We start from the raw sequence: 115,343 nt of genomic DNA, 5'->3' as shown, positions 1-115,343 counted from the left end.
ATTACAATGCAAATTGTTATTGCTGATAAATCACATAGTATTTATGCAGATATCATCTGTAAAACTATTTCTGAAGCTGCTCAAGTTAGAGGTACAGGTATTGCCAAACGACAGCCAGAATATATCATTTCTAAAATGAATAATGGCAATGCCGTTATCGCATTAGAGGGCGAAAAATTCGCCGGATTTTGTTACATCGAAGCTTGGAGTCATGGCAAATTTGTTGCCAATTCAGGATTAATTGTACATCCAGATTTTAGGCAACAAGGCTTAGCTAAACAAATTAAAAAAGTAGTTTTTGAACATTCTAGAGCTAAATTTCCTAATTCAAAGATATTTAGCATTACTACAGGGTTGGCTGTAATGAAAATGAATAGTGATTTAGGTTACAAGCCTGTTACTTTTTCAGAATTAACAGATGATCAGTCATTCTGGAAAGGATGTCAAACCTGTAAAAATTTTGACGTATTAACCAGAACCGAACAAAAAATGTGTTTATGTACTGGCATGCTCTTCGATCCTTCAAAAAAAGAAAATTCAAACATTAAAGAAAGAAGTATTGACAAAAAAGTCTGGACACGATTGAAAAATATCAAACAATCGATGTTCCTAAAATCAAATAAAAAATGAAAAAATTAGTAATTGCTTATAGTGGTGGTCTAGATACCTCTTATTGCGCAGTCAGTTTGAGTAAGGCTGGATATGATGTACATGCTGTAAGTGTAAATACAGGAGGCTTTACTCTAAAAGAAATAGCAACTATTGAGAAGAATGCTTACAAAATGGGTGTATCCACATATAAAAATATAGATGCAAGCACTACTTATTACAACAAGGTTGTTAAATATCTAATCTTCGGAAATGTACTCAAAAACAACAGCTACCCTTTATCGGTTAGTGCAGAACGGATTATTCAAGCCATAGAAATTATTCAATACGCAAAACGTATTGGTGCTAGCTATATTGCTCATGGAAGCACAGGCGCAGGAAATGACCAAGTACGTTTCGATATGATCTTTCAAACTTTAGCGCCAGAGATAGAAATTATAACGCCAATTAGAGACGGAAAATTAACGAGACAACAAGAAATCGATTATCTCATTGACAACGGAATTGATCTGTCATGGAATAAGGCGAAATATTCAGTTAACAAAGGACTTTGGGGTACCAGTATTGGTGGTGAAGAAACCTTAACTTCACAACAGCCATTACCGGAATCTGCATATCCATCGCAATTAAAAAAACAAGGTAGTGAGAAAATTAATCTAACTTTTGAAAAAGGAGAATTGGTCGCCCTAAACGGAACCAAAAATCCTTCAGAAAAAAACATAGAACAACTCAATACTATTGCTTCAAATTATGCTATAGGTAGAGACATTCATGTTGGTGATACAATTGTTGGGATTAAAGGTAGAGTTGGATTTGAAGCAGCGGCAGCTTTAATTATTATAAAAGCACATCATTTATTAGAAAAACATACCTTAACAAAATGGCAACTTCAACATAAAGATTATATATCAAATTTCTATGGCATGCACTTGCATGAAGGTCAGTATTTAGATCCCGTTATGCGAGACATGGAGGCCTTTCTACAGCATAGCCAAGACAAGGTATCTGGCGACGTTACAATAACATTAAAACCTTATCATTTCACCTTAGACGGTATTTCGTCGGCACATGATTTAATGCATCCCAAATTTGGAAGTTATGGCGAAGAAAATAATGGCTGGTCAGCAGAAGAAGCTAAAGGGTTCATCAAAATAAATGGCAATCAAAATAAAATCTATCAACAGGTAAATTCAGAATTATGATTAATGTAGGAATTATAGGTGGCGCTGGTTATACAGCTGGAGAATTGATTAGGTTACTACTTCATCACAAACAAGTCTCTATTAACTTTGTATATAGCACTTCAAATGCTGGAAATAAGATTTCTAATATTCATCAAGACTTGATTGGTTCTACTGAAATGGAATTTACATCAAAAATCAACGCTAATGTAGATGCAGTATTTCTATGTTTAGGCCATGGCAATTCAAAGATGTTTTTAGAACAAAACAGCTTCTCAACAAGTACAAAAATAATTGATTTAAGTAATGACTTTAGACTTAAAGACGACAATTGTTTTGAAAACAAGAATTTCATTTATGGGTTACCAGAACTTCAAAAAGAAAACATCAAAAATGCAAGCCACATTGCTAATCCAGGTTGTTTTGCAACAGCAATTCAGTTAGCACTTTTACCGCTTGCTAATTCAAATCTTATAAATGAAGATGTACATATTAATGCCGTAACTGGAGCCACTGGAGCAGGTACATCTTTATCAAAAACCACACATTTCACATGGCGAGATAATAATTTCTCGTATTACAAACCTTTTACCCATCAGCATTTAGGTGAAATTAATCAAACCATAAAACAACTGCAGACGGATTTTAACTCTGAAATTCATTTCGTACCAAATCGTGGCAATTTCTCTAGAGGAATTTTCGTTACTGCCTACACCTATTTTGAAGGATCACTAGATGATGCGAAGTCTTTATATACAACATATTATAAAGATGCAGCTTTTACTTTTATCTCTGATGACAACATCCATTTAAAACAAGTAGTAAATACTAACAAGTGCATCATACATTTACATAAACATAACAATAAGCTGCTTGTAACAAGCATAATTGACAATTTATTAAAAGGAGCTTCAGGACAAGCCGTTCAGAATATGAACTTATTGTTTAACTTCGAAGAAACGGAAGGATTACACCTTAAAGCCAACTTTTTTTAAATAGGATATGCATAAGCCTAACCATATTAATGCAAATTACCTTAACAATTAAAAAGCGATAAAACGACAACATGAAAATAGCAATTATAGGAACTGGAAATTTAGGAAAATCAATTGCAAAAGGATTGATCACAAATAATGCCATCACAACTTTATATCTCACCAAAAGAAACTTGGATGATATTAAAGAGTTTGAGGGCTATAACAATGTCATATTAACTACGGATAATATTGAAGCTGTCAAGCAATCTGATATATTAATTTTTGCAGTACAACCTGCACATTTCGAACGCATCTTAGATGATATAAAACCATATCTTACCGAACATCATGTATTGATATCGACTATTACTGGGTTTTTAATTCCAAAAATTGAAGCTCAAGTTGGTAGCAATCAATTTATTATAAGAGCTATGCCAAATACAGCCATTGCTGTTGGAAAATCGATGACCTGCTTATGCAGTAACGTAAAAGGTAAAAAACGAATTCAAATAGCCGAAGCTATTTTTAATAGATTAGGACATACCTTATCAATACCAGAATCTCAAATGCAAGCAGCAACCGTAGTTTGTGCTAGTGGTATTGCCTTTTGGATGCGATTAATAAGAGCAACTACTCAAGCAGCAATTCAATTAGGTTTTGATGCTAAAGAAGCTCAAGAATTAGCCATGTATACCTCTGAAGGTGCTGCAAATTTATTAATCACAAATGGCAATCATCCAGAAGAAGAAATCGATAGAGTAACAACACCAAAAGGGTGTACAATCGAAGGCTTAAATGAAATGGAACACAAAGGCTTAAGCTCTTCTTTAATTCAAGGCATGGTAGCGTCGTTTCATAAAATTAACACTATTAAAAAGGAACAAATATGAGTTTATTTAATGTCTATCCCTTATACAACGTCAGACCTGTAAGCGCCAAAGACGTATATCTTTATGATGATAATGGCACAGAGTACTTAGATCTTTATGGCGGTCATGCAGTGATTTCTATCGGACATTCACATCCAAAATACGTATCTGCTGTTTCAAATCAAATTGAAAACATTGGTTTTTACAGTAATGCAGTTCAGAATCCCTTACAAATACAATTATCCAATGCATTAGAACAATTATCTGGATGTAAAGACTATCAATTATTTTTGTGTAATTCTGGAGCCGAAGCCAATGAAAATGCTTTGAAGCTAGCTTCTTTTCATAATGGAAAATCTAAAATTTTAGCGTTTAAAAATGGGTTTCATGGTCGAACATCTGCTGCTGTTGCAGCTACAGATAATCCTAAAATTGTCGCTCCAATAAATGCGCAACAACACACCGATTTTGTTAAATTAGGAGATTTAGAAGCTGTAGAAACCATTCTAAAAGCTAATAATACTTGTGCAGTAATTATTGAATGTATACAAGGTGTTGGTGGTTTAGATGAAAGCACAACCGAATTTTACCAAGAACTCGAACAACTTTGTAAGCAATACAACACAGTACTGATTGCAGACGAAGTTCAATCTGGTTTTGGAAGAACAGGTGACTTTTTCGCTTTTCAAAAACACAACATCACACCAGATATTATCTCTATGGCTAAAGGTATGGGAAATGGATTTCCAGTTGGAGGTATTTTAATTCACCCAAACATCAAATCTGCCTTTGGATTATTAGGAACAACATTTGGCGGCAACCATTTGGCATGTGTTGCAAGTCTTTCAGTATTAGAGGTTATTAAAAATGAGCGTCTCATGCAAAATGCTTTAGAAGTATCTACACACTTTCTAAAAAGAGCATTAGAACTTCCCAATTTAAAAACAGCAAAAGGTCGTGGATTAATGTTGGGGTTAGAATTTAATTTTCCAATTATAGAATTACGCAGATCACTCATATTTAAGCATCAAATTTTTACAGGAAGTGCTAAAAACCCTAATCTAATTAGAATACTTCCTCCTTTAACGGTTAAGAAAACTCATATTGATCAATTTTTTGAAGCATTGAAACACGAATTAAGCTAGTTAAAATATGAAATGGAACACTGAACTTTATAACGATAATCATGCTTTTGTTTTTGAATATGGTGAATCTCTAATAGAATTACTTGAAGTAAAACCTTATGAAACCATTTTAGATTTAGGATGTGGTACAGGAGAGTTAACAAATAAAATTAGTCAGTTATCTCCAAATGTTATTGGTATGGATTTTTCTCCTGAAATGATTGCCGCAGCCAAAGTGAATTTTCCAGAACTTCAATTTTACGAGATTGATGCGTCAGATTTTGATCTTAATATACCATTTGATACAATTTTTTCTAACGCCACATTGCATTGGGTTTTAAATTACAAATCCTGTGCTAAAAGTATGTACAATAATTTAAAACCTGGTGGAAAATTAGTTTTAGAATTTGGCGGCAAAGGCAATGTTCAAGTCATTGTAAAGGCCTTGAGAAATCAATTAAAGCAATTTGGTTATGAAACACAATCACAATTAAAACAATGGTATTTCCCTTCTTTAGGCGAGTATTGTCAAATTCTGGAAGCTACTGGTTTTAGAGTCATTATGGCACAACATTATGATCGCCCAACCGAGCTATCTAAAAGCAAAAATGGTATTAAAGATTGGTTAGAAATGTTTGCTCAAAATTTTTTCATCGGAATTAAAGCCAGTGACAAAACTCATATTTTGGAGCTCATTCAAGAAGATTTACGATCAGAATTATATACTAACGGGAAATGGTATGCAGATTACAAAAGACTTAGAATTGTTGCAATAAAGGAGAAATAAAATGAAACATTACACAGCACTAAATGATATACCAAACATTTCAAAAATGATTAGAGATGCCATTTTACTTAAGATGAATCCATCTCAATATGCTGAAATTGGAAAACACAAAACCTTAGTCATGCTCTTTTTTAATTCTAGCTTAAGAACGCGATTGAGTACGGAGAAGGCAGCTAAGAATTTAGGAATGAATGTAATGATTCTAAATGTCAATGATACTTGGAACCTAGAGTTTGAAGATGGTGCCATCATGAATATGGATACATCAGAACATATTAAAGAAGCTGCTAAGGTAATTTCACAATATGCCGATATAATAGCTATAAGAGCTTTCCCTAACTTAAAAGACAAAGCTAAAGATGAATCTGAATTCGTACTAAATAATTTCAAAACGTATGCAACGGTTCCTATTGTCAATATGGAATCTGCAACAGCTCACCCATTACAAGCTTTAGCAGATGCTATTACCATTTCAGAATTATCAGAAAAGAAAACCCCAAAAGTAGTATTGTCTTGGGCTCCTCATCCAAAAGCATTGCCTCAAGCAGTTGCTAATTCTTTTGTGGAAATGATGCAAGATTTAGATGTAGATTTAATAATTACTCATCCAAAAGGTTATGAATTAAATTCAGAAATCACAAAGAACACAAATATAAATCATGATCAAAATGAAGCCTTAAAAAATGCTGATTTTGTCTATGTGAAAAATTGGAGCAGCTATCATGATTATGGAGAAATTAAATCTCATGACGCGAATTGGATGATAACTAAAGATAAATTAGGCAAGGCTAAATTTATGCATTGCTTACCTGTAAGACGAAATGTTGTTGTTGAGGATGCTGTTTTAGATAGTGACCAATCTGTTGTGATTCAACAAGCTAACAATAGGACTTATGCTGCACAAATTGTACTTAAGCACTTATTAGAAAATCTATAACATGAAAACACTAAAAGTTATAAAAATAGGTGGGAATATTATTGATAATAGTCAAGCATTAAATGTCTTCTTGAGTCAATTTGCGCAACTAGAAGGCCCAAAATTATTAGTACATGGTGGTGGGAAATTAGCTACTCAATTGGCAAATCGAATGAACACTCCTGTAAAGATGAATGAAGGCAGACGTATTACAGATGAAGATACTTTAGACATTATAACCATGGTATATGCTGGAAAAATAAACAAAAACATTGTTGCTAAATTACAATCCAACAATTGCAATGTTATAGGGTTTTCAGGCGCTGATGGAAATACAATTATATCAGAAAAAAGACCTACTCAACCTATAGATTATGGGCTTGTAGGTGATGTAAAATACGTTAACACTAATACTCTTAAAGTACTTTTAAACAATAACATCACTCCAGTTTTTTGTGCTATTACACATGATAAAAACGGACAATTATTAAACACCAATGCAGATACGATAGCTTCAGAATTGGCTATTGGTTTTACAAACGATTATAAAGTCGAATTGTATTATTGCTTTGAAAAAAACGGCGTTTTAAAGGACGTTTCAGATAATAACTCAGTCATCGAAAATATAAATACTCAAAACTATCAAACATTAATTAATGATGGCATAATAGCAGATGGCATGTTACCAAAACTCAATAATTGCTTTCATGCTATTAACAATAAAGTCAATAAAGTTTGCATAGGAAAACCAGACATGCTGTTTATAGCAAACTCAATATATACAACAATTAAAAAATGATAAAAACATTAACAGCAGAAGCAATAGCTTTATTAAAACAGTTAATAGAAACGCCATCTTTTTCCTCTGAAGAAGACAAAACAGGCCTATTGATTGAAGGCTGGTTTAAAGATCATAAAGTGCTTTATAACAGAACAAAAAATAATGTTTGGGCTGTCAATAAATATTTTGATGAGAACAAACCAACCTTATTACTCAATTCGCATCATGACACTGTAAAACCAAATAAAGGCTATACTAAAGACCCGTTTAAGGCTATAATAGAAGATAACAAACTCTTTGGTTTAGGAAGCAATGACGCTGGTGGCTGTTTAGTCTCTTTAATTGCAACCTTTACTTATTTTTATAAAAAGAAAGACCTCAACTATAATCTGGTTATTGTGGCTTCAGCAGAAGAGGAAAGTAGTGGTCCAGATGGATTAAATAGTATGCTATCTATTATTCCAAAAGTAGACGTAGCTATTGTAGGCGAACCTACATTAATGCATTTAGCCATTGCAGAAAAAGGCTTAGTCGTTTTTGATGCTAAAGTACAAGGAACAGCAAGTCATGCGGCTCATCCTAATTCCGATAATGCTATCTATAATACCATAGATGTTCTAAAATGGTTTCAAGAGTTTAAGTTCGAACGAAAATCTCCAGTTTTAGGAGATGTAAAAATGACAGTAACACAAATCAAAGCTGGACAACAACATAATGCCGTTCCTTCAGAAGTGGATTTAGTCATTGATGTTCGGGTAAATGATAAGTATACCAATCAGGAGATTTCTGAAATTCTAACTAAAAAATCACCATGTTCAAGTATTGAAGCGCGGAGTTTACGACTAAACTCCTCATCAATTCCTGCACATCACGACCTCGTAAAAGCTGGTGTTGCACTTGGTAGAAACACCTATGGATCACCAACATTGTCTGATCAATCTGTATTGAATTGTCCGTCATTAAAATTAGGACCAGGAGACAGTACACGATCACACACAGCAGATGAATTTATTTATCTCGCTGAGATTGAAGAAGGCATCAAAATTTATATTGAATTATTAAAGAACGTATTATGAAACTGTGGGACAAAGGATTTTCAATCGATAAAACAATAGAACAATTTACCGTTGGGAACGATAGAACGATTGACATACATATTGCTAAGTATGATATAGAAGCGTCTCGTGCACATGCCAATATGCTAGAGTCAATAGGTATATTAACTTCAGAAGAGTTAGATCAACTTAAACAAGGCTTATCTGTGCTTTCAGAATCTATTGATAAAGGCGAATTTATAATTGAAGATTCTTTTGAAGATGTGCATTCAAAAATTGAATATGAACTCACCAAAACCTTAGGTGACATAGGAAAAAAAATACACACAGCACGTTCAAGAAACGATCAGGTTTTGGTTGCCCTTCAATTATATTACAAGGACAATCTAAGCTTGATTAATGAAAAAACCGAGATTTTTTTTAATACACTAATAGATTTAGCTGAAACTCATAAATCACAGTTATTACCTGGCTACACACATTTACAAGTCGCTATGCCATCGTCTTTTGGCTTATGGTTTTCGGCGTATGCCGAATTACTCATTGATGATGTCTACATGCTCAATGCCGTAACAAAAATTGTAGATCAAAATCCATTAGGTTCAGCAGCAGGCTATGGAAGTTCATTTCCTATTGATAGAAATATCACTACAAAAGAGCTTCAGTTCGCTACGCTAAAATATAACGTGGTGGCTGCTCAGTTAAGTAGAGGAAAAAATGAACGTTCCATAGCTAGTGCCTTAGGAGGATTATGCAACACCATGGCTAGATTTGCTATGGACATTTGCTTATATATGAGTCAAAATTTTGGGTTTATTAGCTTTCCAGATGAATTAACTACGGGCAGTAGCATCATGCCACATAAAAAAAATCCTGATGTATTTGAATTAATTAGAGGCAAGTGCAATAAAATTCAAGCCTTACATACCGAAATGTTATTAATTACTAATAATCTCCCAAGTGGTTATCATAGAGATTTTCAGTTATTAAAAGAAAACATCATCAATGCATTTGAAGATGTCAAAGACATTTTAGACATTTTTAATTATGTCATTCAACAAATTATAGTCAAGGATGTAGACCTTAAGGATGACAAATACAAATACCTATTTACAGTAGATAGTATTAATAATCTAGTTGTTGATGGTATGAGTTTTAGGGAAGCATACCAACAAATAGGAAGCGAAGTACAACATAACACCTACCAACCAGATTTAGGAAAAGAACATACTCATATTGGAAGCATTCATAATTTGTGCTTGGATAAGATTAAGGCTAAGTTTTCTAAATAAAAAAGCACCTAAATTAGATGCTTTTTACTCCACTAAAATAATAGACTCAACCCTAAATATTAAATATAGTAGATATTTCAATTATATGCCTACCAAATCTCCATCGGCATTTTTAGTAGCTAAATCTGATTTACCCATTAAATAGATATCGACTTGTCGAGCTGCTTCTCTACCTTCGGAAATTGCCCAAACAATTAAAGACTGTCCACGTCTCATATCGCCAGCAGTAAAAATGTTTGGAACATTAGTTTGATATTTACCGTAAGTTGCTTTGTAATTAGAGCGTGCATCTCGTTCAATTCCTAATTTATCTGCTAATGTAGATTCCGGACCAGTAAACCCTAATGCTAATAAGGCTAAATCGCAAGGCCACGTTTTTTCTGTTCCAGCTATTTCAATAAGTTTTGGTCGCTCTCCAGGCACCATTTCCCATTCAACATTAATTGTTTTTAAAGCGGTTAACTGTCCGTTCTCGTCTGTTATGAATTCTTTAGTATTAATTAGCCAATTGCGCTCTACACCTTCCATATGCGAAGACGATGTCTTTAATTGTATGGGCCAATATGGCCAAGGTGTTGTTGGTGAACGATGCCCTGGTGGTTTTGGCATAATTTCAAAATTTATTACCGATTTAGCACCTTGACGGTTAGAAGTACCTATACAATCAGACCCTGTGTCTCCTCCACCAATTACAATGACATTTTTATCTGTTGCTAATACTTGATCTTTTATGTCCTGACCAAAAACCACTTTAGTTTGTTGTGTTAGAAAATCCATAGCTTGCACAACACCTTCAGCATCAATTCCAGGTGTAGGCAAACTACGTCTTTCTGTTGCGCCTCCACATAGTACAACAGCATCAAACTCTTTTAACTTCTCTACATCATAGTTAACACCAACATTAACATTGGTTTTAAATGTGATACCTTCGGCTTCTAGAATAGCTAAACGACGATCTATAATCCCTTTTTCCATTTTAAAATTTGGAATTCCATAGCGCAATAATCCTCCAACAGCATCATCACGTTCAAAAACAGTTATGGTATGACCTGCTCTATTGAGTTGCTGTGCTGCTGCTAAACCCGCTGGTCCAGAACCAACGATAGCAATACTTTTTCCTGTACGTGTTTTTGGTGGCTGCGGTTTTATCCAACCTTCTTTAAAAGCACGCTCAACAATATTTTTTTCAATATTCTCTATAGACACTGGATCTTCAATAATACCCAATACACAAGCCTGTTCACATGGCGCAGGACATAAACGCCCTGTAAATTCAGGAAAATTATTGGTTGAATGCAAAATCCATGACGCTTTTTGCCATTCACCTTGATGTACCATATGATTAAAATCTGGAATCAAATTACCAAGCGGACAACCACTATGACAAAATGGAATTCCACAATCCATACAACGCGAGCCTTGTTCTGCGAGTTCCTTATCTTTTAAAGGCACGGTAAATTCATTATAATGCGTCACACGATCCTTTACAGGTGTGTATGCCTCATCTTTTCTTTCAAATTCTTTAAATCCTGTTACTTTCCCCATAATCCTAAACTGTTTCTAATGCTTCAACCATTTGTTCTTCTGTTTCCAAACGCTTTAAAGCAAGCTTATATTCGATAGGCATCACTCGTACAAAATAGCTTAAACTAGCCTCCCAGTCAGCTAATAATTGTGCTCCTTTTTGACTCTCTGTATACATTACATGTTTCTCAATTAATACTTTCAAATCTTCAGCATCTTTTTTCAAAATCTTTTCAAATTCTATTGTTTCGGTATTACACAACCCATTAACAAATTTGCGTTCTGGATCATAAACATAAGCCACACCTCCACTCATTCCGGCTGCAAAATTCCGACCTGTTTTCCCAAGAACAATCACTTTTCCACCAGTCATATATTCACAACAATGATCTCCAACACCTTCCACAACAGCTGTTGCACCAGAATTTCTCACAGCGAAACGTTCACCTGCAATCCCATTGATATAAGCTTGACCATCAACTGCTCCAAACAAGCAAACATTGCCAATGATGATATTATCTTCAGCAACAAAATTTGCTTTCTTAGGTTTCTTTACGATAAGCTTAGCCCCAGACAAACCTTTCCCAAGATAATCATTAGTGTTACCTTCGAGATTAAAGGTTAATCCATGTGCTCCAAAAGCGCCAAAACTCTGACCTGCAGAACCTTCAAAGTTGATACTTAGAGTATCTTCTGGCAGGCCTAAATGCCCATATATTTTTGAAATTTCATTACTTACAATGGCACCAACAGCTCTATTGATGTTTTTAATTGGATACGACAAACTCATTTGCTCTTTTCTATATAAGGCACGATGAGAATCTTTCAAGATTTGGAAATCTAAAACATTATCCAAATTGTGGTCTTGTTTTTCGGTATTCTTGACAATCTTCTTACTGTAGGCTTCTGGTCTATGTAAAATTGACGATAAATCCAAACCTTTGGCCTTATAATGCTTAATTGCTTTGTTTGCATTTATTTTATGGGTTTGACCTATCATTTCTGACATTGTTCTAAATCCTAACTCGGCCATAATGCCTCTTAACTCTTCAGCGATATAGTAAAAGAAATTAATTACATGCTCTGGAGTGCCTTTAAAGTTTTTACGTAGTTCTTTATCTTGAGTTGCAATTCCCACTGGACAAGTATTTAAATGACACTTTCGCATCATGATACATCCAGAAGCTACCAAAGGTGCTGTAGCAAAACCAAATTCTTCTGCCCCTAACAAGGCAGCAATAGCTACATCTCTTCCTGTTTTTAATTGACCATCACATTCTACAACGATTCGACTTCTTAAATTATTAAGCACTAAAGTTTGTTGTGCTTCGGCTAAACCAAGTTCCCATGGCAAACCTGCATGCTTTAAAGATGTTAAAGGTGATGCTCCAGTTCCGCCATCATAACCAGCAATTAAAACAACATCTGCTTTTGCTTTTGCAACTCCTGCCGCAATAGTTCCAACACCAACCTCTGAGACTAACTTCACATTAATTCTTGCATCTCGATTTGCGTTTTTTAAGTCATATATCAGTTGTGCTAAATCTTCAATAGAATAGATATCGTGATGTGGTGGTGGCGAAATCAAGCCTACAAATGGTGTAGAATTACGTGCAGCGGCAATCCATGGCAAGACTTTTTCACCAGGCAATTGCCCTCCTTCTCCAGGCTTTGCACCTTGAGCCATTTTAATTTGAATCTCCTTCGCGTTGGTTAAGTAATGAGAAGTAACTCCAAAGCGACCAGAAGCTACTTGCTTTATAGCAGAATTTCTACTATCTCCATTTACATCTGGTTGGAAACGCTTCCGATCTTCTCCACCTTCTCCAGAATTCGATTTTCCTCCAATTCTATTCATCGCAATAGCTAAATTCTCATGAGCTTCGCGCGAAATTGAACCATAAGACATTGCTCCTGTTTTAAAACGTTTTACGATTTCGGTCCAAGGCTCAACTTCTTCAATTGGAATTGGATCAATGTTATTAAATTCAAACAACCCCCTAATGGTCATTAAATTTTCTGACTGTTCATTTATCGCTTTTGCATACACATCATAACTTGCTTGATCACTTAATCGAACGGCCTGCTGTAACTTAGCAACGGTAGTTGGATTGAATAAATGGCGTTCACCATTCCGCCTCCATCTGTAATCTCCACCAATATTTAAACCTAAACTCTTATTAATTTCGGTATTTGGATAGGCATGTTGATACCGTTTATCAATTTCTTTTTCAATTTCATAAAGTCCGATACCCTCAATTCTTGAAGTGGTATAAGGAAAATATTTTTCAACAAATTGTGAGTTAAAACCAACTATTTCGAATATTTGAGACCCTCTATAAGAACGTAAGGTTGAAATCCCAATTTTATTCATCACTTTCAAGATTCCTTTCCCAATAGCTTTGTTGAAATTATCTACAGCTTTTTGTTCATCCATATCTGTAATAAAACCTTCTTTGACTTGCATTCTAATAATTTCATTAACCATATATGGGTTGACTGCACTAGCACCATAACCAAATAAAGTGGCAAAATGATGCGGTTCCCGAGGTTCAGCTGATTCAATAATAATATCGAAATATGATCGTTTACGCAATCGATTCATTTGATGATTTACATAAGAACAGGCCAATAACGGCGGGATAGGTGCTTTTTCTTTACTCACACCTCTATCCGATAAGATGATGATGTTCGTTTTTCGATCTAATGCTTTTTCAATTTGCACAATGATATTATCTAAAGCATCTTCTAATCCGTTAAGCCCTTTATCTTTTGGATATAACATCTCAATAGTCTCAGCCTTAAAACTTTCAACTTTTATATGTCGTATTTTATCCAGATCATCATTAGAGATAACTGGGTTTTGAATTTTTAGTTTTCGACATTGACGTTCGGTAATACTAAAAATGTTACGATCCTTTCCTAAGGACAAACTAATATCGGTTACTATTTCCTCTCTAATGCCATCTAAAGGTGGATTGGTTACTTGAGCAAATAATTGTTTAAAGTAGTTAGAGATGAGCTGTGGTTTATTTGATAATACAGCCAGTGGCGTATCAATTCCCATAGAGCCCAAAGCCTCTTTAGCTTTTTGTGCCATTGGTGTGATTACCTCTTGTATATCTTCAAAAGTGTAATTAAATAAACGCTGTCTTGTTTTTATGTCAAGTGTTTCAATCGGACAAGTTTCACCAGTATAAGGAATATCTTTTAGATGCAATCTGGTTTTATCTAACCATTTTTGATATGGTCGTTCTCTAACAATCTTACTTTTGATTTCCTCATCATTAATGATTCGACCTTGATTCATATCTACCAAAAACATTTTACCAGGTTCTAAACGTCCATGTCGCTCTACATCTTCTGGCGCTATATCAACGACTCCTATTTCAGAAGACATGATTAATTTTCCACTTTTGGTTACAGTATATCGTGATGGTCTTAATCCATTTCTATCGAGTAATGCGCCAATATAATTTCCATCGGTAAAAGGTACAGAAGCTGGCCCATCCCAAGGCTCCATAATACATGCATTGTATTCGTAAAATGCTTTGCGTTCTGGAGACATGGTTTTGTGTTTTTCCCAAGCTTCAGGAATCATCATCATCATAACTTCTGGTAACGAACGTCCAGTATGTGTTAATAATTCTACAACCATATCCATAGATGCAGAGTCAGATTTTCCTGGTAAAATAATTGGAAATAATTTATCAATTTGTGGCCCAAACACATCACTTTTCATGATTTCTTCACGTACACGCATTCGGCTTACATTTCCACGAAGCGTATTAATTTCTCCATTCTGACACATAAACCTAAAGGGCTGTGCTAGTTCCCAAGTTGGCATGGTATTCGTTGAAAATCGCTGATGCACCAAAGCTAAGCGTGTCACTAAATCATCTTCCTGTAAATCCTTATAATAACGACCAATATCTTCAGGCATAATAATCCCTTTATATATAAGAGTTGTCATTGATAAACTTGACACATAGAAATAAGAACTTTGAGACATTTTAGATGTTCTCACTTTATGTTCTGTTATTTTACGTGCCGCATAAAGTTTAGCATTAAAATCTGCTTCAGAAATATCGTTTGACTTTCCAACAAAGAGTTGTTCAATATTAGGTTCTGAAGCTAAAGCAATCTCTCCAAGTTGTGTTGAATCTACCGGAACTTCTCTCCATCCTATAACAGACAATCCTTGTGCAATAATTTCTCGTTCGAAGGTATCTTTGCAAAACCTATATTGGTTACTGTTTTTAGGTAAGAATACCATACCAACAGCATATTTCCCTTTTACTGGCACTTTAAACCCACAAACTCTTTTGAAGTATGCATGAGGAATATCAATTAATAAACCAGCCCCATCACCAGTTTTCCCATCGGCGCTTACACCTCCTCGATGTTCTAATTTAACAAGAATCTCTAAAGCATCATGTATAATTTGATTAGTTCTTTCTCCTTTAAGATTACAGATAAATCCCGCACCACAATTTTCGTGTTCAAATTCTGGTAAATACAATCCTTGTTTCTTCAGCATAATTCAGAAATTTTAAAGGCATTTCACACCTTATTATTTGACTAATATATACTGTAAGAATCGATTAAAAAAAAAGCAGAAACAGTTTTCAGGAATTCACAAAATGCCTCTATTATATTATAAATTTTACAATTTACATCATATCAAAATGTCAAATCGTTAATGAAAAAAACACAATGAAAATTCATTTTTTTTACGAAAACGTTTGCGAAAAACACCATTTATTAAATATAATTTAAACAATCGATTAAAATCTTTAATTTTTACTCAACACCTCATTGTTAATTCTATAAAAAAACACAAATAAATATTTTACCCCTATAAATTTTAGGGGTATAAAATTAATTATTCACAAAAATTAAATAACAACCCTATTTTTTTATAGGGTCTTGTGCTTTTTTGTATAGTTTTGATGTGTCAATAAATCAAAAAACGAATATTTATGAAACATGCATTTACCTTAACACTAGTATTAACATCAATACTATTAACCGCACAAGAAACAGCAGAAAACACTTCAGATAAAAAATTCTCGATATCTGGAAGTGTTGATGCCTATTTTAGAACTAATCTAACTGGTCCTAACGAAGCTTTTGAAGATGGTGACAATACATTCTTTTTAAATCCAGGAACATCTTTCGCTAATAGAAGTGGTTTTAGCTTAGGAATGGCTAACGCTATTTTATCCTACGAAGGCAACAAAGTAGGGTTTGTTGCAGACTTAGTCTTTGGACCTAGAGGAGAAGATGCTGTTTTTTTATCAACAGGCTCAAGCAATATTGTAAACCAACTGTATGTGTATTATAATATAAGCGACAACGTCACCTTAACCTTAGGAAACTTCAATACTTTTTTAGGCTATGAAGTAATTTCTCCTGTTGGGAATTTCAATTATAGTACATCATACATGTTCTCTAATGGCCCTTTTTCTCATACTGGTTTAAAAGCTGACATTGCATTATCTGATGATGTCTCATTAATGCTAGCAGTAATGAATAGTACAGATTTTACAGAAGTCAATCTCGACGGAAGCTACACTGCGGGCGCTCAGCTTGGTTATAAAAATCAATTCTTAAATCTAATCTATGGAAATCAAACTGGAAATAGCAACCCTACTTTTCAAGTGGATTATACAGGCGGAACAGATTTAAGCGATGCCTTTTTCTTAGGAATTAATGCCACATATAATGATACGGATGGCAATGGTTTTTATGGCGCAGCATTATATCCTCAATATACAGTATCAGAAGCATTTGCACTTGGATTTAGAGGTGAATATTTCGGATTCCATGCAGAAAACACAGATGATAGCAATGTATTTGCCGCAACATTATCTGCAAATTATAAAGTTGATGACTTAACCATTATTCCAGAAATACGATTAGATAGCTGGAATGAAGACACCTATATCGACAATGATATGAATCCAACAAAGAGTTTGGCATCATTTCTTGTTGCAGCAGTCTATAAATTTAACTAACACCAAAATAATTATGAAAAAAGTTGAAGCAATAATTCGGAAATCAAAGTTTTCCGCTGTAAAAAAAGCACTACATGATGTAGGCGTTAATTTCTTTTCCTACTGGGATGTTACTGGATTAGGTAACGAAAAAGAAGGACATGTATACAGAGGCGTATCCTATAGCACAAGTGACATACAACGCCGTTACCTCTCTATAGTTGTGAACGACGATTTTGAAGACGTCACCATTAAAGCCATTCTTGAAGCTGGAGCTACAGGAGATGTTGGTGATGGTAAAATCTTTGTCTCTCAAATAGACGAAGTATACAGAATACGAACAGGAGAAAAAGGAGGAAATACTTTAAAATAAGACACATGGAATTACTTACTACTAATAATGTATGGATGATGATCTGTACAGCACTTGTTTTCTTTATGCACTTAGGGTTTGCATTTTTGGAAATTGGATTAACTCGTCAAAAAAACACGATAAACGTTTTGTTCAAAAACATGTTTATCATAACAACTGGCCTACTTCTCTACTGCTTAGTTGGCTTCAACTTGATGTATCCTGGAGAGTTTAATGGATTTATTGGATTTGCGGGATTCGGATTGGATGCACCAACAATAGAAGGTGTTTTAGATTTATCATACAATGAAGGCTACACCTACTGGACAGACTTCCTATTTCAAGGAATGTTCGCCGCTACAGCTGCCACTATAGTCTCAGGAGCAGTAGCAGAACGCATGAAAATTGGACCATTTATGATTTTTGCAATCCTTTATGTTGGTTTAATCTATCCTATTGCAGGATCTTGGAAATGGGGAGGCGGATTCTTAGACAGCTTAGATACTCCCTTTTATGATTTTGCCGGATCAACATTAGTACACTCTGTTGGCGGATGGGCTGCTCTGGTTGCAGTTTGTCTTTTAGGAGCTAGAATTGGAAAATTTAAAGAAGGAAGACTACAAGCCATCCCTGGCCATAACATCCCATTAGCAACAGCAGGAGTCATTATTTTATGGTTAGGTTGGTTTGGCTTTAATGGTGGATCTGTGCTATCTGCAGACCCAGGATTAACCTCACTAACACTTGTCACAACATGTTTAGCAGCCGCTTCAGGTGGTGTTGTAGCAGCATTAGTCTCTTTTATAAAATTTAAAAACTTAGATTTAACAATGTTCCTTAATGGCATATTAGGTGGACTAGTTGGTATTACTGCTGGAGCAGATCAAATGAGTCCAACTGATGCAATTATCATTGGTAGTATTGCAGGAGCAGTTATCGTATTTGCAGTATCGCTAATTGACAGATTAAAATTAGACGACCCAGTAGGAGCAATTGCCGTACACTTAGTGTGTGGTATATGGGGAACACTAGCGGTTGGAATCTTCGGAGAACTCGCAGGTGGCGCTCAATTTCTGAGTCAGTTTATTGGCGTAATATCGTATGCAGCCATCTGCATCATCTCATCATTCTTAATCATTTTTATATTAAAAAAGACTGTGGGTATTAGAGTTTCAGAGCGCGAAGAACTAGAAGGACTTGATGCTCATGAACATGGAATGGATGCTTATCCAGATTTTAGATTGAATGAACACTAAGACGTTTGTTATTTTATTAGATTAGGGAGTTAGCCCTCAAAATTATTAATCTTGAGGGCTTTCTTATGTTTAAAAGAAAAGCGCTAAAACAATTAATTATCTAGCGCTTTAAGTACTTAAATCCAAAATGTCTCAAATAATTGTAGATTGACCTAAGTGAATATTTTTGAAGTTACGATTACTGTCTTTAGGATTGAAAATAAAATCTTCAATAAAATCTCCAACATTAGACGTTGTAATAGTATTATATTCTGAATTAATATCTGGTGTAGTGATATTTAGTTTTAGCGATTTTTCTACAGCCAACCTTACTAATTCTGCTTCATTATATAATTCAAAATGATCTAACAACATAGCAGCAGATAGTATAGAAGCAATTGGGTTAGCAATACCTTTGCCTTCTGCTTGTGGATACGAACCATGAATAGGCTCAAACATCGCATGCTTTTCTCCTACTGAAGCAGATGCTAGAAGTCCTATTGACCCACCTATGACACTCGCCTCATCACTAATAATATCTCCAAACATATTTTCGGTTAGAATCACATCAAACTGTTTAGGGTTTAAAATCATCTGCATTGCAGCATTATCTACAAACAGAAAATCTAGTTTTATATCTTTATAGTTTTCAGCGACTTCAGTTACAACTTTACGCCACAATCTTGAACTTTCCAGAACATTTGCTTTATCAACCAATGTTACTTTACCTTTTCGAGACCCAGCAGCTTTAAACGCTAAATGCGCAATACGTTCAATTTCTAAACGGGAATATTCACATAAATCTGAAGCGACATCACCATCCTTACTTAATTCCTTTTTTCCAAAGTAAATACCTCCAGTCAATTCGCGATAAATACTAATATCTGTACCATCAATTATAGGTTTCTTTAAAGGAGATTTATCAAGTAAAGACTTATACGCTTTTACAGGTCTGATATTTGCAAATAGCCCTAATTCTTTTCTAAGTTTCAATAATCCTTGCTCTGGCCTTACCTTTGCAGAAGGATCATTATCGTATTTTGGATGACCTATAGAACCAAACAAAATTGCATCGGTAGACTTACATAACTCTAAAGTTTTTTTTGGCAAAGGGTCATTATGTTTATCAATTGCAATCGCACCTACATCAGCAGGTTTAAAACTGAAGGTGTGATCAAATTCTGAAGCAATAGCTTTTAATGCTTTGACTGCTTGATTGGTTACCTCTGGGCCAATTCCATCTCCTGCTAATACAGCGATGTTTAATTTCATAAATTCTTATTTAGTTAGCTCTTGAAGCTTCGAAAGCCTCAATTAATTCTTTTTTACTTAATAAATAATCAATGTCATCATACCCATTGATTAAACATGTTTTTTTATAAGGATCTATATCAAATGATTCTGAAATTGAATTCTCAATACTAATTGTTTGCAATTCTAGATTCACCGTAATTTTCCTTTCTGGCTGTTTTTGAATGGTCTCCATTAACTCAGATAAAAAAGCTTCAGACACCTGAACAGGCAACAACCCATTGTTAAGCGCATTACCTTTAAAAATATCGGCAAAAAAACTAGACACAATCACTTTAAAACCGTATCCTACTAATGCCCAAGCAGCATGCTCACGACTAGAACCACAACCAAAATTATCTCCAGCTACTAAGATACTTCCTGAATACTCTGGATTATTAAGTATAAATGTAGTATTTTTTGAATTGTCTTTTTTGAAGCGCCAATCTCTAAACACATTATCCCCAAATCCTTTTTTATCGGTCGCCTTTAAAAAGCGCGCAGGAATAATTTGATCTGTATCTACATTAGCAATATCTAATGGAACAGCAGTTGATGTCAATGTTGTAAATTTTTCCATATTAAATAATTTCTAATGCTTCTTGTTCTTTTGTTACATCAACAATTTTTCCTGCTACAGCAACAGCTGCTGCAACTAAAGGGCTTGCAAGTATCGTTCTAGAGCCTTGCCCTTGTCGACCTTCGAAATTTCTGTTCGATGTAGATACACAATATTCACCTTGAGGTATTTTATCATCATTCATTGCCAAACAAGCTGAACAACCTGGTTGTCTTAATTCGAAACCAGCCTCATCGAAAATAGTTTTCAACCCTTCTTCAACAATTTGAGCTTCTACTTGTTTGCTTCCTGGCACTAACCAAGCCGTAACATTATCTGCTTTTTGTCTCCCTTTAATATAGTTTGCTGCCACTCTAAAATCTTCAATTCTAGAATTGGTACAACTTCCAATAAACACATAATTAATTGGTGTATTAATTAATCGTTCACCAGCTCCAAAATTCATATACTCTAAAGACTTTTTGAAAGAAGCATCCTCATCATTTGGAATAGATTCTGAAATCTTAATTCCCATTCCAGGATTTGTCCCATAGGTAATCATAGGCTCAATATCCTGTGCGTCAAATTCATATTCCTTATCAAACTGAGCGTCATCATCGGTTGATAATGTTTTCCAATACGCCACTTTACTATCGAAATCGACACCCTTTGGAGCAAACACTCTATCTCTAATATAGCTATATGTCGTTTCGTCTGGAGCTATCATTCCTCCACGCGCTCCCATTTCAATACTCATATTACAAACGGTCATTCGTCCTTCCATACTCATAGTTTCAAAAACGTCTCCTGCATATTCACAGAAATATCCTGTACCCGAATTCGTACCCAATTTCGAAATAATATAAAGAATAACGTCCTTAGGTAAAACGCCATGTTTCAATTTACCATTAACAGTAACCCTCATACTCTTAGGTTTTGTTAACAACAAACATTGACTAGCAAATACTTGAGCCACTTGACTAGTTCCTATACCAAAAGCAATAGTACCAAAGGCACCATGCGTAGATGTATGGCTATCTCCACAAACCATAGTCATTCCTGGCTGTGTAATTCCTAATTCAGGAGCCATAACATGAACAATACCATTGTATTGATGACCTAACTCATATAAGGTAATGTTATTTTCAGAACAATTTTTGGACAATTGCTCTAATTGATGACGTGATAACGCATCTTTAATTGGCAAATGTTGATTTTGAGTTGGTGTATTATGATCTGCTGTTGCTATAATTTGATAAGGCCTAAAGACAGGGATGTTTCTATCTTTTAACTCATTAAATGCTTGCGGGCTTGTCACCTCATGAATTAAATGCTTATCAATATATAATATTTGCGGTCCGTTTTCAATTGTATCAACCACATGTGCATCCCAAACTTTATCGAATAATGTTTTTCCCATTAAGCCGAAATTATTTGTTGATAGACTTTACTCGTTTCGATGATTTGATGAATATCATTATCGTTAATCTCTTTTTTCTTATCAGCAAAATTCAAAAAATTAGCATAAACATCATCCAGTTGGATTTTAGTTAATTCATAGCCTACATTTTTGGCACGATACGCCAATGCTGCACGACCACTTCTTGCTGTAAGCACAATTGCAGATTCGGTAACACCAACATCTTTAGGATCAATAATTTCGTAAGTTTCACGATTTTTAATCACACCATCTTGATGAATTCCAGAACTATGGGCAAAAGCATTAGCGCCAACAATAGCTTTATTAGGCTGTGTATAAATCCCCATACTATCACTCACCAACTGACTCATCCCATATAGCATTGAGGTATTGATATTAGTATCTAGATTAAGATAAGGATGCTGCTTTAAAACCATAACAACTTCTTCTAAAGCTGTATTTCCAGCGCGCTCTCCAATACCATTAATTGTACACTCTATTTGCCTAGCGCCATTAATAACACCTTCAATAGAATTTGCAGTCGCTAAACCAAGATCATTATGACAATGGCATGATAAAACAGCCTTCTCAATGCCCTTGACGTTTTCTTTTAGATATTTAATTTTCGCACCATATTCACTAGGCAAACAATATCCAGTTGTATCAGGAATATTTAAAACGGTTGCACCTGCTTCGATAACAGCTTCACATACGCGTGCTAGATACTCATTATCTGTTCTACCAGCATCTTCGGCATAAAACTCAACATCCTCTACAAAAGATTTAGAATATTTAACCGCTCTAACAGCACGTTCAATAATATCTTCTCGCGTCGTTCTAAATTTATGTTTGATATGTGAATCTGAAGTCCCAATTCCTGTATGAATTCTAGGGTGTTTAGCATAAGCTAATGCTTCTGCAGCCACTTTAATATCGTTTTCTACAGAACGTGTTAAACCACAAACTGTTGCATGCTTGACTATTTTAGAGATGGCTTCAACCGATTTAAAATCACCTGGGCTTGAAACAGGAAATCCAGCTTCTATTACGTCAACACCAAGTTCATCAAGCTGTTCAGCTATTACAACTTTTTGCTCAGTGTTTAATTTACACCCTGGAACTTGCTCTCCGTCACGAAGTGTAGTATCGAAAATTTTTACGTTGGAATCAGACATTTATCAAAATATATTTTTCTATTGTCTTACGAATGTATATTTTGGAATTGTTTTAGCTGATATCGCACTATTTAGTTTTACGATGTTCAAATAAAAATTTACAATTTAATTAACTGGTTTTCAATTTATTAAATCATAATTTGTTTGATGACTAAAGATCAAAAAGATAATTTGTTTTTATTAGTAAAGTCGCTTTCAAAATCTGAAAAGCGACAATTTAAATTATATGTTGGTCGTTTGGGCGTTAATTCTGATTCAAAATTTTTAAATCTTTTCAACCTTCTTGATAAATCCAATGTATATGACGAAACTGCAATTTTAAAAAGTGGTATTGTTAAAAAACAACAGTTAGCAAACGTCAAATCTCATTTATACAAGCAGATTTTAATCAGTTTAAAACTTAATCCTTCTCATCAAAATATAAGATCTCAAATACGAGAACAATTAGACTTTGCATCGATTTTGTATCACAAAGGCTTATACAAACAAAGTTTAAAGATTTTAGATAAAGCAAAAGATGTAGCCATTCAAAATGAAGAAAAGAATTTAGCATTCGAAATAGTAGAACTCGAAAAAATAATCGAAGCACAGTATATCACGAGAAGTATTGCTACTAGAGCTGATGAACTTACCATACAAGCTAAAGAACTCAGCGCTCTTAATGTAATTGCCAGTAAACTTTCCAATTTATCCTTACAATTATATAGCATTATTCTCAAAACTGGCTATGTAAAAAATGAGGAAGAAAGTAAAATTATTACTAAATATTTTAATGACCGATTACCAAAAATTCAGTTTTCTGAATTAGGATTTAGAGAAAAATTATGGTTTTACAAGGCGCACCTATGGTACAGTTTTCTAATGCAAGATTTTTTAAACTGTTATCGTTATGCCGCTAAATGTGTAGATTTGTTTTCGCAGTATCCAAAAATGATAGATTTAAACCCTGTCTTCTTTTTAAAAGCGAATAATTATTTATTAGAATCTATCTTCTTTATAAAAAACAAGACAAAGTTTGTTGAGGCATTTTCAAATTTAAAATCAAAAATTGAGCATAAATCTTTCCCTAAAAATGAAAATGTTCAAACCCTAACGTTTTTATATCTAAACTTTCATGATATCAATAAGCATTTTATTGACGGAAGTTTCCATGATGGTTTAGCCCTTATTCCAAAAATAGAAAAGGACCTAACTCAATTTAGAAATCAAATTGACGAACATCATAAAATGATATTCTACTATAAGTTTGCAAGTATGCATTTTGGAACTGGTAACAATAAAGAATGTATTCGGTATTTAAACAAAATCATATCCAATAAATCCCTTTCAATGCGTGAAGACCTCTTGTGTTTCTCTAGGGTTTTAAATCTTGTTGCGCATTATGAAGCAGGATTAGATTATCATCTAGACAGCTTACTTCGAAGCACATATAAGTTTTTAATTAAAATGAATGATTTACATGAAGTTCAAAAGGAAATGATAAAATTCATAAAAGGCTTACAAGACATTTATCCGCATGAACTAAAAAAAGCATTTAAAGAATTGCACGCTACGTTAAAACAATTTGAGGACCATCCTTTTGAACGACGTGCCTTTTTGTATTTAGATATCATTTCGTGGCTAGAAAGCAAAATACATAACACACCTGTTCATCAAATTATTAGAGATAAATATTTAAAAGAGTTTTCTTAATTAGATTTTAACTCTAAAACAATCTGCCATCATCTGATACAATTCGGGATGTTTACGTTTCATGAGTTTGGGGTTTTCAAAAAAGTATTCGGAAGCTACGGCAAAAAACTCTGCTTGTTTTGTGCCACCATAAGCTCTTATATCAGATTTATCATTATTGATAGCCTCCATCTTATCGTGTACCAATTTCAACCATGGAATAGCGTATGCATTTTCCATTAGAATTTCAGGAATACCATCAACCCTATCATCCATTTTATCAATAAGATGAATAAATTCATGTATTGCAGTATTACGTTTATCATTTGCGTTTTTAAATCCGTGATGCAAAGCTTTCTTAGATAAAATCATTTTACCTTCTAACCTACCTGTTCCTACAACACCAGCGATTCGCTTTGATTTACTTTTATCTGAAAACTGAAAATCTTCATTAAAATTATCAGGATATAATAAAATCCCACTAACTGTTGGATAATACCATTCTTTAAATGAAAACACTGGAATTACAGCACTTGAAGCAATTAGAATTTTGTCTAATTCTGTGACTTCAACATCTACACTATCAATATAGACTTCACTTAAAAATCGCATGATTCTGTTTTGGAAACGCTGCTGTTCTTTGGAACTTAATTTTTTATAAAATGACACTTCTTTAAGTAAAATATCATGCCAATGCATTGGAAAGGGCTTTGCTTTTCTAGAATTTCGTTTGTAAAACACGTAACTAACAAAAGCAACCAAACCAATAAAAACAATAAAATATATCATATATGAGGCTTCTTTCAGCACTCTAAACTAATGATTTTCAATTGTATTAGCTATAAAATTGACAAAAAATGAATATCTTTAAATACACATGCTACCAACCAAAACATGAAAAAATCATACATAGACTTACATTGCCATCCTTCATTAAAGCCTTTCGGAAAGAGCTTTAAGTACGAACCACCAAAGCAGAATATTCTTAATAGTGGTAGAAAAAACTCTATTTGGCATTACAGTCCTCCCAATTTTGTAGAACGTCAATTTAATAAAATCTTGACACTAACAAAATTTACACAAACCGACTTAACTACATTAGCAAAAGCAGATTGCAATGTCGTTGTTATCTCATTATATCCTTTTGAGAAACATTTCTTGAAAGATAAAATATTGGGATTTAAATTTGTGTCCGACATATTAGTTAATCTTGCTGCTGGCGTAAGTCAGAAACGAATAGACAACCTAAGAAATCACAATAGTTATTATCAGGATCTTAATGACGAATACGACTTTTATAAACAACTCGATAATTTCGCACAAATTATAGATGGTGTTACCTACACTTATCGCTTAGTCAACAATTACTCAGAAATATCTACAAATATTACAAGTTCAACAGATACACGTAAAATTATTAGTCTTGTCCCAACTATTGAAGGAGGCCATGCTTTCGAAACAGGTTTAGACAAAGATAAAAACACAGCCATAGAATCTGATGTTTTAACTCATGTAGATGCTGTTAAAAACTGGGAACACAAACCTCTCTTTGTAACATTAGCACATCATTTTTATAATGAAATTTGCGGTCATGCGAGAAGCATCAGCATAGGACTAATTAAAAAAAATCAAAATCGAGGCCTTAACACAGACATCACAGACTTAGGCTATAAAGTCATTGACAAACTACTAGACAATACTAATAATAAACGCATTCTCATCGATATCAAACACATGAGTACTGCAGCAAGAAAAACCTACTACAAATTACTAGAAACAACGTATGCAAATGAAGATATTCCTATCATTGTAAGTCATGGAGCAGCCAATGGAAAACGTTCTATTATTGAATGGGATATTTCAGATGGAACCCAAAGCAAATATTTCAGGCAAGATGATATTAATATTTATGATTCTGAAATCTTGCGTATTGCAAAATCAAAAGGTATTTTTGGTTTGCAATTAGATGAACGACGCATTGCAAGTAGAAAAGCTATTGCTAGTTCAAGAATTTATTGGCCAAGTAAAAAGAGACGTTACCGAAATAAAGCAGATTTAATTTGGAGACAGATTAGACATATCGCCGAATTATTAGATACAAATGGACTATTTTGCTGGGAAACAGTTGCTATTGGTTCAGATTTTGATGGGATTGTAAATCCGATTAAAGGACTTTGGACCGCTGAAAACGTCGAAGACATAAAGCCTTATCTCATTGAAAAAGCTAAAGAATATCTTGAAAAGCACACATCAAAATTGCAAACACAAAATCAAATTTCAGCAAACGAAATTATAGATCGCTTGCTATTTATAAACGCTAATGAATTTCTTAAAAAGAACTTCAAATAAGCATTAAATTTTCAGAAATACACTTATGACAGATAAAGAAAAATTCATGAAAGAAGCAGTAAATGCTGCTTTAAAAGGAATGCATAATAACGAAGGAGGCCCTTTTGGTTGTGTTATTGTAAAAGATGGAAAAATCATTGGACGTGGTAATAATAAAGTCACCTCAACAAATGACCCAACAGCTCATGCAGAAGTTACAGCCATTAGAGATGCCTGCAAAAACTTAGATTCGTTTCAACTTGAAGGTTGTGAAATCTATACTTCTTGCGAACCATGTCCAATGTGTTTAGGCGCTATTTATTGGGCACGACCTGACAAGGTATTTTACGGAAGCAATCAAGTTGATGCCGCAAACATAGGATTTGATGACGAGTTTATTTATAAGGAAATTCCTTTACCTTATAACGAAAGAAGCATTCCTTTTGAACAACTTGCGCGAGACATTGCATTAGAACCATTTCAAGAATGGTCTAAAAAAGAAGACAAAACCGAATATTAATTCATGATTAGCTTCATTCTTAATAATAAAACCATTAATACTAACGAGCATTCTGGTATGACACTACTAGATTTTATTCGTTATGAGCAACGCTTAACTGGAACTAAAATTGGATGTCGTGAAGGCGATTGTGGTGCTTGTACTGTTTTGGTAGGAAGCTTAGAAAATAATCACATCAATTATCAAAGCATCACCTCTTGCATTTCACCTCTCGGAAATGCACATGGTAAACATATTGTTACAGTTGAAGGTACAAATCTTCAAGATAAATTGACTGTAGCACAAGAAGCCATGAAAGAGAACTATGCAACACAATGTGGATTTTGCACACCTGGATTTGTAGTATCACTAACTGGATTTGCCTTATCTGACTCTGAAAAAAATTACGATAATGCATTAAATGCTATCAGTGGAAATATTTGTAGATGCACAGGATATAAAGCCATTGAAAAAGCAGCACATCAAGTTGTTGAAGATTTAAAAACCTATAATAGAGACGAACAATTTATTTGGTTAATTGAAAATGATTTTATTCCAAATTATTTTGCAACCATTCCTGAGCGATTAAAAGATTTAGAAGCTAAAGATAGAAATCAACCTAAGGGCAAATATGTTTCGGGAGGTACAGACTTATATGTACAACAAGCAGATCACTTAGCAGACAACAAGGTACATCTCATTGCTGAAAAAGACTATTTAAAAGGGATTATCATAGATAATACTACATGCACTATTGGAACTAATTCTACGGTTTCAGATTTATGGAATCATTCTGAAATCAACTCTTATTTCCCTAATTTGAAAAAGCATTTAAAGTTGGTGTCTTCTGAACAAATAAGAAATATGGCCTCTTTAGGTGGAAACCTAGTTAACGCCTCTCCTATTGGCGATATGACCATTTTCTTTTTAGCGCTTAATAGCAATCTTACCATCACAACTGAAGATGGTATAGAACGACAGCTTCTGCTTAAAGACTTCTATAAAGCTTATAAAACTTACGACTTAAAAGACGGAGAACTTTTAAAAACCATTCATTTTAAGCTTCCAAACAAACAGTCCTTTTTCAATTTTGAAAAAGTATGTAAGCGGACTCATCTTGATATTGCAAGTGTAAATTCTGCCATTCAAATTACCATAAACAATAACATTATTTCAGAAGCGCATGTATCTATTGGTGGTGTTGCCGCAATTCCTAAGTATCTGCATGACACTTCAAATTTTCTAACAGGAAAAGTCTTGTCTTTACAAACAATTCTTGAAGCCAACAATATTCTACAAAAAGAAATCTCTCCAATCAGTGATGTTCGCGGTACAAGCGAATATAAAAGATTACTTGGCAGACAATTGTTTTACGCGCATTTCACAGAATTATTTCCAAAGCAATTCAACTTAAACGCTTTTGTTCAGCATGGATAAACACAAATCAAATACCGATTTAAACACTCATCTTAATGCTGTAAATATAGCTATCAAACAAAGCATAAAAAACCAAGATTCTTATACTCATGTTCGTGGTGAATCTTTATATGTTGATGATGTTAATATTAGACAAGGGACGTTTCATGCTGTTGTTTTTGACGCTCCAAAAGCTCACGGAAAAATCAAATACGTAGACTATTCAAAGGCTGAGGCTCTAGAAGGTGTAGAACGCATTTTCACCTACAAAGACGTGCTTGGAAAAAATCAAATTGGTGGCATCATTCCTGATGAACCTTTATTTGCTGAAGACGAAGTTCATTTTTGGGGAATGCCAATCGCTTTAGTTGTTGCCAAAACCGAATTCATTGCTAGAAAAGCACGAGATTTAATCGATATTGAGATTGAACAATTACCTGTGATTACGACTGCCAAACAAGCAAAATCTAAAGGAAGTTTTATCAATGCACCACGCTCTTTTGCTTTGGGCGATGCCGAAGAAGCTTTTAAAAACTGTGATTATGTTTTTGAAGGCGAAACTTTTTCTAACGGACAAGAGCATTTGTATATCGAATCTCAAGGCGCTTATGCAGAACCTTTAGAAAACGGCAATATAAAAATTACCTCTTCAACACAGGGACCTACAGCTGTTCAGAAAACAACAGCTCAAGTATTAGGTCTAGCCATGCATAAAATTGAAGTTGATGTTACGCGTCTTGGCGGTGGGTTTGGAGGTAAAGAAGATCAAGCTACACCTTGGGCAGTTATGGCTGCATTAGCATGCTATCATTTAAATCAATCCGTGAAATTAATACTAAATCGTCATGACGATTTAAGAATGACTGGAAAGCGCCATCCCTACGAAAGCACCTACAAGATAGGTCTATCCAAAGATTTAAAAATAATAGCTTATGAAGCCGAGTTCCTTCAAAACTCAGGAGCTGCTGCTGATCTATCTCCTGCTATTGCAGAACGAACGCTATTTCACGCAACTAACAGTTATTATGTCCCAAATGTAAAAACAACAGTTATTAGTTGTAAAACTAATTTACCTCCCAACACAGCGTTTAGAGGTTTTGGTGGTCCACAAGGGATGTTCGTTATTGAATCGGCAATAGCCAACGCAGCACATAAAATAGGCGTGTCTCCTAGACAAATTCAGGAAGCAAACCTACTAAATGAAAATGATACTTTTTCTTATGGTCAGATTGCTAAACAAGTAGAAGCAAAAAACACCTGGGATTCAGCGAAATCAATTTACAACATTGAAGCCTTAGAACAAGACATCGAAGTCTTCAACAAAAACAATTCAAGCTTTAAAAAAGGGTTGGCTTTAATGCCAATTTGTTTTGGAATTTCCTTTACCAATACACCAATGAATCATGCTCGTGCATTGGTTCACATATATCTAGATGGTAGTGTTGGTATAAGTACAGCTGCTGTTGAGATGGGACAAGGAGTTAATACCAAAATTATGCAAATTGCAGCTCAAGTATTTTCAATTCCACTGGAATTCATTAAAATTGAAACCACAAATACCACAAGAGTCGCCAACACCTCACCATCTGCAGCAAGTTCTACTGCCGATTTAAATGGAAAAGCAACACTCAAAGCTTGTATTGCATTACTTGGACGATTAAAAGCAGTGGCTTCAGAAGATTTAGATACCTCTGTAGAGCACATTACATTAAATGATGGATCTGTTTATATTAAGGGTGAAAAATCTAATCTTTCTTGGACAGACCTTATTAGTAAAGCAATGCTAAAACGTGTGGCATTAACAGAAAATGCTCACTACGCTACTCCAGAAATCCACTTTGACAAAACCAAAGAAAAAGGACACCCATTTGCTTATCATGTATATGGAACGGCAATCATCACAACGACTGTAGATTGCACGCGCGGGACCTATGAATTTGACACAGTAAAAATTGTTCATGACTATGGAAAAAGTATGAGTAAAGGAATCGATTTAGGACAAGTAGAAGGGGCTTTAGCTCAAGGGATTGGTTGGATGACTATGGAAGATATTGCTTATAATAACGAGGGACGTTTGCTTTCAAATGCCTTATCAACTTATAAAATTCCTGATATATTTTCTGTACCAAAACACGTGGAAGTTATTCCTGTTGAAACTCAAGGACACGAGCTTGCTATTTTGAAATCCAAAGCCGTAGGCGAGCCACCTTTGATGTATGGCATTGGAGCTTATTTTGCCATTCAAAATGCCATAAAAGCATTCAACCCTCATTACGATTTAAAGTTTCACGCACCTATGACTCCTGAAAAAGTATTGATGAGTTTATACGAGAACAACAACATATAATTAAGATGTCTACTCAAATTAATAATCGTGTTTTTGAGACATTTCCAGAATTAGAAAGCAAGCGCCTTTTGTATAGAGCTTATTCTCTGAAAGACGCCGAAGTTCTTTTGAATCTAAGAGGCAATAAAGCCGTTTCAAAGTATATGGACACAACTGTACCAACACAAATTGAGGATACAGAGAAACGCATAAAAGACTATCAAACGGCATTTTCTGAAGCTAGAGGTATTACTTGGGCTTTAATAGATAAAAATTCAGAAAAACTCATTGGTGATTTTGGTATTTGGCATATTGACCATAAAAATTCTAGAGGTGAAATTGGCTATATTTTACATCCAGACTTTTGGGGCAAAGGCTATATGTTTGAAGCAATGAATACCTTAATCCGTTTTGGATTCAACACTATTAACATTCATAGTTACACTGCTAATGTGAATGTAAACAATGACAATTCTAAAGCACTTTTGTTAAAATTTGGCTTTAAACTTGAAGCCTATTTTAGAGAAAATTTTTATTATGATGGTCAGTTTTTAGACAGTGAAATTTATTGTTTACTTGAATCTGATTTAAACTAGAAAACCTATCGCACTACATTACAAAAAAGAAAACATCCTTAAAGGCTCACTTATCTATAGTGCTGGTGATACTATTGCTGCCTTACTACTTGGAGAATTCTCTTGGTATCGATTATTAGGAATGATGCTTATTGGTGCCACAATCTATGCTTTTGAAATCCCAAACTACTTTGATTGGATTGTAAAAAAGACGCAACATCTAAAAGGGTTAAAAGCCACTTTAACCAAAACTGGCTTGGCTATTTTATATTTCAATCCCTTATGGATTGCTCGACACTTATTATTTATCAAATTATTTTCTGGACAACTAAACGCCATTGGATGGCATTTAATTGAGATAGCCATCTGGTCATTTATCGCAAATATTTTAATCTCATTTATTGGAAACTATATCATTCAAAATCGATTTAAACTTAAATGGCGTTTTTTAGGAAGTGCTATATTTTCTGCTTTAATGGCTATCTACTATGCTTTAAGCGAAACTATTTTTAGTTTATAGATTAATTAGCATGAATTAAAAATACATTAAGACAACATGGATTCATGTGACATTTCGACTGCGCTCAATGTGACAGTAGAGCATTTCAAATTATAGTATTGTCTTAAGGTCTTCTTTTTTAAAAATTGAATATTCTGAAATATTATAATGACTCACAATATCATTGACTAATGTATCTCTTACCACAATAATTAAATGTTGATTTTTATCAGACACATAATTAGGAATTAACCTTGTTGCCGAATCATGCAACCCTTGACATTTAAGCTCTAACTTTCCTAGTTCGTCAATAATAACGTGTTGATTTCGGTGTTCAGCAACTGTGGTCATTAAATACCTATTAGCACTATCGAAAGCTGATTTCAAAAATTGAAATGGTCCTATTGTAACCAAATCTTCATTCTTATAACCAACTTCTAAAGGAAAAGTTTCTTTTGACTTTATTTTCAAAAAATAGCGCTTTCCATTTTGATCGTCTGGACATAGCAATCCATCAACATCATCTCTATTTTTTATCCATTCTTGTAAAGCTGTTGTCTTTCCAGTTCTAATTGCATCCGATAAAATATAAATCATTCTGATCGCACTTTAAAATGAATACAATTTGATATGCTAGTCGCCATAAAAAACTTAAAACGTGTATAACCCTTTAAGTGCTTCGTCTCTCTCCAGGAATAACTTATAATCTGTCTGAAATAAGGAAATAGATCCATGGCATTGGCAATGTCTTCTTTATATTGCGACTCTTTTTTGTTTAAATATTTCTGCATTAATTTTAATAAAAATGGACCTATTACAAGATACCAGAGTAACAGAATTAAAAAGCTACGTATCAAAATATAAACGGCTTTTTTCCATCCAAATAAATCACCTCCAAAAAAGGCAAAAGCTATAACAATCAAAGCTACTGTGACCAGCCATATCCAAATCACCTTCGTTTTAAAAGATAATTTCGAAGGTGAATTTTCTGTAGCAACATCACGAGATTCTAAGTAGAATTCTGAGACTTTATTGTTAGCAATAATTGCAATGATGCTTTTTATAAAAATTCCGAACAAAAGACCACAAATTCCATAAACTAATAGATACAAAACCACTAAGAATGATGTTGTAGATGTTTCGGAAACAAAATCTAATTTTTGTTGAACCCAAGCACCATATATATTAATTGCCTCCCAGAGTTCTGTACCATAAACAATGGTCAATATTAATAATTTCTGCAATGCTGACTCTAAAAAAGTAATCACTCCGAATAGCACCAAAACAATGCCTTTCCATGAAAAATTTGAAAACAGCACAGCACCTAAAAGCCCTTGAAACCCTACAGCGACATAGGCTCCAAATGGCGAATATGGGCTAACGGCCATTTTTATAATCAACACTATAAGTAACGCTTTCAAAATAGCCTTCCAAATATTTTCAGCGTAATAGGCAATTAAGCTAATTAACAAAATAGCAATACCACCAACAATTAATCCAGTGAATGGTGTATTAAAAACATGCAAAAAACCACCGAGACCAGATTCATTTAAAGCCCAAAGTGCAGTTAATTTATCTATTATAGCTTTGTTATTTTTCATTCTTTGTAATGCACTTGTAATAATTGTGCAGCAACATCAATTGCAATCTCTTTAGGTGTATCACCTCCAACTTGTAAACCGATAGGACACACGACATTGGTCATCCCTTCTTCTATATGCATCTCTTTAACTAACATATTATGAAATCGAACACGTTTCGTTTTGCTTCCAATCAAACCTAAAAACCTGGTTTCGTTTTGTAATGCCATAGCAACAATTTCAAAGTCAATAGTATGATCATGAGTCAAGACTAAGACGTAACAGTTCTTTCCCCAATTAACAGCATCTCTAAATGTTTTAAAATTATCAAGATTCACTTCATGTAAGTGAATGCTTTTATCAAACGCAGCGTTTTTCAACCAATCTCCACGAGAATCAATAAGATGAATCTCAAAAGGAGTATCGACCAAAATATTCACGATTTCTCGTCCGATATGTCCTGCTCCAAACAGGAATAACTCTGGTGATTGATTCATAGGTTCTATAATAAATTCAACTTTTCCGCCACAACATTGTTCAAACTCAGGGCCTAAGGTATAACTTGATTCAATAACTTTGTTTTTGCGAAGTGCAACCATTGCCTCATCAATGGCAAGATATTCTAATTTCCCACCACCAATGGTTCCGTATAGCACTTTATCGTTAGTAATAATCATTCGAGATCCTAACACGCAAGGCGTTGACCCTAAGCACTTTGTAACAGTTACTAGTGCCACAGGTTCTTGCTTATTTTTAAAGTCTGCTAATAATTCGATCCAGTTCTTCATTCTTTACCAAAAAGAGAATTTAAAAGTAAGACTTTTTTAAGCAAACCTTATTTCATTTCTGGGATAAAAAATAAATTAGCTTTCTCCTAATTTTTCTGTTAAGTTTGATACTTATTAACGACTTAAAACCTAATATCTACTTTTTTTGTAGCTATTATAACTCTTGAAAATTTAAACATGTCAAAAACATATTACGATCCTGCAGACCTTAGAAAGTTCAGTAAAATTACCGAATGGAGTGAAGAATTAGGAACTAAATTCTTTGAGTATTACGGTAAAGTTTTTGAAGAAGGTGCACTTACTGCAAGAGAAAAATCTCTCATTGCATTAGCAGTAGCACATACAGAGCAATGTCCATATTGCATTGATGCCTATTCTAAGGATGGGCTTCAGAGAGGTGTTACCAAAGAAGAAATGATGGAAGCCATTCATGTTGGTGCTGCGATTAAAAGTGGTGCGACTTTAGTGCATGGTGTTCAGATGATGAATAAGGTAAATAAACTAGACGGTTAATTGTACATGACAAAATTAAAGACCCAATCCCTTCACAAAAAAGGAAGTGACTTAGCTCAGAGTAATCGCCAACTTGAAATCTTGTCTAATGGCATTTTTCAAAATGGAGAATTGCCAACATTTAAGTCCAAAATTTCAGAAAGCAGTCAATTTCCGCTCAAAGCAAAGCAACTCGAAATTCTTCAAATCAATGTGGGCTACATGTGTAATCAAGTGTGCGAACATTGTCATGTTGATGCAGGTCCAGACCGAAAAGAAATCATGACAAGAGAAACTATGATGCAATGTTTGGAGGTTATCAAAAACTCTGGCGCGCATACTTTAGACCTTACTGGAGGTGCTCCAGAAATGAATCCAGATTTTAGATGGTTTGTTGAAGAAGCCGCCAAAGTAGGCATCAAAGATTTTATTGTAAGATCAAACTTAACGATTATTAGAGCCAATAAAAAGTATTACGATTTACCGGAATTCTTTAAAAAGCATAATGTTCATGTAGTAAGCTCTATGCCACATTGGACGAGAGGCAAAACCGACAAACAACGAGGCGATGGTGTTTTTGATAAATCTATAAAAGCCTTACAAGAATTAAATGCAGTTGGTTATGGCATGCCTGACAGTGATTTACGATTAGACCTCGTTTACAATCCTTCAGGTGCATTTTTACCAGGTGATCAAATGGCAATGGAAAAAGATTTCAAAAAGGCCTTAATGGAAGATTTCGGAATCCAATTCCACAACCTATTTGCTATTACTAACTTACCAATTTCACGCTTTTTAGATTATTTAATCGCATCAGAAAACTATGAAGATTATATGTATCAATTGGTAGACGCGTATAATCCAGCGGCAGTTGCTAATGTCATGTGCACAAATACCTTATCAATTAGTTGGGATGGGTATTTATACGATTGTGATTTTAATCAAATGCTTGAATTACCTGTAAACAGTAAAATCAAACATATATCAGATTTTAACGAAGAATTATTAGAAGGACGTAACATCGTCATATCGCAACATTGTTATGGTTGTACTGCTGGCGCAGGAAGCAGCTGTCAAGGCGTTGTTGCTTAATAAAAAATCCACACAAATTATGAGTTACCTAGAAACCACACACGATGTCTATAAAGAAGCAGCTTTAACTCCAGATGTTGGGCTATGCTGTACCACCAATCCAATATGGGAATTACCAGGACTAAAGATTCCAAAAATCATGCAAGAAATGAATTATGGTTGTGGAAGTACTGTTCATGCTAGAGATTTATCAAACAACCCAAAAATGCTATATGTAGGCGTTGGAGGCGGCATGGAGCTTCTGCAATTCTCCTATTTTAATAGACAAAAAGGAGGTGTTATTGGAGTAGACGTTGTTGATGAAATGCTTGAAGCTTCACGACAAAACTTTAAAATTGCAGAGGAGCAAAATAGCTGGTTTAAAAGTGAATTTGTTGATCTCAAAAAAGGAGATGCTATGAATCTTCCTGTTGAAGACAACAGTATCGACGTTGCTGCTCAAAACTGCTTATTTAATATTTTTAAAGCTGATGATTTAAAAAAAGCTATTGAAGAGATGTATCGTGTTTTAAAACCTCATGGTAGATTAGTCATGAGTGATCCTACTTGCGAACAGCCTATGAATGATGAATTGCGTAATGACGAACGTTTAAGAGCTTTATGTTTAAGTGGCAGCCTTCCTATTGCTGACTATGTAAAAGCCTTAACAGATGTTGGATTTGGTACAATTGAAATTAGAGCACGAAAACCTTACAGAATTTTAGATCCAAAACATTATCCTACAGACGAATTAATTTATATAGAGTCAATTGAAGTTGCAGCAATTAAAGATCCAATGCCAGAAGATGGACCATGTATCTTTACTGGAAAAGCGGCAATTTATTATGGAGATGAAGATTATTTTGACGACAAGGCTGGTCATATTTTACTAAAAAATCAACCATTAGCTATTTGCGACAAAACTGCTGGTGCTTTACAAGCTTTAGGTAGAGATGACATTTATTTTAGCGAATCAACCTTTCATTATGATGGAGGTGGTTGTTGCTAGATATGTATATTTTTTATTAAAAGACCCTCCACACTTTTATGAAAATCCATTATATCCTAATTACACTTCTTTGTTTAAGTACTCAGTTTATTAACAGTCAAGAATCTCTAGATGAGTTACTGAAACGTTATAACAATAATGAAGTGCCATATATTTCAGTTGAAGAATTAGCAATGCCTAAATTAGAGGTTATTATTCTAGATGCTAGAGAAACTAACGAGTATGAAGTGAGTCATCTTAAAGGTGCCATATGTGTTGGTTATGATCATTTTCAGTTGAAAACTGTTACAGCTAAGATTCCTAATAAACACCAACCAATTGTGGTGTACTGTTCGTTGGGTATTCGATCAGAAGTTGTGGCTAATAAGCTAAAAAAAGCTGGTTATACTAATGTAAAAAATCTTTATGGTGGTATCTTTGAATGGAAAAATAAAGCATATACTGTTTTTAATTCCGAAGAAAAATCAACCGATAGCATCCATACCTTTTCTAAAGCTTGGAGCAAATGGCTAAACAATGGAATAAAAGTCTATACTAAGGATAAAGCAACTGATGACTAAACGCGCCTTAATCATATTCACTAGAAATCCTGAATTGGGAAAATGCAAAACACGTTTAGCCAAAACTTTAGGAAATCAATCGGCTTTAGATATTTACAAATACTTGCTCCAACATACTGCAAATATTGCAAAAAAAGCAAAGGCCGACCGTTTTGTATTTTATTCTGAAGCTATTAATCACAATGACATTTGGGACAGTACGCATTTCAACAAAAAACTTCAAATTGGAAATGATTTAGGGGAGCGTATGTCTAATGCATTTGAGGAATTAATTCAATCTGGATATGACAAAGTCATTATCATAGGTAGCGATTTACTCGATTTAAATAACACTTTAATTTCTAAAGCTTTTGAAAAATTAGAAGATCATGATGTTGTTATAGGACCTGCATTAGATGGAGGATACTATCTTCTTGGAATGAAAACGTTACATCAATCTATTTTTAAAAATAAAGCTTGGGGAACAGAGACAGTAAGAAGAGATTCTCTAAACGATTTACAAAATAGTTCAGTTTTTTTACTAAAAGAGTTGAATGATATTGATACTTTTGAGGATATGAGACATTACAATCAACTTAAACCATTTTACAATACCAATGATTAAATTTATAACTGAAACCGCTGAATATTTACAATCTAAAGGATTTGAAAATCCCGAAATAGGAATTATTCTTGGTACTGGATTAGGACAATTAACCAATGAAATTGATATTATTCATGAAGTAAGTTATAATCATATTCCTAACTTCCCAACAGCTACTGTTGAGTTTCATAAAGGAAAATTAATCTATGGAATATTAGGTGGGAAAAAGGTAGTAGTCATGCAAGGCCGATTTCATGTTTATGAAGGCTATACGTTACAAGACGTGACTTATCCAGTTCGAGTGATGAAACAATTAGGCATTTCAACTTTGTTGGTATCTAATGCTTCTGGAGCTATAAACCTTAACTTCAAGAAAGGAGAATTAATGCTTATTGATGACCATATCAATTTACAAGGAAGTTCACCTCTAGCATTTAAAGGAGTTGAAGCCTTAGGAGAACGTTTTACTGATATGAGTGCTCCTTATGATTTAGATATTAATTCTAAATTTAAAGCGATTGCAAAAGCAAATAACATCCAACTTCATGAAGGTGTTTATGCTAGTGTTGTTGGACCTCAACTAGAGACTAGAGCTGAATATCGAATGCTTAAAATTATTGGAGCAGATGCAGTTGGTATGAGTACAGTTCCAGAAATTATAGTTGCCAATCATTTAAACATGAAAGCAGCGGCAATTTCTGTTTTAACAGACGAATGTGATCCAGATAATCTAAAACCAGTAGATATTGGAGAGATTATTGCTATGGCTGGAAAAGCTGAGCCACATATGATAACCTTATTTACTGAATTAATAAAAAACCTATAACCTATACTATGAAAGTTCTACTTCCAATTTTCATTTTATTCTGGTCTTTATTAAGTTTTGCCCAAAACGTTGAAAAAGGTGAAATTGTAAAAGACCGTCAGTTTCTTATTGATAAAAAAGAACTTACCTCCAATGACATATATGGTAATTTTGTTGCCGTACGACCACATCGTATCAACGGCACAATTCGAAATTATTACATTGAATTTTTTAGTGAGCTTAACTTTGAAGATCGCATTGAAATAGAAACATCTAATGACACAGACATCCTCGATGTTTTTATATTAAATGAAAAGGCTCATATTTTCATTAAGGAGCGGGAAGACCAATCGATTAGTTTACGTTTGGATATTATTGATTTAAGGTCTAAAAAGGTTTCAAAAAATGAACTTCTAAAAGTTGACAAAGATTCGAACAAACCTTTATTTAAAGCGTTAAAACACAACTATTTTATAAACTTAGAAGTTTCTGAACACTTAATATTAAATTTTCCGGTTATTGAAGATAAAATAACCTATGCTTACATTAAAGTGTTTTCACAAGAGTTAAGTGAGGTCACACAATATAATTGTTATGCTGATGATTCTGTGTCTCACAAAAACACGAGTTTTTTAAATGCAAAATATGTGCATGATAAGATTTATGCTCTTTTTCAACTTAACAATAACACTAATGAAGCACAACGATTTTACAGACTTATTGAACTTACAAAAAAAGGCAAACGTTTTTTAGATATTGAGGTACCAATAGATAGTTACGAATTGATTAACTCTGGCATTAAAAATAATCATATGATTATTGCTGGACTGTATTCAAAATCAAAAAAAGGCGGTTTTAAAGGGTTTACATTTTACAACATCAATCTCGATACTTTTGAAGTAGAATCTCAAAATCAATCTGCTTTTCTAAATGAAAAAGCACAGCGTTATTTTACAGGACTTTTCAAAGGAAATAGAAGAATTGATATCAATAATATTTTTATTGACGATCAATTAAACACTTACATAACTGGTCGATTTTACATACTTATAAAACAAAGTGTTCCAATAGGAATTCCGATTGCCTCTTTTACAACAGGAGCTATTACAACCTTTATAACTGTGAATCCAATTAGTTATAGTTACAAGGTTTTTGATGATATATTATTTGGCAAAATAAATCCTAAAGGTGAACTCAACTGGGACAATATTCTCGAATTGAGACAGACCGAAAAAATCGATTCTAAATCCAACAAAAGAGATTCATCGACATTTACGTACTTTGAGAACAACGAAATTCATGTCATTCTAAATGGTTTTATTGATACTGAAAAAACACCATTGATTGTTAAACAGGACAAGCGAATGAATAAAACAAACTTTTATGACATCTCAATTAATACACATGGAGGTATTAGTCCGAAAATTATATTTCCAAATTCGGAGGCTGATATTATTTTTAAAGCTGAAAGCGTTGTTAAATCAAATGACATCATTCATGTTTTAGGTCAAGGCAACATGAGAAAACAATTATTAAAATTGAAACTTTAAAAAAAGAGCTTTACAACAAAGCTCTTTTTTAACTAACACTCATCATGTTTATCCCTTCCTGATATAAATGTTTCCTGAAATAGTTTCCATATCTAAAGGAAGTGTACCTCCATTAACTTGTTTTGATACTTTATTGTGAGAATTGTTATAATGCTTTCCAGACGTCTTGTTTTCAAAATCTAGATCAGAATAAATCGTTCCAGTTAATGATTTGGCATTCAATTTCGCTTTGCTTACTGTTACATCTAGAGCGCCACTAATGGTTTTCAAACGTAACTCTCCGTTATATTTTTTTATTGTCACATCGCCCGAAATTAAATCTGTGACTAAATCGCCTTCAAAAGCATCCATAAACACACTTCCTGAAATACTTTTGACTTTTAAATCAATATTCTTAGGAACAATCACAACATAATTAATATCAGTATCACTACTGCAATTATGCCTATTTTTATCTTTCCATTTGTTTTCAAAATAATCTCCAAAATCAGAATATAATTTTAGCCGTCCAGAACTATTCTCTGTTTTTAAGCTAAAAGCATCATTCCCTTCTCCATCATCAATATTTACAGTAGCTTTTACTATAATCTGATTGGTGTTTCCATGCTCAACTTTAATATCTTGAGCAAATTTAAAATTGAGATAAACCTCTTGATTTTTAGAGATATTTTCTTTAACCTCAACATGTCGTTGTGCTTGAAGTGTAGCTACACTTAACAAGAACAATACAACTAAACTCTTACTCACGACTCTTGTATTATTTAAGAGATCGTGAAACGATGTGATTTTTTTCATTTGACTGTTGATTTTTGATTGTTATTTTTTTCTGAGATATACATTTCCAGTGGACGATCTCAATACAATTTTAACGCCACCATTATTGAGTTTACTTTCAATTTTTCGGGTTGAACCTACCACTTTCATTCCATCTTTAGACGGTTTTTGCAAATCGAAATCAGTATAAATGGTTCCCATTGTTGAACGTAATTCTAAGTCGGCTTTAGTATTAGAAGGTAAAGACACATCAATAATTCCAGTAGAACTATTTAGAGTAATTGGTGATGATTGGTTAACACTCTCAAAGTCAACTTCTATTGTTCCTGTACTCGTATGTGCAGTTATTGGTCCAGTAACACCTTGAAGAGAAATATTTCCAACATTAGTATTGACTTCTATTTCAGAAGAAAACCCAACAACTATTGCTCTTCCTAAATTCCCACAATCTATGTGTAAATCCATGGTTTTTGGAAGTGTAATTTGTAAGCCATTACGTTGCATCCAAGATTTTAAATCTTTAACTCGTAACACACTCCCCTCTTGAGTTATTGACATTCCAAAACCAGTATTATCCACACCACCAGAATACACAGCCTTTAATCCTTTCGCTCTGTCATTATCCTTATCACAATCGTAACATTCTGCATTATGTTCATGATCACAATTTTCATGTTCATGATCTAATTCATCATGTTCATATTTGCTAAATTTTAATTCATTACCAGTTCCCGCAATAATCTTTACCGTCGTTCCTGTTTCAATTTGAACTTTAGTAATGCCATTTAAACTCTTGGTATAATCCTCTTGAGCATACATAAATATAAAGCTAAATAAAGCCATTAAGTTCAATATAATTCCTGTTCGTTTCATTGTTTTTGATTTTATAGAATTGTTCTAATTTTAAATTAAATAATTTGTGAAATTCCGCTATTTACTTGCTCTTTAACAAAGTCTGGTGTATCCGAATGTTCTAATAATTCTTGCATAGGAGCAATCGCGCGTTTCTCCTGGATATTGACCAAAAATTGAATGATTGCAATTTGCAAACTTGGGTCTTTCTGGGTTGTTAGGGCTTCAATGAATGCATCTTTCACAATAGGTGATTCTGGAAATTCTGATAATGCTTCTGCTGCAGCTAGTCGCACATTAATATTTCCGTCATATTGCATACGTTCAATTAAAGCTTCTAATATTTTGGCATCAGGTTTTACAAAACTCTCTGTAAAACTTACGGCTTGAATTCGTTTACTTGGCGATTGGTTTTCTATCATTGCTAACATCATACCCTCTCGTAACTCAATCGTTTCTTTTTGTAATGCTGAGATTTCCTGATTGGTATTCTGTCTTGTAGTATGACTACCAAAAAAATAACCAGCAAATACAAATACAATAGATGCAGCGACTTGAAATGCCTGTTTCCATGGAAACTCTTTGTTCTGATTTTGAAGCCGCACAACTTTGGTATTTTGCAATTGTTTTTCTTCTTCAAGAAGTTTATAAAAGCTAGTTCTTAAGTTGTCGCTTGGCGTCTCCTCTTCAATGGTATTAAATGCTGAAAAAAGTGTTTTGGTTTCATTATATAACGATTGACAAGTATCACATGTCTCGATATGCTTCTGTATTTCCTTAGTTTGCTCAGGAGATAATTGTGCGTCAATATAATCTACAATATCCTGCTCTATGTTGTTACAATCCATGGTTATATGGTTTCAAAATAAACTGTTTTTAATTTTTTTATGATACGATGTACTTTCACCTTAACTGCGCCTTCACTACTTCCAACTATCTCGGCAAGTTTATCATATTTTATACCTTGAAATCTATTTAAGACTATCAATTCTTTATCTTCTCTATTTAAGGTTTGTAATGCGTGATACAAATGAGCTACATCGTCGTTCTTCCCTAATTTATCTTCTTCATTCTTATGTGCCACAAGCTCCAAATTTGTATGATTTAGAGTCTTTTTAGATTTTTGATAATGATCTGAAAACACATTCCTAGCAATCTTAAAAATCCAAGACACAAATTGTCCACCTTTATAAGATGTTCTATAACGCATTACTTTATAAAACACGGTTTGTGTCATATCTTCACAAACATCTTTATCTCTTATCATTTGGAAATAAAAATTAAATAACCGCTTATTATAGCGCTCAAAAATATGAGCCATAGCATCCAAATTTCCTCGTGATACATCGAGCATTAATTCTTCGTCGGTTAGCGTTTTCAATTTTATTTTTTGTGGTTGTTTGGTATGAAGACCATTAATTTACAAAAAGGTTACATGAGCCTGCTATTTTTTTTATAAAATGTATCTTTATACTCTATGGAAAAGTACATTGACATCATAAAAAACTCCTATTCTGGTTATTGGAATTATCTTAAAAACGAAATTCTATTGCAAAATAATTGGGACAACTATTTCTATGGTCTTATAATAATCTCCCTTGTTGTTTGGTTGCTTGAAATCATCTTCCCATGGCGAAAAAACCAACGTCTAATTAGAAAAGACTTTTGGCTAGACACCTTTTATATGTTCTTTAATTTTTTCCTATTGAATTTAATTATACTTATCGCATTATCTAATACTGCTGCTGCATTTTTCAATGATATTCTTGGGCATTTAGGTTTATCGCTATCGCAATTTCAGTTGTTTGATTCAGATGATTTACCAAAATGGTTGGGGCTTCTCATCTTCTTCTTAGTTAGTGATTTCGTCCAATGGAATACACATCGTTTATTACATCGTTTACCGTTCTTGTGGAATTTCCACAAAGTGCACCACAGTGTTAAAGAAATGGGGTTTGCTGCTCATTTACGCTACCATTGGATGGAACCTGTTGTTTACAAATCACTACTATATCTCCCAATGGCTTTGATTGCTAATTACAGTGCTCAAGATGTTGCAATTGTTTATTTCTTTGCAATTTTCATTGGCCATCTCAATCATGCTAACCTAGGATGGGACTATGGGATTTTAAAATACATCTTCAATAATCCAAAAATGCATATTTGGCATCACGCAAAAGAGCTACCCAAAAATGTTAGGTTTGGTGTTAACTACGGACTAACATTAAGCATATGGGACTATATTTTTAAAACAAGCTATATTCCTAGAAATGGCAGAGATATAGAACTTGGGTTTGCAGGAGATGAACAATTCCCTAAAGATTTTTTACAACAAGAACTATATCCATTAAAAGCTAAAAATTAAATCTTACAGGAAGTGTTATAATAGAATAGATGACTATGAATTACTTTAAATATACATTAATATTATGCTTAGCAATAAGCATCGTTGGTTGTTGTGCCACCAAAACCACAACTAATAAGGACACTGCTATGGCTGAAGCGCCAGAGGCTCCTGAGGTTGTAATTAACACTACTGAGGAAACGCCAAATATTGAAACACCAGAACATAATGAGAACACTAATCAGGTTGAGATTATTGAAACTCCATTACCTATTGAAACAGTAACAACATCTGTAGATAATACTATAAGAGCCAGAGTCAATCATGATGTATGGAATGAATTACTTCAAAAACATGTATCAGATCAAGGCAATGTGAATTACAAAGGATTTAAAACCGATAACACCAAATTTTATGGGTACCTGAATGTACTTTCGGAAACACCTCCACAAGATTCTTGGAGCAAGGATGAAACATTAGCTTACTGGATGAATGTTTACAATGCATTCACAATTAAACTCATTTTAGATAATTATCCTGTTCAAAGTATCAAGGATATTAAAGGTCCTTGGAACCATCGCTTTATTAAAATTGGAGACAAATGGTATACACTAAATGATGTTGAGCATAGAATTATTCGAAAAATGGATGAACCTCGAATTCATTTTGCGCTTGTATGCGCAGCAGTATCTTGTCCGCGTTTATATAATAAAGCTTTTACAGAAGCTAATCTTGAAACGGACTTAGAAGCATTAACTCGTGAATTTCTTAATGATACTTCTAAAAATGAACTTAGCGAAAATTCTATAAAATTGTCCAAAATTTTTAAGTGGTATGGAGGTGACTTTAAAACCAATGGCAACAATTTAATTGATTTCTTAAATCAATATTCAGAAGTAAAAATTTCACGTAATGCTAAAAAAAGCTACAAAGATTATAATTGGGATTTGAATGAATAAAATCTCAATAATAATTCCTGTTTTAAATGAAGCCAAAACTATTGAATCTCTTTTGTATCATTTAGTTGATGCGGCGTCTTTAGATAATATTTCAGAAATTATACTTGTTGATGGTGGCAGTACAGATGGAACACAAGAAAATGTGAATCATTATATAACTATGAGTGCAGATCAAAAATCAAAAAAAGGTTTCGACTGCGCTCAACCTGATATTAAAATTCTGCATTCTGAAAAAGGTCGAGCAAAACAAATGAATTTAGGAGTAACGCATGCTAAAGCTAGCATCCTATATTTTTTACACGCCGATTCATTTCCACCTAAAAATTTTGACCAACTTATCATTTCTGAAGTTGATAAAGGTAATAAAGCTGGCTGTTTCAGATTAAAATTTGACAGTAATCATTGGTGGCTACGTTTAGCAAGTTGGCTAACACAATTTCAATGGAGAGCCTGTCGTGGTGGTGATCAAAGTCAGTTTATCACAAGAGAATTATTTGATGAGATTGGCGGTTATGATGAAAACTATATCATTTACGAAGACAATATTTTAATTAATGAACTCTATGCTAGACAACAATTTGTTGTGATAAATAAACAAATACGAACTTCTGCTAGGTTATATCGCAAACATGGTATTTGGAAATTGCAATACCATTTCTGGACGATTTATGTCAAAAAATGGTTTGGAGCTTCGGCCAATGATTTGTATACGTATTATAAGAAGTACATTAGCTAATTTTGTTTTAATTCTTTTAATCTGTTAATTGCATATTCGATATTTTGTTTAGCGGCACGCTCATACCAATACAATGCCTTATCGATATCTTTTGTAGTACCATCTCCATGCTCATACATGTAGGCAAGATTAACTTGTGCAATCGAAAATCCTTGTTTAGCTGATAACACATAGTTTTTAAAAGCTTCTTCAGGATTCTTCTCAACCCATTCACCATTATAAAACATAGAGCCATATTCATATAAGCCATACTTTTCATTTGCTAATGCTGCAATTTCAAAGTAATTAAATGCTTTCTCTAAATCTTTATCTACACCGAACCCTTGTTTATAAATTTGCCCAAGGTTTGTTGCAGCTACTGGTTCTTTTAGCTCCAGAGCTCTTTCAAAAAGCAGTCTCGATTTGGTGTAATCTTGAGCCACTTTTTCACCTCTCAGATAAAGCGTAGCCAAGTTATTAATCGCAGCAGTATGGTTTTGATCTGCCGCTTTTTGGTATAATTTGACTGCTTTAGAAATATCAACATCCACACCTTTACCATCTTCATAGCAACTTGCAAGATTAGTAAGCCCATAGGCATCGTCCATATTGGCAGATTTCTTATAGTATGAAATAGCTTTTTCAATAGATTGATCGACATATCGACCATCTTCATACATATTTCCTACATTATTAATTGCTCTTGCGTGTCCCATTTCTGCTGCTTGAGAATAGTAATCAAATGCTTTTTTAAGGTCTTTCTCAACCTGAATTCCTTTAGCATAGCAATACCCTAAATTATTATAAATTGTGTCTGTTTTAACTTCGGCAGATTCCCATTTCTGAATATATTTCTGTATTTCTTGATCTGACTTTTCCCACCAACTAACCTGTGCAAATCCAAGCCAAGGTGAGAGTATTAATAATAAAATGATGTTTCTCATAACTGCAAAATAATCAAATTATGCTAGATTATTTAATCCGCATTCTAATGTTTGATAAACTGTCATCAATTAGTAATTTACCATTACGATATATTTCTCTTAATTCTCCTTGCTGTTCATCTTCCCATGATACTTGATCTATTAATCGATAATTTCCATTTTGCTTTTCAATCTTAATTAAGCCCTTTGCAGAGGTCTTAGTACCATCATCTGTAACTGGATCTTTATAAATTTCTCGTCCTTCACCATTAACTTCACCATAAGTTGCTTTCATAGCAAACCCAAAGGTATCACGTGTATTATATTGATAAGTAAAAGAGCCTATTCCTAAAACCACATTCGTTGAAGCAAATCCTTTTTCTTTAAGACGTTCACAAATTTGAGTTGCACGTTCCAAAGTAATACTATCTCCATAGATTGCTCCAATATGGGAATCGAGTTCTTTGTATCCTTTTGTGTTGATGGTACCTCCAAAAATGTCCCATAGTAACTCAATAACACCCTTTTTTTCTTCGGAAGACACACTATTTGGATTCCCACAAATTATATCTACTGGATCTCCAGAATCTGGTCGAATTACCACTTTTCCTTCTCTTGATAATACATCTTCTTTTAAATTTGGCAGGTACTCTGTAAGTACTTTCCATAAATCCCAAGTATCGGAAACGATAGAAACAATACCATTAGGATATACTTCTGAAATTAAGCGTTTAAAAGTTTCTTCTTCGCCAGAATTAGTCCCCATACACATAACAGAATGTTCAGTTGCAGCAACTGTACCTCCTATCAAATTAAGATCAGAATTTGCATTGTAATAGGTTTCTAAGAAATCTATAGCTGGAATCGTATCTGTTCCGGTAAAACTCAAAAGATGACCAGCAGCAGACATCATTGCAGCTTCTAATCCAGCCATACCACGCATTGAAAAATCATGACCTTGCCAATCTACAAACTCAGGAATTGATGATGTTTCACGAGCATACTTATCTAATATTTTTCGGTATTGTTTAGCAATTGTTGCTGAATTACAAGGCATCCAAAGTGTAGTTGATAATAAGGTTTCAAAATAATTAGTTAGCCAAAAAAATTCTGGTTTCGTATTATACATCGTTAGCATTGGAACACGAATTGGAACTTGAACACCTTCTGGCAAAGCCTTAATTGCCATTGGCAAATACCTCAAATCATGTAAAGCTTCAATGTGCTCAATACCAACTTGATTGTCTCCTAAATAATTATTGATACGTCTAGAATAATGTTTGCAAATCTCATCTTTTGGGCGACTGAAGAAATTAGTATTAAAATCGTCAATCATATATTTTTTAATAAAATATTGCAGTCCGAAAAACACAACCTCATTAACACCTTCTATCCTACTCTTTCGTGGTGTCCAGTTAGAATACACCAATGTAGTTCCTTCTGGATATTGTCGTCTATGATCTACTTTGTAACCGTCTGTATATAGTAATGGGTTCATAGTTTCTAAATTTAATTTGCGTAATTATTACACAAATATATAATACTATTTACGATTAAAAAAACAATTTGTGTATTATTTACTCAAAATAAATTACGGCTTGATTTTTGCTGTTTTAATATGTGATCAATTTTTACAAAAGAGGGTCAACATCTTAAAATCTATATCAGATAATTTATTTGTAATACTTAATCAATGAGCTTGAAAGCTTAGTGAATTTATTGTAATATTTAACCATTCATGAAATCAAAACATCAGTAATAACAATATGAAAACATCATTTTTTTCTGTTTTATTTTTATTCATTTTTATCATATCTAGCCATGCCCAAAATACGAAAGCGATTTACATTAAACTCATTGACAGTGAAACCTCTGAACCAATTTCCTATGCATCTGTTATTATAAAAGGATCAACAAAAGGTGTCATCGCCGATTACAATGGTGAATTTAGAATACCTATTCAGTACTATGAGGCAAAAAATTCAATTGTTATATCATCAATTGGTTTTGAGACTAAAGAAAAAGCACTTGAAAATTTCAAATTAAGCGGATTAAATATCATAAATCTCAAGCCTCAAATAGAAGCGCTTGATGCAGTTATAATAAGTTCGCGTACAAAAATTAAAGGAAATTATATAAATGCTAAGGAACTAGTAAAAGCAAGTAGGACGATGACAGCTAAAGAAATTGTTCTTAAAGCGATTCGAAAAATTCCAGAAAATTTAAGTAATAATCCTCATTCTTATATCGGTTATTACAGAGATTATCAATTAGTAGATAACGAGTTTCACAACCTAAATGAAGGTATGTTTGAAACCTTCGACAAAGGGATAAGTACTAATTTTTTAAAAGACAATCAGAATCAGACCGTAATCTATGACTTTAAACGAAATACAAATTTTATTCAAGACTCTTCATTAACCAAAGCTTATAACGGTACAACGAAGTATATTAAATATTCTGAAATTTCACCAAGAGGTGGTAACGAATACTCCATCTTAAATACACATAATCCTATTCGCAATTTTGAATCTAACACGTTTTCATATGTTTACACTTTGGAGAGAGATTTTCCTAATTTGCATAAATTTAGAATAGATAAAATCGTCTATTTAAATGATGAACCTCTCGCATTAATTGCATTCAATAACACAGAACCAAGAGATTACAATAATGCCTACGGAATAAAATCTTCAAGAGACAACTATGTGAAGGGAACACTTTATATATCCTTAGTTGATTATTCAATTCACCGTTTTAATTATAAGGTTCTTGTTCCAAGAACCAAAAACATCCTATTCAATGTCAGTTTAGAGTATGCAAGGCAAGGTGACTTTATGTACCTCAATTATATTACTTTTAATAATGCATTTGTTGTCAATGAAGAATTTGAACTGCGTGAGGAACAAGTGACATTCGAAAATTCTGATCAGGCTTTTTATATTCTTTTCAATAATACCAAAGACAAGCTTAATTTCAATACAGTTCTTAGTACAAACTTTAAATTTAAACTAGGAAAGAGGCGATTGAAAACGATACTTACCGAAAAAATTTCTGAACGCTTAATAAAAGTTACGGTTGAGGGATTTGATGGCGTTCCAATTGAAATAAACAAAACTAATATTGACGATGTGACTTATACTTTCAAAAATATTAAAGATGTAAAAGGCAGGGAAATTTATGGGTCAAAATCTATTGAAGGAGATCAATTTAGAGAGTTTTTTGTTCAACAAGTAAATCTTGAAAAATCCGCAGATGTTGATTTAAATTTTATGATTCAAAATTTACCAATTGATAGCTCACCTCGAAATAAACTTCCTGATGCCAACCAGTATTGGATTAATACACCTTTGATGAATAAAAAATACCGACATGTAGACCATTAGATTCAATGACTAAAATATTCATCAAAGAATTACCTATGATTTATTTCTACCCAATTCATCGGGATACAATTCTGTCAACACATCACTTTGGAAAATCTCTTTTGTATTAATATCTACAGCTGACAACTTCCCTATAAACGCAGCTCCTGTATCAACATTCCATACATTAACAGCATGCATAGGTTGACTTTGTTTGAAGTTAATCGTTGGGGTATGACCAATATAAATTTCGTTGTAATGCTTTAAACGATTAGGATATAATGCTGAATCTTTTGCAATGCGTTTATCCATTGTTAAAGCCATTTCCCATAGTGTTCTATCAAAGTAGAAATTTTCTTTGTGGACTTCTCTCTCTACGCCATGCATTGAAGTAAAACCTGCATGGATGAATAACCGATTCTCATCATCAATATGATACAAAGACATATCTTCAAAGAAATATAAGTGTTGTTTTTTCTCATCTTCAGAAAAGTCCTTATAACTCCCAACAGTTTCTTGACCTCCATGTGCCAACCAAACAGCTTCACCTTGACCTGTTCTAAGCCAATCTTCACACCACACATCATGGTTTCCCTTAATGAATATGCAATCGTTAGTTTTTGATAACTCAATCAAATATTGAATAACCTGAGCAGATTCACTCCAACCATCAACATAATCTCCTACAAAAATGAGCTGATCGTCTTTTGTAAGTTTTAATCGTTCCAATAATTGGGTTAAAGCTCTTAAACCTCCATGAATATCTCCTATAACTAGTTTTCGCATATTTCATTTAATTTATACATCACATCAGTTCGTAACACATATTTTACACCTGATACTATTTCTTTACCTTCATGTCGTAATGGATGATGAAATACTAATGCCATTCCTGATTTAGGTTGAATTGTAGCAATCTTTCTAAATTCGGTAGCTCCTCCTTCAAAATCAGCATTCAAATAGATAAGAAACGACAAAATACTAAACTCTTTGTCATTTCGTTCATAACTACCGTCACGATGCATCTTAAACCGTTGTCCTGGCTCATATCTATAAATTCGAAACATTTCATTAAGACCAATCGCAATACTTGATCCTATTGTACTTGGCACGAATGCTTTTAGTCGCAACCACAAATTATTAGCCAAATCTTCATCAAAGAATAACAATCTATCATTATTACGAATCATTTTGTTAAGCACTTGGCTCCCTTGCATATTGATTTTTGCCGCCTCAAATGTTTGTAATTCGGATTTTTCAATAAAATTAGAGCATTCGTTTACTGACAAGAAATCATCAACTGTAAATATTTGTGGATGTAATTCAATTTTTTTCATTGTTTCAAAATTGGATAAATGCGGTAGGGACATGACTAGTTAGCCATACACCATTTTCAGATTGATAAAACTCATAACCTTGCTTATACATATCTCCTGAGTCTATTTTTAAAATGACAGCAGCACCTCGTCGACTTCCAACCAAATTTGCCGTATCTAAATCTTCGGATAAATGCACATGTTGTCGACTTCGCTTTTGCAATCCTGTATTTTTAATTGAATCCAAAAATTTAGCTACTGTTCCATGATATAACATTTGAGGTGGTTTTACTGCCTCAAATTCTAAATCGATCGTTTTCACAGAGTGGCCTTGATTGGCTCTAATCTTAGTTTTGTTATCATTAAATGCAAATCGTTGCTTATCATTAGTGACAACAATGTCGTGTAATTCATCTTCAGAAAAATACACCTGTCTGCGTCTCGCTTTTTCTATAAGTTCATTGACCTCAGCCCAACCGTTGTCATTCAATTCCAGATTGATATATTCCGGTCTATGCCGTAAGACCAGACTTAAGAATTTACTTATTCGTTTTTTATCTTTTTCGTTCATTGTAATCGCAACTGTTTATTCAATTCATTATCCTCAAACACCAATGGGTGCTCTTCAGGAATATACAATTCCTCTAGTTGGTTACTAAACACAAACTGATATTGTTCTTTCACAAAAGCTGTGATATCTTCAATTTCTAGAATATCGTCTTTTGCATATCGTTTAATTTCAACACCTCTAATTCCAATCTGAATGGCTCTTCTCTCTAATTTTGCTCCATAGGGATCATGATCAGGATCCCATTGCAATCTAATTGCCGAATGTTGCACTTGTTCTTGCCAGGATGCTCTCGAATCGTATAAATCAGATTGATAACTTGAATATACAGCTTGTTTGAGATAGCGCTCAAAAGCTTCTCGTTTCAAATGTATCGCTAAGACAACTTCCTGATCTGCTTTAGTTGCCCAACCATTTCTATACATCATCCATAAAAAATTAGGTTTAATCCATGTCATTCGATTTAAACTAAATGCACCTCCAAAATATTGGTTTTGGCTTGCGAAATTTCCTATTTCTGGTCTATAAGATTGGTATACCACAATTTTGTCATTATCAAATTGTGCCATGATATGATGACCAGTTTTTGGCCATTCATTTAGTTGTTCTATATATGGTTTTAATTGTAATTTCATTTTATTAAGTCTTCTAATTTAATCTGCTCCACGTCTTCATCCAAGGTTCTAAAACTATCAGTAGTATATATTTTAGTAAAATGTTGTTTCAATATAACACTGCCTTTACTGAAAATCCCATGACTTACAGCTAGATACAAATCTCCTGCATTTTTAGTTTTAAGTGCTTCAGCTAACCCTATAAATGTACCACCTCCATCACAAATATCATCTACAATTAAACACGACCTCCCATTTAAATCTTCTTCATATACTTTGAAGCCTTCAAGCTTTCCGTTTTTTATATTTCGCTGTTTTGAGCATTCTACAACTGGTAAGCCTCCTAAAAATTCAGACACTTTATAAATCTTTTTAAGAGCACCTCCATCTGGTGAAATCAAAATAATTTTTGATTTGATATCGTCAACAACTTGTTTTATAAAGTTATGGTTATCTATCACCTTGCAGTTATTTAATAAAGCCGGAGTAACTTCAGAATGCGGATCAAAAACAATTACCGATTCCAAATTTAACTCATTAATCAAATTTGCATAAACCTTAACCGACAAAGCTTCTCCAGGAATCATCACACGATCTTGTCTAGCTCCTGGCATATAAGGTAAGAACAGCATAATAGAGGTTACTCCTAATCGTCTTAAAGCATCAACGGCAACTAATAGCAATCCTAAATCATTAAAAGATCTAATTCTTATTGTTATGGTAACAGATTCAGACACATTTAAAGTGGACAATATCTTGATATGAGGCTCGCCACCAGAAAATGTAAAGCTTTCAAATTGAATATTTTGACGATTCCCAAAAGGCTGAAATGAGGGGTCTAAATTTAAAATCATTTGCGTTATTTTTACACAAATGTAAATTGAATATACGAATTGACCAAATGTATTGTGTATTTTTTACACAAACTTGATGTCGAAGTGAAAACCATCATCCACCAAAGCATCATACTTTTTCTTATTAAATTTAAAGAGTTTTGCTGGTCTGCCGCTACCTTCTTTGTGCATTTTATTGGTTTCTTCTATAATACCGAAACTCATGATTTTTTTTCGAAAGTTACGTCTATCTATGGCCTGCCCTAAAATTGTAGTATATAAATGTTCTAAATCTGAAAATGGAAACTCTGCACTAAGTAAATCGAAACCAATAGGTTGATAAAGCAACTTACCCTTAAGACGTTTTTCTGCAGTACTAAAAATGGTTTTATGATCAAAAGCAAGTTTAGGCAATTTATTAACTGAAAACCATTTGGCTTCTGTAGCATCTGTATCTGCCTTTATTTTAAAATGATTAGGACGTACTAGTGCAAAATAACTAACTGACACCACTCTATTTCTAGGATCGCGTTTTGGTTTTCCAAACGTATATAATTGCTCTAAATAATCAATCTTAACTCCAGTTTCTTCTTTAAGTTCGCGTTTTACAGCAGCTTCTAAAGACTCATTTTCTAATACTAACCCACCAGGAAGTGCCCAAGTATTTTTAAAAGGATCCACACCTCTTTTTATTAATAAAACCGATAAATCCCCCTTAGATTCGTAACCAAAAACCACAGCATCTACTGCAACTTTAATGTTTTGTTGTAATGACATTTTATTTTGTGTAGTATAAACACAAATATAAGGATAAAACTAAAAGTATTGACCAATTCCGAAAACTAATCCTTTGGTCGAATTCTCAGTAATTCCAATCCCGTAATCGATTCTAAAAATAGCATTGAAGATTTTTTTATGAATAAATCGCAAACCAACACCTGGATAAACACGTATATTTTGGGATTCACTAAAATCACCAAAATCGCCACCAGGATTACGCCAGCTTCCTGCATCAACAAAAGCATTACCTTGTAATGAAAACCATCCTTTTTCATATAGAGTATGACGATATTCGGTATTGAGTACAATTGCAGCAGTTCCACGATCAATCGTATTTCCAACACCTCGAATATTTAAATTATTATCTACTGAAAAAGGTGCAAATGGTGTTTTGTTATTTGTAGCGATACCCAGTCGTAATCGACTTGCCCAATTGCCTTTACCTCCGAAGCGTTTAAAGTATTGAAAGTCGTTCCATCCAATTAAAAATGCTGGTAGTTGTGTTTCATTTCTAGAGGTTACATACTGAAAATTAAAAATACTTCTAAACCCTTCAACATATTGATAATCATAATTGAGATTATTATACTCATAAATGAGCTTGTATAAAAGTTTATGCACTCGGAGTTCTTGAGGCACATCAGGATTTACTGCCCCAGATTTGTATTCGTAGTCTTCTGTAAAATAATTCAGGCCAACTTCAAAACGATTATTAAAGTTAAGTTGATACAAACCTAAGATTTCAAATGACTCATTATTGTATTTATAATCAGCAGTAGTATTATCAAAAAACACGGGTTCTTGGGTGGTTAAATCTTGATAATTTAAAGCCAATCCTAATTGTTTTGAAAACAAAAAAGGTGCTCTAAAATTTATAGCATAAGAATCATAAATATCTTTTTGATAAAAGCCTCCAAAGGTCATATTCTGTCCAAAAAGATTAAATTCATATAATCCTAAGCGATAAGCAAATTCATCATCATCTGTAGTATATACATTAGCTGAAGGTATGATGGTGAAATTTTCTTCAATATTGTAAAACACATTATAAGTGTTAGGCTCTTCAGCTTGAAATACCTGATAATAGGCATGTGCAATTGAAGGCAGTCGCTTAAGAAGTTTTATATCTTCTTCAATAACAGTAGAATCTAATATAACTCCAGGTTTAATATTAGACATTTTTTTTACAAAAGATGATTTTAATTTCTTGTTGCCTTGCACTTTGAGATCGGAAACTCTAGGCTCTTGTCCATAAGCAAATACTGTAAACAGCAGCACGATTATAATTGGTAGTTTCATGTGATGATGATTAGTGTCTTTGGTCGAAATCATCACATTTCCTTACGAAAACATAGAAGTATTTTAATTGGATTTATAAAATGTTTGAATGACTGTTTCGACAGGTTTATTTTGAGGAGTAAATTGATTGTCTTTAGTTCCTCCTACTTCATCATGCGCGTGAAACCATTTCCAAACAAATCCACCTGCAAACCAATCTTCGGTCCAGAATTCTTCAAATAAGGCTTGAGTGGCATTTGTTTGTCCGTCAAAATTTAAAGATTCTATAGTATGATCACTATTCCAAGGTTTTTTACCCGTATAATCCATACTTCGATAGCCATATTCTGTAAATAAAATAGGTTTATCGTTTGCCTCAGAAATAGATTTAATAACTGTTTTATGCTTTTGCCAACCAGCTTTACAATCTTCAACAGTTGGTGTTTGGTTATCACTAACAGGAAAGTAGGCATCAACTCCAATATAATCTAACTCACTCCAAAAGGGCGTCCGTTTAAACTCATCCCAATTAGCAGCATAGGTTAATTTCCCTTTATAAACTGTTTTTATCTTTTTAATAAGCTCATGCCAATATTCTGGTCGTGCTTTGACAAAATTTTCTAATTCGGTACCTATGCAAAAAATATCTACATTAGTTTCTTGTGCGAGGTCAGCATATTCCATGATAAAACTTGTATATGATGCTTCAAGTGTTTTCCAGTCGGCTTCGTTATCCATTTTAATATAACCAGTAAACTCACCACGCCATACCCAAATTTGAGGTTTGATCATGATTTTGAAATTCTTTTTTCTAAGTTCTTCGATGTACTGCTTGGCGCCTGCTCTTGTTTCACCAAACCATTGTTTGTCGGTATTATGAGTAATGTTGGGATGAGATAAATTTCGGATAAAGCCAAAAGGCATAATTGCTGCATAATTTGCACCAACATTAGCGGCAGGTTTTGTATGTGTTTCATCAATTGGAATCCCTGAAGCCACAAAACTCAATCCGTTAATTTTTTCAGATTGAGCTGCACAAGAAGATAATATAAAACATAACACTAGGAGTCTAAGTACAGTCATAACTCAGTAATATAGACTCCTAATTTATGGTAAAGACTAGAACAATGCTCTTAAGCCTATGTTAAATGTTTGTCCGAGACCTGTATTATTTCCTCTAATAAAATTGGTATATAAGGTTTCTATATTCAAAACTTTGGTGAGCTGATACTTTGCGCCACCTCCAATTGCAGTAAAATCTTGTTCAAAATCATTACCAGTATCAATACGCTGCGAATGTTGTACCAAACCTAAAATAGTAAATTTCTGATTTGGGAAATAACTTAAAAATACTCCAGGTGTTAATGATAAGCTGTTATTGGCAAAGCTATCTTCTTTTTTTCCAAAGTTATACTCAGTATTCAACTCGGTAAACAATTGCCAATCTCCACTAGGAAATGTATAATCATAGAAGAATCGGTTTTGAAAAATGAAGCCTTTTTGGTCTAAGAATACTCCATTTTCGGTCTCATTATCAACTAAAGGAATATGAAATGCTGTTTGAATAGTAAAGTTACTCACACTTTTTATTGGGTTAAATTTTACAGCTGGTGCAAAAGAGGTAAAACCAGATCGCGCTGTTCCACTTTCACCATCAAAAGAGAATACATCTAATGCGCTTCTATCATTGATGACATTAGAACGAAATTCTAATAACAATCCAACATTAAAATTACTGTTATCTGATACACCTGTAAAAACATCAATAGTAGATGTGAAAAAAGTTTGTCGAGGCTCTTTCCCTTCAGAAAATGTACTTTCTGTTTGTGTATACAAGTTGTTAAACCATTTGATATCCCATTGTCCCTTATTTAATAATTTTGAAGGCGTATATTCTTGAATGACGCTTTTTTCAATATCCAGATTCTCTTGAGAAAAACCAGTTAGTGTAATACTTACGATAGCTATTAATGTGATTATTTTTTTCATTTCAATTTTTATTTGGTTCTTTAATTTTTCTTTATTGTTTGTTTAATTTCCAGTTGTAAGGGTAGTATGAAATTTTAGATTTAGCAGCCAATTTTTCTGATCTAAACCTATTGATATAGTCAATTTCATTTCCGCTTTTAATAAAATCTTCCTTGTACCATTTAAAGATTTCAGATAGCTCAACTTTATTCTTTTTAACTTTAATAAAATTGGGATTATTAAGTGCTGCTTCAGTTTGCTCCTGTAATTGTATGTCTAAGGTGCTTGGCTTATAAGCTTCATTTATTAATGGCGGACAACCAATAGCTCCACATACCAAGACAAAATGGAAACGCGCATCTCCATACTGTGCTCTTAATTTTTTATTTTCTATATCATTGAGTGTTATAGATTCTCCGGCAATTTTATAGGTAGTCTTATCAAAAAAACCAGGTTTATCTAAAGGGGATTGTATAGGATAATTATCAATAATTCCTTTAATCACCGAAATATTATAGGCATTAATCCAAAATGCCTGATATGCCTTCGCATTATTTTTAGAAACTGAAATATCCTGTACCATGTTAACTAATTCATTTAAAGTTTCGGGATTACTTTTAATAGAGGCATAAGCTACTTTTCCCTCAGACACATTCGTTTTAAAAAAAGTATCAGCAGCTTTAAAAAATGCAGATGTATTTTGAGTGAACCCGTAATTAACGGTTCCAAAGAAGAAGACGGTGATGATTATGATTTTTTTCATGTTAGTTCAGTCTTAAATTATTTTTTTACAATGGCTAAGTCGTTTAAAAACCCTTTACTTACAAGGATTTTAAAAAAAATCTCACGTCTATTTTCAGAAGTAAACCTTACAAATAATTTTTAATTTAAAACTGATATAAATAAGAATGCCCAATTAAGTTCTTATCTTTAAATTCGACAGATTCGTCATAACAACCAAAAATTATGGAGCACATCGTTATCATTGGAAATGGAATTTCTGGTGTCACTTTAGCAAGACATATAAGAAAGCTTTCTGATAAAAAAATCACAATTATTTCGGCTGAAACCGATCACTTTTTCTCACGAACTGCACTCATGTATATTTATATGGGACATATGAAGTTTGAACACACAAAACCATATGAAGATTGGTTTTGGAAAAAGAACCGCATCGAACTACTGAAAGCTTATGTCAAGCAAATTGATACCGATAATAAAACACTGCACCTTGCTAATGGCAATCAACTTAATTATGACAAACTTGTACTTGCAACTGGCAGTAAACCCAATAAATTTGGATGGCCTGGACAAGATTTAGATGGTGTTATGGGCATGTATCATAAACAGGACTTAGATAATCTTGAAATCTATGCTCCAAATAATAAGGCATGTAAACGAGCAGTGATTGTTGGTGGTGGTCTGATTGGGATTGAACTTGCCGAAATGCTAAACTCAAGGAACATTCCAGTCACATTCCTAGTTCGCGAATCAAGCTTCTGGAATGGCGTTTTACCATCTGGCGAAAGCAATATGATTAATAGACATATTAAAAATCACCATATAGATTTACGTTTATCAACAAACTTAAAGGAAATTATTTCGGATGAAAACGGTAAAGTTAAATCTGTAATTATTGAAGAAACAGGTGAGGAAATTCCATGTAATGTTGTTGGTTTAACAGCAGGTGTTTCTCCAAATATAGATTTTATAAAACGTTCAAAAATTGAAACTGGTCGTGGTGTAAAAGTAAATCGTTTTCTAGAAACTAATATTCCTGATGTATATGCTATTGGTGATTGTGCCGAACAACATGAAGCTATAGGTAATCGAAGACCTATTGAAGCTGTTTGGTATACTGGACGAATGATGGGAGAAACCTTAGCACAAACTATTTGCGGCAATCGCATTCAATATAAACCTGGTCATTGGTTTAACTCTGCTAAATTTTTAGATATTGAATATCAAACTTATGGTTGGGTATTTAGTGAACGAAGCAAACAAGATTATGAGCAACATTTTCATTGGAAACATGAAGATGATACTAAATGTATTACTGTAGCATATCATAAAGACACGAATCAATTTTTAGGGATTAATACTTTTGGAATTCGTATGCGACATGAAACTTTTGATCAATGGCTGACAGAACACAAAGACATTGATTATGTAATGAATCATCTTTCGGAAGCCAATTTCGACCCAGAATTTTATAGTCATTTTGAAGCCGATATTTTATCTGCTTACAACAACCAACTCCAACACGCTTAATCATGAGTAATAAATTAAATCATAGTATGTCTTTGGCTCAACCTGATGCTGTAGACATTTCAAACAAACAGAAAGTAGCTTTAGCATTAGGCATAGTAGGATTACTTATTTTAGCACTAGCGCTTTTTAATACAAACTTCCCAAACAAAGGACTTTTTTTAACACTGGCTTTAGGGTTAATTACAGTAGGAATTGTGATTTATTCTAAAGATGCTTACCTCACAAAACTAGAAGGTATAAAAAATGATGGGGTCTGGTTTAAATCTATATCCTCAAGAGGTATTTGGGGTTGGATTGTAGGAGTAATCCTTACAGCATTTTATATTGTATTATACTTTTACCCTCAGTACTTAGGCCTAGGCACTGATGGTGCGGCAAATACAGGCTTAATCAGCTTATTTGATCCTTTAAGCCAATTATTAAGTGGCCGAAATGCGAGCCAATGGTTTGTCTATGGCACTTTATATACTGTGGCCATATTAGCTTTTGGTTATAAATTTATTTTAAAATATAGGCATAATCGCTACCAACAAATACGTACAGTATCGGTAATGTTTTTTCAATTGGGTTTTGCCTTTTTGATTCCTGAATTCATGTACGTTATGAATAATGATTTACCATACTACGATTTAAAAAGTGTATGGCCGCTAAACTATTATATTTTTGACGAATGGTCTGTAAAAGGATTTCTTTCAAACGGAAATATTGGTTTGGCTTTAATCTTATTTGGAATCATCTCCATATTTGTTATCACACCTATTTTGACCTATAAGTTTGGAAAAAGATGGTATTGCTCTTGGGTTTGTGGATGTGGAGGATTAGCAGAAACCGCCGGTGATTCCTTTAGGCAATTATCTTCTAAAAAAATGTCGGCGTGGAAATTAGAACGCTGGTTAATTCATCTCGTTTTAGTCTTTTCTGTAGTAATGACTACAGCAATGGTTTATACTTATCTAGGGTATGATAGTAATAATTTTTGGTTAACTCGAGGTGTCTTTATTTCTTTAGTCATCGGATTCTTAACTCTAGTATTCACTCTAGTCATGGTTTTTAAAAGACATGAATTAGGAAAAGATGCAAGATATGGTGCTATTGGTTTATTTATAGTTATCGCACTATTGATAACCATGCATTTTACAGGAACAACAGACCATGTGTTTTATGTAAAAGCAGGAGCTTTACGATCGGCTTATGGAATATATATTGGATCTATCTTTTCAGGAGTTATTGGAACAGGGTTTTATCCAATTTTAGGAAGTCGATCGTGGTGTCGTTTTGGTTGCCCTATGGCAGCTATCTTAGGGTTCCAACAACGCTTATTCTCAAAGTTTAGAATTACAACTAATGGTGGACAATGTATTTCTTGTGGAAATTGTTCCAACAGTTGTGAAATGGGAATTGATGTAAGACACTATGCACAAAAAGGTGAAAATATTGTGCGTTCTAGTTGTGTTGGATGCGGTATTTGCTCTGCAGTTTGCCCTAGAGGTGTTTTAAAATTAGAAAATGATAGCATGAAGGGACGTATCAATCCAACTGAAATTTTATTAGGAAATGATGTTGATTTAATGGATTTAGTAAATCAAAACTAATGAGACTTTTCGTTATTTTATTTCTTTTTAGCACTTTCGCATTAGGACAAAGATTCTATCAAAAGAATCTATTTGAAAATGGACATATGAATTCTGAAGGCTGGATTGAAAACAATTTAAAGACAGACTACTGGAAGTTTTATTATAAAAACGGTAAGCTTTCTAAAGAAGGCCATTTTAAAAATGATAAACAAACAGGGTTTTGGACATTTTATAATCTAAAAGGCCAGCTTCAAAAAGAAGGTTATTTTGTAAATGGGTTAAAAAGTGGCTACTGGAAAATATATGATAACAATAAGCTTATTGAAGAAGGTAACTATAAAAATGGAAAACGAGTAGATTATTGGAAATTTCATTATTCTAGTTCAATCTTGAAAGAAGAAGGCAACTATAAAAGCGGACTTAAATCTGGATATTGGAAATCATATTATACTAATGGGCAACTTTCAAAAGCAGGGCATTTTAAAAACAATCGAGAATATGGTTATTGGAAATTTTACCACAGCAATGGGCAATTAGAAAAGGATGGTGAATTTAAGTTAGGAAAATTCGCTAACTATTGGCAATTTTACGACATCAGCGGAAAAAAAATATCTGAAGGGCATTACGTGGATGGCAAGAAGAAAAACTGGTGGTTATTTTATGACTCCGAAGAAAAAGTAAATCACAAGTGTCAGTTAGATAACAACCAAAAAAACGGCTATTGTTTGATGTATGATAATGAAAAATTGGTGTCAGCAGCAAAATATTCCAAAGGAAAAAAAATAAAAGAATGGACGGATTTAGCGTCATTTAAAAAAGAAAACAAACTTAGCGATCTTAAATGACCAATATTAAAGTCATCATCCCTGCTTATAACGAGGCAGATTCTATTGCACATGTCATTAAGGATATTCCTGATGTTGTAAATGAAATTATTGTTGTGAGCAACAATTCTAACGACGACACCGAAGTCAATGCTAGAAATGCTGGTGCTACTGTTTTAAAAGAAAGCAATAGAGGTTATGGCTATGCTTGTTTAAAAGGCATGAATTACATCGCATCTCTTAAAAATAAACCAGACATTATCGTCTTTTTGGATGGTGACTACAGTGATTACCCGGAAGAATTAACCAAAATTGTTACACCGATTTTAGATGATAATATTGATTTTGTGATTGGAGCACGTGTCAAAACATTGAGAGAAAAAGGATCTATGACGATTCCGCAAATCTTCGGAAATTGGCTAGCCACAACACTTATGTCTATATTATTTAGAGCTAAATTTTCTGATTTAGGACCATTTAGGGCCATCAAATATGACAAATTACTTCAATTACAGATGGAAGACAAAACATATGGTTGGACAGTTGAAATGCAATTGAAAGCCTTACGTCAAAAGTTATCTTATATTGAAGTTCCTGTACATTACAGAAATAGAATAGGTGTCTCAAAAGTTTCAGGTACCGTAAAAGGTGCTATATTTGCAGGCGTAAAAATCTTAGGTTGGATTTTTAAATACAGTTTTAAAACATGATTCTTGAAACAATCATAATTATTATCTATACCATAGCTATCTTGCTCATTTTTATGTATGCGCTTGCTCAGCTTAATTTGTTATTCAATTATTTATCTTCTAAGAAAAAAGATAATAACTGCGAAACCTTTGATTTATCGAATCCAGATGAAGTCCCATTAGTTACCATACAGCTTCCTGTGTATAATGAAATGTATGTTATGGAACGCCTGTTAGATAATATTGCGCGTATTGAATACCCTAAAGACAAATTAGAAATTCAAGTTCTTGATGATTCAACCGATGAAACTATCGAAACTACGCGTCAACATATAGAAAAACTAAGCGCAACTGGTTTAGACATCAAACACATCACTAGAACAGATCGAAGCGGTTTTAAAGCTGGTGCACTTAAGGAAGGTTTAAAGGTTGCAAAAGGAGAATTTATCGCCATTTTTGATGCCGATTTCCTACCAAAGAAAAATTGGTTAAAACGAACAATCCCTTACTTTAAACAAAAAGACATTGGTGTGGTTCAAACCCGTTGGGGTCATATCAATCGCAATTATTCTATACTAACAAAAATCCAAGCCTTTGCTTTAGATGCTCATTTTACTTTAGAACAAGTAGGTAGAAACAGTAAAGGACATTTCATTAACTTTAATGGCACAGCAGGTATATGGCGCAAAGCGTGTATTCTCGATGCTGGTAATTGGGAAGGTGATACTCTTACCGAAGATTTAGACTTAAGTTATAGAGCGCAACTCAAAAATTGGAAATTTAAGTACTTAGAAGATGTAGAAACACCAGCCGAACTTCCTGTTGTGATTAGCGCAGCACGTTCACAACAGTTTCGATGGAATAAAGGAGGTGCAGAAAATTTCAGGAAAATGTTATGGCGTGTTTTAAAGTCTGATAATATTTCTACTAAAACTAAAGTTCATGGCTTACTGCATTTACTTAACAGCACTATGTTTTTAAATGTATTTATTGTTGCTGTGTTAAGTATTCCAATGCTTTATATAAAAAATGAATACGCGCACTTAAGGTTTTACTTTTATTTCATGAGTTTCTTCGTGATGAGTACCGTTATTTTCTTTGTATGCTACTGGTTCATGTATAAACAAATTTATGGTAGCGGTTTCAAACGTTTTTTTGGATACATAGGAATGTTCTTTACGTTTTTCTCCATTGCAATGGGCTTTTCGTTACATAATTCGATAGCTGTTATTGAAGGACACGTTGGCAAACGCAGTGAATTTGTAAGAACACCAAAATTTAATATTAGTACCTTACGCGACTCATGGAAAGGCAACAAGTATCTCCGTAAAAAATTATCACCTCACGTGATTATTGAAGGATTGCTTATGCTGTACTTTGGATTTGGATTATATAGTGCTTTTGTTGTTGGTGATCAAGGTGGAGATTTTGGATTATTTCCATTTCATTTGATGTTATTTATTGGATTTGGCTATGTGTTTTTTAAATCCCTATCCTCTAAAGTTTAATGCGATTCTGGAAGCTTTATAAAGTTCCGCTACTGCTTACATTTGTTAGCCTATTTCTCTATTGGACATTTGCTTACGATTTAGTTAGAACAGATTACACCAAGCTTATTGTACTATACAGTGGTCTTTGGCTGACATTTCTTTTACTTCTGAAATATGCTAATAATATACCGTATTTAACAACCATTGCGTTTATTTTTCGTGCTATTTTTATTTTAGCAATTCCTAATTTATCTCAAGACTTTTACCGTTTTATATGGGACGGGCGTATGCTTCTTGAAGGTCTAAACCCCTATCTGTTTACACCAGAATCATTTATTATATCTGGAGACTATCCAATTACCCAAGCTAGAGAATTATATGCAGGTATGGGAGAACTTAATGGTAGTCATTTCACCAATTATCCGCCAATAAACCAATTATGTTTTGCTATAGCTAGTTTATTCTCTGGTCATAGTATTTTAGGGTCAGCAATAGTTTTTCGTTTATTGATTATCGCTGCGGATTTTGGGACTTTTATCTTCGGAAAAAGGTTATTAGAACAATTAAACATACCTACAAAGCATATATTTTGGTATATCCTTAATCCCTTTATCATTATAGAACTTACTGGAAACTTACATTTTGAAGGGGTAATGCTATTCTTTTTAGTTTGGAGCCTGTATTTATTGCATTCTAGCAAATGGAAATGGGCAGCTGTTGTTTTTGCCTTATCAATTTCAGTAAAATTGATACCCTTATTATTTTTACCATTGTTATTCTGGTGGTTCAGTTCAAGTAAACAAAAGATATTTGGGTTACAAAAATTAATTTCTTTTTATGCTATTGTTGGTCTAATTACAATGCTATTGTTCGCACCATTCTTTTCTATAGAATTTGTAAATAACTATGCACAAACTGTTGGGTTATGGTTTCAGAATTTTGAATTTAACGCAAGTATTTATTATATCTCTCGAGAAATTGGATACCATATCACTGGGTTTAATGAGATTAAAATTATTGGAAAAGCGTTACCTTTATTAGTGTTTTTGTTTGTAATAATACTAGCATTGTCTCGTAAAACACTTGATATAAAAACGCTCATAATTAATATGTTACTAGCGTTTACAATCTATTTATTTTTAAGCACCACAGTTCATCCTTGGTATATTGCTACATTAGTATTACTAAGTGTATTTACCAATTACAAATACCCATTAGTTTGGAGTTTTGTAATTATCTTAAGCTATCTGGCCTACATCAATATCAACAAAATGGATAAGTCGGAAAACTTATGGATAATTGCACTAGAATATATCATTGTATATTCGGTCTTTATCTGGGAAGTCTATTTAAGAAAGTTAGTTAAAAAACACTAACTTAAAATAATCAACTAGTCTCAAGATAATTCTGGATCTTGAATGGCGTCTGGGTCATCATTATCAAATGCTTCATAATCATCTTCATCATAATTTTTCATAGTAACAGCAAGTTTAGTACTTACTTTTACCAAATACTTAGTATCATCTGTAGTAACCTCAACAGCTTCAATAATTTCATTTTTAGCATTAGTAAATGAAATGATATGTCCATCGTCATAACCATAAGGATACTTTTCAACTAACATGGCTAAAATTTCTGGTGTTAACTTCTTGAAGTCAACTATAACGCGTTTCAAATTGTCCCTTTTGTTCATAATTTACATCTAGGAATTACTAATTAATCGTTATTTAAATTTAACAAAAAAAAATGAGTGACATCACATTTTTAGAATTACACATCAAAAAAATAAGATTAGTCTATCTCAAAATTTTAAAATCCTTGCTATTAAAAACGTTAATATCACTGTATTTCAAGCTTTTTAGGTTATAATTTATTAATTTAGACTTCGCTCGATAAAGGTACACGTTCACTAACCAAAATGATACGTTACCTAAAGGGTCTTTGAATCTTAAATGATCTATAATTAGATTTGAGAAAACATTTATAATTATGAAAACACAAATTAAATTTTCGCTGAAACACATCAGCATTGTTGCTATTATACTAATGGCATTAATAGCATACAATCCGTTGTATGCTCAGTCAAACTCAACTTCTACAAGTCAATCTGAAGAGATTACAGTTAAAGGAAGTGTTAATGATGAAAATGGTCCATTATTGGGTGCTAGTATTACACTAAAAAACAGCAAAGTAGGTACCGTTTCTGATGAGAATGGTGCCTTTACATTTCCTAAGACATTAAAGTCTGGTGATGTTCTTGTATTTAGTTTCTTAGGCTACGAAATGAAAGAAGTAAAAATCAAAAGCAATACAACGTTTTTAAAAGTAATTTTAGAAACTGATCTTGTTGAAATTTTGGGAGCTTTAGAATCTAATACACCATACAAATCAAAACGTTCCAATTAAAGAAGTTAACCTTATTTACATGAGATTAATAAGGTACATAGCTCTCTTCGTCTTTGCATTCCAATCTAATGCTCAGATTTCCGATTTTGATACTATCAATTTCCATAAGGCTGATAGCATTGCGTTGGCATGCAAAAATGAAGGACTAGACAATTTACCTGAGCTTTCTTATAAGCTCACAACCTCTCTAAACACAGATGTTGAGCGCTTTAGAGCCATTTACATGTGGGTTTGCACTAATATTACAAACGACTACGGTCTATATTCACGAAACATGAAACGTCGTGAAAGGTATAGACATGACAGTCTTAAGCTTAAACAATGGAATGAAGCTATTACAAAAGACATTTTTCGTAAACTTTTAAAGCATAAAAAAACCATATGTACAGGTTATGCTTATATCTTAAAAGAATTATCTACGTTAGCAAATATAAACTGTAAAATTGTTCATGGATATGGTCGTACAAGTACTACCAATTTAGATGAGCTTAAGTCTCCTAATCATTCATGGAATGCTGTGGAGCTTAACGGTAAATGGTATTTGAGTGACCCAACTTGGGCCAGCGGCTTAGAAAACCCCGTTTCTAAGCGAAGAAAACTCGATTACATTAAAGGCTTCTTTTTAGCAAATCCAAAACTTTTTGCAATCAACCACTTTCCGATAGAAAAAAAATGGATGTTATTGCAATCTGATCAAGCACCTTCTTTTGAAACCTTTATGGAGGCACCTGTGATTTATGGTAAAGCATATAGGAATTTAGCAATGCATAGCGCTCCTAAAAAAATGCATAATCTCATTAATAAATATCAAAAAGTCACTTTCCAATATCGACTTCTCAACTCAATTACAAAAGAAGATATCAAACTACTTATCGATGATGGTTTTGATAGTAAAAAAATACGACCAGAAACCATTACAATTGAAGAGCAATTACTAACTTTAGAACACCAATTCAATTATGGCGGGTTTTATGATGTACACTTGTTTATAGGTGATGATTTGGTATCTACATACACCTTTAAAGTGAAAAGTTAAATATGAAAAATTATTACATTGTTATTTCAGTTTTTATGATGGTTCTCATGCTATTTGGATGTAATTCAAAACCTGATACTACTAAAAAAAACACGCAAAATCAAATAGAAAAAAGACATATTGTAGACATGGTAACAACGCACGGAACCATGACTATAGAACTCTACAATGAAACGCCATTACATCGTGATAATTTCATAAAATTAATTCAAGACAAAGCCTACGACAGTTTATTATTTCATCGTGTTATTGAAAATTTCATGATACAAGGTGGAGACCCAGAGAGTAAACATGCAGAACCAGAAACCTTATTAGGCGAAGGTGATTTAGATTATGTTGTAGCAGCAGAATTTAGACCAGAACTGTTTCATAAAAAAGGGGCTTTAGCAACTGCAAGGGAAGAAAGTCCAAGTCGAGGCTCTAGCGCCATGCAATTCTTTCTAGTACAAGGAAAGATATTTAATGATAGTCTTTTAGATTATGCCGAAACTAGAATAAATTCATACTTGGCTAGACATTATGTGATTAATGATTCTGCTCACAAATCGCTATGGGACAATTTCTATAAAGCCACAGAAGCTAACAATGAAGATTTAACAACCATACTTAACGATAGTATAAATGCTTTAGCTGACAACTATACAAGCTTTGTACACTATAGAATTCCTGAGATACATCGTAAGGTTTATAAAACAATTGGAGGCACACCTCACCTAGATCAAAACTATACCGTCTTTGGTCAAGTGATTGAAGGCATAAACATTATTGATTCTATTGCTGCAGTAAAAACGAATGATATGGATCGTCCATTGTCAGATGTAAGAATTCTGTCTTTACATTTAAAGGACTAAACCCCTATAACATTTGTAAGGTATTTACCTCCTGTTGCGTTAAATGCTTCCAGTGACCACGAGGTAAATCTTTTTTAGTTAAATGTGCTATCTGAACACAGTCAACACGAATGATATCATACTTAAAATGATCAAATATGGTGTGTAGAATTGTATTCCCTGTATTTTTGATTTTAAGTCCGATTTTATTTTTCGCTTCTCCTTCTATATAACTCACCTCTTCAACAGAAATTAGCTTTCCTTGAATTTTAAATCCTTCTTGGATTTTTTTGAAATCGTCAAATTTTAAGTTTTTATCTAATTCAATTTCAAACAAACGCGCAACACCATTTTTGGAGTTCGTAAACTTCTTAACAACATCATCATCATTGGTAAACAATAACAATCCGGTTGAGTTTCGTCCTAAGCGACCAATAGGTTTAATACGACTATTAGTGGCATTAGCGACTAAATCCATTACAGTTCGCCCCTTACTTTCACTAGTTGTAGTAGCAAAACCTTTAGGCTTATTTAACAACACATATTCTTTTTTTTCTGGGTTAATTCGCGCTCCGTCAAAACGGACCTCATCAGTAAGTTTAACTTTATAACCCATTTCTGTAACCACCTTTCCATTAACGGTAACACTACCCACAGCAATATGCATATCGGCATCTCTTCGAGAGCAAATTCCAGAATTTGCGATATATTTATTTAATCTAATTTCATCAGCATTTGATGATTTAGTTGTCGAAGCTTGTTTTTTATTTGAATTAGTGCTTCCAGGAGCAGATTTTTTATTTTTAGCATACACTTCCTTACCCGACCTTTTATTAGTAGGTTTATGCTGTCTTCTATCCGAAGATTTCCCTTTTCCATTACGTCCTTGCTGTCTGCTCATGATAAACTAAATTTTGCGCAAAGATACCGCAACCTAAATTCAAAACCTATTTTGGTATTAAATTTGTAAATTGTATTGCATTTAGACTATAAATCAACAAGTTATGAGAAATTCTTTTGGGTTTATTATATTAATATTCTTTTTATCGTGTTCTTCGTCTGATGAGTCAAATACAGATCCCATAGATGATGAACCCATCGGGACTGATGTGACGTTGTCTTTTAAATGGGAAAAAGAAATGCCTACAATTTTACCGCAAGCTATAATATACGATGAATTTGACAGGCCCTATTTATACATGGCTTCTAAGAGTGGAGGATTATTAGTTTTAAATGACAACGATACCGAAGCGCCTACACAAATAGCTAATGTACCAATTTCAGAATTATATATGCTACATGCAATGAATGTTGTTCAAAAAGGCAACTATTTATATCTCGCATTAGGCGATTTTTTTGATGGCTTAAATGGTTCCAAAACTGGTTTAGCAATAGTAAATATTGAAAACCCAACAAATCCAATCGTGACAGCTAAATGGCAAAGTGATACTATTCTTGGTGGAAGTGCAGTTGTTGCTGTAGAAGGTAACTATGCTTATTTAGGTGCTATGGAATATGGCATTTTCATTTTTGATGTCTCGAACCCTACAGAAATTATAGAAGAATCAAACTATACTCCAGATGTAAACTATCCTGAAGAAAACCCTCAAGGTCCTCAAATACCTAATGCTCGTGGAATGATTGTTGTAGGTAACACTATGTATTTATGCTATGATGCTGGTGGCATACGAATAATTGATATTACCAATAAAGCAATACCTACTGAAATTGGAAGCTTTCATAATTTTGCATCAATTGAGAATACACCTAAAGCTTATAATAATATCATCATCAACGGAAATCTCGCTTATTGTGCGGTTGATTACTGTGGTTTTGAAATATGGGATATTTCTACTCTTGGGCAAGAAGAGCTTGTAGGATGGTGGAACCCTTGGGATTGTGACACCTTAGACAATTTATGGTTTAATAGTCCTGGACATACCAATCAAATGATATATGATGCTACAAATGAACTTATTTTTGTTAATTCAGGTCGAAGTGATTTATCTGTAATCGATGTGTCAAATCCTGAAAACCCAATTATAAAGCAGTCTTATGGAAATTTTGATGACACACTAGCTACTTGGGGAATGGGAATGCACAACAATGATATTTACCTCCTTTATATCGCAGCAGGAGTTCCATTATATAGCGACTGGTCTGGGTTAAAAAAACTCAACTGGGAATTTGAATAATCTATTCTTTATTGAATAATACAGTCGATTGTCGTTCACGATTTACCGATAACTGTGTTACATCTGGTCTAGAATAATGCCCTACAGGATCAAAGTTTTGTCGTTCTTCTAACACACGATTAAAATCAATGGTTTGATAAATTAAGCCTTCTTTGTGCAATACAGGTTCAACTATCCATTCACCATCAGGTCCTGCAATACAGCTTCCTCCATTAGCTAAGACTTTTGGTGCTTTTTCTAAAATATGATTTAAGTTTGGTGTATCCTTTGGAAAGTCATTTACAGTCATTAAGCTCGATACTGAAATCACAAAAGAACGTGATTCTCTTGCAATAAAACGTGTGATGTCCTTAGTGTTATGATCACTTCCTGGCCATACCGCAATATGCAAATTTTCACCTAATCCATAAAGTGCAGCTCTAGGTAAAGGCATCCAGTTTTCCCAACAATTTAATCCGCCAACGGTAAAGGCTTTAAGTGAGTGTACCTGTAAACCATTACCATCTCCTGGAGCCCAAGTGAGACGTTCATCATAAGTAGGCTGTAATTTTCTATGTATAGATTGAATATCACCTTGATTATCAATGTATACTAATGATGCATAAATACTATGTCCCCCACGATCTAAAGGACGTTCAATAATCCCTAAATAGATTGAGATATTATGTGTTTTGGCCAAGCTACAAACACCGTCTAAATCTCCTTTTTCTATGGTAATTGAATTAATCACATAATGCGCATGTAATTCCTTATTGATAGTGGTATTCCATTCTGCACCTCCAGTTAATGCTAACCAAAAAGGATACCCAGGCAGAAGACCTTCTCCAAAAACAATGAGCTCAGCCTGTTCTTTTCCTGCCTCAATGATTACTTTTTCAATTTTCTTAAGTGTTTCCGCTTTATTCAACCAAACGGGAGCAATTTGAGCTAAAGCTACTTTTAGCGTATGATTCATCTAGATTCGATTTAAAACAAGATTAACGTTAATAAGCACAATACTAAACACACCTGCAACAATGATAAATTTCAGAATATTATGCAATATGAGATAATGTGTTTTGGTATTAGATTTCCACAATAATAGTAGAAAAATAAAAAGCAACATTACAGAAAGATAGAAAAACAAGTACATATAACCGACATCAAAATGAGTAAGAAGCAAATACACAGGTATACTCGTTAAAACAATCAGTATTGACAGCATAATTTTTGAGGCTTTCTCTCCATAAACTATAGGTATTGTTTTATAGTTTAATAACAAATCTCCTTTCATGTTTTCTAAATCTTTTGTGAGTTCTCGCATAGAAATTATTAAAAACAAGAATACAGCGTGTACAAAAATGACCGATTCGAAGTTTTTATAATACAGAAAAATGGCAAAGAATGGCAATATTGTAAGTATAGCAGATGTAAGATTTCCAATAAATGGCAACTTCTTTAATTTGTGAGAATAGAACCAAATTCCGAAGATATAAAGTGAGAAAAATAATACAGCGTTAAACGATACATAACTTGCCATTATAACAGCTAAGAAGTTAAGTACAAAGTAAAATGAGAGTTTAGTGTTTTGACTTACTAATCGATCTAATTTAGATTTATTAGGCCGATTTATTAAATCTTTTTCTGAATCGTAAAAATTATTGATAATATAACCAGCAGCTATAGTAACTGCTGACGCCAAAACGAGCATTAAAAGATTAATATCAAAGAGAATGTACCTTAATGGTTTATCATGAGCAAGGATATAAACAGAAGTTAAATATTGCGCAATTACAACGATAAGAATATTATAACCACGAACAACAGAAAACATGCTGAAAAATTTCAACAAGATGTGTTTTTGTCTTCGTGAAAACATAAATGAAATTTTAGAAGTTATAAACGACTTCTAATTTATAATCTTTAAGCGATTGTTTGGCTGTATCTATATCTTCTGTAAAACCTAAGATGTAGCCACCACCACCAGAACCACACAACTTTAAATAGTATTCATTAGTTTCGATTCCTTTTTTCCATAATTCATGAAATTCTTTAGGAATCATCGGTTTAAAATGATTAAATACCACCTTAGATAATTGCTTTGTGTTTTTAAATAATGACTTCATATCACCTTTAAGAAAGTCATCTACACAAGCATCAGTATGCTTAATAAATTGATCTTTTAACATACTCCTAAAACCTTCTTGCTTCATATTTTCCATAAAAATACGAACCATAGGTGCCGTTTCTCCAATAATACCAGAGTCTAATAAAAAGACAGCGCCTTTGCCATCAGTCTGTTGTGCCGGAATCCCAGTTGCTTCAATATTATCTTTAGAATTAATTAAAATAGGAATACTTAAATAACTATTTAAAGGGTCTAGGCCTGACGATTTCCCATGAAAAAAAGATTCCATTTCAGAAAAAATAGTCTTAAGTTTTAATAACTTTTCTCTTGTTAAATTTTCTAGGACAGTAATTTTATCATGTGCATATTTATCATAAATAGCAGCAACTAAAGCACCACTACTTCCAACGCCATATCCCTGCGGAATTGAAGAATCAAAATACATACCCGCTTCAACATTTTTTGTTAATGTATCAATATCGAAAGTAACCAATTCATCATCTATATCCTTTAGATAAGACACAAACTGCTGTAAACTTTCATTAGACTTTATGGCATCTTGTGACGGATTTTCATCTGTTTTTAAAGCACCGTTGTAAAAGTTATAAGGGATAGATAAGCCTTTAGAATCTTTGATAATTCCATACTCACCAAAAAGTAAAATTTTTGAGTAAAAAAGTGGTCCTTTCATGTATTTTGAGCAATTTCCTTTAACAAATATACGTATTATTATTCTATTTGGTTCGCGCCAAAGCCAATTTGATCATTGATATAATGTTCATTTTGACAAAAGCCAACTAATTCATTTTTAATAAATTCCATCACCTTATCCTTTTCACTTTCTGGATATAACACATGAACATTAGCTCCAGCATCTAGAGTAAAACACACTTTTGATTTGGTTGCCTTTCGATAAGACCAAATTTTATTAATGATTTCTAATGTATTAGGTTTCATCAAAATAAAATATGGCATACTAGTCATCATCATTGCATGCAAGGTCAAGGCCTCACTTTCAACAATCTCAATAAAGGCCTCCAAATCTCCTGATTCAAAAATTGAAATTAGTTTCGACATATGCTCATGTGCTTGTTCAAAACGACGTTTAGCATAAGGATGACCATGCATCAAATTGTGACCAACAGTGCTACTAACCTGTTTCTCTCCTTTATCTACTAGAAGAATAGTGTCCTGATAATTTTTAAAGTTTTGATGAACTTCAAAAGGAAATTTTACGCCATAAAGATCAGAGCTATTATCAATTTCCTGATGCGTTCCCCAAACAATTACATCACCTTCAATACTTCGACATGCGCTTCCAGAGCCTAATCGTGCTAAAAATGATGCCTTTCTATAAAATTCAGCATCAGAGATTTCCGCATCACTCAACAATCGCTCTATACTCATTAAACATAATGCTAAAGCACTCATCCCAGATGCAGATGAGGCAATTCCTGAGCTATGTGGAAATGTATTTGACGTTTCAATTTTAAAATGATAAGCTTTTAAAAAAGGTATATACTCTTCAATACGATTGAAAAACGTTTCTATTTTTGGTTTAAAACCATCTTTTTGTTCTCCATCTAAAAACACTTCGAAAGAAAAGTCATTTGAGTTTTCTTTTTTAGTAAAATAAAGTATTGTTGTCGTTTTACAATAATCTAATGTGAAACTGATTGATGGATTTTCTGGGATTTGGTCTTTCTTTTTTCCCCAATATTTAACCAATGCAATATTACTTGGAGACGACCAAGCTACTTGCCCATTATCTAAAGTAGTCGCATAGGGTTTAGCAATAAACTGTTGTTTTGTCATAGGATAAATTATGCTGCAAAAATAAGAAATATCTCAAGGTCTTTTTAGTTTACTGAAGACATATCTAGCAATTTTACCATCGTTTTATAATTTCTAGACGTTGCTCTAATCTTCAATTTTTTTTCAAACATATTCATATTAAATTTAGAGTTTCCATAACCTACAGATGAATATAGATACAAGCAATCTTCAACAATTTGAAATTCTTCATTATCATAAGTGATTTGTTTCACCAAATCAAGTGATTCTGCGCTAGGTATATCACTTAATAGTAAAAAATAACTATTCTTTTTTTTCTCTTCGGAAAATGGACAGTTATCAAAATTAAGCAGTAATTCATGTCTTGTTCTAGAGATAACTGGAACTTCAAACCCAAAATGAGATAAGATAACATCATGGATTTTATCTTCGACAAATCGCTTAGTTTCTAAAGATTGTAAAATAATATTTCCGCTTTGAATATATGTACTCACATTATTAAACCCAACATTAGTTAACAACTCTCGTAACTCAGCCATAGGCATTTTTTTATGTCCACCAACATTAATTCCTCTTAATAGTACGATATAAGTATTCATGATTTTGACATGTATTTAGCTGCAATATAAGCTCCAGACCAAGCATTCTGAAAATTAAACCCACCCGTTACTGCATCAATATTTAATATTTCACCAGCTAAAAATAAATTTTTATATAATTTACTCTCAAAGGTCTTAAAATTAACTTCTTTAAGATGTATCCCACCAGCAGTCACAAACTCTTCTTTAAAGGTACTTTTACCAGACACATGGAACACTGCTTTAGTGAGTTGTTTAGCTAATTGCTCCAACTGAAATTTATTAAGGTCTGCCCAGCGCGTATCTTCATGTATTTCTGAAGCAATTATAAGTTTCTGCCACAAGCGTTTAGGTAGCTCAAATTGTGCTAATTTAAGAACCGTTTTTCTTGCGAATTCTTGTTTAAGTTGTTTTAGAGAATCAAGACAGTCTTCAAAAGATTGCCTTATAAAGTTAACTTCAATATCGAAGTTATAGTTTCGTTTGGCGAGCTCAATTGCTCCAAATGCAGATAACTTTAAAATAGCTGGAGCACTCATACCTACATGTGTAATCAATAAAGGCCCTTCACTCCACAAATCTGAATCAACCACAGAAACTTCAACATTTTTAGCGACTACACCAGGAATTCCTTTTATTCGTTTATCCTTGATATCGAAGGTAAATAATGACGGGACTGGTTTCGATATTGTGTGCCCTAAATCTTCCAATAATTGCCAGACTTTTGGATTACTTCCAGTAGCTACAAGTAATTTATTACATGTAAAGTGTTCTTGAGAGGTTTCAATTTTAAACATAGTTAAAGATACTTCTACTGCGCTCAGCATGACATCATCATTTTGAATGGGTTGAAAAGCTCTTACAGAATGATTATATAACACTTGGATATTATGTTTTTCGACTTCGTTTAAAAAACAATCGATAATAGTTTGAGACGAATTCGTAACTGGAAACATGCGTCCATCGTCTTCAATTTTTAATACTACACCTCTTTCTTCAAACCAAGCAATCGTGTCACCAGTCATAAATTGATGAAACGGACCTAATAGTTCTTTTTCTCCTCTAGGGTAGTTAAGTACTAATTCTGAAGGAATAAACTCAGCATGGGTTACATTACATCGACCACCACCAGAAATTTTCACTTTTTGAAGCCCAGTTTTCCCACGTTCAAGTATGGCTATATTAAGGTTCGGATTTTGCTCGGCACAATTAATGGCAGCAAAAAAACCAGCAGCTCCCCCTCCAACAATAATAACATCATAATGTTTCATAATCTATCTGGGTTATCTGAAATGATACCATCAACGCCATAATCTTTCATTCGTCTAATGGTAGCTTCATCATTAACAGTCCAAGTAATAACTTTATACCCTTCATTTTGTGCTAATTTAACATTATCCTGAGTTAGTAAAGCGACATTAGGATGAATAGCATAAGCGTTTATGGTTTTAGCAAATTCTATGGCATCAGTTACACTTGCTTTTGTTAATACGGCACATTTCAAGTTGGGCAGTAAGTTAAACACCGTTTCTAGCTCATGTTGCTGAAAACTTGAAATTATAAAATTATTAAAAGTCCACCCGTTATTATCAATATAGTCTTTAATAACATTACAAGTTTCTTCTGCAGTTCCTTTGCCTTTAAGTTCAATATTTAGCATACATTTTTGATTAATAACATCTATCACTTCTTGAAGTGTTGGGATTTCAAATTGATGGTTTACTTTCAAAGTCTTTAAACTTGTCAATGTGTGTTTTGAAACCTCACCTGAACCGTCAGTCATTCGATCAAGTGTGAAGTCATGAAATACGACTAATTCTCCTGAAGCACATTTGTGCACATCTATTTCAATACCATCAACTCCAATTTCTAAAGCTTTTTTGACAGATTCAATTGTATTTTCTGCAGCATAAGCTTTAGCTCCTCGATGACCAATTTTCAAAGGGTTTTTCATACGATATAAAAGTATAAATTTCAGTTTAAGATCATACAACAAATAAAGATTTATAATATCTTTAATGATTTAGATTTCGTTTTCTATTGAAAAATGATATGTATACATGAAATTAATTATTATGAAGTTTAGATTAACATTAATTTGTCTTACTTTTTTTCTAATCGCCTCATGCCAAACTGGGAAGCTCAATGTCATAGCCGATTTACCATCTGATTTAAAAGAAACATCAGCGATAGAAAAAACGTTCCATCCAACTATCTTATGGGTCATTGAAGACGCTGGCAACAAGAATAATTTGTACGGCTTAGATAAAAAAGGCAACATTATCAAAGATATTGTTATTGATAATATTCAAAATATAGATTGGGAAGATTTGACTTCAGATGATGACGGAAACATTTATATTGGAGATTTTGGAAACAATTCAAAAAAACGCAAGAATTTTGCAATTTACAAAGTATCCAATCCGAGCAAAGTTGGCAATTCTACTCATGCAGAAGTTATAACCTTTACTTTACCAAAAGACATGAAATCTGAGGATTTTGAGTCGTTCTTTGTTTATCATGAATTCTTTTATATGTTCAGTAAGAATCATAAAAAATGTAAACTAATTAGAGTTCCAAATCAAATTGGAGATCATGTAGCCACTTTCATTTCTGAAATCAAGCTCAAAGGAAAAAACACCAAAGTTACTTCAGCAGATATAAGTAAAGATGGCAAGACTGTAGTTCTATTAAATCACGACAGATTATGGAAATTAACTGGGTTTAGTGCTGATGATTTTTTCAATGGAACCATTGAAGCCATTACATTTGAACATGATTCACAAAAAGAAGGCATTAATTTCATAGGAAAAAATGATCTTTTAATAACCGATGAAAAAACTAAACATGAAGGTGGAAATGTATACCAATTTAAAATAAATTAGTCATCAATTTTAGTATTATGCTGAATATACTTTCCAACTATTATTGCCGTTACAATCACTAAATAGAATTGCCCCATTAAGCCTGTTAAGATTGCAGCCTTTTGAGCGATTGGTGTTATTGGAACAATTTCGCCATATCCAATAGTCATTAATGTAATATATGAATAATACATAATAGCATCTAATCCAATGGCGGATTGACTAGCATCTATTACAATACCTTTGAATGAATTAGGATCTACTAACTCGATGGTTGTAAACATAAAAAAGGCCAAAAAACCTAATGAAATGTAACCACTCATCAATCCTATAACTACTAAATTATTAACCCGTTTTGCCTTCCAAATCTGCAATATAATTCGGTAAGTAACTAAAAGATAAAACACGAAATAAACACTCAGTCTTATTAAAAAATTCTCTTGAAAATCAGCTTTCCTGCTCAACATACTACCTCCAAAAACAACAAGAGATATTACAAATAGAATAATAATAAACCACATCAGTTTCTTCTTTTTTGAAACCAATAGAATACCAGAGAGAGTATTAATTAAAAACAAAACTGGGATAAGTTTGTTTTCAAAAAAATCACTAGGAAATAACAAGGATCCAAACAAAATAAACAATTGTGTAGCAAAAAATATTTCAAATCTATGCTTATATAACTCTTTATACATTACTCTTCTAATAATGTTTCATTAAACTCATAGGCCGTATAATTTACCTTAAAAAGCACACTGTACAATGAAGGAATAAATAATAAGGTAATTACAGTCCCAAATAAAAGTCCAACCATTATTCCTATAGCCATCCCTTCCCACATCTCTCCTCCAGAGATATATAATGGGATGAGTCCAAGTACTGTTGTAAATGTGGCTAACAATATGGGTCTAAAACGTTGCAAGCAAGCAGCAATGACAGCATCATGTTCGGATCGACCTAAATCTCGTTGTTCTACTTCCATACGATCAATAAGAACAATTGCATTATTAATTACAATTCCAGCAAGTGAAATAACTCCTAAAAATGGCATAAATCCAAAGGCTTCTCCAAAAACCAACAGACCAATAACGACACCAATAATACCCAATGGAATAGTAAGTACAACCATGGTCATTTTCCTAACTGAATTGAATTGTATGATGAGAAGGAGTACAATAATAAAACCTGATACTGGTAAATAGCCTATAACAGACCCCATACTTTCAGCAGTTTGTTTAGCATCACCTCCAAACTCAAAACGGTAATCTTGAGGCCAGGAATTTTGTTGCTCAACTAACCAAGGTGTGATTTCGGCTGTAATTGCAGAAGCGTTTCCTGTAGCTCTTAATTCGCTAGTTACATTAACTGTACGACGTAAATCAAATCGTTTAATTTTTGAATATTGCCATTGAGGTATAATTGAGGCTACTTGAAGTAGCGGTACACTTTTACCTGTATTTTGAGAATAAATATTTAAAGTTTCTAACGAACCTAAAGTTTGTTGCTGATTCACATCACTTCGCATTAAAATAGGAATGGATTTATCATCTTCCCTATATTCACCAGTTTGAAAACCATCTAATACTGTTTGTAAAGAAGTCGCAATATCTTGACTAGAAATTCCTGCTGTCTGTGCTCTATTTTGATCGATTTCAATCAAAAACTTCTTACTCTTTGGTCCCCAATCATCTTTTACATTTTTAGTTCCTGAAATTGTAGACAACTTTAGCTTAATGGCTTCAGCAATTAAAGATAATTCATCAGGATCTTGACCAGACACTTTAATTTCAATAGGAGTTCCACCGCCTCCAGAACCTAAAGCTCCTACTTTGATATCTGCATTAGGAAAATTATTGAAGGTGAAATTATCCAGCCTTTCAATCATTGCGTTATTTTCATTAAATGAAGAGGTGTTTACAAGGATATGCGCATAATTAGAATTGGCCTCATCAGGAGAATAACCAAGATCATAAGACTCTGGGCCTTCACCTATATAAGATGACCAATCAGATATTCCACTGATACGTTCACTATTAACCTGAAGTGAATCTGCCATATATTTTTCGATACGTTGCACAACTTCAGTAGTTCTCTCTATTTTATTCCCCTCTGGCAAATTGATATCTATTGTTATCATATTTCGGTCACTATCAGGAAAGAAAATAAACGGGATTTTAGTAAAGCCATATAAAGACGCAAAGAATATTAAGAAAATACCAATAATGACTTTCCATTTATTAGTCAATGCTATTAAAATCAAGTCTTTATAATACGATTTAAGTGTATTAATTATTCTATCTATTAAACTCGGTTTTCGTTCTGATTTTGGCTTCACCTTCAAAAACAGGTAACAGAATAATGTAATTACAGTTAAAGCAATAAGCCACGAGGACATCAAAGCAATAGTAATAACAACAAATATTGGCCCAACAATATCTCCCATAGTTGTAGGCGACAAATAAAATGCTAAAAATGCGGCAGACGTGGTTAAGGTAGATATTAATAAAGGCATCCATAATTCAGAAAAAGCATCAATTGTCGCTTTTTTCTTTTCGATCCCTTGTTCCATTTTTACCATAATGGTTTCTGCCACAACAATGGCGTTATCTACTAACATTCCGAGCGCCATGATTAGTGCAGCCAATGTCACCTGGTTTAATCCCATATCAATAAGTCCCATAATCATCAGGGTCATGATTGTAACAATTGGAATTAAACTTGCAATAACTAAACCTGTTCTTACACCTAAGAAAATGAGCATCACTAATAGCACAATAGCTATCGATTGCATCAGGTTTACAATAAAATCACTTACTTTAACATCAATGTAAGTGTCTAAAGAAGATACTCTGGTCAATTCTAAACCGACAGGTAGTTTTTGTTGCCATTCATCAACAACACGATTGACTTCTTCTCCTAAAGAAATGACATTAGCATTTTCTTTTAAATTAACATGAAGAGAAATAGCGTCCTTTCCATTAATACGAACTTTTTGAGTAGGAGGGTCAATATATCCCTTTTCAACTGTAGTAATATCTCCCAATTTCACAAGTTGAGTCCCCTCTGAATTACCAACTGAAATAAGCATATTTCTTATATCTTCAACTGAATTAAAATTTCCAGTTGGCTCAAGGATAATACGTTCATCTCCTAGATTAACTTGACCTCCAGAATTTAAAATATTAGTAGCTGAAATAGACTGTTGCAATTTAGATGCCGAAAGCCCATATTCTTTCAAACGCGTATTGTCAAACTCAACAAAAATTCGTTCTTCCTGATCACCACCTATTTCTACTTTGGCTGCATCAGATATCTTGATAAGTGCATCTTTAATATCATCGGCATAGGATTTCATTTCAGCATAAGAATACCCATCGGAAGTCAAGCCAACGACAATACCATACACATCTCCAATCCCATCATCTTTCAAAGCAGGATTAACCCCTTGCGGTAAGCCTCTAATATCATTTAATTTTCGTCTGAGTCGATCCCAAACGGCTTGCATTTTTTCTGGTCTAACCTCATCTTTAAGAGTGACATTTACCACAGATAATCCAGAACGCGATGTGCTAGCCACCTCCTTTAATTCAGGTAATTCTTGAGCGACTTTTTCAATTTTATCTGTTACTAGTTGTTCAACCCGTTCAGGTCCAGCGCCTGGAAATTGAGATACTACTGTTGCAACTCTCACCGTATACGGAGGCATACTATCTCGTGACAAACTAGAATACATCATCAAACCCATGAGAACAATGGTTCCCAAGACCATAAACGTAATTCTATTTTTTTCTATTGAAAATTGTGCTAAATTCATTTGGTTGGTTATTTCGAATTACTGAAGTCTAACTTCTTGACCATCTAATAAAGTTTGTAATCCAGCAGTAGCTATTTTTTGTCCAACATCCAAACCTGATGTAACTTCAAATCCTTCTACTGTTAAATCACCAACATCTATTTTCTGCTTTTTTACAGTTGTTATTTCACCTTCTGTTTCAACAAGAAACACAAAACGTCCATTACTATCTTCACCAACGGCATTTGAAGGAACAACAAGAACAGATTTAGCAGCATTTTTATCTCCAAAATCGAACGTCACGTTAGCAGCCATACCGCTCTTAATATCATCACTTGGATTAGCAACTGTAACCCTAACAGGATATGTTGCCGTGTTCCTATCTACAGCAGGAGCGACTTCTGTTACTTTAGCTTTGTACATTTGATTTAAAAGTGACGTGAAGCTAACATTAACCATCATATTTTCTTGAACTCCGTTAATTACACTTTCTGGTATACCTAATGTAATTTCCATATCACGACCAGCATTTAATACAGCAACGGCTTGACCAGGACTAACGTTTTCATCTATTTCTGAAGTAATCGCAGCAATAACTCCGTCTTCTGGCGCATACAAATATCCATATCGCACCTGTTCTTGCTGTATTGCTACACCACGCTTTGCAGCTTCGTGGCTTTGTTGGGCAGTTTTATAGGCATTCTTTGCTGATTCAAAATCACTTAATGATGAGCTCCCTTTCTCATAAAGAGAGCGCACTCTATTCAAAGCAAGTTTAGTAGTATTCATCTGTGAAGCCGCACTATTTAGTTCTGTAACAGCCTGCTCATACGATAATCGTGATTGTACATTATCAAGTTTAGCCAATAACTGTCCTTTTTTAACTTTTTGACCTAATTTAATGTCAAATTGAGTAATTATTCCTGTATTTCGAAAGCTCAGATTGATAATCTTATCTGTTTGTGCTGTTCCACTAAAAGTTCTAATCTTTCCACCACCTAGATAATTTACCTCTTGGTATTTTACAGGTCGAACGAATTTTTTTTCAACTGTTTTTTCTTCAGCACATGAAAACAGTACAATTAGAATAAAAAGGCAAAGGTTGGTGATATGTTTCATATGTTAGTTAATTTCTATTATTTAAAAACTCTAAAAAACGTTGATTAAATGCTGCGTTCTCGTCATCGGTATTTAACAAAAAATAATACCCTAAAAAGCGCTCTAATTGAAGTGCATTAATTAAATAGTTATATACAGCACTAACTCGAGCTAATCGTGCGTTAAGGTAATTATTCTGAGCATCAAGAAGCTGAACTATGTTCACGGCACCATTAGAATATGAAGTTTGAGTTAAATCGAGTGCCTCTTCAGCCGTTTCCTCCGACACTTTCGACAATTCTATATTAGATATTTGATTTACAAGATTCAATACAGAACTTCTAATATTAGCTGAAAGTGCCAATTCTGTATTCTCTTTATTAATATTTAACTGGTCTTTTTGAATAATTGCAGTTTGTTTGTTTATATTATTTTGATTGCTGTTAAATATAGGAATGGAAACATTTAGAGCCACACTATAATTATCATCTAACAAAGAAAACCCAGGAGCAGCAGTACTTCCAACCCCACTTCTATCAAATATTCTATTGTATTGTCCTTGCAATGCAAAGGTTGGTAAAAATCGTCCAGACCCATTTAATTTTATAGTTCTATCGGTCGCTTCTAAATTGTAATTCAAAGCTTTCAATTCTGGTGCATTTATAATCGACTCTTGAATCAAGAATTCTATAAACGGATCTCTTAAAGAAGGATCATCAAGCAAATCAATGAACTTGGTATAATCATAATTTTCTAAAAGACCTGCATCTAATTCTACATCTTCAATATCAATTTCGGTATTTACGGGATTATTTAACAGTTGATTTAAACTCACAAACCCTTGTTCTAATTGGTTAACAGCCTCTACCATAGACTGTGTGTTTTGAGCCATCTGACTACGAAAACGCAATACGTCTGTTTTACCAGATTCTCCAGCTTTAAAGTTTTGTTCAGCAATACGTAAATTACGCCTGGTAAGATCTAAATTACTAGCTTGTATTTGCAGGTTAGCTTTAAGAATAAGTGCATTAAAGTATACATTAGATGCATCAAATACTGTATTAAGTTGTTCAGCATTTAAGTTTTCTTGTTGCGCTTTTTGAAGGCTCTTCTGAATCGAAATGTTTGCATTAGCTGCTTCAGAAAATACTGTTTGTTGTAAAGTAATGTTTCCTGCTGTTTGAAACTCTGGGCTTTGACCATTGCTAATTTCAGCTAAATCAGGATCGGTATATGTTCCATTTGCAGCAGCAGTAAGATTTGGCAAATAATTACTTTTAGCAAACTTCACATCTTGCCTACTTAAATCCACGTCCTTTTGGATAGATTCTAAGGTCAAATTTTGCGCAATAACCGCATTAATATATTCTAATAAATTATATTGTTTTTCAGAAATTACATTTTTAAACTCACCAACAAAATCTGTATCATTTATTAAACTATATTTAATTGGAACTCCAACTAGTTCTGCCGTATTAAAATTCATGGTTAAACGCTCACTAGATTCTATTAAGACTGGCATATCTGACAATGGAGTTCCAGTAACATACCCTTCTACCGACAAGGCAATTCGACGAAAAAATTGGTCAAGATTATCTTCAGATTGATTAGTTGCTAAAAGACCATTCTCTACCTGTTTAATGCTATTTGCAGTAAAAGATGGTAGCTTTTTATCTATGAAGGTTTGCGCTAACTCTTTAACTTCTGTTTCTTTTAAAAAAAAGCCGCTTGCTAAATAGACTGCATCTACATCATTCAAATTTGAAGTGATGTCTGTGACAGATTTAAATGGAATTAGGGTGTATGTTGCGTCTAAGGCTTCAAACTCTTTATCAAATGTATCCTTAAGTGGTAGTAACTCGACCATATGATCTTCAACCAATATACCTAGATTCTTATAATTTGTGAGTTCTTTAAACTTAATAAAATCCTCATTGTAGGATTCCGATTCTATTAAATAGGTGAAGTTTTCAATTCCAGAGGTCTTTTTAGTTAAATCTATTGTGCTAAAATCTCTATTTACGGCTCCAAATAAAATAGTAGGTTTTTTATAAGAAGATTGTTTACTTACGATTTCATTATTAACAACGCCAAATGCAAGAATTATATCCGTATTATTAGAAACAAGCCTATTATAATTCTCTCTTGCTTTTTCAATACTGTAGTTATTGACAAGAATATTGTTTTCAGAAAAAATAATATTAGCATCTTCACCTACTACTGCAATAATTTGTTTTTGCATAGATTGGAGTAAAGGATTAATTTGCTCTGTACGGTTATCTAGCAAAATACCAATATGATAATCGCTTTTTTGTGCAAATAAAGAAATAGTTAGACAGAAGAAACAGAATAATACTAGTTGCTTTTTCATTTATGGTTGAGTTAATACCTAAAGTTACGAAAGATTTTATTTAATCTCTGAATAAAGTTAACTCTAAAACAAATCCTTATAAAATTTATATCATTAAGGCTTCTTGCTAAAACCCAAAACCAAGTTTGAATGCAATTCGCAACCCATCATCACTATTAAAAGCTGAAACATTCGCATTCATCATATTAGCCATATTTACAAAAAAACCTCCTCCAAAAGAGGTGTTCCAATTATTCTCATTAAAAGTACTATCAAAGACTAAACTATCATCAACCCATACTCGTCCATAATCTGCACCACCAAAAACACCAATACTAATAGGCAATAATCCTGTTTTTAAATCCATAAAATTCCATCGTATATCAGTAGATTGAACAAAAGCGCTTTTACCAGTAAAGCGTTCATTTCTGTATCCCCTTAATCCTGAATTAGCACCTAAGGTAGCCGCTTGATAAAATTCAAAATCATCACCCAAGTTGAAATGCCCTCTTAAATTTGTTGCCAAAACAATTTGACCGCTAGGAATCAATTTATAATCAAACCCTAATTCTGGAGTAATATAGGCAAATCCCTTACTTGTAGACACATTATTTTTATAACCAGCTTGCAAGCCTACTTGAACACCCAAAGTTGGAAACGCTTCATTATCCTTGTTTTCAAAAAAATATGACATATCAACACCATAAAAATCTTGTTTATCAAAAACATCGGCATTAACTGGTAATACATCAACACTATTATTAAATCCCAAAGCATCATCCAAAAAGCGTCCTTCAGTACGCTCGACTTCATTAGACTCGTAGAATACACCAACCTTAAACTCGCTTCCCAAATCTCCTCGCCATATAAGAGAAGGAGTAGCTCTAACCGTTCGAATTTTAACTCGATTATAATCTAGATCTACATCAAAGTCATCATCTTCATCAGCCTCTGGATTAGGAGTACTATTACCAAATCCAAAAAAGTTAACAGCATAATTAGGGCTATTAAAATGTATATTGAGTCCAAAATTTGCATTACCAATAACATTGGCGAATTCTCCATTATAAGTCAAATCAAAACCTTGGGTAGCAAAATAGTATCCCGCCGAAAATGTATGTTGAGATGTAAATGGGTTACGTTCAAAACCGTAAGCTGTATATGTATTGCTTACGCCAATTCTAAATCCGTCGTCAGGATTAGCTCCAAGTGTTGGAATAAATTGATTGGTATTATTCTTTAATTTTTTATAGTCATACACATTTGTATTGTAATCGTCTCTTAATTTGAGTTTTCCTTTTTTCGCTTGTGAGACATTATTAGGTTTACTTTTATAATCATATACTATTATTTTACCTCCATCAGGAATAATATAGCTATCATTATTTTGCCCACCAATGAGTCTAATCTTAATCTTATTATTCTTTCCTATTGCTTCGAACACATCATCATCATCCAAACCATATACCCAAATTTCTTTTGTGTGCTCTTTATCATATGTGCGTTCATGAAACACATCGCCTTTTTCTCCTTTTTTAATACGTTGTGCAGTGATTTTCACCTTTCCATCTGACAAACACTCTATGGTGAAATAATCATCTTTATTGGTCCCTTTAATTACCGCAAACGTGTTGATTAATTTAAAATAACGATCTGATATAGCTTGAAGATTACCTCGTCTAGCCTTTAATTTTCGTTTAATTTCAGTTAAGTTCTCATCTCTAACCTCTTCAGGAAAATTTAAAAAAGCCTTATCAATAATAGCGTCGGTAATTCCGTTTTGAAGCACCTTAACCTGTGCATCCCATACCGCTTTTTCAGAAGCTTGAATAAGTTCCATATCTAAAGGGTAAGGCTCTACGTTAACTCCTTTTACATCAACCAAATCATCATCATAATCACGAAGTAATCTTGCAGTAGGAATTACTGCTACTGCAGCACTAAGTAAAGCCCCATCAGACATGATAGAAAATGCTTGATCTCTATCTCTAGGTAAAGGACGATAGATTTTTTTTCCATTTTCTTTAAACTCAATCCAACGCCATTGATCTTGGTGTCTATCCCAATCACCAATAAGCATATCAAATAAACGTGCTTTAATATATGCGGTTTCATCAACAACAATATCTTCATCTTTATGAAGCTTCTTCATCATGTCATCTGTGCTTTCAATTTTATCTTGAAATCCAAAACTAGCTAAATCACTATGTCCTTCGGAAGTATGCTCTTCTATCATATACAACTCATCTCCAAACTCACTATTAAACTGTCCTAAAGCATTTTGTTTAGGTATATAATATAGTACTGGATTTGTATGATAAATTCCTACGGCATCAGACAAAGAACCAACTACAAAAGGCGCATAAGGATGAGATCCCGTAAAAACGTCAAGAATTAAATTTTCGGTACCTGTATCATCAAATTGACCTTCTATATATTGATCTTTAAACATAACAGCTTGCAAGTACTGCACTGCATTTTTACGAAGTGCTCGCATTACGTATTGTGCACCATTCTTATCTTCTAACCGAAGAGATTTGGATTGATTTCCTCCTCCTTTTCGAACCACTTTTAAGCCACCATACATTGTATCTAAATTTACAGTTGGCGCACTAACTTTGGTACTATATAATTTTCTATAACGATCTCCCCATAAAAATCTATGAGTTCCAGATTTATCGGTTTCTTCATCGGTATAGATAGATGCTGAAACTTCAGAAGGCCACGAACTAGGATATGTTTTTAAGGCTTTTGTTACGTTTGGCGGAAATACTTCTGTTTCATACACCACTTTATTATCTTTTGCCGAATAAAACCGCACATGCGATGATCCATCTTTAAAAACATCAAGTCTGGCAAACCCTAAAGTTCCAAACGAAAATTGTCCTCCTCCCACATTTCTTGTTGCAGATACTTTAGAGCCTGATCCACTCACAATTTGGTGAAGGTTATCTTCTATAAGGTATTGTAAACTATGTTCATGTCCTGAGACAAATACAACCTTCTTGTTTTCTTGTGATATGGTAACAATTCGTTTTTTTAATTCATTATACCTCTTATGCTGTAAATCAACATTTGCTATACCACTAGTTTTCCTGATTATATTTTTTAATGTTCCAAGAACAGGAAGTGGCGACATGTGACTTCCAAAAGAGAACTGTCCTCCATGAGAGCCGTTAGTATACATTGGATGATGCAATGCAACGATGGTTGTTTTACCTCGCGCTTTTTTGATGAGACTACTATACTCATCAAAAAAAGCATTTCTCGTCTTGATATCGCAATCATCATTGAGGGTAGGATGCTTATCCCAATTGGTAATATACCATTGACTATCGATTAATATTAATTCAATATCATCTGAAAGATGAATCTTTTCAATTGGGCAACCGTTCTCTGGTAAAAACGTGTTTTTTCCAATTTTATCTTCTATATATTTTTCTTGTCGCTTTAAACCCTTCAGCCCATCACTATACCAATCGTGATTTCCAGGAATAAAAATGGTTCTTCCTTTAAAATTTGAAACAGCATCGGTTTGAAGGTTTAATTGATATTCAGCAAATGCTCTATCTTCATTACTTTTTTCTGGCAATCCATTCTCATAAATATTATCCCCAAGAAAAATGGCAGTACTCTGATCTGAAGCTTTATTTAACTCTCTTTTAAAAAGCTCAATAGCTTTATTAGAATGATTAACGTCAGAATTCCCCGCATCACCTATTAAGTAAAATGAATGTTCTATATCCTTATTAGGAAAAATAGTTGAGCTATTCTCACTTTTATATTGTGCATTAAATGTCGCGCAAGCATTAAAAATTAAGCTTAATATAATTATAGTAATGAGTCGGTTGGAATTTTTCATTATTGAGCGTTTGTGTTATAAAGATATTGATTCTTAAGCTAATTTCTCCCAAAGGCTATCAGTAAAATAGTGCTTACAATCTAGAAAATGTTGTTTTACACTGAAATTAGCTTTAGTTGCTAAGGCCTCTATTTCTGAAATCGTATATTTTTTAGACAATTCTGTCCAGATCAATTCATTTTGTTGAAATTCAATAATTCTATCTAATTTTTTAATATATACCTTTTGTGCTTTAAGACTCACTATATAACTTTTTACTTCACCATTTAAAGGGTTGTAATGACAATAGAAATCAAAATCATCAATTTTAAAATCGGCGTTAAACTCTCTATTAATTCTTATGAGTAAGTTTAAATTAAATCGTTTTGTAACTCCAGTTTTATCATAATAAGCCTCATGTATTATAATTGGATTTTTCTTCAAATCCATTCCAATGAGCAGCTTATCGTTGACATTCATATTTTCATTAAACAGCTTCAATAAATCGACAGCTTTATTATCCAAATAATTTCCAATATTACTCCCTAAAAACAACAACAAACTCGGTGTATTAGTTTTTGATGTTTCCTTGAGAATTTCAAAATAATCTCCAACTTGCGGTCGAATAGACAATTTAGGTAACCGTGTTTTTAATTTCTCGGTTAGAATATCTATAGCTTCTTGAGAAATATCAATGGGTATATAATTAAACACTATTGAATTATTTACAAGGTACTCTAAAAGTTTAAAAGTTTTAAACCCATCTCCAGCACCTAATTCTATGATATTAAATTCTTGTTGAAAATCTAATGATCTAACTATTTGTTGTGCTTGAAGTGAGAGAATTTCAAATTCAGAATCGGTTAAATAATATTCAGGCATTTGCATGATTTCCTGAAATATCCGACTCCCGTTGTCATCATAAAAATATTTTGAAGACAAGTGTTTTTGTGTCGTGCTTAATCCCTCAATAATGTCTTTTGCAAAAGTATTGTTCATATCATTTTACGAGTCTAATCCCTGAAAATTGCCATCTCATTTGCGGATGAAAAAAATTACGATATGTTGGTCTGCTATGATTTTTAAATGTTGCAACAGATGCGCCTCGGAGCACCATTTGATTCACCATAAATTTTCCGTTGTATTCTCCCAAAGCTCCTGGGGCTTTTGAGAAATTTGGATATGGGAGATATGCACTGTTGGTCCATTCCCATAGCTGTCCAAAGTTAAAATATTGAGATGCTATTTCCCATTCAAATTCTGTAGGCAAACGCATTTGTTTCCATTCGGCAAAAGCATAAGCTTCATAAAAACTCAGATGACTTACCGGAGTTTTAGGATTTACTGCTTTAAACCCATTCAAAGTATAATGATGCCATTTACCATCAACTTTATGCCAATATTTTGGCGACTTAATGTTATGCTCTTGAATAAAATCCCACCCTTCAGCATGCCATAAATTGAAATCTTGATAGCCTCCAGCGTTTATAAATGCCATATATTCTGCATTAGTCACCAATTGATCTGAGATTTCAAAATCATGCAAAAACACCTTATGCTTTCCGAGTTCATTGTCATAACAAAACGAATCGCCATCATGTCCAATATTATAAACCCCTTCGTCTATTGCTAACCACTTTGAAGCTTGTTCTATTTCGACTAAACATATGCCATTTTCAAGAGTTGGAAATGTAGGTTGGTGACCTAAAATATATTTAATATCATAGTAGAACAATTCTTGATGTTGTTGTTCATGCTGAATCCCTAGTTCAATAATGGACTTAACATTGTCCGTTAAATTCTCAGATAATAGCTCCATCATGTGTTTGTCAACATAATCACGATAATGATACACGTCATCAACTGTTGGTCGTGACATTAATCCGCGATTGGGTCTTAGTACCCGCTTACCAGCATTGTTGTAATAACTATTGAATAAATAGGCAAAATCATCATCAAAAACGTGATAACCTGTTTTAAATTCTGAAAGCACAAACTGTTCAAAAAACCAGGTACTATGAGCTAAGTGCCATTTGGGCGGAGAAACAAACACCTCAGGTTGTAACGAATAGTCTTCAATTTTTAGTGATTTACATATTGTGACAAATCGCTGTCTGGTATTTAAATACAAATCTTTTAAGGTCATTGATTGGTGCTGAAAATTTAAATTAAATGAGTTCTGTGTCAATAATTACTTCATTCTGTAATGTTTTATGAACTGGGCATTTTGAAGCAATTTCTTTTAGTCGTTGACGCTGCGAATCGTCTAAGTTACCAATAAAAGTTAATTTTTTAGACAAATGATCAATACGAGTCGGTTTTTCAACATCGATCATTAAATCATCACTATGCTTTTTAGAATAAGTAATATGTGCATATACTTCTTGCAAATCCCATTGCTTTCGTTCGGCATATAACTTTAAGGTCATTACTGTACAAGCTGCCAATCCAGCACTTAAAAAATCATAAGGAGAAGGCCCAAAATCGTCACCACCAACCGAAGCTGGTTCATCGGCAATAAAACTATGCTTTGATGTTTGAATGGTTGTAGTGAAATTATCTTCTTTGAGATTAAGATGCGCCACTAATTGCTCACCACTAGTATCTAACATTTTATTTTCAATTTGCGGAAAATATCGTGTTACCCAAGTACCTATCATATCGCCAACATACGAACTATCTTGAGGATTACTCAATAGGTGGTCTGCATTATCCAAACTCACAAAACTCTTAGGATGATGCGCATTATGATATATGTCTTGAGCATTGTTTACGCTAACAATAGTATCTATTGGAGAATGTAGAATAAGTAAAGGTTTACGCATAGCTTTAACAATCTTTGGTAAATCTGTTTTATCAAAATCTGACACAAACTCTTCATCAATTTTAAATGGTCTTCCACCAATATTAACCTCTACTTTTCCCTTGTTTTTGATATCTTCTATTCCATGAGAAAACAAATGTTTTACATGACTTACAGTTGCTGGTGCACCAATAGTTGCAACAGCTTTAATGTTATCTAATTTTGATGCTGCAACTAAAACTGCGGCACCTCCAAGCGAATGACCAACTAATAAAGATGGTGCTTCATAATGTTCTTTCAGGTACTTATTAACTGCTATTAGGTCATCAACATTAGCAGAAAAATGACTCTCAGCAAATTCGCCTTCACTTCGACCCAACCCAGTAAAATCAAAACGAACTACACCAAACCCATGACTAGTTAATGATCTACTTATATGCTTCACAGCTCCTAACGAACTACTACATGTAAAGCAGTGAGCAAAAATGGCAAAATAATTAGGTTTCTGATTAGCTGGCAACTCTAAATGTGCTTGCAACTTATGTCCTTTTTGGTTCTCAATTTTTAATTTTTCACTATTCATATAATCTGTTCTAATGGTTGATTCTTTATTAAATGACTTAATTTATCTGTATCTACATAATCTGAGTAAGATTCTAAAAGCAATTTTAATTTTGGGTTGATAAAGGTCTTACAAAACGGTTTTTCAGGGTTATTATAATAGTAATTTAATATTTCCTCTCGAGAAGATTTAAATTCCGAAAACTCTAAAACAGAAGTAATTAAATTATGATTAGAATTGGCTTTTATTAGCTTCAAAATATCCTGAGAGTGGTTTTTTTGCCCATCTGAAAACGTATAAATTGCTAATCTATATTTATCTCGCATAGAATGTTTTTTATCACTCTTGTGTGTTAATATATGAATCTCTATTAATAATTTTAAAGGTGCTATTTCTGGGTTAAATGTAACAACAACGCCTTCTGAAAAGCTAGAATACATTTCTGTAGAGGCTATATAACCTTGCTCAACTTTTAAAACGCCTCTTAATGATTGAAATACAGCTTCAGTACACCAATGACAACCACCACCAAACCCTATTTTATGCGTGATTTCCATTTATTTTACTACCTCAACACCTCGCCAAAATGCAACATATCCTTCAATAGATTTTGCTAATGGTGATACTTCAGGATAAAACCAAGCAGCATCTTTATTTTCTTTACCATCCACCTCTAATGTGTAATACGATGCCTCTCCTTTCCATGCACATGTGGTATGCGTCTCACTAGGTTTGAAGAATTCTTTTTTAATACTTTCATGTGGAAAGTAGTGATTATTTTCAATGACAACTGTGTTGTCACTCTCTGCGATAACTTGATTATTCCAAATTGCTTTCATAATTATTTAATTCCAGTGTAATTGTTTTCGTTCGTTCCAATAGTTGGTCGCACTAATACTAAAATCCTTAAGAATTTCTATATCTGATTGTGATAACTGAAATGAATTAACTTTCAAATTAGATTCTAAATGTGCCACATTTGAAACACCACTTAATACGATACTATTTGTCACTGTTTGTTGGCAAAATTTTAATGCAATAGCATCAACTCCAACTTGGTACTTTTGCGACAATCCTTCTAAAACCATATACAACTTAAAGTAATGTGCATACTTTTCATTTCGAAACAAACGACCATTTGCCAAAGCTTCTTTTATTATGATCCGCTTATTTTGAGAGTGCAACTCAGTATACAGGTCACTTAAACTTTGATCTAAAATATTATAGGTGACTTGAAATGCGTCAAATAATTGTGTTCCATTAACAGAGATATCTAATGCTTGCTTAAGGACTTCTATTTGGTTTGCTCCAGTAGTAGTGATTGCGATATCTAAATCATGCTCATTTTTCAAAGCTGCTAAGCGATTTAAAACAGCCTCATTTTTCAAAACACCTGTCTCAAAAGTTGCAGAATGAATTTGATACACTTTCAAATGAGGCATAAATGCTTTAGATATATTCCATTGTTCATTTAACTTATTTAGACTGTGCTCTTTCACTTCATGAATTTTCGCATTTGGATCAAAATTAGCGACGTAGGTATACCCCCATTTTGTCGCGATTTGAATTGAGGGGTCAGATTTAGTTTTTAGCCAATCTAAAAGTAACTGTTCTGCCAATCCATATCCAGGAGCCGTATCAAAATAACGCAGACCTAAAGTATAAGCTTGTTCAAGAATTTGAAAACCTTGAGCTCTAAATACTTCCAAACTGACTTTCTTATCTTGTTCTTGACGCACATTGATGTACTGAGGTCTACCCAAAGCTGCAGTTCCAAGCCCTATTCCATTTCTAATATTCATATCAATCTCATATCGTTTAAAAATTGTATGACTTTATCCTCAGGCATTTCACAAGGCTTGAGTAATTCTTCATTAGATGTTATATAATAATTCAAACTAATAAAATCGTTGCCAGATAACTCTTCAGCATATACTTTTATACTTTTACCTTGATTAAAATCAGTTCGAGTTATACCATATTTTTTATGCTGAAATGTAACTTCACTATAACCTTTTGGGAGTAGCAAAATTCTATCTAAAACTGACATTAAGAACTACAAGATAACATGGAACACCCCACTTTATGCCTAGCCCAATCAGGGCGTTTAGAAAACCACTTCTCGTTTTCAGGTTGTTCTGCATAAGGCTGCTTCAATAATTGAAATAAATCATCAATTAATTTATAATTGCCTTTATTAGCGTCATCAATAGCCAATTGAGCCATATAATTCCTTAAAACATATTTAGGGTTTACAGCATTCATATTTACTTTTCGTTCAGCATCAGAAAGTGACTCCTTTTCTAGCCTTAAATCATAACTTTCAAACCAATTTCTCCATTGTTGTGCATTTTTATCAGAGACTTCATTAGGCACATAAAACGCATCCTTAACAATCTCTAAGCCTTTTTTAGCATCGCCTTTTTTGAAGTCACTCAAATTTCGGAAGAATAAAGTCATATCCGTTTCCGTGAGCAACAAAGTATCTTCCAGATCTTGAATCAGTTCATTATCTGTAATCTCATTTAATGTCAAACCTAATTTAGATTGCATCATTTTAAGGGATTTCTTTTCAAAATCAGTTTTATACTGTTCTAAAATGGTTTCAAGAGGCTCTGTCTCTTCAATAAGTGGATATAAAGCGTTAGCAAGTTGGTATAAGTTCCAGAGTCCTATATTGGGCTGATTTCCGAAGCGATAGCGCTTATGATGCCTATCGGTTGTATTGGGCGTCCAACCAAAATCAAAGCCTTCTAACCATCCATAAGGCCCATAATCTATGGTAAGCCCAAGAATAGACATATTATCAGTATTCATCACACCATGTACAAAACCTACTCGTTGCCAATGGATAATCATATCTAATGTTCGCTCAGACACTTCAGCAAAAAAATCAATATAAACAGACTTTGAAGGCATTCCTAAATGTGGGAAATGATGCTTAATTGTAAAATCTACTAATGTTTTTAAAGTCTTATGATCTTGACGAGCCGCAAATATTTCAAAGCTTCCAAAACGCAAAAACGAAGGTGCAACACGAGAAACAATTGCTCCTTTTTCATATGCCGAATTTCCATCATACAACATATCTCTCATCACCTCATCACCAGACAATGCTAAAGACAAAGCTCTTGTGGTTGGAATTCCTAAATGAAACATCGCTTCACTGCATAAGTACTCACGAATAGATGAACGCAATACAGCTAAACCATCAGCACTTCTTGAGTAGGGAGTTTCTCCAGCACCTTTAAGCTGTACTGTCCATTGTTTATCATCATGTTCAACTTCAAATAAATTAATCGCTCTACCATCGCCTAACTGGCCTGCCCAATTTCCAAATTGATGCCCACCATAACACATGGCATAGGGCTCTGTATTTGGTAAAACTTCATTCCCAGTAAAAATCTTAACAAAGCTTTCATTGATCACATCATCAGACATTCCTAATGCTTGGGCCATTTCTGAAGAGACATGAAGAATTTCGGGTTGCTTTGTATGTTTTGGATTTACATATGAAAAACAAGCTTCTTTAACCTGACGTCTGGTGTTTTCCAATACAGGATCTGCAGGCAAGGCTGTTGTAAACGTATGTTTTATATTGAGATTCATTATTGATATTATGCTAAAAAAGCATTTCTATATTTTATAATTTATTGGAAAATTGGTCGTTATCCTTCATGAAAAATTACCAAGAGCCAAGTTAAGGTTTTGAAAGGATACAACTAATTTACGACAAAATATCTCATTAATTAAAGTTTAGTATTTTTACTAAATAAACTTAAAGTCTTTATGGATTTACTTACGAACGAAGTTGAAAAGCATGTGATAAAACTTCTAAATGATAATTTGGAAACCACATTCACCTATCATAATCTACCACATACACAAAGAGTAGTTGAAAAGACTAAAGAACTTATTGAGGCTGCCCAATTGGATGAAACTCAAACGAATCATTTAGTTATTGCTGCTTGGTTTCATGACACCGGATATATTAAAGACCCAAAAAACCATGAAGAAGAAAGTGCTCAAATAGCCAGTGCATTTCTTAAAAATCAAAATGTGTCCCAAAATGACATTAATAGTATCTCACAATTGATATTAGCAACTAAAATGGGCTATGAACCAAATAATGAATTAGAAAAAATTATTAGAGATGCCGATAGTTCGCATTTGGCAAGTAAAAATTATAAAGATATATGCGAGCTTTTAAGAAAAGAATGGGAACTCACTTGTGACAGATCACTTAGTGAATCTGAATGGCTCAATGAAAATATTCAATTTTTAACGCATCAGCATCGATTTTATACTGATTATGCTTCTGCTAATTGGGAAAAACAAAAAGGTAAAAACTTATCTCAATTATTGAAAAACCAAAAGAAATTAAGCTTGGAAAGTTCAAAATTGAAACAAAAAAAAGCAGAACTTGATTTCAAAAAAAACAAAATCGAACTTCCCGAACGAGGTATTGAAACCATGTTTAGAGTGGCGCTTCGTAATCATATCACCTTAAGCGACATTGCTGATACTAAGGCTAACATTCTATTGTCTGTAAATGCTATTATTATTTCTTTGGTCTTATCAAACTTAGTTTCTAAACTTGATAATCCTTCCAATGACTATTTGATTTGGCCAACAGCAATTTTCGCTGCTTTTACTGTAGCTTCTATTGTGCTTTCTGTATTAGCCACTCGACCAAATGTAACAAGTGGAAAGTTTACAAAAGAAGATGTCGCTAACAAAAAAGTGAATCTATTATTCTTTGGAAATTTCCATAAAATGAAACTGGATGAATTTGAATGGGCTATGACAGAAATGATGCAAGATCGAGATTATCTATATGGCTCACTTACCAAAGATCTATACTTTCTTGGCTTAGTATTGAATAGAAAATACAGCTTATTAAGGCTCACCTATACTGTTTTTATGATTGGCATTGTTATAAGTGTAATCTCTTTTGCTGTAGCCTTTCAATATGCTGGGATTAGACCAGAAGATGTAATAACTTAAATTTCAGCTAAAACATTAGGCATTAATTTCTTTCATCAAATCATCATAAGTGTAAAAAGATTTATCATCTTTATCTTTATGATACAATACACTTACCCTGATCGCTTTGAGCCCAGTAACGGCTTGCAGATCTTGCAATTCAACGATTTCAACATCATCATCTAAATATTTTTTAGACTGTAGAAATTTGATATATCTTAAATATTCTATTTCATCTTGTTTTTGAGAATAGACGATACTTATTTTTCCTTTTTGAGTAACGCGTTCTGTAGTTCCTTTGATATATGCTTTATCAACACGCTTTTTTACAATTTCATATCTAGCATTGTATGTTCCATCGACATCAAATTGTTTTTCATCCATTCTAAAACTTATAGATAATGGTTGATTAAACACCAAGACCATAGATGCAACATCGAGTTTAACTGGAAAATCTGACTGCATTAAATAAAATGAATTTTCCATTTCGCACATAACCTGAAGTTGCCACAATCTTAAATTATATAAGTAAATAGGGTTGAAAGAATCTTCTTTGGTAATTGATTCTCCAATATACATATTGTGCTCTACGCCATCGGTTTTAAAACGCTCAAAATAATGAGGATACATGGCCTGGGCACTTATTTGCTTTTTATCTAAAAGCGCAGCCATTTCTTTATTAATCAATGCTATAGTATCATCGTAATCTTTTCTATGTCTATATAAAACATTTACTTTATCATCTATACTTTCAAAATATGTATTTACCTCCTCTTTTAAATGTTCTACATCTTTAAAGTGTAGAAGTAAAGGGTCTATATCTTGTTTTATAAATGCTGAAATTTGCTGCTCACTATCTACTTGAAAATGGTGATCTAAACCATCTAAGTAGTTTTTAATTTGATACAAGAATTGTTCATAAATTGGCAACTCTTCTACCTTAATTGCATTTTCGATTATGGACTTAATAGATTGTAATTGAATTTTTAAGTCTTTCTGAGTGGCAGAATTTCTTGCTTCTGAAGATCCCTTAATATCTATTTGACCATATAAAGGATAAATATTATCGAAAGCTATCTTATTAAAGCTTGGCTCAACACCATTAAGTTGATCTTTGATGAAGTTTCTTGCTTCCTTTTCAAATCTCCAATTCACACTTGGATGAATCGACGTACATTCTTGCTGTATAATGGCTTCTATTAAATTCTCTTCATCACTTTTAGAACGTTCTACAGCAGACACAATAAATGGCATAACATCTGCTAATTTATTAGCATTTATACTATTTAAAACTTTAGGTTGCTCTGAAACAATTTCAAGAATCCCCATCAAACCTTCATCATTAGCAATTGGTGCTAAAATAGCGCTCTTTATATGTTGTTCTTTTAAAGTTTTGTATTGAGGTGCTTTTCCTTTTGATAATTTATAATATTTATCAACGTCAGATACTGCATAGAATTTATTGTCTTTCAGTAAGGTTTTATATGACATACTGCATAAAGCATCAGAACATTGATTAGCTTCTAGTTGATTTAACAAATAACTATTCATTCCAACACCATACACACGTTCGAACGTATCCTCTTCTTCATTATAAATTGAGAATCCTACTTTAATATTTTTTAACCCGAGTAAAGATTGAAATATCTGATGAAAATCTTCCATGAAACCTTCATCCTTTCGTTTATCTTCACCAATTAAACTCGACTTAATGTTCGATATCGATTGATCATCAGTTACATTAAATATATTAGAAATCACGAAGCCTTTAAACGTATAACTATTTGGTGGGAATTTCTCTTTCCACAAGGCCATATTTTCAAAATTATCCAATAACTCATCTACATCTTTTTGAGTGATTTTTGGCACCTCTCCATTAGGTATTATTTCAGTAAAATCTGCATTATACAAGATTTTATAATACTGCATGATGCCATTAGCATCAGGGATTTCATAATAAAATGGTCTTTTAAAATTGATGTGATGACCATAGCAAAATGCTAAAATGATAGTACAGGCAATAATGTATTTATCATCTTTAGGCATGTTTTTGATTTCTAATTCAAAATCATCACCAGCAGCTTCAATAATAGCTTTAAAACGTTCTGATGAATTAAAAATAAGATTATGAAACGGAACTGAAGCCGTTTTAATTTCATTATTTGTCAAAATAGGGCTAAAAGAATCTTGAAGAATTATCCGAATTTCTTTCTCTCTTTTAACTAACTCTGCAGGATCTGTAATACCTTCACGTAGTTCAGGAAAGCCAGCTGCGGTTTTCAAAACACGACGTGCTTTAGCTGCTATGAATTCGTCTTCATTTTGAGACAAGGTTTCATAATGCTTCAAAATCTTATCGAAACTCACTTCAAGTCTAAAGGGAGAGTCTAGATGTTCATTGATATCATTCATACTAACGCTTAAGTGCATACAAAGTTACGAATTAAAAGATTAGTCGCTTTTAATAAGACTTTCTTACAGCTTAAATGTTACAAGCGTATTTGACAAATGATTAATCTCTATTGAAAAATCCTACAGTCCAATTTATCCCATCACTAATAACAATTATGGTTTTTGAAGGAGAACCACCATTTGCATCAGCATCAGAGTCCATTTGATAGGGTTGTGTTACAGCAGTACGACTATCTCCAGTAAACATATCTCCTCCTGCCGAATAAATATAAGCTGCATCGGCATCTTTTCTATTTCTTAGGATATAAATACGACCAGGCACTGCTGCTGCATCTGGTAATTCAAAATCATTACCTGCATTAACACCTCCATTATTAGGATTTAAATTGATATAGGTACCATTATCAATTGGAGTTTTATTTGCAAAATTTCCTCCATTTAAATCCACAACCTTTAGAGATAAATTACCATTAATATCTAAAGTACTCTTCGGATTTGTTGTCCCAATACCTACTTGAGCAAAACAAAACACAGAACAAAAGAGAGCTGCTATCAGGACTATCTTTTTCATCTTATTATTTTTTAATTATACTTATGGCACAACCACCACCTTCGGCCAATTTCAATGTTAGTTTGGAGCTATTATTAACGGTCAAAGTTTCTATATCAATTGCTAATGGGTTTTCATCCCAATGCGCGTCTTTAGCATCTTTATATATAGTTGCTACATAGTCTTGATTTATATCTAAAAAGTCAAAATTTATGTTTAAAGTTCTAGAGTTTTCATCTGTTATACTGCCTAAAAACCAATGTCCTGTTTCACGTTCTTTTCTAGCAATAGTCACATACTCACCAACTTCACCATTTAAAACTTTAGTATCATCCCAGTTAACACCTACATCTTTAATAAATTGCAAGGGTTCAGGATTAGCTTCATAATGCTCTACCAAATCGGCAGCCATTTGTATTGGGCTATAGATGACCACATACAAAGCTAACTGTTGTGCAAGTGTTGTATTTACTTGATTATTATCTTTATATTCATCAAATTTAATATTGAAAATTCCAGGCGTAAAATCTATAGGGCCAGCCAACATTCTGGTAAAAGCAACAATTGGTAAATGTTCTGGTGGATTACCGCCATCTTCAGCCCAAGCGTTAAATTCTTGTCCACGAAGTCCTTCTCTTGAAATAATATTGGGATACGTCCTCCTAAGTCCAGTCGCTTTAATTGGCTCATGAGCGTTAACAGCTACTTCATAGTTTGCCGCCTTGATTGCTGCATCGTTATATTGATTAACCATGTATTGTCCGTGGTGATATTCACCTTTTGGTAAAATTCGGCCCACATAACCAGATTTTACAGCATGCATCCCATATTTTTGCATCAATGCATATGCTGTATCTAGCTGTTTTTCATAAGTTTCTGTAGCAGCAGAAGTTTCATGATGCATAATAATATCTACACCCTTCTCTTTTCCATATCTAACCACCTCATCGATATCATAATCTGGATATGTTGTTACAAAATCAAAAACACCTTCGCGATCCTCAAAGCCAATCCATCTTTCCCAGCCAGTATTCCAACCTTCAACTAAAACACCTCCAATATTATTCTTTGCTGAAAAATCAATGAACCGTTTAACATTTTCTGTTGTAGCACCATGTCGACCATGTGCCTTACCAGTATCTGTCCATTTGCCATCAACCATCTCCATACCATAATCCCAAGACGATTTACCTAAGTGCATTTCCCACCAAACACCAGTATATTTCATAGGTTTAAACCAGGATACATTTCCTAATTTATTGGGTTCATTAAGGTTAACGATAAGGTTAGACTCTATCAAATCTGAAGCTTTATCTGTAATTTGTATGGTACGCCAAGGCGTATTGAAAGGAAGGCTTCTTTTAACTTTATAATCTAAATTTTTTGAGCCCACTAAGTGGCTTTTAAGGTTAAGGTTTTCTGTATCAACTTTTAAGGTCATTCCAGAATAATCAATAAGTGCTGCTTCATGAAAGCTCAAATGGAGTCCATCATCACCTACCATAGTAACTGGTGTATTAACTGCATTTTCTGGAATATACGTTTGAGCTAGATTCACATGATTAGAATATTCAACTGCATCTATCTCAGATAATTTTGTTGTACTATATAAATGTTCATATATATCCCAATCTCCTGGAATCCAAAATGTTTTATAATCTTGAGTGAGATTAAACTGGGTGTGTTCTTCGGTAATCTCAACCTCATTTAATTGTGCTTGTTCCGGAAACTCATATCTAAAACCAATGCCATCATCATAAACCCTAAATACAATATTTAGATACCGTTCGGGAGAAACATTCTCTTGTAACATTATCTTTAATTCATTGTAATTATTGACAACGTCTAATTGCTCTCCCCAAGGCATTTGCCAAGTCTCATCAACGGTTTTTGTTTCAGATTTTTTAATGCTAAAGTTTTTATCAAATGCTGCCGTATTTTTAAATTCAAAACCTAAATACGACGTATCAATAACGACGACATTATTTCGCTTTACTATATAATAAGGCTCACCTTCTGAAGAAAGATTAAATGTAAGTTTAAGAGTCCCATTTGCAGACATCGTCTCAAAAATTTGGTCTTCAGATGTATTACAAGACTGTACAATCAGCATTAATACAATTAAAATATATATTCTCATTTTATAGTAATTTATTGTTCTTCTAGTAGCACTGTGGTAAGTTCAGAATCTAATTCAACTTTACCATTCGATACAGTTACATCCTGATTAGAATATGCTTCTAATAAAACTTGGCCATCCTCAAAAACACCTCCAACTTGAATTGATTTTTTTCCAATATCTAGATTCAAACCTATGACCACCTTATCTTCAAAAGATCCATCAATAAATTGCCTAGAAAACACATAAGGAGTTTCAGAAATCATTTGATGTTTTCCCGCACCAACAGCAGGATGATTTGCTCTAAACTGCCCTAGTTTTTGCCAATGAATTAAAATAGATTTCGTCTTTGTCAACATTTTTAAATCCTTCCAATTGGTTTTGGAACGCAAATTTGCATCACCTTCTGCGCCTTCCACAATCAAACTTCTAGCCAATTCATCTCCATAATAGACTTGAGATGTCCCAGGTGCTAATAACAATTTAGTTGCTGTTTCATAAGGTTTTTCGCGTTCTGGATCAAAAGGCTGTCCGTCGTCATGAGAACTTAAATAGTTTAAAACACCATAACCTTTTAGTTCGTTTTGAAGCTTTTCATCATACTTTGAGAAGAACTCCTCAATAGGCAATTGCTTTGCATTCCATTTGAATTCAAAATTGATTTGACTTGTAAACATATCATCAAAATAATTCACTTTTTTATCTCCAAAATCAAATAATTTTCCACTACTAATTCCATAATTATAGACCTCTCCAACTAAATAAAAATCATTGTCATCTAGCACTTTATGTGGGTTGTTCTTTTTATACTCAGCAAAAGCATAATCGCATTCAGTTTTAAATTCTTCCCAAACAAATTCTTCGGTATGTTTTACAGTATCACATCTATAGCCATCAATACCAAATTCAGTAATATAATCAGTTAACCATTTCATAATATAAAAACGGGGAGCTCTAGGATAGCCTGTACGTTCAAAAAAAGCATCGAGTTCAGCTATTTCTTGTTCATAGCGACCTTCAGCTTTCCATTTGTCTACTAATTGAGGTGGTAAATCAACAGCATCATTGCTTTCGGTTTTGATATCTGGTAAGTTTTTCACTAAAGTACAAGTGATGGTATTTTCGTAATTACTGTATTTACACTGAGGCTCTGTTCTCACCCAATCACTTGGCCAAACAGGATCTTTTTCTGTTACTGGTCCGGTGTGATTAATTACGGCGTCGAGAAGGACACGAATACCCTTAGCATGAGCTGCTTCAACCAATTGTTTTAAATCTGCTTTTGTCCCATAATTAGGATCGATTGATGTCCAATCTTTTGTCCAATAACCATGAAATCCATAAGTAACTCCTGTGCCTTCATCTGTTCCTCCATGAATTTGCTCTACGATTGGTGTCATCCAAATGGCATTGATACCTAAATTGGTAAAATAACCTTCCTCAATTTTTTGGGTCACACCTTTTAAATCACCACCTTCAAAACCTCTTAAAACCGCTGTTTCTTTATTTCTATTAAAATTAACATCGTTTGACTTGTCTCCATTATTGAAACGATCTGTCAATAAAAAATACACATTAGCGCCTTGCCATACAAATGGTACTTTTTCCTTTTGCACCAAACTACTATCGTTTGTTTGAGATTTACAATTAACTAGTAGGATTACGACGAGTAATAAAAACAAACTATTCTTCATACTATTTTTTTAATTTGAGTATTAACGATTGCAATGGTTTTAAGGTAATCTTAGCCAAACCTTGACCACTTGCAACCGTTAATTGAGTTGTAAATGAATTATAGAGTTGATCTGTTAATTCATAAGTATTGTTATCTAAATTCCAAGTTGTAATAATATCTTCTGAAAGTTTTAAATCGAATTCTTGATTGTTTTCAGCATCAAAATTTGAAACTATTATGAGTTGTTCGTCATCGCTCCATCGTACAAAGGACAATACTTTATCATTATAATTTTGAGTGTTTCTTCGATTATAAGAATGAATATCTTGGTATTTTCCTGCTAATGCATTACTCTGAATCGTGAAATTCAAAAGACGTTTGTAAAAATCTCGAAGTTCCTTTTCTTCTAATGTTGACTGACCTCCATCAAACTGTTTGTTATTTGTCCAGCGCACTAGACTTGGCACACTTCCATAGTCAAAAATTGAAGTTCGAGTAGGATCACCAAACCCTAAATCTTCAGCTCCAGGCTCTCCAAACTCTTGGCCAAAATACACCATAGTTGGCGCAGTACTAATGGTTGAGGACACCACCATTGCAGGTTTACCTTTTAAAGCGCTACCTGCAAAATCTGGGCTTGCGATACGTTGTTCATCATGGTTTTCTAAAAAATGAAGCATATGATGTTCAATATCTTTTAAATCTTCTTGAATTGGAGGAATATTATCGGTTTTTCCATGGCCTTGCATGACATGCTTAATGGTATCGTACAACTGCACTTTATCATAGAGGTAATCCATTTTCCCTTTTTTAATATAGTCTCTGTACAAACTAGGATTATAAACCTCGGCTAATAAAAAGGCATTAGGGTTTACCATTTTAATATGAGAATTCATATAACTCCAAAATTCTACTGGCACCATTTCTGCCATATCATATCTAAAGCCATCAACGCCCTTAGCGGTCCAATACAAAGTGATATCCTTAAATTTTTTCCATGAACTTGGAATCGATTTATCAGTCCAAAACTCGAGGTGTTTTTTGTAATCTTCATTATCAAACCCTTCAGGTAATTCTTCAAAGTCTTTTTTCCCTTCAGGGCTTACACCATAATTTACTTTAACAGTCTCATACCAATCATACATGTCGGGTTGCGAGGCACGAGATCCATTGCCAGTCCACTTAGCAGGGTTTTCTTTAAATTTTCCATCTGCCATTTTATGGTTTTCGCCACCTAAGGGTTTATAATCATTTTTCCACTCTGGTACTTTAAATGCTTCTCCTGGATTATAGTAAAAGTTATTATTCACATGATAAGTCACTGTTGTATCGTCTTCTGCACCAAAATCGGAAGTCCCTTTAGGATTAGACAAACTCTGATAATTTCGCGCTACATGATTAGGTACAATATCGATGATGACTTTTAAGCCTGCTTTATGTGAACGCTCAATTAGTGCCTCGAATTCTTGCAAACGGTTGTCTACATTTTCGGCAAGATCAGGATTTACATTATAATAATCCTTAACTGCATAGGGTGATCCTGCTCTTCCTTTTACAATATCTGGATCATCGTTAGGAATACCATATTCAGTATAATCTGTAATAACATCATGATGTGGGACACCAGTATACCAAATATGCGTCACTCCTAAATCTTTAATTTCTTTTAAGGCTTTATCAGTAAAATCATTAAACTTTCCAACACCATTTTCATCTAACGATCCCCAAGGTGTATTGGTGGTGTTCGTGTTTCCAAAAAGCCTAGTAAATACCTGATACACAACTTTTTTCTGCTTCAATTCTATAGTTGATTTAGAGGGTTTTCTTATAGTTTTATCTTCGTTTTTACATCCAAAGAAACTCACAAGTGTCATTGTTAATACGAATAGCTTTACATGTTTCATTTTGGATTATTTTTTGAATTTGATTTTGATGTTTTTGTCTTCGGCTGTATTCCATTTTACAGGAATAGTAAGTGTTTGTTTTTTACTATTCCAAATCCCGTTAACCGTCTTTTTCCCAATTTTGATTCGCTTAGGCTGATTAGTTATATTTCGAACCACGAGTGTAATCGTTTTATATTGTGCTTTATAATTCTTCCCTATTTCAGCTTTAAGTTCAATCTCTAGACATCGCCCTTTTTTTGTTCCTTTAAATTGGAAGGTTTCATAGGCTCCTTTTTCAAAAGCATTTACCGTTAACCCGTCATCATTATAGAATTTTCGTTCACTAACTTTTACAGAAGGGTCAAAATAGTAGTGAACAATTAAATCATTAGCGTCATATTCTGAAGTAGACTGAATGGTCTTTGTCATTGGAATAAATGCACCTCCTCGAACAAAAGTTGGAATAGTATTTTCTTCTAATTTATAAGTCGTTACACTTCCACCATTATAAATTTTTGTTGAATAAAAGTCGAACCAATTGGAAGACTTAGGGAAGTAAATGGATTGAATTTCAGTCTGAGTAGTTACTGGAGAAACTAGAAAATCATTACCCCAAAAAAAGAGACTATCATCTTCTAAAAGTATGTTATTGGTTTCCTCTTCAAAAAACAATGGTCGCATTAAGGGGGTTCCTTTTTGACTGTTTTTAAACATCAAATTGTAGTTGTAAGGTAACATGCGATATCGCAATTCTATAGCTTCTTTTGCCAAAGCCTTCGCTTTATCACTTCTAAACACTGGCTCACTTGCAACTTCTTCTTGGGCGTGCGGACGGTAAATCGGCTGAAATACGCCATACTGCAACCATCTTACATACAATTCATCATCTAAGTTTGCGCCTGCAAACCCTCCTAAATCACTGTGCATATAACCTAAGCCTTGCATTCCCATTTGAAGTGCTATTTCTGACTGTGATTGTAATCCGCCCCAAGTACGATTAACATCTCCAGACCATGGTACCATTCCATAACGCTGTGATCCTGAATAGCCAGCTCTCATTAGAATAAAAGGTCGTTTATCTGGATTGGCTTCCAAACTAGATTCGTATACTAATTTTGCCCAATCATGCCCATAAATATTATGCACCTCTTCAGCTGAGCCAGCCGCATGTTTCACCCAATTAGGATGCACTTCAGGTTCTCCTAAATCTCCCCAAAATCCGTTGACTCCAATCTTAGATAAATCTTTGTAAATCTTTTTAAACCAAGCATTCCCTTTTTTATCATAAATATCGATGATTCCTGTATTTCCGAAGTAAAAATCATAAGTCGCAGGATTACCAATAGAATCTTTCGCTAATATCTCCTTTTCTACTGCCTCATCCCAACGATTTGATGTGGTTAATACAAACGGTTCAGTAATTAAAATTGTTTCTACATTTTTAGATTTTAAATCTTTAAGCATTTGCTTAGGATTAGGAAATGAATCTCTTAAAAATTCTAAATTCCCCATGGTTCCTTTAATATCCTTTCCAAACCAATATAAATCTAAAATAATCGCATCTACAGGAATGTTTTCAGCTCTAAACTTATCAATTGTTTCTATGGTTTCTTTTTGAGAATGATATCCAAATCTACTCGAAAAATTACCCAAAGCCCAACGCGATAACATTGGCTGTTTCCCCGTTAAATCTGTGTAATTATCAATAAGATTATCCCAGGTATTTCCAGTAATAATTTGGTAGGTTTTTCTACCGGAAACAGTCTCATAAGTTAAGGTATTATTATTTTTACTATCAAAATCTAAATAACCAATTGGGGCATTATCAAAATGAATCATGTACCTATTTGACGATATCATAATTGGCAAGGTGTAGTTCATCAATATAGATTCGGTTTCATAACCGTAATGAGCACGATTAAACAGTGGTAACCTATGCCCTCTTCGGTTCATCCCTAATGCACGTGCTCCACCTCCATATAACACTTCGTCTTTAGTAAGGTTAAATTCTATTTTTTCGGTCTCATCAGCTATAATATTACCTTTAACCATGTCCATTGGTTCATGTGGACTTTTGAAATAACCACGTTTTTCCGATGTCAATTCTTCACCATTATAATTGTAACTAATCTTAAATGGTTTAGTAGCAATATGTACTGATATTCCAGGAGACTTATAAGTAATTTGATTTCCAGAATAAGCATACTTAGTCTTAACAACTTTAGGTTTTAATACAACTGCATGAGAGTTCTTAATGAAGGATTCATCATTCGGAATAAAACTTGTTTCAATAATGTCTTTGGAATAGAATTGGAATATATAAGTTCCGTCATTAGTAACTACATGAAGCTTTCCATTAGCTTCATTATGAGATTCATAAATACGATTTAAGTTTTGAGCACCAACAACATGAAGAGATATCAATACTAATGCTATGTATATTATATGTTTCATCGTATATAGTTCTCTATTATTTCTTTAGTAAGAAGATTAATGGTTGATCTAATCTTTGATTCCAAGAATTCTCAGAATGATCTGTGTTTTCGAAAAATAAATTCACAGCATTAGCTTCAGAATAGCCCTTTTGATTTAATATAGCATTAACTCTAGGAGCATATTTTGGATAATACTGATCTAATGTTTTATTCCCGTAATCAAAATATAATTTATGATGCCCAGATGATGGCAGGTTGATTTCCATATACATAAAAATAGCTTCAGGAAATGGATTATCATCTATAGGCTTTGCACCAACCCAGTGTGTCGAAATACAAGCAGCGCCTCCAAATATTTCTGGATATTCTGAAATGGCATACATCGACATTAATCCGCCCATACTCGATCCAGCAACAAACGTATTATTCATATCAGTATTTACCGAATAGGTTAAATCTATGATGGGTTTCAACTCTTCAACAATAAACTTGAGATAGTTATCACCATTAAGCTTAAAATCTGTATTTCCAGAAATGTCTTGGATTGAATCTCTAATATTTTTATCAATAAAACTAAACGCTTTTTGAGGAAATAAATCTTGCCATCTTAAGTCTGAAATATTATGAACAGCTACCACAATAAAATCTTTAGTAATACCTTTATCTATTAATGTCGAAGCCCATTCATCGACTTTCCATTCTTGTTTATTCCAGGTGGTTTCAGCATCAAACAACATTTGCCCATCATGCATATACAAGACTGCATAGGTTTTATCTTCAGAATAGTTTTTTGGCAACCAAACATCTACTGGTCGAGGCGTAATATATTTTGAAGGAAACTTTTCTACACGATATAATTTCCCTGCAGAAAGCTTTACGTCTTTCAATTGCTGAAATGTAATCAAATTCTCATCTTCAGAAACTTCTATTTGTTTTGAGTGTTCTTTACAAGACACGAAAACAATTGACAATATCATCAGAATATAGTACTTCATTTTATTCTGTTTTTGTCGTTAATAGTAATGGTCCTTTTGATGTTAAGGTTATGGCATCATTCCAGGTAAAATCATCACCAGATATTACATTTCTTAGAACTTTTCCATCAAGACCTATTTCAGCATAACGTTTTAAATCGATAGTAATAGGCTCATCATTTTTATTAAGGATCAACACAACGGTTTCATTACTTAAGATTCTGAATAGAAAATACGTACCCATAAAAGGGGCAAAATGTACAGTTTCTCCTTCGTGAATCGCTTTACTCTGTTTTCTATAATTAAGAAGTTTAGTCATAAACGATTGCATGTCTTTTTGCTCTATAGACAAGCCTTCTCCTGTAAACCCGTTCATTGTATCACCTTCCCATCCACCAGGAAAATCAGTGCGAATTAATCCATGATCGCCAGGTTTTTCAAAGTCATTCATTAGAATTTCAGTACCGTAATACATTTGCAAAACCCTAGGCATCATAGCATATGTTGCTAAAGCCATTTTTGTATTTGAAATATCTCCTTTTAGCTGTGTAAAAATGCGGCTCATATCATGATTATCTGGAAACACCATAATATCCTTCGGACTAGCATAATGAAAATCATTAGCCAAACCTTCATAAATTTTAACCAAACCTTTGTCCCATAACTCCTCCTCATTTAAAGCTTCAACAACTTTAACTTGCATGGCAAAATCCATAGTCGATTTCAGGTTAGAATCATAACCATCTCTATTATTAGCGCCTTCTTGCCAATACCCAATTAATAACGGATTGTAACTCCACTCTTCTCCAACAATACTGAAATTAGGATACTCTGTCATGATCGCTCCAGCCCAATCACTCATAAAATCTTTATCCGGATAAGGATAAGTATCCTGACGAATACCATCTAATTGAGCCGTTTCTATCCACCAAATACTATTTTGAATGATGTATTTAGCCATGAATGGGTTACGCTGATTTAAATCTGGCATTGCAGACACAAACCATCCGTCTGAATTACCTTTTTTATCATTTTGAGATGCGTATATATCCTGGTTTGTCGTACGTCTGTGTGTAGAATGTATTGTAGTTTTCCAGTCCCAATTATCTATGTTTTTCTCGTAATTTTCCTGAAGATTAACCCAGTCTTTAAATGGTAAATCTTTCATCCACCAGTGTTCTAATCCACAATGATTCGCCACTTGATCCATGACGAGTTTCATGTTCTTGTTTTTTAATTTCTGAGATAAGTCTTGATACTCATCTAATGTTCCAAAACGGGGATCTATTTTATACAAATCTGTAATGGCATAGCCATGATAAGACCCTTCTTTCATATCATTAATAAGCATTGGCTGAGGCCATATTGCAGTGAATCCTAAATCATGAATATAATCGATATGATTAATAATGCCTTCTATATCACCACCATGTCGCGCATAATTATCTGATCTATCAATCGTTTTTTCTAATAAACCGTCTTGACCCTCCATTGCTATAGGTGTATCATTATCTGTGTTAGCATTAGCAAAACGATCTGGAGTAATCAAGAATAAAGCATCACTACTGTTAAACCCTACATAATCTTTAGAGGGTCTTAGACGGGTTTTTAATTCGTAAACGTCTACTAATTCGTCACCATTTTCATTTTTAAATCTGATATTAAACTGTCCAGGAACTGCATTTTCTGAAACATGAAGGTCAACAAATAAATAGTTATTACTATTATCTCCTTTACTAACCTTAATTATAGAAACGCCTTGATAGGATATACTAGGTTTATAATCTCCAATATTAGTATGATGCACCAACAACTGCAATGTGTCATTTTTAAAACCTGTCCACCAATTAGGAGGTTCGATTCGCTCAATATCATTTTTATCAATAAAAGCTTGCGCTTCTGATTCTATCGTAGTGATTTGCGATGAGTTGTCCTTACAGGATACGCTTAAAATGAAAATTAATGAGTAACAGATATAAACTAGATTTTTCATAATATTCAATTTAAGTGCATTATTAATTTTAAACAGTCACCAAATTATTTGGACTAATAGTAACTTCATTCGTATTTACCAAAATCTTTAAATCCTGATGACCTTCCAATTCAAAATGAGTATGTCCTTTACACACATTCACCTTAATAATTTGATTTCTAAAGTTGACTTTAAAAGAATAGCCTTCCCATTGTTCAGGGATTTTTGGTTCAAAAGATAATGTATCGTTTACAACACGCATACCACCAAAACCTTCAACAATACTCATCCAGGTTCCTGCCATCGATGTAATGTGTAAGCCTTCTTCTACCTCGTGATTGTAATCATCAAGATCTAAACGGGATGTACGTAAATAGAATTCATAAGCTTGCTCCATACGATTAAGCTTTGCTGCCTGAATGCTATGTACACATGGAGACAGAGAGCTTTCATGTACCGTAAATGGTTCATAAAAATCAAAATGCCGTTCTAACTCTTCTATAGAAAAATGATGTTCAAAGAAGTAAAACCCTTGTAAGGTATCTGCTTGTTTAATATATGGAGAACGCAAAATTCGATCCCAAGACCATTTCTGATTAATTGGTCTTTGTGACTGGGGCAGATCATTTACTGTAATGAGCTCTTTATCCAAAAAGCCATCTTGTTGTAAGTAAACATTTTTATCTTTTGAAAATGGGAAATACATATTATTTGCCACTTTTTTCCATTGATTTAATTCATTGTCAGAAATTTTAGTTTTCCCAATAATTCTCGAATAGTCCTTAGAATAACCTTCCTTTACTTTTTCAATAGTTTCTAAGGTATAATCGATACACCATTTGGCGATGTAATTTGTATACCAATTGTTATTAACATTGTTTTCATATTCATTTGGGCCAGTTACACCAAGGATGACATATTTTTGTTTGACCTCTGAAAAGTTAGCGCGTTGATGCCAAAACCTTGCAATCCCAATAAGAACTTCTAAACCTTTTTCTGGGATATAGCTAAAATCACCAGTGTATCGGTAGTAATTAAAAATAGCAAAAGCAATAGCGCCATTACGGTGAATTTCTTCAAAAGTAATTTCCCATTCATTATGGCATTCTTCGCCATTCATGGTCACCATTGGATATAATGCTGCTCCATTAGTAAATCCTAATTTCTCAGCATTTTCAATAGCTTTCTCTAAATGATTATATCTGTATTCTAATAAGCTTTTAGCTACATCTTGATCTTTTGTAGCCATGTAAAATGGTATACAATAAGCTTCGGTATCCCAATAGGTACTTCCACCATATTTTTCACCTGTAAAACCTTTAGGACCAATATTTAAACGCGCATCTTTACCTAAATATGTTTGGTTTAATTGAAAGATATTAAATCGTATCCCTTGCTGTGCAGCCACATCACCATCAATGGTAATATCTGCCATGTCCCAAATCTTAGCCCATGCCAGTTTTTGTTTCTCAAGCAAAGCGTCAAATCCAAGTTCTGATACATCATTTAATGTTTTCTTAGCTGTAGAAATCAATTCATTTTTATCGTGATTTCTGTCTGAAGTATATCCACCAAACTTAGTTAAGGTAATCGTATTCCCTTTACTAACATGGTTTTGGTATGTAAATGAAATTTTATCTATCGCATCATTAACCGTTTTGTCTTGTTTTAAAACTTGTCCGTTTAAAGACACTTGTGTTTGCATAGACGTACACACATAAAAATGTGTTTTCATGGTTTTAGACACAATAAAGGCTTGTTCATTTTCATGATTAACACTTAGTACATCCCAAAATTTATCATCCCAATTAGAATCTTCGTTCGTTATTCCATTATCTAAATATGGTGAAAAGTCAACTTGTGCATCATTATTTAGAGGTGTTACATGATATTCTATCGCTCCAATTTCATCAATGTCCAAGCTTAAAAACCGTTTTGTTTCTATCTTAACTTCAATAAAATTTTGAAGTGTTGCCGTAAAACTTCTAGACAGCCAACCTTCTTTCATGTTGAGTTCTCTTCTAAAGTTTTCGACGTTGTTACATTTTGCTAAATCTAGTACTTCGCCATTTATAGTCACATTAATACCAATCCAATTAGGTGCATTTAATACTTTAGCAAAATATTCTGGATAGCCATTTTTCCACCATCCTACTCTTGTTTTATCAGGATAATATACACCTGCAACATAACTTCCTTGAAACGTATCACCTGAGTAATCCTCTTCAAAATTAGCGCGCTGCCCCATGGCTCCATTACCTAAACTCATTAAGCTTTCAGAAGATTTAACGCGATTGGAGTCGAAACCCTCTTCTATGATTGACCAGTTATCTGGTTGTATATAATTATTATTCATTGTAATCTGTAAATCAATTTGTTAATTGATAATTTCTTTTTCAGTTGTTTTTTTAATATCTCCCGAAATAATTCCTTCTAAGAATTGTGCAGATATTTCAGTAAAGTCATTAAATATATAATCGGCTTCATGAAGCACCTCTTCAGACCCTATACCAATAGATATCATTTTTGCAGTATTTGCAGCTTGAATGCCAGCAACAGAATCTTCAAAAACCACACAGTCTTCTGGCTTCATATTTAAGAGTTTGGCTCCTATTAAAAAGACCTCTGGATCTGGTTTTGCTTTTGACACATCATTACCATCAACAATGGCTTCAAATTTTTCTAATAGACTTACCTTTTTTAAGATAGGTGTCGCATTTTTACTTGCAGACCCTAATGCGATAGCTTGTTGTTTTTCAATTAAATAATCGAGTGTTTTTGACACATCAGGAAGAATTTCCGAATTGTCCATCTTATCTATATAAGATAAGTAATCCACATTTTTTAAAGACATGAGTCTTGCAAACTCAGCCTCTGACAGGGTTTTATGTCCCCATTCTAATATTTTTTCTAATGAACGTACACGACTTACGCCTTTGAGTTGTTCATTTTGTACTTCGGAAAAATCTACACCAATGCTATTGGCTAACTTTTTCCAAGCTAAAAAATGGTACTTTGCAGTATCTACGATGACACCGTCTAG

Annotated in this window: 101 protein-coding genes (1 of these 101 running past the window's edge); 43 read left to right on the top strand and 58 right to left on the bottom strand. The window is 33.5% G+C overall.

All coding sequences use genetic code 11. From position 1 onward, the window contains the following. The first annotated feature begins 6 nt into the window (after positions 1-6). The 10 genes from ACTU6T_RS08825 to argH all read left to right on the top strand — a co-directional run bounded on the left by ACTU6T_RS08825 (position 7) and on the right by argH (position 9,591). Positions 7-630, top strand: coding sequence for a GNAT family N-acetyltransferase (locus ACTU6T_RS08825; RefSeq protein ID WP_460217848.1), 624 nt, complete (start codon positions 7-9; stop codon positions 628-630). Next, positions 627-1,811: an argininosuccinate synthase gene (locus ACTU6T_RS08820; RefSeq protein ID WP_460217847.1), complete on the top strand. Its 1,185-nt coding sequence runs from the start codon at positions 627-629 to the stop codon at positions 1,809-1,811. Before ACTU6T_RS08825 ends, ACTU6T_RS08820 begins: the two co-directional genes overlap by 4 nt. Further along, positions 1,808-2,785 (top strand): N-acetyl-gamma-glutamyl-phosphate reductase, encoded by a 978-nt coding sequence (gene argC / locus ACTU6T_RS08815; RefSeq protein WP_460217846.1) that lies wholly within the window; start codon positions 1,808-1,810, stop codon positions 2,783-2,785. The genes ACTU6T_RS08820 and argC overlap by 4 nt, the downstream gene beginning before the upstream one ends. A gap of 71 nt (positions 2,786-2,856) precedes the next feature. Beyond that, complete coding sequence (gene proC / locus ACTU6T_RS08810; protein ID WP_460217845.1) at positions 2,857-3,657, top strand: pyrroline-5-carboxylate reductase; 801 nt, start codon at positions 2,857-2,859, stop codon at positions 3,655-3,657. Then, positions 3,654-4,781 carry an aspartate aminotransferase family protein gene (locus ACTU6T_RS08805; RefSeq protein WP_460217844.1) on the top strand — a complete coding sequence of 376 codons (1,128 nt, stop codon included), beginning with the start codon at positions 3,654-3,656 and terminating at the stop codon, positions 4,779-4,781. Before proC ends, ACTU6T_RS08805 begins: the two co-directional genes overlap by 4 nt. A 7-nt stretch (positions 4,782-4,788) precedes the next feature. Then, on the top strand, positions 4,789-5,547 hold the full coding sequence (locus ACTU6T_RS08800; RefSeq protein ID WP_460217843.1) for a class I SAM-dependent methyltransferase: 759 nt from the start codon (positions 4,789-4,791) through the stop codon (positions 5,545-5,547). Position 5,548: 1 nt separating this feature from the next. Continuing rightward, complete coding sequence (locus ACTU6T_RS08795) at positions 5,549-6,484, top strand: Rossmann-fold NAD(P)-binding domain-containing protein (RefSeq protein ID WP_460217842.1); 936 nt, start codon at positions 5,549-5,551, stop codon at positions 6,482-6,484. A 1-nt stretch (position 6,485) separates the two neighbouring features. Next, the gene (argB, locus tag ACTU6T_RS08790; protein ID WP_460217841.1) at positions 6,486-7,262 is read left to right on the top strand and encodes an acetylglutamate kinase; all 777 of its coding nucleotides are present in this window, start codon (positions 6,486-6,488) and stop codon (positions 7,260-7,262) included. After that, positions 7,259-8,320, top strand: a complete 1,062-nt coding sequence (locus ACTU6T_RS08785) for a M20 family metallo-hydrolase (protein ID WP_460217840.1) — start codon at positions 7,259-7,261, stop codon at positions 8,318-8,320. Before argB ends, ACTU6T_RS08785 begins: the two co-directional genes overlap by 4 nt. Continuing rightward, the gene (gene argH, locus ACTU6T_RS08780; RefSeq protein WP_460217839.1) at positions 8,317-9,591 is read left to right on the top strand and encodes an argininosuccinate lyase; all 1,275 of its coding nucleotides are present in this window, start codon (positions 8,317-8,319) and stop codon (positions 9,589-9,591) included. Before ACTU6T_RS08785 ends, argH begins: the two co-directional genes overlap by 4 nt. Before the next feature lie 81 nt (positions 9,592-9,672). Here the strand turns inward: argH and ACTU6T_RS08775 are convergent, their stop codons facing one another. Together ACTU6T_RS08775 and gltB are read right to left on the bottom strand one after the other, a co-directional pair. After that, positions 9,673-11,136 (bottom strand): glutamate synthase subunit beta, encoded by a 1,464-nt coding sequence (locus tag ACTU6T_RS08775; protein WP_460217838.1) that lies wholly within the window; start codon positions 11,134-11,136, stop codon positions 9,673-9,675. 4 nt (positions 11,137-11,140) lie between these two features. Beyond that, a complete protein-coding gene (gltB, locus tag ACTU6T_RS08770; protein ID WP_460217837.1) occupies positions 11,141-15,655 on the bottom strand; it encodes a glutamate synthase large subunit in 4,515 nt (1,504 codons plus the stop codon). A 442-nt stretch (positions 15,656-16,097) separates the two neighbouring features. Here gltB and ACTU6T_RS08765 point away from each other — a divergent pair, with 442 nt between their 5' ends. Genes ACTU6T_RS08765 through ACTU6T_RS08755 form a run of 3 tightly spaced genes read left to right on the top strand, consistent with a single transcriptional unit; the run spans position 16,098 to position 18,722 of the window. After that, positions 16,098-17,135 carry an outer membrane beta-barrel protein gene (locus ACTU6T_RS08765; protein ID WP_460217836.1) on the top strand — a complete coding sequence of 346 codons (1,038 nt, stop codon included), beginning with the start codon at positions 16,098-16,100 and terminating at the stop codon, positions 17,133-17,135. A 13-nt stretch (positions 17,136-17,148) separates the two neighbouring features. Continuing rightward, the gene (locus ACTU6T_RS08760) at positions 17,149-17,487 is read left to right on the top strand and encodes a P-II family nitrogen regulator (protein ID WP_460217835.1); all 339 of its coding nucleotides are present in this window, start codon (positions 17,149-17,151) and stop codon (positions 17,485-17,487) included. Positions 17,488-17,492: 5 nt separating this feature from the next. Beyond that, positions 17,493-18,722: an ammonium transporter gene (locus ACTU6T_RS08755; RefSeq protein WP_460217834.1), complete on the top strand. Its 1,230-nt coding sequence runs from the start codon at positions 17,493-17,495 to the stop codon at positions 18,720-18,722. Positions 18,723-18,854: 132 nt separating this feature from the next. Here ACTU6T_RS08755 and leuB read toward each other — a convergent pair whose 3' ends face one another. From leuB to ACTU6T_RS08735, 4 genes are read right to left on the bottom strand one after another with little or no spacing between them, the layout of a single operon-like run. Beyond that, positions 18,855-19,973, bottom strand: a complete 1,119-nt coding sequence (gene leuB / locus ACTU6T_RS08750; protein ID WP_460217833.1) for a 3-isopropylmalate dehydrogenase — start codon at positions 19,971-19,973, stop codon at positions 18,855-18,857. Between the two features lie 10 nt (positions 19,974-19,983). Then, positions 19,984-20,571 (bottom strand): 3-isopropylmalate dehydratase small subunit, encoded by a 588-nt coding sequence (gene leuD / locus ACTU6T_RS08745; protein WP_460217832.1) that lies wholly within the window; start codon positions 20,569-20,571, stop codon positions 19,984-19,986. Between the two features lies 1 nt (position 20,572). Then, a complete protein-coding gene (leuC, locus tag ACTU6T_RS08740; RefSeq protein WP_460217831.1) occupies positions 20,573-21,970 on the bottom strand; it encodes a 3-isopropylmalate dehydratase large subunit in 1,398 nt (465 codons plus the stop codon). Beyond that, positions 21,970-23,145, bottom strand: coding sequence for a 2-isopropylmalate synthase (locus ACTU6T_RS08735; RefSeq protein WP_460217830.1), 1,176 nt, complete (start codon positions 23,143-23,145; stop codon positions 21,970-21,972). The genes leuC and ACTU6T_RS08735 overlap by 1 nt, the downstream gene beginning before the upstream one ends. A 147-nt stretch (positions 23,146-23,292) precedes the next feature. Between ACTU6T_RS08735 and ACTU6T_RS08730 the strand changes: the two genes are divergently transcribed. Then, entirely contained in the window at positions 23,293-24,837 is a 1,545-nt protein-coding gene (locus ACTU6T_RS08730; RefSeq protein WP_460217829.1) for a hypothetical protein, read from the top strand. On the opposite strand, the gene ACTU6T_RS08725 is transcribed toward ACTU6T_RS08730, so the two are convergent. Next, complete coding sequence (locus ACTU6T_RS08725) at positions 24,838-25,605, bottom strand: M90 family metallopeptidase (protein WP_460217828.1); 768 nt, start codon at positions 25,603-25,605, stop codon at positions 24,838-24,840. Between the two features lie 105 nt (positions 25,606-25,710). Here ACTU6T_RS08725 and ACTU6T_RS08720 point away from each other — a divergent pair, with 105 nt between their 5' ends. The 6 genes from ACTU6T_RS08720 to ACTU6T_RS08695 all read left to right on the top strand — a co-directional run bounded on the left by ACTU6T_RS08720 (position 25,711) and on the right by ACTU6T_RS08695 (position 32,480). Next, positions 25,711-27,165: a membrane dipeptidase gene (locus ACTU6T_RS08720; protein WP_460217827.1), complete on the top strand. Its 1,455-nt coding sequence runs from the start codon at positions 25,711-25,713 to the stop codon at positions 27,163-27,165. Positions 27,166-27,190: 25 nt separating this feature from the next. Next, on the top strand, positions 27,191-27,664 hold the full coding sequence (locus ACTU6T_RS08715; RefSeq protein WP_460217826.1) for a nucleoside deaminase: 474 nt from the start codon (positions 27,191-27,193) through the stop codon (positions 27,662-27,664). A 3-nt stretch (positions 27,665-27,667) separates the two neighbouring features. Beyond that, complete coding sequence (locus ACTU6T_RS08710) at positions 27,668-29,080, top strand: FAD binding domain-containing protein (RefSeq protein ID WP_460217825.1); 1,413 nt, start codon at positions 27,668-27,670, stop codon at positions 29,078-29,080. After that, on the top strand, positions 29,073-31,406 hold the full coding sequence (locus ACTU6T_RS08705; protein WP_460217824.1) for a xanthine dehydrogenase molybdopterin binding subunit: 2,334 nt from the start codon (positions 29,073-29,075) through the stop codon (positions 31,404-31,406). Before ACTU6T_RS08710 ends, ACTU6T_RS08705 begins: the two co-directional genes overlap by 8 nt. A gap of 5 nt (positions 31,407-31,411) precedes the next feature. Continuing rightward, complete coding sequence (locus ACTU6T_RS08700; RefSeq protein WP_460217823.1) at positions 31,412-31,981, top strand: GNAT family N-acetyltransferase; 570 nt, start codon at positions 31,412-31,414, stop codon at positions 31,979-31,981. A gap of 121 nt (positions 31,982-32,102) precedes the next feature. Next, on the top strand, positions 32,103-32,480 hold the full coding sequence (locus tag ACTU6T_RS08695; RefSeq protein WP_460217822.1) for a hypothetical protein: 378 nt from the start codon (positions 32,103-32,105) through the stop codon (positions 32,478-32,480). Positions 32,481-32,570: 90 nt separating this feature from the next. Here ACTU6T_RS08695 and ACTU6T_RS08690 read toward each other — a convergent pair whose 3' ends face one another. From ACTU6T_RS08690 to xdhC, 3 genes are read right to left on the bottom strand one after another with little or no spacing between them, the layout of a single operon-like run. Further along, positions 32,571-33,056, bottom strand: coding sequence for a nucleoside-triphosphatase (locus ACTU6T_RS08690; RefSeq protein ID WP_460217821.1), 486 nt, complete (start codon positions 33,054-33,056; stop codon positions 32,571-32,573). Further along, positions 33,053-34,060, bottom strand: coding sequence for a hypothetical protein (locus tag ACTU6T_RS08685; protein ID WP_460217820.1), 1,008 nt, complete (start codon positions 34,058-34,060; stop codon positions 33,053-33,055). The genes ACTU6T_RS08690 and ACTU6T_RS08685 overlap by 4 nt, the downstream gene beginning before the upstream one ends. Further along, on the bottom strand, positions 34,057-34,827 hold the full coding sequence (gene xdhC, locus ACTU6T_RS08680; RefSeq protein WP_460217819.1) for a xanthine dehydrogenase accessory protein XdhC: 771 nt from the start codon (positions 34,825-34,827) through the stop codon (positions 34,057-34,059). The genes ACTU6T_RS08685 and xdhC overlap by 4 nt, the downstream gene beginning before the upstream one ends. A gap of 177 nt (positions 34,828-35,004) precedes the next feature. Here xdhC and ACTU6T_RS08675 point away from each other — a divergent pair, with 177 nt between their 5' ends. Genes ACTU6T_RS08675 through ACTU6T_RS08645 form a run of 7 tightly spaced genes read left to right on the top strand, consistent with a single transcriptional unit; the run spans position 35,005 to position 40,897 of the window. After that, entirely contained in the window at positions 35,005-35,340 is a 336-nt protein-coding gene (locus ACTU6T_RS08675; RefSeq protein WP_460217818.1) for an arsenosugar biosynthesis-associated peroxidase-like protein, read from the top strand. A 6-nt stretch (positions 35,341-35,346) separates the two neighbouring features. Beyond that, a complete protein-coding gene (gene arsS / locus ACTU6T_RS08670; protein WP_460217817.1) occupies positions 35,347-36,411 on the top strand; it encodes an arsenosugar biosynthesis radical SAM (seleno)protein ArsS in 1,065 nt (354 codons plus the stop codon). A 19-nt stretch (positions 36,412-36,430) separates the two neighbouring features. Continuing rightward, positions 36,431-37,399, top strand: coding sequence for an arsenosugar biosynthesis arsenite methyltransferase ArsM (gene arsM / locus ACTU6T_RS08665; protein ID WP_460217816.1), 969 nt, complete (start codon positions 36,431-36,433; stop codon positions 37,397-37,399). A 38-nt stretch (positions 37,400-37,437) separates the two neighbouring features. Then, complete coding sequence (locus tag ACTU6T_RS08660; protein ID WP_460217815.1) at positions 37,438-37,959, top strand: rhodanese-like domain-containing protein; 522 nt, start codon at positions 37,438-37,440, stop codon at positions 37,957-37,959. Continuing rightward, positions 37,952-38,563: a TIGR04282 family arsenosugar biosynthesis glycosyltransferase gene (locus ACTU6T_RS08655; RefSeq protein ID WP_460217814.1), complete on the top strand. Its 612-nt coding sequence runs from the start codon at positions 37,952-37,954 to the stop codon at positions 38,561-38,563. The genes ACTU6T_RS08660 and ACTU6T_RS08655 overlap by 8 nt, the downstream gene beginning before the upstream one ends. Continuing rightward, positions 38,556-39,368 carry a purine-nucleoside phosphorylase gene (locus ACTU6T_RS08650; RefSeq protein ID WP_460217813.1) on the top strand — a complete coding sequence of 271 codons (813 nt, stop codon included), beginning with the start codon at positions 38,556-38,558 and terminating at the stop codon, positions 39,366-39,368. The genes ACTU6T_RS08655 and ACTU6T_RS08650 overlap by 8 nt, the downstream gene beginning before the upstream one ends. 8 nt (positions 39,369-39,376) lie before the next feature. Next, on the top strand, positions 39,377-40,897 hold the full coding sequence (locus tag ACTU6T_RS08645) for a hypothetical protein (RefSeq protein ID WP_460217812.1): 1,521 nt from the start codon (positions 39,377-39,379) through the stop codon (positions 40,895-40,897). Between the two features lie 48 nt (positions 40,898-40,945). On the opposite strand, the gene ACTU6T_RS08640 is transcribed toward ACTU6T_RS08645, so the two are convergent. The 4 genes from ACTU6T_RS08640 to ACTU6T_RS08625 are packed head-to-tail and all read right to left on the bottom strand — an operon-like array spanning position 40,946 to position 43,904. After that, complete coding sequence (locus ACTU6T_RS08640; RefSeq protein WP_460217811.1) at positions 40,946-41,692, bottom strand: DUF4097 family beta strand repeat-containing protein; 747 nt, start codon at positions 41,690-41,692, stop codon at positions 40,946-40,948. Positions 41,693-41,713: 21 nt separating this feature from the next. Then, the gene (locus tag ACTU6T_RS08635; protein ID WP_460217810.1) at positions 41,714-42,544 is read right to left on the bottom strand and encodes a DUF4097 family beta strand repeat-containing protein; all 831 of its coding nucleotides are present in this window, start codon (positions 42,542-42,544) and stop codon (positions 41,714-41,716) included. Between the two features lie 35 nt (positions 42,545-42,579). Next, positions 42,580-43,371, bottom strand: a complete 792-nt coding sequence (locus tag ACTU6T_RS08630) for a HEAT repeat domain-containing protein (RefSeq protein WP_460217809.1) — start codon at positions 43,369-43,371, stop codon at positions 42,580-42,582. Positions 43,372-43,373: 2 nt separating this feature from the next. Then, entirely contained in the window at positions 43,374-43,904 is a 531-nt protein-coding gene (locus ACTU6T_RS08625; RefSeq protein WP_460217808.1) for an RNA polymerase sigma factor, read from the bottom strand. A 96-nt stretch (positions 43,905-44,000) separates the two neighbouring features. Between ACTU6T_RS08625 and ACTU6T_RS08620 the strand changes: the two genes are divergently transcribed. From ACTU6T_RS08620 to ACTU6T_RS08610, 3 genes are read left to right on the top strand one after another with little or no spacing between them, the layout of a single operon-like run. Next, positions 44,001-44,888, top strand: a complete 888-nt coding sequence (locus ACTU6T_RS08620) for a sterol desaturase family protein (protein WP_460217807.1) — start codon at positions 44,001-44,003, stop codon at positions 44,886-44,888. 35 nt (positions 44,889-44,923) lie between these two features. Then, positions 44,924-45,826: a DUF547 domain-containing protein gene (locus ACTU6T_RS08615; protein ID WP_460217806.1), complete on the top strand. Its 903-nt coding sequence runs from the start codon at positions 44,924-44,926 to the stop codon at positions 45,824-45,826. Next, positions 45,819-46,562 carry a TIGR04283 family arsenosugar biosynthesis glycosyltransferase gene (locus ACTU6T_RS08610; protein ID WP_460217805.1) on the top strand — a complete coding sequence of 248 codons (744 nt, stop codon included), beginning with the start codon at positions 45,819-45,821 and terminating at the stop codon, positions 46,560-46,562. Before ACTU6T_RS08615 ends, ACTU6T_RS08610 begins: the two co-directional genes overlap by 8 nt. Here the strand turns inward: ACTU6T_RS08610 and ACTU6T_RS08605 are convergent. Together ACTU6T_RS08605 and ACTU6T_RS08600 are read right to left on the bottom strand one after the other, a co-directional pair. Then, positions 46,559-47,485 (bottom strand): SEL1-like repeat protein, encoded by a 927-nt coding sequence (locus tag ACTU6T_RS08605; RefSeq protein WP_460217804.1) that lies wholly within the window; start codon positions 47,483-47,485, stop codon positions 46,559-46,561. The genes ACTU6T_RS08610 and ACTU6T_RS08605 overlap by 4 nt on opposite strands. A 28-nt stretch (positions 47,486-47,513) precedes the next feature. After that, entirely contained in the window at positions 47,514-48,962 is a 1,449-nt protein-coding gene (locus tag ACTU6T_RS08600; protein WP_460217803.1) for a nicotinate phosphoribosyltransferase, read from the bottom strand. A 268-nt stretch (positions 48,963-49,230) separates the two neighbouring features. Here ACTU6T_RS08600 and ACTU6T_RS08595 point away from each other — a divergent pair, with 268 nt between their 5' ends. Further along, positions 49,231-50,850: a carboxypeptidase-like regulatory domain-containing protein gene (locus tag ACTU6T_RS08595; RefSeq protein ID WP_460217802.1), complete on the top strand. Its 1,620-nt coding sequence runs from the start codon at positions 49,231-49,233 to the stop codon at positions 50,848-50,850. A 33-nt stretch (positions 50,851-50,883) separates the two neighbouring features. Here the strand turns inward: ACTU6T_RS08595 and ACTU6T_RS08590 are convergent, their stop codons facing one another. The 10 genes from ACTU6T_RS08590 to ACTU6T_RS08545 all read right to left on the bottom strand — a co-directional run bounded on the left by ACTU6T_RS08590 (position 50,884) and on the right by ACTU6T_RS08545 (position 58,949). Then, entirely contained in the window at positions 50,884-51,615 is a 732-nt protein-coding gene (locus tag ACTU6T_RS08590) for a metallophosphoesterase (protein ID WP_460217801.1), read from the bottom strand. Further along, positions 51,603-52,166 carry a 2OG-Fe(II) oxygenase gene (locus ACTU6T_RS08585; RefSeq protein WP_460217800.1) on the bottom strand — a complete coding sequence of 188 codons (564 nt, stop codon included), beginning with the start codon at positions 52,164-52,166 and terminating at the stop codon, positions 51,603-51,605. The genes ACTU6T_RS08590 and ACTU6T_RS08585 overlap by 13 nt, the downstream gene beginning before the upstream one ends. A 4-nt stretch (positions 52,167-52,170) precedes the next feature. Then, a complete protein-coding gene (locus ACTU6T_RS08580) occupies positions 52,171-52,716 on the bottom strand; it encodes an RNA 2'-phosphotransferase (RefSeq protein WP_460217799.1) in 546 nt (181 codons plus the stop codon). Then, entirely contained in the window at positions 52,713-53,348 is a 636-nt protein-coding gene (locus ACTU6T_RS08575) for a DUF4291 domain-containing protein (protein ID WP_460217798.1), read from the bottom strand. The genes ACTU6T_RS08580 and ACTU6T_RS08575 overlap by 4 nt, the downstream gene beginning before the upstream one ends. After that, positions 53,345-54,181, bottom strand: a complete 837-nt coding sequence (gene prs, locus ACTU6T_RS08570; RefSeq protein WP_460217797.1) for a ribose-phosphate diphosphokinase — start codon at positions 54,179-54,181, stop codon at positions 53,345-53,347. The genes ACTU6T_RS08575 and prs overlap by 4 nt, the downstream gene beginning before the upstream one ends. A gap of 63 nt (positions 54,182-54,244) precedes the next feature. Further along, positions 54,245-54,937: an NUDIX hydrolase gene (locus tag ACTU6T_RS08565; RefSeq protein WP_460217796.1), complete on the bottom strand. Its 693-nt coding sequence runs from the start codon at positions 54,935-54,937 to the stop codon at positions 54,245-54,247. 39 nt (positions 54,938-54,976) lie between these two features. Further along, positions 54,977-56,239: a POTRA domain-containing protein gene (locus tag ACTU6T_RS08560; protein WP_460217795.1), complete on the bottom strand. Its 1,263-nt coding sequence runs from the start codon at positions 56,237-56,239 to the stop codon at positions 54,977-54,979. A 63-nt stretch (positions 56,240-56,302) separates the two neighbouring features. Then, complete coding sequence (locus ACTU6T_RS08555) at positions 56,303-57,301, bottom strand: glycoside hydrolase family 113 (protein ID WP_460217794.1); 999 nt, start codon at positions 57,299-57,301, stop codon at positions 56,303-56,305. Positions 57,302-57,337: 36 nt separating this feature from the next. Continuing rightward, on the bottom strand, positions 57,338-58,207 hold the full coding sequence (locus ACTU6T_RS08550; RefSeq protein WP_460217793.1) for a transporter family protein: 870 nt from the start codon (positions 58,205-58,207) through the stop codon (positions 57,338-57,340). Between the two features lie 31 nt (positions 58,208-58,238). Then, positions 58,239-58,949 (bottom strand): DUF547 domain-containing protein, encoded by a 711-nt coding sequence (locus ACTU6T_RS08545; RefSeq protein ID WP_460217792.1) that lies wholly within the window; start codon positions 58,947-58,949, stop codon positions 58,239-58,241. Between the two features lie 203 nt (positions 58,950-59,152). On the opposite strand from ACTU6T_RS08545, the gene ACTU6T_RS08540 reads away from it, so the two are divergent. Genes ACTU6T_RS08540 through ACTU6T_RS08515 form a run of 6 tightly spaced genes read left to right on the top strand, consistent with a single transcriptional unit; the run spans position 59,153 to position 66,410 of the window. Further along, positions 59,153-60,457 carry an NAD(P)/FAD-dependent oxidoreductase gene (locus ACTU6T_RS08540; RefSeq protein ID WP_460217791.1) on the top strand — a complete coding sequence of 435 codons (1,305 nt, stop codon included), beginning with the start codon at positions 59,153-59,155 and terminating at the stop codon, positions 60,455-60,457. 2 nt (positions 60,458-60,459) lie between these two features. Further along, positions 60,460-62,049 carry a 4Fe-4S binding protein gene (locus ACTU6T_RS08535; protein WP_460217790.1) on the top strand — a complete coding sequence of 530 codons (1,590 nt, stop codon included), beginning with the start codon at positions 60,460-60,462 and terminating at the stop codon, positions 62,047-62,049. After that, positions 62,049-62,876, top strand: a complete 828-nt coding sequence (locus ACTU6T_RS08530; protein WP_460217789.1) for a toxin-antitoxin system YwqK family antitoxin — start codon at positions 62,049-62,051, stop codon at positions 62,874-62,876. The genes ACTU6T_RS08535 and ACTU6T_RS08530 overlap by 1 nt, the downstream gene beginning before the upstream one ends. Beyond that, positions 62,873-63,565 (top strand): glycosyltransferase family 2 protein, encoded by a 693-nt coding sequence (locus ACTU6T_RS08525; protein WP_460217788.1) that lies wholly within the window; start codon positions 62,873-62,875, stop codon positions 63,563-63,565. Before ACTU6T_RS08530 ends, ACTU6T_RS08525 begins: the two co-directional genes overlap by 4 nt. Continuing rightward, positions 63,562-65,052, top strand: coding sequence for a cellulose synthase family protein (locus ACTU6T_RS08520; protein WP_460217787.1), 1,491 nt, complete (start codon positions 63,562-63,564; stop codon positions 65,050-65,052). The genes ACTU6T_RS08525 and ACTU6T_RS08520 overlap by 4 nt, the downstream gene beginning before the upstream one ends. Beyond that, positions 65,052-66,410, top strand: coding sequence for an MptA/MptB family glycosyltransferase (locus ACTU6T_RS08515; protein ID WP_460217786.1), 1,359 nt, complete (start codon positions 65,052-65,054; stop codon positions 66,408-66,410). Before ACTU6T_RS08520 ends, ACTU6T_RS08515 begins: the two co-directional genes overlap by 1 nt. A 20-nt stretch (positions 66,411-66,430) precedes the next feature. On the opposite strand, the gene ACTU6T_RS08510 is transcribed toward ACTU6T_RS08515, so the two are convergent. Then, positions 66,431-66,727, bottom strand: a complete 297-nt coding sequence (locus ACTU6T_RS08510) for a hypothetical protein (protein ID WP_460217785.1) — start codon at positions 66,725-66,727, stop codon at positions 66,431-66,433. Positions 66,728-67,023: 296 nt separating this feature from the next. On the opposite strand from ACTU6T_RS08510, the gene ACTU6T_RS08505 reads away from it, so the two are divergent. The 3 genes from ACTU6T_RS08505 to ACTU6T_RS08495 are packed head-to-tail and all read left to right on the top strand — an operon-like array spanning position 67,024 to position 69,327. Beyond that, the gene (locus ACTU6T_RS08505) at positions 67,024-67,440 is read left to right on the top strand and encodes a carboxypeptidase-like regulatory domain-containing protein (protein WP_460217784.1); all 417 of its coding nucleotides are present in this window, start codon (positions 67,024-67,026) and stop codon (positions 67,438-67,440) included. Positions 67,441-67,459: 19 nt separating this feature from the next. Next, positions 67,460-68,476, top strand: a complete 1,017-nt coding sequence (locus tag ACTU6T_RS08500) for a transglutaminase domain-containing protein (protein WP_460217783.1) — start codon at positions 67,460-67,462, stop codon at positions 68,474-68,476. Positions 68,477-68,478: 2 nt separating this feature from the next. Continuing rightward, on the top strand, positions 68,479-69,327 hold the full coding sequence (locus ACTU6T_RS08495; protein WP_460217782.1) for a peptidylprolyl isomerase: 849 nt from the start codon (positions 68,479-68,481) through the stop codon (positions 69,325-69,327). Between the two features lie 4 nt (positions 69,328-69,331). On the opposite strand, the gene ACTU6T_RS08490 is transcribed toward ACTU6T_RS08495, so the two are convergent. After that, positions 69,332-70,207: a pseudouridine synthase gene (locus ACTU6T_RS08490; RefSeq protein WP_460217781.1), complete on the bottom strand. Its 876-nt coding sequence runs from the start codon at positions 70,205-70,207 to the stop codon at positions 69,332-69,334. A gap of 103 nt (positions 70,208-70,310) precedes the next feature. Between ACTU6T_RS08490 and ACTU6T_RS08485 the strand changes: the two genes are divergently transcribed. Continuing rightward, positions 70,311-71,501: an LVIVD repeat-containing protein gene (locus ACTU6T_RS08485; protein ID WP_460217780.1), complete on the top strand. Its 1,191-nt coding sequence runs from the start codon at positions 70,311-70,313 to the stop codon at positions 71,499-71,501. A gap of 1 nt (position 71,502) precedes the next feature. On the opposite strand, the gene ACTU6T_RS08480 is transcribed toward ACTU6T_RS08485, so the two are convergent. From ACTU6T_RS08480 to ACTU6T_RS08450, 7 genes are read right to left on the bottom strand one after another with little or no spacing between them, the layout of a single operon-like run. Then, positions 71,503-72,456 carry a carbon-nitrogen hydrolase family protein gene (locus ACTU6T_RS08480; protein WP_460217779.1) on the bottom strand — a complete coding sequence of 318 codons (954 nt, stop codon included), beginning with the start codon at positions 72,454-72,456 and terminating at the stop codon, positions 71,503-71,505. Then, the gene (locus tag ACTU6T_RS08475; protein WP_460217778.1) at positions 72,457-73,359 is read right to left on the bottom strand and encodes a geranylgeranylglycerol-phosphate geranylgeranyltransferase; all 903 of its coding nucleotides are present in this window, start codon (positions 73,357-73,359) and stop codon (positions 72,457-72,459) included. A 10-nt stretch (positions 73,360-73,369) separates the two neighbouring features. Next, the gene (locus tag ACTU6T_RS08470) at positions 73,370-74,299 is read right to left on the bottom strand and encodes a mevalonate kinase family protein (RefSeq protein ID WP_460217777.1); all 930 of its coding nucleotides are present in this window, start codon (positions 74,297-74,299) and stop codon (positions 73,370-73,372) included. A 38-nt stretch (positions 74,300-74,337) separates the two neighbouring features. After that, positions 74,338-75,423, bottom strand: coding sequence for a diphosphomevalonate decarboxylase (locus tag ACTU6T_RS08465; RefSeq protein ID WP_460217776.1), 1,086 nt, complete (start codon positions 75,421-75,423; stop codon positions 74,338-74,340). A 44-nt stretch (positions 75,424-75,467) separates the two neighbouring features. Continuing rightward, positions 75,468-76,001, bottom strand: coding sequence for a DUF1697 domain-containing protein (locus tag ACTU6T_RS08460; protein ID WP_460217775.1), 534 nt, complete (start codon positions 75,999-76,001; stop codon positions 75,468-75,470). Further along, positions 75,998-77,251 (bottom strand): BaiN/RdsA family NAD(P)/FAD-dependent oxidoreductase, encoded by a 1,254-nt coding sequence (locus ACTU6T_RS08455; protein ID WP_460217774.1) that lies wholly within the window; start codon positions 77,249-77,251, stop codon positions 75,998-76,000. Before ACTU6T_RS08455 ends, ACTU6T_RS08460 begins: the two co-directional genes overlap by 4 nt. Then, positions 77,248-77,934 (bottom strand): glycerophosphodiester phosphodiesterase, encoded by a 687-nt coding sequence (locus tag ACTU6T_RS08450; protein ID WP_460217773.1) that lies wholly within the window; start codon positions 77,932-77,934, stop codon positions 77,248-77,250. Before ACTU6T_RS08450 ends, ACTU6T_RS08455 begins: the two co-directional genes overlap by 4 nt. A gap of 106 nt (positions 77,935-78,040) precedes the next feature. Between ACTU6T_RS08450 and ACTU6T_RS08445 the strand changes: the two genes are divergently transcribed. Next, entirely contained in the window at positions 78,041-78,865 is an 825-nt protein-coding gene (locus tag ACTU6T_RS08445; RefSeq protein ID WP_460217772.1) for a hypothetical protein, read from the top strand. On the opposite strand, the gene ACTU6T_RS08440 is transcribed toward ACTU6T_RS08445, so the two are convergent. The 13 genes from ACTU6T_RS08440 to ACTU6T_RS08380 all read right to left on the bottom strand — a co-directional run bounded on the left by ACTU6T_RS08440 (position 78,862) and on the right by ACTU6T_RS08380 (position 96,900). After that, a complete protein-coding gene (locus ACTU6T_RS08440; RefSeq protein ID WP_460217771.1) occupies positions 78,862-79,539 on the bottom strand; it encodes an ion channel in 678 nt (225 codons plus the stop codon). The genes ACTU6T_RS08445 and ACTU6T_RS08440 overlap by 4 nt on opposite strands. After that, on the bottom strand, positions 79,539-82,658 hold the full coding sequence (locus ACTU6T_RS08435) for an efflux RND transporter permease subunit (RefSeq protein WP_460217770.1): 3,120 nt from the start codon (positions 82,656-82,658) through the stop codon (positions 79,539-79,541). The genes ACTU6T_RS08440 and ACTU6T_RS08435 overlap by 1 nt, the downstream gene beginning before the upstream one ends. Before the next feature lie 18 nt (positions 82,659-82,676). Beyond that, a complete protein-coding gene (locus ACTU6T_RS08430; protein ID WP_460217769.1) occupies positions 82,677-83,756 on the bottom strand; it encodes an efflux RND transporter periplasmic adaptor subunit in 1,080 nt (359 codons plus the stop codon). Between the two features lie 7 nt (positions 83,757-83,763). Continuing rightward, entirely contained in the window at positions 83,764-86,106 is a 2,343-nt protein-coding gene (locus tag ACTU6T_RS08425; RefSeq protein WP_460217768.1) for a TolC family protein, read from the bottom strand. A gap of 106 nt (positions 86,107-86,212) precedes the next feature. Beyond that, positions 86,213-89,947, bottom strand: a complete 3,735-nt coding sequence (locus ACTU6T_RS08420) for a metallophosphoesterase (protein WP_460217767.1) — start codon at positions 89,945-89,947, stop codon at positions 86,213-86,215. Between the two features lie 33 nt (positions 89,948-89,980). Next, the gene (locus tag ACTU6T_RS08415; RefSeq protein ID WP_460217766.1) at positions 89,981-90,925 is read right to left on the bottom strand and encodes an L-histidine N(alpha)-methyltransferase; all 945 of its coding nucleotides are present in this window, start codon (positions 90,923-90,925) and stop codon (positions 89,981-89,983) included. Between the two features lies 1 nt (position 90,926). Further along, positions 90,927-92,072, bottom strand: a complete 1,146-nt coding sequence (gene egtB, locus ACTU6T_RS08410) for an ergothioneine biosynthesis protein EgtB (RefSeq protein ID WP_460217765.1) — start codon at positions 92,070-92,072, stop codon at positions 90,927-90,929. A 22-nt stretch (positions 92,073-92,094) separates the two neighbouring features. Further along, the gene (locus tag ACTU6T_RS08405; protein WP_460217764.1) at positions 92,095-93,312 is read right to left on the bottom strand and encodes a bifunctional alpha/beta hydrolase/OsmC family protein; all 1,218 of its coding nucleotides are present in this window, start codon (positions 93,310-93,312) and stop codon (positions 92,095-92,097) included. Continuing rightward, positions 93,309-93,848 (bottom strand): peptide-methionine (S)-S-oxide reductase, encoded by a 540-nt coding sequence (locus ACTU6T_RS08400; protein WP_460217763.1) that lies wholly within the window; start codon positions 93,846-93,848, stop codon positions 93,309-93,311. Before ACTU6T_RS08400 ends, ACTU6T_RS08405 begins: the two co-directional genes overlap by 4 nt. Then, positions 93,849-94,130, bottom strand: a complete 282-nt coding sequence (locus ACTU6T_RS08395) for a DUF427 domain-containing protein (protein WP_460217762.1) — start codon at positions 94,128-94,130, stop codon at positions 93,849-93,851. A 6-nt stretch (positions 94,131-94,136) separates the two neighbouring features. Next, positions 94,137-95,093 (bottom strand): aldo/keto reductase, encoded by a 957-nt coding sequence (locus ACTU6T_RS08390; RefSeq protein ID WP_460217761.1) that lies wholly within the window; start codon positions 95,091-95,093, stop codon positions 94,137-94,139. Beyond that, positions 95,090-95,341 carry a peptide methionine sulfoxide reductase gene (locus ACTU6T_RS08385; protein ID WP_460217760.1) on the bottom strand — a complete coding sequence of 84 codons (252 nt, stop codon included), beginning with the start codon at positions 95,339-95,341 and terminating at the stop codon, positions 95,090-95,092. Before ACTU6T_RS08385 ends, ACTU6T_RS08390 begins: the two co-directional genes overlap by 4 nt. Then, a complete protein-coding gene (locus ACTU6T_RS08380; RefSeq protein ID WP_460217759.1) occupies positions 95,341-96,900 on the bottom strand; it encodes a protein adenylyltransferase SelO in 1,560 nt (519 codons plus the stop codon). Before ACTU6T_RS08380 ends, ACTU6T_RS08385 begins: the two co-directional genes overlap by 1 nt. A 180-nt stretch (positions 96,901-97,080) precedes the next feature. On the opposite strand from ACTU6T_RS08380, the gene ACTU6T_RS08375 reads away from it, so the two are divergent. Further along, positions 97,081-98,298 carry a Pycsar system effector family protein gene (locus ACTU6T_RS08375; protein ID WP_460217758.1) on the top strand — a complete coding sequence of 406 codons (1,218 nt, stop codon included), beginning with the start codon at positions 97,081-97,083 and terminating at the stop codon, positions 98,296-98,298. A gap of 15 nt (positions 98,299-98,313) precedes the next feature. On the opposite strand, the gene ACTU6T_RS08370 is transcribed toward ACTU6T_RS08375, so the two are convergent. The 10 genes from ACTU6T_RS08370 to pgmB all read right to left on the bottom strand — a co-directional run. Then, positions 98,314-100,689: a GAF domain-containing protein gene (locus ACTU6T_RS08370; RefSeq protein WP_460217757.1), complete on the bottom strand. Its 2,376-nt coding sequence runs from the start codon at positions 100,687-100,689 to the stop codon at positions 98,314-98,316. A gap of 100 nt (positions 100,690-100,789) precedes the next feature. Beyond that, on the bottom strand, positions 100,790-101,260 hold the full coding sequence (locus tag ACTU6T_RS08365) for a hypothetical protein (RefSeq protein WP_460217756.1): 471 nt from the start codon (positions 101,258-101,260) through the stop codon (positions 100,790-100,792). A 4-nt stretch (positions 101,261-101,264) separates the two neighbouring features. Continuing rightward, entirely contained in the window at positions 101,265-103,379 is a 2,115-nt protein-coding gene (locus ACTU6T_RS08360; RefSeq protein ID WP_460217755.1) for a glycoside hydrolase family 97 protein, read from the bottom strand. An 11-nt stretch (positions 103,380-103,390) separates the two neighbouring features. Further along, positions 103,391-105,052, bottom strand: coding sequence for an alpha-amylase family glycosyl hydrolase (locus ACTU6T_RS08355; protein WP_460217754.1), 1,662 nt, complete (start codon positions 105,050-105,052; stop codon positions 103,391-103,393). A 1-nt stretch (position 105,053) separates the two neighbouring features. Continuing rightward, positions 105,054-106,937, bottom strand: a complete 1,884-nt coding sequence (locus ACTU6T_RS08350) for an alpha-amylase family glycosyl hydrolase (RefSeq protein ID WP_460217753.1) — start codon at positions 106,935-106,937, stop codon at positions 105,054-105,056. A 6-nt stretch (positions 106,938-106,943) separates the two neighbouring features. Continuing rightward, on the bottom strand, positions 106,944-109,373 hold the full coding sequence (locus ACTU6T_RS08345; RefSeq protein WP_460217752.1) for a TIM-barrel domain-containing protein: 2,430 nt from the start codon (positions 109,371-109,373) through the stop codon (positions 106,944-106,946). Positions 109,374-109,389: 16 nt separating this feature from the next. Then, positions 109,390-110,349 (bottom strand): alpha/beta hydrolase, encoded by a 960-nt coding sequence (locus tag ACTU6T_RS08340; RefSeq protein ID WP_460217751.1) that lies wholly within the window; start codon positions 110,347-110,349, stop codon positions 109,390-109,392. A gap of 1 nt (position 110,350) precedes the next feature. Beyond that, the gene (locus ACTU6T_RS08335; RefSeq protein ID WP_460217750.1) at positions 110,351-112,321 is read right to left on the bottom strand and encodes a glycoside hydrolase family 13 protein; all 1,971 of its coding nucleotides are present in this window, start codon (positions 112,319-112,321) and stop codon (positions 110,351-110,353) included. A gap of 28 nt (positions 112,322-112,349) precedes the next feature. Further along, a complete protein-coding gene (locus ACTU6T_RS08330; RefSeq protein ID WP_460217749.1) occupies positions 112,350-114,656 on the bottom strand; it encodes a glycoside hydrolase family 65 protein in 2,307 nt (768 codons plus the stop codon). A gap of 21 nt (positions 114,657-114,677) precedes the next feature. Then, positions 114,678-115,343, bottom strand: partial view of a beta-phosphoglucomutase gene (gene pgmB / locus ACTU6T_RS08325; protein ID WP_460217748.1) — the 3' portion only. The gene runs 27 nt beyond the window's last position; only the last 666 of its 693 coding nucleotides appear in the window; the start codon falls outside the window, past its right edge; its stop codon occupies positions 114,678-114,680.

This window comes from Psychroserpens citreus (assembly GCF_055686305.1).
Note: the sequence above shows the minus strand (reverse complement) of the source record. Positions and strands in the feature narration are given on the sequence as shown.

Excerpts from the sequence above, each read along its gene's own strand:
- ACTU6T_RS08710 (WP_460217825.1), top strand. The coding sequence starts at position 27,668 with ATGATTAGCTTCATTCTTAATAATAAAACCATTAATACTAACGAGCAT.
- ACTU6T_RS08330 (WP_460217749.1), bottom strand. The coding sequence starts at position 114,656 with ATGAATAATAATTATATACAACCAGATAACTGGTCAATCATAGAAGAG.
- ACTU6T_RS08725 (WP_460217828.1), bottom strand. The coding sequence starts at position 25,605 with ATGATATATTTTATTGTTTTTATTGGTTTGGTTGCTTTTGTTAGTTAC.
- argC (WP_460217846.1), top strand. The coding sequence starts at position 1,808 with ATGATTAATGTAGGAATTATAGGTGGCGCTGGTTATACAGCTGGAGAA.
- ACTU6T_RS08480 (WP_460217779.1), bottom strand. The coding sequence starts at position 72,456 with ATGAATCATACGCTAAAAGTAGCTTTAGCTCAAATTGCTCCCGTTTGG.
- ACTU6T_RS08470 (WP_460217777.1), bottom strand. The coding sequence starts at position 74,299 with ATGAAAGGACCACTTTTTTACTCAAAAATTTTACTTTTTGGTGAGTAT.
- ACTU6T_RS08375 (WP_460217758.1), top strand. The coding sequence starts at position 97,081 with ATGGATTTACTTACGAACGAAGTTGAAAAGCATGTGATAAAACTTCTA.
- ACTU6T_RS08420 (WP_460217767.1), bottom strand. The coding sequence starts at position 89,947 with ATGAAAAATTCCAACCGACTCATTACTATAATTATATTAAGCTTAATT.
- ACTU6T_RS08610 (WP_460217805.1), top strand. The coding sequence starts at position 45,819 with ATGAATAAAATCTCAATAATAATTCCTGTTTTAAATGAAGCCAAAACT.
- ACTU6T_RS08660 (WP_460217815.1), top strand. The coding sequence starts at position 37,438 with ATGAAAATCCATTATATCCTAATTACACTTCTTTGTTTAAGTACTCAG.
- prs (WP_460217797.1), bottom strand. The coding sequence starts at position 54,181 with ATGATTTTAAATTTAGACCCCTCATTTCAGCCTTTTGGGAATCGTCAA.
- ACTU6T_RS08380 (WP_460217759.1), bottom strand. The coding sequence starts at position 96,900 with ATGAATCTCAATATAAAACATACGTTTACAACAGCCTTGCCTGCAGAT.
- ACTU6T_RS08575 (WP_460217798.1), bottom strand. The coding sequence starts at position 53,348 with ATGAAATTACAATTAAAACCATATATAGAACAACTAAATGAATGGCCA.
- ACTU6T_RS08460 (WP_460217775.1), bottom strand. The coding sequence starts at position 76,001 with ATGAATACTTATATCGTACTATTAAGAGGAATTAATGTTGGTGGACAT.
- ACTU6T_RS08690 (WP_460217821.1), bottom strand. The coding sequence starts at position 33,056 with ATGATTTATATTTTATCGGATGCAATTAGAACTGGAAAGACAACAGCT.
- ACTU6T_RS08755 (WP_460217834.1), top strand. The coding sequence starts at position 17,493 with ATGGAATTACTTACTACTAATAATGTATGGATGATGATCTGTACAGCA.
- ACTU6T_RS08435 (WP_460217770.1), bottom strand. The coding sequence starts at position 82,658 with ATGAATTTAGCACAATTTTCAATAGAAAAAAATAGAATTACGTTTATG.
- ACTU6T_RS08555 (WP_460217794.1), bottom strand. The coding sequence starts at position 57,301 with ATGACTGTACTTAGACTCCTAGTGTTATGTTTTATATTATCTTCTTGT.
- ACTU6T_RS08795 (WP_460217842.1), top strand. The coding sequence starts at position 5,549 with ATGAAACATTACACAGCACTAAATGATATACCAAACATTTCAAAAATG.
- arsS (WP_460217817.1), top strand. The coding sequence starts at position 35,347 with ATGACAAAATTAAAGACCCAATCCCTTCACAAAAAAGGAAGTGACTTA.
- ACTU6T_RS08550 (WP_460217793.1), bottom strand. The coding sequence starts at position 58,207 with ATGAAAAAAATAATCACATTAATAGCTATCGTAAGTATTACACTAACT.
- ACTU6T_RS08695 (WP_460217822.1), top strand. The coding sequence starts at position 32,103 with ATGATGCTTATTGGTGCCACAATCTATGCTTTTGAAATCCCAAACTAC.
- ACTU6T_RS08385 (WP_460217760.1), bottom strand. The coding sequence starts at position 95,341 with ATGTCAGTTTTAGATAGAATTTTGCTACTCCCAAAAGGTTATAGTGAA.
- ACTU6T_RS08515 (WP_460217786.1), top strand. The coding sequence starts at position 65,052 with ATGCGATTCTGGAAGCTTTATAAAGTTCCGCTACTGCTTACATTTGTT.
- ACTU6T_RS08525 (WP_460217788.1), top strand. The coding sequence starts at position 62,873 with ATGACCAATATTAAAGTCATCATCCCTGCTTATAACGAGGCAGATTCT.
- ACTU6T_RS08455 (WP_460217774.1), bottom strand. The coding sequence starts at position 77,251 with ATGAAACATTATGATGTTATTATTGTTGGAGGGGGAGCTGCTGGTTTT.
- ACTU6T_RS08820 (WP_460217847.1), top strand. The coding sequence starts at position 627 with ATGAAAAAATTAGTAATTGCTTATAGTGGTGGTCTAGATACCTCTTAT.
- gltB (WP_460217837.1), bottom strand. The coding sequence starts at position 15,655 with ATGCTGAAGAAACAAGGATTGTATTTACCAGAATTTGAACACGAAAAT.
- ACTU6T_RS08765 (WP_460217836.1), top strand. The coding sequence starts at position 16,098 with ATGAAACATGCATTTACCTTAACACTAGTATTAACATCAATACTATTA.
- ACTU6T_RS08620 (WP_460217807.1), top strand. The coding sequence starts at position 44,001 with ATGGAAAAGTACATTGACATCATAAAAAACTCCTATTCTGGTTATTGG.
- ACTU6T_RS08800 (WP_460217843.1), top strand. The coding sequence starts at position 4,789 with ATGAAATGGAACACTGAACTTTATAACGATAATCATGCTTTTGTTTTT.
- ACTU6T_RS08340 (WP_460217751.1), bottom strand. The coding sequence starts at position 110,349 with ATGAAGTACTATATTCTGATGATATTGTCAATTGTTTTCGTGTCTTGT.
- ACTU6T_RS08445 (WP_460217772.1), top strand. The coding sequence starts at position 78,041 with ATGAAATTAATTATTATGAAGTTTAGATTAACATTAATTTGTCTTACT.
- ACTU6T_RS08805 (WP_460217844.1), top strand. The coding sequence starts at position 3,654 with ATGAGTTTATTTAATGTCTATCCCTTATACAACGTCAGACCTGTAAGC.
- ACTU6T_RS08520 (WP_460217787.1), top strand. The coding sequence starts at position 63,562 with ATGATTCTTGAAACAATCATAATTATTATCTATACCATAGCTATCTTG.
- ACTU6T_RS08510 (WP_460217785.1), bottom strand. The coding sequence starts at position 66,727 with ATGAACAAAAGGGACAATTTGAAACGCGTTATAGTTGACTTCAAGAAG.
- xdhC (WP_460217819.1), bottom strand. The coding sequence starts at position 34,827 with ATGAAGAACTGGATCGAATTATTAGCAGACTTTAAAAATAAGCAAGAA.
- ACTU6T_RS08415 (WP_460217766.1), bottom strand. The coding sequence starts at position 90,925 with ATGAACAATACTTTTGCAAAAGACATTATTGAGGGATTAAGCACGACA.
- ACTU6T_RS08355 (WP_460217754.1), bottom strand. The coding sequence starts at position 105,052 with ATGAAGAATAGTTTGTTTTTATTACTCGTCGTAATCCTACTAGTTAAT.
- ACTU6T_RS08395 (WP_460217762.1), bottom strand. The coding sequence starts at position 94,130 with ATGAAAGCAATTTGGAATAATCAAGTTATCGCAGAGAGTGACAACACA.
- ACTU6T_RS08605 (WP_460217804.1), bottom strand. The coding sequence starts at position 47,485 with ATGAGAAACATCATTTTATTATTAATACTCTCACCTTGGCTTGGATTT.
- proC (WP_460217845.1), top strand. The coding sequence starts at position 2,857 with ATGAAAATAGCAATTATAGGAACTGGAAATTTAGGAAAATCAATTGCA.
- ACTU6T_RS08590 (WP_460217801.1), bottom strand. The coding sequence starts at position 51,615 with ATGCGAAAACTAGTTATAGGAGATATTCATGGAGGTTTAAGAGCTTTA.
- ACTU6T_RS08530 (WP_460217789.1), top strand. The coding sequence starts at position 62,049 with ATGAGACTTTTCGTTATTTTATTTCTTTTTAGCACTTTCGCATTAGGA.
- ACTU6T_RS08405 (WP_460217764.1), bottom strand. The coding sequence starts at position 93,312 with ATGAATAGTGAAAAATTAAAAATTGAGAACCAAAAAGGACATAAGTTG.
- ACTU6T_RS08465 (WP_460217776.1), bottom strand. The coding sequence starts at position 75,423 with ATGACAAAACAACAGTTTATTGCTAAACCCTATGCGACTACTTTAGAT.
- ACTU6T_RS08345 (WP_460217752.1), bottom strand. The coding sequence starts at position 109,373 with ATGAAACATATAATATACATAGCATTAGTATTGATATCTCTTCATGTT.
- ACTU6T_RS08775 (WP_460217838.1), bottom strand. The coding sequence starts at position 11,136 with ATGGGGAAAGTAACAGGATTTAAAGAATTTGAAAGAAAAGATGAGGCA.
- ACTU6T_RS08715 (WP_460217826.1), top strand. The coding sequence starts at position 27,191 with ATGACAGATAAAGAAAAATTCATGAAAGAAGCAGTAAATGCTGCTTTA.
- ACTU6T_RS08585 (WP_460217800.1), bottom strand. The coding sequence starts at position 52,166 with ATGAAAAAAATTGAATTACATCCACAAATATTTACAGTTGATGATTTC.
- ACTU6T_RS08675 (WP_460217818.1), top strand. The coding sequence starts at position 35,005 with ATGTCAAAAACATATTACGATCCTGCAGACCTTAGAAAGTTCAGTAAA.
- ACTU6T_RS08720 (WP_460217827.1), top strand. The coding sequence starts at position 25,711 with ATGAAAAAATCATACATAGACTTACATTGCCATCCTTCATTAAAGCCT.
- ACTU6T_RS08540 (WP_460217791.1), top strand. The coding sequence starts at position 59,153 with ATGGAGCACATCGTTATCATTGGAAATGGAATTTCTGGTGTCACTTTA.
- arsM (WP_460217816.1), top strand. The coding sequence starts at position 36,431 with ATGAGTTACCTAGAAACCACACACGATGTCTATAAAGAAGCAGCTTTA.
- ACTU6T_RS08485 (WP_460217780.1), top strand. The coding sequence starts at position 70,311 with ATGAGAAATTCTTTTGGGTTTATTATATTAATATTCTTTTTATCGTGT.
- ACTU6T_RS08400 (WP_460217763.1), bottom strand. The coding sequence starts at position 93,848 with ATGGAAATCACGCATAAAATAGGGTTTGGTGGTGGTTGTCATTGGTGT.
- ACTU6T_RS08430 (WP_460217769.1), bottom strand. The coding sequence starts at position 83,756 with ATGAAACATATCACCAACCTTTGCCTTTTTATTCTAATTGTACTGTTT.
- ACTU6T_RS08735 (WP_460217830.1), bottom strand. The coding sequence starts at position 23,145 with ATGTCTGATTCCAACGTAAAAATTTTCGATACTACACTTCGTGACGGA.
- ACTU6T_RS08500 (WP_460217783.1), top strand. The coding sequence starts at position 67,460 with ATGAGATTAATAAGGTACATAGCTCTCTTCGTCTTTGCATTCCAATCT.
- ACTU6T_RS08700 (WP_460217823.1), top strand. The coding sequence starts at position 31,412 with ATGTCTACTCAAATTAATAATCGTGTTTTTGAGACATTTCCAGAATTA.
- ACTU6T_RS08705 (WP_460217824.1), top strand. The coding sequence starts at position 29,073 with ATGGATAAACACAAATCAAATACCGATTTAAACACTCATCTTAATGCT.
- ACTU6T_RS08450 (WP_460217773.1), bottom strand. The coding sequence starts at position 77,934 with ATGAAAAACCCTTTGAAAATTGGTCATCGAGGAGCTAAAGCTTATGCT.
- ACTU6T_RS08630 (WP_460217809.1), bottom strand. The coding sequence starts at position 43,371 with ATGGATTGTAACAACATAGAGCAGGATATTGTAGATTATATTGACGCA.
- ACTU6T_RS08370 (WP_460217757.1), bottom strand. The coding sequence starts at position 100,689 with ATGAATGATATCAATGAACATCTAGACTCTCCCTTTAGACTTGAAGTG.
- ACTU6T_RS08785 (WP_460217840.1), top strand. The coding sequence starts at position 7,259 with ATGATAAAAACATTAACAGCAGAAGCAATAGCTTTATTAAAACAGTTA.
- ACTU6T_RS08655 (WP_460217814.1), top strand. The coding sequence starts at position 37,952 with ATGACTAAACGCGCCTTAATCATATTCACTAGAAATCCTGAATTGGGA.
- ACTU6T_RS08640 (WP_460217811.1), bottom strand. The coding sequence starts at position 41,692 with ATGAAAAAAATCACATCGTTTCACGATCTCTTAAATAATACAAGAGTC.
- ACTU6T_RS08760 (WP_460217835.1), top strand. The coding sequence starts at position 17,149 with ATGAAAAAAGTTGAAGCAATAATTCGGAAATCAAAGTTTTCCGCTGTA.
- ACTU6T_RS08335 (WP_460217750.1), bottom strand. The coding sequence starts at position 112,321 with ATGAAAAATCTAGTTTATATCTGTTACTCATTAATTTTCATTTTAAGC.
- ACTU6T_RS08580 (WP_460217799.1), bottom strand. The coding sequence starts at position 52,716 with ATGAACGAAAAAGATAAAAAACGAATAAGTAAATTCTTAAGTCTGGTC.
- ACTU6T_RS08495 (WP_460217782.1), top strand. The coding sequence starts at position 68,479 with ATGAAAAATTATTACATTGTTATTTCAGTTTTTATGATGGTTCTCATG.
- leuC (WP_460217831.1), bottom strand. The coding sequence starts at position 21,970 with ATGGGAAAAACATTATTCGATAAAGTTTGGGATGCACATGTGGTTGAT.
- ACTU6T_RS08365 (WP_460217756.1), bottom strand. The coding sequence starts at position 101,260 with ATGAAAAAGATAGTCCTGATAGCAGCTCTCTTTTGTTCTGTGTTTTGT.
- ACTU6T_RS08635 (WP_460217810.1), bottom strand. The coding sequence starts at position 42,544 with ATGAAACGAACAGGAATTATATTGAACTTAATGGCTTTATTTAGCTTT.
- ACTU6T_RS08505 (WP_460217784.1), top strand. The coding sequence starts at position 67,024 with ATGAAAACACAAATTAAATTTTCGCTGAAACACATCAGCATTGTTGCT.
- ACTU6T_RS08360 (WP_460217755.1), bottom strand. The coding sequence starts at position 103,379 with ATGAGAATATATATTTTAATTGTATTAATGCTGATTGTACAGTCTTGT.
- ACTU6T_RS08615 (WP_460217806.1), top strand. The coding sequence starts at position 44,924 with ATGAATTACTTTAAATATACATTAATATTATGCTTAGCAATAAGCATC.
- ACTU6T_RS08650 (WP_460217813.1), top strand. The coding sequence starts at position 38,556 with ATGATTAAATTTATAACTGAAACCGCTGAATATTTACAATCTAAAGGA.
- ACTU6T_RS08685 (WP_460217820.1), bottom strand. The coding sequence starts at position 34,060 with ATGAAAAATAACAAAGCTATAATAGATAAATTAACTGCACTTTGGGCT.
- ACTU6T_RS08560 (WP_460217795.1), bottom strand. The coding sequence starts at position 56,239 with ATGAAACTACCAATTATAATCGTGCTGCTGTTTACAGTATTTGCTTAT.
- ACTU6T_RS08440 (WP_460217771.1), bottom strand. The coding sequence starts at position 79,539 with ATGTATAAAGAGTTATATAAGCATAGATTTGAAATATTTTTTGCTACA.
- ACTU6T_RS08350 (WP_460217753.1), bottom strand. The coding sequence starts at position 106,937 with ATGAAACATGTAAAGCTATTCGTATTAACAATGACACTTGTGAGTTTC.
- egtB (WP_460217765.1), bottom strand. The coding sequence starts at position 92,072 with ATGACCTTAAAAGATTTGTATTTAAATACCAGACAGCGATTTGTCACA.
- ACTU6T_RS08535 (WP_460217790.1), top strand. The coding sequence starts at position 60,460 with ATGAGTAATAAATTAAATCATAGTATGTCTTTGGCTCAACCTGATGCT.
- ACTU6T_RS08595 (WP_460217802.1), top strand. The coding sequence starts at position 49,231 with ATGAAAACATCATTTTTTTCTGTTTTATTTTTATTCATTTTTATCATA.
- argB (WP_460217841.1), top strand. The coding sequence starts at position 6,486 with ATGAAAACACTAAAAGTTATAAAAATAGGTGGGAATATTATTGATAAT.
- ACTU6T_RS08600 (WP_460217803.1), bottom strand. The coding sequence starts at position 48,962 with ATGAACCCATTACTATATACAGACGGTTACAAAGTAGATCATAGACGA.
- leuD (WP_460217832.1), bottom strand. The coding sequence starts at position 20,571 with ATGGAAAAATTTACAACATTGACATCAACTGCTGTTCCATTAGATATT.
- ACTU6T_RS08425 (WP_460217768.1), bottom strand. The coding sequence starts at position 86,106 with ATGAAAAAGCAACTAGTATTATTCTGTTTCTTCTGTCTAACTATTTCT.
- ACTU6T_RS08545 (WP_460217792.1), bottom strand. The coding sequence starts at position 58,949 with ATGAAAAAAATCATAATCATCACCGTCTTCTTCTTTGGAACCGTTAAT.
- ACTU6T_RS08645 (WP_460217812.1), top strand. The coding sequence starts at position 39,377 with ATGAAAGTTCTACTTCCAATTTTCATTTTATTCTGGTCTTTATTAAGT.
- ACTU6T_RS08475 (WP_460217778.1), bottom strand. The coding sequence starts at position 73,359 with ATGTTTTCACGAAGACAAAAACACATCTTGTTGAAATTTTTCAGCATG.
- argH (WP_460217839.1), top strand. The coding sequence starts at position 8,317 with ATGAAACTGTGGGACAAAGGATTTTCAATCGATAAAACAATAGAACAA.
- ACTU6T_RS08730 (WP_460217829.1), top strand. The coding sequence starts at position 23,293 with ATGACTAAAGATCAAAAAGATAATTTGTTTTTATTAGTAAAGTCGCTT.
- ACTU6T_RS08490 (WP_460217781.1), bottom strand. The coding sequence starts at position 70,207 with ATGAGCAGACAGCAAGGACGTAATGGAAAAGGGAAATCTTCGGATAGA.
- ACTU6T_RS08565 (WP_460217796.1), bottom strand. The coding sequence starts at position 54,937 with ATGTCATTACAACAAAACATTAAAGTTGCAGTAGATGCTGTGGTTTTT.
- leuB (WP_460217833.1), bottom strand. The coding sequence starts at position 19,973 with ATGAAATTAAACATCGCTGTATTAGCAGGAGATGGAATTGGCCCAGAG.
- ACTU6T_RS08390 (WP_460217761.1), bottom strand. The coding sequence starts at position 95,093 with ATGAATATTAGAAATGGAATAGGGCTTGGAACTGCAGCTTTGGGTAGA.
- ACTU6T_RS08825 (WP_460217848.1), top strand. The coding sequence starts at position 7 with ATGCAAATTGTTATTGCTGATAAATCACATAGTATTTATGCAGATATC.